The sequence below is a fragment of the Cyclobacteriaceae bacterium genome, assembly GCA_030584025.1.
In the GTDB taxonomy this organism is placed as follows: Bacteria; Bacteroidota; Bacteroidia; order Cytophagales; family Cyclobacteriaceae; genus UBA2336.
In genome coordinates this window covers 3545685-3661027 of sequence record CP129487.1, presented here as the reverse complement: position 1 = coordinate 3661027, position 115343 = coordinate 3545685, and the positions used below count along the sequence as shown (strand labels likewise).

The 115343-nt window shown below is 44.2% G+C and carries 114 protein-coding genes and 2 tRNA genes (2 of these 116 cut by a window edge); 56 read left to right on the top strand and 60 right to left on the bottom strand.

Going from position 1 to position 115343, the window contains the following annotated elements; all coding sequences use genetic code 11:
• Positions 1–56 carry the 3' end of a hypothetical protein gene (locus QY309_16550; GenBank protein ID WKZ59461.1) on the top strand. Its footprint begins 637 nt before the window's first position, so the window shows 56 of its 693 coding nt (coding positions 638–693); its start codon lies beyond the left edge, outside the window; its stop codon occupies positions 54–56.
• A gap of 79 nt (positions 57–135) precedes the next feature.
• Here the strand turns inward: QY309_16550 and QY309_16545 are convergent, their stop codons facing one another.
• Together QY309_16545 and QY309_16540 are read right to left on the bottom strand one after the other, a co-directional pair.
• Positions 136–2043, bottom strand: coding sequence for a DUF3857 domain-containing transglutaminase family protein (locus QY309_16545; protein ID WKZ59460.1), 1908 nt, complete (start codon positions 2041–2043; stop codon positions 136–138).
• Positions 2044–2045: 2 nt separating this feature from the next.
• On the bottom strand, positions 2046–3881 hold the full coding sequence (locus QY309_16540) for a DUF3857 domain-containing protein (protein ID WKZ59459.1): 1836 nt from the start codon (positions 3879–3881) through the stop codon (positions 2046–2048).
• 215 nt (positions 3882–4096) lie between these two features.
• Between QY309_16540 and radA the strand changes: the two genes are divergently transcribed.
• Together radA and QY309_16530 are read left to right on the top strand one after the other, a co-directional pair.
• Positions 4097–5473 (top strand): DNA repair protein RadA, encoded by a 1377-nt coding sequence (gene radA / locus QY309_16535; protein ID WKZ59458.1) that lies wholly within the window; start codon positions 4097–4099, stop codon positions 5471–5473.
• Between the two features lie 39 nt (positions 5474–5512).
• A complete protein-coding gene (locus tag QY309_16530) occupies positions 5513–6121 on the top strand; it encodes a DUF5698 domain-containing protein (GenBank protein WKZ59457.1) in 609 nt (202 codons plus the stop codon).
• On the opposite strand, the gene QY309_16525 is transcribed toward QY309_16530, so the two are convergent.
• Positions 6118–7011 (bottom strand): pyridoxal-phosphate dependent enzyme, encoded by an 894-nt coding sequence (locus QY309_16525; protein WKZ59456.1) that lies wholly within the window; start codon positions 7009–7011, stop codon positions 6118–6120. The genes QY309_16530 and QY309_16525 overlap by 4 nt on opposite strands.
• Before the next feature lie 54 nt (positions 7012–7065).
• Between QY309_16525 and QY309_16520 the strand changes: the two genes are divergently transcribed.
• Positions 7066–8115, top strand: a complete 1050-nt coding sequence (locus QY309_16520; protein WKZ59455.1) for a PA0069 family radical SAM protein — start codon at positions 7066–7068, stop codon at positions 8113–8115.
• A gap of 1 nt (position 8116) precedes the next feature.
• On the opposite strand, the gene lysA is transcribed toward QY309_16520, so the two are convergent.
• Positions 8117–9349: a diaminopimelate decarboxylase gene (gene lysA, locus QY309_16515; protein WKZ59454.1), complete on the bottom strand. Its 1233-nt coding sequence runs from the start codon at positions 9347–9349 to the stop codon at positions 8117–8119.
• Between the two features lie 73 nt (positions 9350–9422).
• Here lysA and QY309_16510 point away from each other — a divergent pair, with 73 nt between their 5' ends.
• The 3 genes from QY309_16510 to metK all read left to right on the top strand — a co-directional run bounded on the left by QY309_16510 (position 9423) and on the right by metK (position 12224).
• On the top strand, positions 9423–10187 hold the full coding sequence (locus QY309_16510) for an alpha/beta fold hydrolase (GenBank protein WKZ59453.1): 765 nt from the start codon (positions 9423–9425) through the stop codon (positions 10185–10187).
• Positions 10177–10887 (top strand): SAM-dependent methyltransferase, encoded by a 711-nt coding sequence (locus QY309_16505; GenBank protein WKZ59452.1) that lies wholly within the window; start codon positions 10177–10179, stop codon positions 10885–10887. The genes QY309_16510 and QY309_16505 overlap by 11 nt, the downstream gene beginning before the upstream one ends.
• An 80-nt stretch (positions 10888–10967) precedes the next feature.
• Positions 10968–12224 carry a methionine adenosyltransferase gene (gene metK / locus QY309_16500; GenBank protein WKZ59451.1) on the top strand — a complete coding sequence of 419 codons (1257 nt, stop codon included), beginning with the start codon at positions 10968–10970 and terminating at the stop codon, positions 12222–12224.
• A 77-nt stretch (positions 12225–12301) separates the two neighbouring features.
• On the opposite strand, the gene raiA is transcribed toward metK, so the two are convergent.
• The 4 genes from raiA to QY309_16480 form a co-directional block, all read right to left on the bottom strand.
• The gene (gene raiA / locus QY309_16495) at positions 12302–12604 is read right to left on the bottom strand and encodes a ribosome-associated translation inhibitor RaiA (GenBank protein WKZ59450.1); all 303 of its coding nucleotides are present in this window, start codon (positions 12602–12604) and stop codon (positions 12302–12304) included.
• Positions 12605–12687: 83 nt separating this feature from the next.
• Positions 12688–13569 carry a tyrosine-type recombinase/integrase gene (locus QY309_16490; GenBank protein WKZ59449.1) on the bottom strand — a complete coding sequence of 294 codons (882 nt, stop codon included), beginning with the start codon at positions 13567–13569 and terminating at the stop codon, positions 12688–12690.
• Positions 13570–13704: 135 nt separating this feature from the next.
• A complete protein-coding gene (rpsU, locus tag QY309_16485) occupies positions 13705–13899 on the bottom strand; it encodes a 30S ribosomal protein S21 (GenBank protein WKZ59448.1) in 195 nt (64 codons plus the stop codon).
• Positions 13900–13952: 53 nt separating this feature from the next.
• Positions 13953–15119 (bottom strand): acyl-CoA dehydrogenase, encoded by a 1167-nt coding sequence (locus QY309_16480; protein WKZ59447.1) that lies wholly within the window; start codon positions 15117–15119, stop codon positions 13953–13955.
• A 148-nt stretch (positions 15120–15267) separates the two neighbouring features.
• Here QY309_16480 and QY309_16475 point away from each other — a divergent pair, with 148 nt between their 5' ends.
• The 6 genes from QY309_16475 to infB all read left to right on the top strand — a co-directional run bounded on the left by QY309_16475 (position 15268) and on the right by infB (position 23043).
• Positions 15268–16581 carry a UDP-glucose/GDP-mannose dehydrogenase family protein gene (locus QY309_16475; protein WKZ59446.1) on the top strand — a complete coding sequence of 438 codons (1314 nt, stop codon included), beginning with the start codon at positions 15268–15270 and terminating at the stop codon, positions 16579–16581.
• A gap of 4 nt (positions 16582–16585) precedes the next feature.
• Positions 16586–17644, top strand: a complete 1059-nt coding sequence (gene rfbB, locus QY309_16470; GenBank protein WKZ59445.1) for a dTDP-glucose 4,6-dehydratase — start codon at positions 16586–16588, stop codon at positions 17642–17644.
• A 13-nt stretch (positions 17645–17657) separates the two neighbouring features.
• Complete coding sequence (gene rfbA, locus QY309_16465; GenBank protein WKZ59444.1) at positions 17658–18515, top strand: glucose-1-phosphate thymidylyltransferase RfbA; 858 nt, start codon at positions 17658–17660, stop codon at positions 18513–18515.
• Between the two features lie 125 nt (positions 18516–18640).
• Entirely contained in the window at positions 18641–19105 is a 465-nt protein-coding gene (gene rimP / locus QY309_16460) for a ribosome maturation factor RimP (protein ID WKZ59443.1), read from the top strand.
• A gap of 2 nt (positions 19106–19107) precedes the next feature.
• The gene (nusA, locus tag QY309_16455; protein ID WKZ59442.1) at positions 19108–20361 is read left to right on the top strand and encodes a transcription termination factor NusA; all 1254 of its coding nucleotides are present in this window, start codon (positions 19108–19110) and stop codon (positions 20359–20361) included.
• A 51-nt stretch (positions 20362–20412) separates the two neighbouring features.
• Positions 20413–23043, top strand: coding sequence for a translation initiation factor IF-2 (gene infB / locus QY309_16450; protein ID WKZ59441.1), 2631 nt, complete (start codon positions 20413–20415; stop codon positions 23041–23043).
• A gap of 74 nt (positions 23044–23117) precedes the next feature.
• On the opposite strand, the gene QY309_16445 is transcribed toward infB, so the two are convergent.
• The 3 genes from QY309_16445 to QY309_16435 are packed head-to-tail and all read right to left on the bottom strand — an operon-like array spanning position 23118 to position 24611.
• Complete coding sequence (locus tag QY309_16445) at positions 23118–23549, bottom strand: nuclear transport factor 2 family protein (GenBank protein WKZ59440.1); 432 nt, start codon at positions 23547–23549, stop codon at positions 23118–23120.
• Between the two features lie 34 nt (positions 23550–23583).
• Positions 23584–24021, bottom strand: coding sequence for a DUF2059 domain-containing protein (locus QY309_16440; protein WKZ59439.1), 438 nt, complete (start codon positions 24019–24021; stop codon positions 23584–23586).
• A 14-nt stretch (positions 24022–24035) separates the two neighbouring features.
• A complete protein-coding gene (locus QY309_16435) occupies positions 24036–24611 on the bottom strand; it encodes a LemA family protein (GenBank protein ID WKZ59438.1) in 576 nt (191 codons plus the stop codon).
• 63 nt (positions 24612–24674) lie between these two features.
• Here QY309_16435 and QY309_16430 point away from each other — a divergent pair, with 63 nt between their 5' ends.
• Positions 24675–25226, top strand: coding sequence for a hypothetical protein (locus tag QY309_16430; protein ID WKZ59437.1), 552 nt, complete (start codon positions 24675–24677; stop codon positions 25224–25226).
• A gap of 3 nt (positions 25227–25229) precedes the next feature.
• Here QY309_16430 and prfA read toward each other — a convergent pair whose 3' ends face one another.
• Positions 25230–26303, bottom strand: coding sequence for a peptide chain release factor 1 (gene prfA / locus QY309_16425; GenBank protein WKZ59436.1), 1074 nt, complete (start codon positions 26301–26303; stop codon positions 25230–25232).
• A gap of 72 nt (positions 26304–26375) precedes the next feature.
• On the opposite strand from prfA, the gene QY309_16420 reads away from it, so the two are divergent.
• A complete protein-coding gene (locus QY309_16420; protein WKZ59435.1) occupies positions 26376–26846 on the top strand; it encodes a hypothetical protein in 471 nt (156 codons plus the stop codon).
• Here the strand turns inward: QY309_16420 and QY309_16415 are convergent, their stop codons facing one another.
• Positions 26847–27374 carry a hypothetical protein gene (locus QY309_16415; GenBank protein ID WKZ59434.1) on the bottom strand — a complete coding sequence of 176 codons (528 nt, stop codon included), beginning with the start codon at positions 27372–27374 and terminating at the stop codon, positions 26847–26849.
• A gap of 104 nt (positions 27375–27478) precedes the next feature.
• Here QY309_16415 and QY309_16410 point away from each other — a divergent pair, with 104 nt between their 5' ends.
• On the top strand, positions 27479–28189 hold the full coding sequence (locus tag QY309_16410; protein ID WKZ59433.1) for a hypothetical protein: 711 nt from the start codon (positions 27479–27481) through the stop codon (positions 28187–28189).
• On the opposite strand, the gene QY309_16405 is transcribed toward QY309_16410, so the two are convergent.
• Positions 28173–28577 carry a hypothetical protein gene (locus QY309_16405; protein ID WKZ59432.1) on the bottom strand — a complete coding sequence of 135 codons (405 nt, stop codon included), beginning with the start codon at positions 28575–28577 and terminating at the stop codon, positions 28173–28175. The two genes, QY309_16410 and QY309_16405, sit on opposite strands and share 17 nt — an antisense overlap.
• Before the next feature lie 67 nt (positions 28578–28644).
• Between QY309_16405 and QY309_16400 the strand changes: the two genes are divergently transcribed.
• The gene (locus QY309_16400; GenBank protein ID WKZ59431.1) at positions 28645–29439 is read left to right on the top strand and encodes a hypothetical protein; all 795 of its coding nucleotides are present in this window, start codon (positions 28645–28647) and stop codon (positions 29437–29439) included.
• Positions 29440–29463: 24 nt separating this feature from the next.
• The gene (locus tag QY309_16395) at positions 29464–30075 is read left to right on the top strand and encodes a hypothetical protein (protein WKZ59430.1); all 612 of its coding nucleotides are present in this window, start codon (positions 29464–29466) and stop codon (positions 30073–30075) included.
• A gap of 51 nt (positions 30076–30126) precedes the next feature.
• On the opposite strand, the gene QY309_16390 is transcribed toward QY309_16395, so the two are convergent.
• The 3 genes from QY309_16390 to QY309_16380 form a co-directional block, all read right to left on the bottom strand.
• Positions 30127–30711, bottom strand: a complete 585-nt coding sequence (locus tag QY309_16390) for a nitroreductase (GenBank protein ID WKZ59429.1) — start codon at positions 30709–30711, stop codon at positions 30127–30129.
• Positions 30712–30806: 95 nt separating this feature from the next.
• A complete protein-coding gene (locus QY309_16385) occupies positions 30807–31910 on the bottom strand; it encodes a hypothetical protein (GenBank protein ID WKZ59428.1) in 1104 nt (367 codons plus the stop codon).
• 157 nt (positions 31911–32067) lie between these two features.
• Complete coding sequence (locus QY309_16380) at positions 32068–33186, bottom strand: amidohydrolase family protein (protein ID WKZ59427.1); 1119 nt, start codon at positions 33184–33186, stop codon at positions 32068–32070.
• Between the two features lie 181 nt (positions 33187–33367).
• Between QY309_16380 and QY309_16375 the strand changes: the two genes are divergently transcribed.
• Positions 33368–34486, top strand: coding sequence for a tetratricopeptide repeat protein (locus QY309_16375; protein WKZ59426.1), 1119 nt, complete (start codon positions 33368–33370; stop codon positions 34484–34486).
• Positions 34486–35448 (top strand): diacylglycerol kinase family lipid kinase, encoded by a 963-nt coding sequence (locus QY309_16370; protein WKZ59425.1) that lies wholly within the window; start codon positions 34486–34488, stop codon positions 35446–35448. Before QY309_16375 ends, QY309_16370 begins: the two co-directional genes overlap by 1 nt.
• Positions 35449–35507: 59 nt before the next feature.
• Here the strand turns inward: QY309_16370 and QY309_16365 are convergent, their stop codons facing one another.
• Complete coding sequence (locus QY309_16365) at positions 35508–35888, bottom strand: DUF5684 domain-containing protein (protein WKZ59424.1); 381 nt, start codon at positions 35886–35888, stop codon at positions 35508–35510.
• Positions 35889–35997: 109 nt separating this feature from the next.
• On the opposite strand from QY309_16365, the gene QY309_16360 reads away from it, so the two are divergent.
• Positions 35998–36534, top strand: a complete 537-nt coding sequence (locus tag QY309_16360; protein WKZ59423.1) for a DinB family protein — start codon at positions 35998–36000, stop codon at positions 36532–36534.
• Between the two features lie 54 nt (positions 36535–36588).
• Complete coding sequence (locus QY309_16355) at positions 36589–39123, top strand: M14 family metallopeptidase (protein WKZ59422.1); 2535 nt, start codon at positions 36589–36591, stop codon at positions 39121–39123.
• Between the two features lie 47 nt (positions 39124–39170).
• Here the strand turns inward: QY309_16355 and tpx are convergent, their stop codons facing one another.
• Positions 39171–39668: a thiol peroxidase gene (gene tpx / locus QY309_16350; protein WKZ59421.1), complete on the bottom strand. Its 498-nt coding sequence runs from the start codon at positions 39666–39668 to the stop codon at positions 39171–39173.
• Between the two features lie 119 nt (positions 39669–39787).
• Between tpx and QY309_16345 the strand changes: the two genes are divergently transcribed.
• Entirely contained in the window at positions 39788–40567 is a 780-nt protein-coding gene (locus QY309_16345) for a hypothetical protein (GenBank protein WKZ59420.1), read from the top strand.
• 49 nt (positions 40568–40616) lie between these two features.
• On the opposite strand, the gene QY309_16340 is transcribed toward QY309_16345, so the two are convergent.
• The 3 genes from QY309_16340 to QY309_16330 form a co-directional block, all read right to left on the bottom strand.
• Positions 40617–43436: a prolyl oligopeptidase family serine peptidase gene (locus QY309_16340; protein ID WKZ59419.1), complete on the bottom strand. Its 2820-nt coding sequence runs from the start codon at positions 43434–43436 to the stop codon at positions 40617–40619.
• Positions 43437–43558: 122 nt separating this feature from the next.
• Positions 43559–44098: a hypothetical protein gene (locus tag QY309_16335; protein ID WKZ59418.1), complete on the bottom strand. Its 540-nt coding sequence runs from the start codon at positions 44096–44098 to the stop codon at positions 43559–43561.
• Between the two features lie 90 nt (positions 44099–44188).
• Entirely contained in the window at positions 44189–46672 is a 2484-nt protein-coding gene (locus tag QY309_16330; GenBank protein WKZ59417.1) for a zinc-dependent metalloprotease, read from the bottom strand.
• Between the two features lie 15 nt (positions 46673–46687).
• On the opposite strand from QY309_16330, the gene QY309_16325 reads away from it, so the two are divergent.
• The gene (locus tag QY309_16325; protein ID WKZ59416.1) at positions 46688–47296 is read left to right on the top strand and encodes a hypothetical protein; all 609 of its coding nucleotides are present in this window, start codon (positions 46688–46690) and stop codon (positions 47294–47296) included.
• A gap of 32 nt (positions 47297–47328) precedes the next feature.
• Positions 47329–47892 (top strand): DUF2911 domain-containing protein, encoded by a 564-nt coding sequence (locus QY309_16320; GenBank protein WKZ59415.1) that lies wholly within the window; start codon positions 47329–47331, stop codon positions 47890–47892.
• Here the strand turns inward: QY309_16320 and QY309_16315 are convergent, their stop codons facing one another.
• From QY309_16315 to QY309_16285, 7 genes are all read right to left on the bottom strand, one after another.
• Positions 47893–48315: a thioesterase family protein gene (locus QY309_16315; protein ID WKZ59414.1), complete on the bottom strand. Its 423-nt coding sequence runs from the start codon at positions 48313–48315 to the stop codon at positions 47893–47895.
• Between the two features lie 42 nt (positions 48316–48357).
• Entirely contained in the window at positions 48358–48822 is a 465-nt protein-coding gene (locus QY309_16310; protein WKZ59413.1) for a hypothetical protein, read from the bottom strand.
• A 65-nt stretch (positions 48823–48887) separates the two neighbouring features.
• Positions 48888–51365 carry an ABC transporter permease gene (locus QY309_16305; protein WKZ59412.1) on the bottom strand — a complete coding sequence of 826 codons (2478 nt, stop codon included), beginning with the start codon at positions 51363–51365 and terminating at the stop codon, positions 48888–48890.
• A gap of 124 nt (positions 51366–51489) precedes the next feature.
• Positions 51490–52653 carry an AIR synthase-related protein gene (locus tag QY309_16300; GenBank protein WKZ59411.1) on the bottom strand — a complete coding sequence of 388 codons (1164 nt, stop codon included), beginning with the start codon at positions 52651–52653 and terminating at the stop codon, positions 51490–51492.
• Between the two features lie 48 nt (positions 52654–52701).
• Positions 52702–53550 carry a hypothetical protein gene (locus tag QY309_16295; GenBank protein WKZ59410.1) on the bottom strand — a complete coding sequence of 283 codons (849 nt, stop codon included), beginning with the start codon at positions 53548–53550 and terminating at the stop codon, positions 52702–52704.
• Positions 53534–54454, bottom strand: coding sequence for a hypothetical protein (locus QY309_16290; protein WKZ59409.1), 921 nt, complete (start codon positions 54452–54454; stop codon positions 53534–53536). Before QY309_16290 ends, QY309_16295 begins: the two co-directional genes overlap by 17 nt.
• A 34-nt stretch (positions 54455–54488) precedes the next feature.
• A complete protein-coding gene (locus QY309_16285) occupies positions 54489–55028 on the bottom strand; it encodes an RNA methyltransferase (GenBank protein WKZ59408.1) in 540 nt (179 codons plus the stop codon).
• 101 nt (positions 55029–55129) lie between these two features.
• On the opposite strand from QY309_16285, the gene QY309_16280 reads away from it, so the two are divergent.
• The gene (locus QY309_16280; GenBank protein ID WKZ59407.1) at positions 55130–55771 is read left to right on the top strand and encodes a class I SAM-dependent methyltransferase; all 642 of its coding nucleotides are present in this window, start codon (positions 55130–55132) and stop codon (positions 55769–55771) included.
• A gap of 5 nt (positions 55772–55776) precedes the next feature.
• Here the strand turns inward: QY309_16280 and QY309_16275 are convergent, their stop codons facing one another.
• Complete coding sequence (locus tag QY309_16275; protein ID WKZ59406.1) at positions 55777–56388, bottom strand: hypothetical protein; 612 nt, start codon at positions 56386–56388, stop codon at positions 55777–55779.
• Between the two features lie 5 nt (positions 56389–56393).
• Positions 56394–56873 carry a sigma-70 family RNA polymerase sigma factor gene (locus QY309_16270; GenBank protein ID WKZ59405.1) on the bottom strand — a complete coding sequence of 160 codons (480 nt, stop codon included), beginning with the start codon at positions 56871–56873 and terminating at the stop codon, positions 56394–56396.
• 202 nt (positions 56874–57075) lie between these two features.
• Between QY309_16270 and mutS the strand changes: the two genes are divergently transcribed.
• The 3 genes from mutS to QY309_16255 are packed head-to-tail and all read left to right on the top strand — an operon-like array spanning position 57076 to position 60889.
• The gene (mutS, locus tag QY309_16265; GenBank protein WKZ59404.1) at positions 57076–59676 is read left to right on the top strand and encodes a DNA mismatch repair protein MutS; all 2601 of its coding nucleotides are present in this window, start codon (positions 57076–57078) and stop codon (positions 59674–59676) included.
• 53 nt (positions 59677–59729) lie between these two features.
• The gene (locus tag QY309_16260; GenBank protein WKZ59403.1) at positions 59730–60155 is read left to right on the top strand and encodes a hypothetical protein; all 426 of its coding nucleotides are present in this window, start codon (positions 59730–59732) and stop codon (positions 60153–60155) included.
• Between the two features lie 11 nt (positions 60156–60166).
• On the top strand, positions 60167–60889 hold the full coding sequence (locus QY309_16255) for a class I SAM-dependent methyltransferase (protein WKZ59402.1): 723 nt from the start codon (positions 60167–60169) through the stop codon (positions 60887–60889).
• A 25-nt stretch (positions 60890–60914) separates the two neighbouring features.
• On the opposite strand, the gene QY309_16250 is transcribed toward QY309_16255, so the two are convergent.
• Genes QY309_16250 through QY309_16240 form a run of 3 tightly spaced genes read right to left on the bottom strand, consistent with a single transcriptional unit; the run spans position 60915 to position 63630 of the window.
• Positions 60915–61832: a PhnD/SsuA/transferrin family substrate-binding protein gene (locus QY309_16250; protein ID WKZ59401.1), complete on the bottom strand. Its 918-nt coding sequence runs from the start codon at positions 61830–61832 to the stop codon at positions 60915–60917.
• A gap of 39 nt (positions 61833–61871) precedes the next feature.
• Positions 61872–62594, bottom strand: a complete 723-nt coding sequence (locus QY309_16245; protein ID WKZ59400.1) for a LytTR family DNA-binding domain-containing protein — start codon at positions 62592–62594, stop codon at positions 61872–61874.
• Between the two features lie 16 nt (positions 62595–62610).
• Complete coding sequence (locus QY309_16240; protein ID WKZ59399.1) at positions 62611–63630, bottom strand: histidine kinase; 1020 nt, start codon at positions 63628–63630, stop codon at positions 62611–62613.
• 132 nt (positions 63631–63762) lie between these two features.
• Between QY309_16240 and QY309_16235 the strand changes: the two genes are divergently transcribed.
• Positions 63763–64383: an intradiol ring-cleavage dioxygenase gene (locus QY309_16235; protein WKZ59398.1), complete on the top strand. Its 621-nt coding sequence runs from the start codon at positions 63763–63765 to the stop codon at positions 64381–64383.
• 9 nt (positions 64384–64392) lie between these two features.
• Here the strand turns inward: QY309_16235 and QY309_16230 are convergent, their stop codons facing one another.
• From QY309_16230 to QY309_16215, 4 genes are all read right to left on the bottom strand, one after another.
• Positions 64393–65616 (bottom strand): DEAD/DEAH box helicase, encoded by a 1224-nt coding sequence (locus QY309_16230; GenBank protein ID WKZ59397.1) that lies wholly within the window; start codon positions 65614–65616, stop codon positions 64393–64395.
• A gap of 72 nt (positions 65617–65688) precedes the next feature.
• Entirely contained in the window at positions 65689–65886 is a 198-nt protein-coding gene (locus tag QY309_16225) for a cold shock domain-containing protein (protein ID WKZ59396.1), read from the bottom strand.
• 119 nt (positions 65887–66005) lie between these two features.
• The gene (locus QY309_16220; protein WKZ59395.1) at positions 66006–66776 is read right to left on the bottom strand and encodes an acyl-CoA desaturase; all 771 of its coding nucleotides are present in this window, start codon (positions 66774–66776) and stop codon (positions 66006–66008) included.
• A gap of 145 nt (positions 66777–66921) precedes the next feature.
• Positions 66922–67572, bottom strand: coding sequence for a sigma-70 family RNA polymerase sigma factor (locus QY309_16215; protein ID WKZ59394.1), 651 nt, complete (start codon positions 67570–67572; stop codon positions 66922–66924).
• A gap of 170 nt (positions 67573–67742) precedes the next feature.
• Here QY309_16215 and QY309_16210 point away from each other — a divergent pair, with 170 nt between their 5' ends.
• From QY309_16210 to QY309_16185, 6 genes are all read left to right on the top strand, one after another.
• Complete coding sequence (locus QY309_16210) at positions 67743–68678, top strand: acyl-CoA desaturase (GenBank protein WKZ59393.1); 936 nt, start codon at positions 67743–67745, stop codon at positions 68676–68678.
• 62 nt (positions 68679–68740) lie between these two features.
• A tRNA-Gly gene (locus tag QY309_16205) sits at positions 68741–68813 on the top strand.
• A gap of 53 nt (positions 68814–68866) precedes the next feature.
• A tRNA-Leu gene (locus QY309_16200) sits at positions 68867–68952 on the top strand.
• Positions 68953–68954: 2 nt separating this feature from the next.
• Positions 68955–69191 (top strand): GIY-YIG nuclease family protein, encoded by a 237-nt coding sequence (locus QY309_16195; GenBank protein ID WKZ59392.1) that lies wholly within the window; start codon positions 68955–68957, stop codon positions 69189–69191.
• 214 nt (positions 69192–69405) lie between these two features.
• Entirely contained in the window at positions 69406–69651 is a 246-nt protein-coding gene (locus tag QY309_16190; GenBank protein WKZ59391.1) for a hypothetical protein, read from the top strand.
• Complete coding sequence (locus QY309_16185) at positions 69642–69968, top strand: type II toxin-antitoxin system PemK/MazF family toxin (protein ID WKZ59390.1); 327 nt, start codon at positions 69642–69644, stop codon at positions 69966–69968. The genes QY309_16190 and QY309_16185 overlap by 10 nt, the downstream gene beginning before the upstream one ends.
• A gap of 5 nt (positions 69969–69973) precedes the next feature.
• On the opposite strand, the gene QY309_16180 is transcribed toward QY309_16185, so the two are convergent.
• The gene (locus tag QY309_16180; GenBank protein ID WKZ61713.1) at positions 69974–70324 is read right to left on the bottom strand and encodes a phage holin family protein; all 351 of its coding nucleotides are present in this window, start codon (positions 70322–70324) and stop codon (positions 69974–69976) included.
• Between the two features lie 64 nt (positions 70325–70388).
• On the opposite strand from QY309_16180, the gene QY309_16175 reads away from it, so the two are divergent.
• Positions 70389–71759: an exonuclease domain-containing protein gene (locus QY309_16175; protein ID WKZ59389.1), complete on the top strand. Its 1371-nt coding sequence runs from the start codon at positions 70389–70391 to the stop codon at positions 71757–71759.
• A gap of 72 nt (positions 71760–71831) precedes the next feature.
• Here QY309_16175 and QY309_16170 read toward each other — a convergent pair whose 3' ends face one another.
• Entirely contained in the window at positions 71832–72518 is a 687-nt protein-coding gene (locus QY309_16170; protein WKZ59388.1) for a metallophosphoesterase, read from the bottom strand.
• Positions 72519–72552: 34 nt separating this feature from the next.
• Between QY309_16170 and QY309_16165 the strand changes: the two genes are divergently transcribed.
• The 4 genes from QY309_16165 to QY309_16150 all read left to right on the top strand — a co-directional run bounded on the left by QY309_16165 (position 72553) and on the right by QY309_16150 (position 78540).
• Positions 72553–72810, top strand: a complete 258-nt coding sequence (locus tag QY309_16165; GenBank protein WKZ59387.1) for a SemiSWEET family transporter — start codon at positions 72553–72555, stop codon at positions 72808–72810.
• Positions 72811–72935: 125 nt separating this feature from the next.
• Positions 72936–73922, top strand: coding sequence for an AAA family ATPase (locus QY309_16160; GenBank protein WKZ59386.1), 987 nt, complete (start codon positions 72936–72938; stop codon positions 73920–73922).
• A 134-nt stretch (positions 73923–74056) separates the two neighbouring features.
• Positions 74057–75547, top strand: coding sequence for a hypothetical protein (locus QY309_16155; protein ID WKZ59385.1), 1491 nt, complete (start codon positions 74057–74059; stop codon positions 75545–75547).
• A gap of 101 nt (positions 75548–75648) precedes the next feature.
• A complete protein-coding gene (locus QY309_16150) occupies positions 75649–78540 on the top strand; it encodes a TonB-dependent receptor (protein ID WKZ59384.1) in 2892 nt (963 codons plus the stop codon).
• Between the two features lie 33 nt (positions 78541–78573).
• Here QY309_16150 and QY309_16145 read toward each other — a convergent pair whose 3' ends face one another.
• Positions 78574–79272: a hypothetical protein gene (locus tag QY309_16145; GenBank protein WKZ59383.1), complete on the bottom strand. Its 699-nt coding sequence runs from the start codon at positions 79270–79272 to the stop codon at positions 78574–78576.
• Between the two features lie 40 nt (positions 79273–79312).
• Here QY309_16145 and QY309_16140 point away from each other — a divergent pair, with 40 nt between their 5' ends.
• The 4 genes from QY309_16140 to QY309_16125 all read left to right on the top strand — a co-directional run bounded on the left by QY309_16140 (position 79313) and on the right by QY309_16125 (position 82854).
• Complete coding sequence (locus tag QY309_16140; protein WKZ59382.1) at positions 79313–80230, top strand: TIGR01777 family oxidoreductase; 918 nt, start codon at positions 79313–79315, stop codon at positions 80228–80230.
• A gap of 80 nt (positions 80231–80310) precedes the next feature.
• On the top strand, positions 80311–81072 hold the full coding sequence (locus tag QY309_16135) for a TIGR00730 family Rossman fold protein (GenBank protein ID WKZ59381.1): 762 nt from the start codon (positions 80311–80313) through the stop codon (positions 81070–81072).
• A 43-nt stretch (positions 81073–81115) separates the two neighbouring features.
• Positions 81116–82081, top strand: a complete 966-nt coding sequence (locus QY309_16130) for a transglycosylase SLT domain-containing protein (GenBank protein WKZ59380.1) — start codon at positions 81116–81118, stop codon at positions 82079–82081.
• Between the two features lie 11 nt (positions 82082–82092).
• Positions 82093–82854 (top strand): creatininase family protein, encoded by a 762-nt coding sequence (locus QY309_16125; protein WKZ59379.1) that lies wholly within the window; start codon positions 82093–82095, stop codon positions 82852–82854.
• 4 nt (positions 82855–82858) lie between these two features.
• On the opposite strand, the gene QY309_16120 is transcribed toward QY309_16125, so the two are convergent.
• Both QY309_16120 and QY309_16115 read right to left on the bottom strand, forming a co-directional pair.
• Complete coding sequence (locus QY309_16120) at positions 82859–83953, bottom strand: alanine racemase (GenBank protein ID WKZ59378.1); 1095 nt, start codon at positions 83951–83953, stop codon at positions 82859–82861.
• Positions 83954–84037: 84 nt separating this feature from the next.
• Entirely contained in the window at positions 84038–85891 is a 1854-nt protein-coding gene (locus QY309_16115; protein WKZ59377.1) for a gamma-glutamyltransferase, read from the bottom strand.
• 166 nt (positions 85892–86057) lie between these two features.
• On the opposite strand from QY309_16115, the gene QY309_16110 reads away from it, so the two are divergent.
• Together QY309_16110 and QY309_16105 are read left to right on the top strand one after the other, a co-directional pair.
• Positions 86058–86873 carry a purine-nucleoside phosphorylase gene (locus QY309_16110; GenBank protein WKZ59376.1) on the top strand — a complete coding sequence of 272 codons (816 nt, stop codon included), beginning with the start codon at positions 86058–86060 and terminating at the stop codon, positions 86871–86873.
• 12 nt (positions 86874–86885) lie between these two features.
• On the top strand, positions 86886–87701 hold the full coding sequence (locus QY309_16105) for a purine-nucleoside phosphorylase (GenBank protein ID WKZ59375.1): 816 nt from the start codon (positions 86886–86888) through the stop codon (positions 87699–87701).
• On the opposite strand, the gene QY309_16100 is transcribed toward QY309_16105, so the two are convergent.
• The 3 genes from QY309_16100 to QY309_16090 form a co-directional block, all read right to left on the bottom strand.
• Entirely contained in the window at positions 87696–88877 is a 1182-nt protein-coding gene (locus QY309_16100; protein ID WKZ59374.1) for a histidinol-phosphatase, read from the bottom strand. The genes QY309_16105 and QY309_16100 overlap by 6 nt on opposite strands.
• A gap of 18 nt (positions 88878–88895) precedes the next feature.
• Positions 88896–91718: an excinuclease ABC subunit UvrA gene (gene uvrA, locus QY309_16095; protein WKZ59373.1), complete on the bottom strand. Its 2823-nt coding sequence runs from the start codon at positions 91716–91718 to the stop codon at positions 88896–88898.
• Positions 91719–91810: 92 nt separating this feature from the next.
• The gene (locus tag QY309_16090; GenBank protein ID WKZ59372.1) at positions 91811–92194 is read right to left on the bottom strand and encodes a hypothetical protein; all 384 of its coding nucleotides are present in this window, start codon (positions 92192–92194) and stop codon (positions 91811–91813) included.
• Positions 92195–92368: 174 nt separating this feature from the next.
• Between QY309_16090 and QY309_16085 the strand changes: the two genes are divergently transcribed.
• The 4 genes from QY309_16085 (at position 92369) to QY309_16070 (ending at position 95084) form a co-directional block, all read left to right on the top strand.
• A complete protein-coding gene (locus QY309_16085) occupies positions 92369–93022 on the top strand; it encodes a sigma-70 family RNA polymerase sigma factor (GenBank protein ID WKZ59371.1) in 654 nt (217 codons plus the stop codon).
• The gene (locus QY309_16080; GenBank protein ID WKZ59370.1) at positions 92943–93176 is read left to right on the top strand and encodes a hypothetical protein; all 234 of its coding nucleotides are present in this window, start codon (positions 92943–92945) and stop codon (positions 93174–93176) included. Before QY309_16085 ends, QY309_16080 begins: the two co-directional genes overlap by 80 nt.
• A gap of 92 nt (positions 93177–93268) precedes the next feature.
• Positions 93269–94441: a glycosyltransferase family 4 protein gene (locus tag QY309_16075; protein ID WKZ59369.1), complete on the top strand. Its 1173-nt coding sequence runs from the start codon at positions 93269–93271 to the stop codon at positions 94439–94441.
• A gap of 130 nt (positions 94442–94571) precedes the next feature.
• The gene (locus tag QY309_16070) at positions 94572–95084 is read left to right on the top strand and encodes a hypothetical protein (GenBank protein WKZ59368.1); all 513 of its coding nucleotides are present in this window, start codon (positions 94572–94574) and stop codon (positions 95082–95084) included.
• Here QY309_16070 and QY309_16065 read toward each other — a convergent pair whose 3' ends face one another.
• From QY309_16065 to QY309_16020, 10 genes are all read right to left on the bottom strand, one after another.
• Entirely contained in the window at positions 95085–96074 is a 990-nt protein-coding gene (locus tag QY309_16065; protein ID WKZ59367.1) for a polyprenyl synthetase family protein, read from the bottom strand.
• 86 nt (positions 96075–96160) lie between these two features.
• On the bottom strand, positions 96161–99304 hold the full coding sequence (locus tag QY309_16060) for a hypothetical protein (GenBank protein ID WKZ59366.1): 3144 nt from the start codon (positions 99302–99304) through the stop codon (positions 96161–96163).
• A gap of 27 nt (positions 99305–99331) precedes the next feature.
• Positions 99332–99868, bottom strand: coding sequence for a DUF6252 family protein (locus QY309_16055; GenBank protein WKZ59365.1), 537 nt, complete (start codon positions 99866–99868; stop codon positions 99332–99334).
• Positions 99869–100261: 393 nt separating this feature from the next.
• Complete coding sequence (gene rnr / locus QY309_16050) at positions 100262–102421, bottom strand: ribonuclease R (GenBank protein WKZ59364.1); 2160 nt, start codon at positions 102419–102421, stop codon at positions 100262–100264.
• Positions 102422–102423: 2 nt separating this feature from the next.
• Complete coding sequence (locus QY309_16045; GenBank protein WKZ59363.1) at positions 102424–102720, bottom strand: type II toxin-antitoxin system RelE/ParE family toxin; 297 nt, start codon at positions 102718–102720, stop codon at positions 102424–102426.
• Positions 102720–102968, bottom strand: a complete 249-nt coding sequence (locus tag QY309_16040) for a hypothetical protein (protein WKZ59362.1) — start codon at positions 102966–102968, stop codon at positions 102720–102722. The genes QY309_16045 and QY309_16040 overlap by 1 nt, the downstream gene beginning before the upstream one ends.
• Before the next feature lie 69 nt (positions 102969–103037).
• Positions 103038–103751 carry a 3'-5' exonuclease gene (locus QY309_16035; GenBank protein ID WKZ59361.1) on the bottom strand — a complete coding sequence of 238 codons (714 nt, stop codon included), beginning with the start codon at positions 103749–103751 and terminating at the stop codon, positions 103038–103040.
• Positions 103748–104152, bottom strand: a complete 405-nt coding sequence (locus QY309_16030) for a hypothetical protein (protein ID WKZ59360.1) — start codon at positions 104150–104152, stop codon at positions 103748–103750. Before QY309_16030 ends, QY309_16035 begins: the two co-directional genes overlap by 4 nt.
• A complete protein-coding gene (gene lipB, locus QY309_16025; protein ID WKZ59359.1) occupies positions 104149–104865 on the bottom strand; it encodes a lipoyl(octanoyl) transferase LipB in 717 nt (238 codons plus the stop codon). Before lipB ends, QY309_16030 begins: the two co-directional genes overlap by 4 nt.
• Positions 104862–105869: a bifunctional phosphoglucose/phosphomannose isomerase gene (locus QY309_16020; protein WKZ59358.1), complete on the bottom strand. Its 1008-nt coding sequence runs from the start codon at positions 105867–105869 to the stop codon at positions 104862–104864. Before QY309_16020 ends, lipB begins: the two co-directional genes overlap by 4 nt.
• A 72-nt stretch (positions 105870–105941) precedes the next feature.
• Here QY309_16020 and QY309_16015 point away from each other — a divergent pair, with 72 nt between their 5' ends.
• The gene (locus QY309_16015; GenBank protein ID WKZ59357.1) at positions 105942–106292 is read left to right on the top strand and encodes a YraN family protein; all 351 of its coding nucleotides are present in this window, start codon (positions 105942–105944) and stop codon (positions 106290–106292) included.
• Positions 106293–106301: 9 nt separating this feature from the next.
• Here QY309_16015 and QY309_16010 read toward each other — a convergent pair whose 3' ends face one another.
• From QY309_16010 to QY309_16000, 3 genes are all read right to left on the bottom strand, one after another.
• Positions 106302–107117, bottom strand: coding sequence for a hypothetical protein (locus tag QY309_16010; protein WKZ59356.1), 816 nt, complete (start codon positions 107115–107117; stop codon positions 106302–106304).
• 109 nt (positions 107118–107226) lie between these two features.
• Positions 107227–109125 carry a molecular chaperone HtpG gene (htpG, locus tag QY309_16005; GenBank protein ID WKZ59355.1) on the bottom strand — a complete coding sequence of 633 codons (1899 nt, stop codon included), beginning with the start codon at positions 109123–109125 and terminating at the stop codon, positions 107227–107229.
• 197 nt (positions 109126–109322) lie between these two features.
• Positions 109323–109772 carry a DUF4293 domain-containing protein gene (locus tag QY309_16000; GenBank protein ID WKZ59354.1) on the bottom strand — a complete coding sequence of 150 codons (450 nt, stop codon included), beginning with the start codon at positions 109770–109772 and terminating at the stop codon, positions 109323–109325.
• A gap of 102 nt (positions 109773–109874) precedes the next feature.
• Here QY309_16000 and QY309_15995 point away from each other — a divergent pair, with 102 nt between their 5' ends.
• The 4 genes from QY309_15995 to QY309_15980 all read left to right on the top strand — a co-directional run bounded on the left by QY309_15995 (position 109875) and on the right by QY309_15980 (position 114569).
• On the top strand, positions 109875–111068 hold the full coding sequence (locus tag QY309_15995) for an acetyl-CoA C-acyltransferase (protein ID WKZ59353.1): 1194 nt from the start codon (positions 109875–109877) through the stop codon (positions 111066–111068).
• 120 nt (positions 111069–111188) lie between these two features.
• On the top strand, positions 111189–111935 hold the full coding sequence (truA, locus tag QY309_15990; protein ID WKZ59352.1) for a tRNA pseudouridine(38-40) synthase TruA: 747 nt from the start codon (positions 111189–111191) through the stop codon (positions 111933–111935).
• A gap of 40 nt (positions 111936–111975) precedes the next feature.
• A complete protein-coding gene (locus QY309_15985; GenBank protein WKZ59351.1) occupies positions 111976–113748 on the top strand; it encodes an ABC transporter ATP-binding protein in 1773 nt (590 codons plus the stop codon).
• An 86-nt stretch (positions 113749–113834) separates the two neighbouring features.
• Positions 113835–114569: a hypothetical protein gene (locus QY309_15980; GenBank protein WKZ59350.1), complete on the top strand. Its 735-nt coding sequence runs from the start codon at positions 113835–113837 to the stop codon at positions 114567–114569.
• Here QY309_15980 and QY309_15975 read toward each other — a convergent pair.
• Positions 114552–115343, bottom strand: the final stretch of a protein-coding gene (locus tag QY309_15975; GenBank protein WKZ59349.1) for an ABC transporter ATP-binding protein. The gene runs 1023 nt beyond the window's last position; 792 of the gene's 1815 nt are visible here — the last part of the coding sequence; its start codon lies off the right edge, out of view — the gene reads right to left on this strand; its stop codon occupies positions 114552–114554. The two genes, QY309_15980 and QY309_15975, sit on opposite strands and share 18 nt — an antisense overlap.

Here is a 115343-nt window from a genome sequence, read left to right as displayed (position 1 = left end):
TAACTGATCTTCATTATGCCAAGTCTTTGTTTGCCTTTATAAACACGAACTTATAAAGCAAAGATCACTTCACTCATAACACATGGGTTCAGTATAACTAACCCCGTATTCTAATTATAATCGAATCTTCAGGTTCTAGGTTTTAGTCAAGAACACAAGTTTTCCATGATCAGCCTTATTGATAGATTTAAAGAAATCAACCAATTCCGTGTACGATTTTGCTGGGAACTCACCCTCAAACACCTTTAGCTTACGGACATAGAGCACATCTCCCCTGTCAATTTGAACCGAGGTTTCGTATTCTCCGAAAGAGGAAGTAATACGGGTGGGCTCAGGAAGAAATTCAGGATAAATACCTTCGGGCATTTTGTATCGAACACTGTCGATGTCAGTATAGCCCATATGCCTGAATACATTGGTCTTCCTTTCTTCAACTTTATCAGGAATAAATACAGAGCGGTTCATAAGGTTAGGTGTAAGAAATAACCGCTTTCCACTTACGGTAACAAGGCGTTTAAGTGTAAGGTCAAGGTTAACCTTAGCTGACGGAATTTTATCTCCATATTTGCTGGTAGCTATATTGTTTATATCAAAACTTGGAATTTGTGTTGTTTTTTGTGTCCATTTCTTTTCTTCTTCCGGGTTTCCAAGAATAAAATTCAGGTTGTCGTTTTCATATTGGAGGCCACTGTAAACGGTTTGAACTTTGGCTTTTGCATTTCCATCAATTCCCACGATAACTTCAGCAGTTCTGATTTGCAAGTTTTCTTTTTCTGTGTAAACAGGGGTATGAACAAGCTTTGCACCATCATCCGTAATGGCCAATGCTTTTCGGTTGCCTGTGAAACTCCCCATGTATCCAAACGGATTTGTCTGGCTCGTACATTCCAACCATAAAGTGTCAGTTCCATTGGGAACAAACACAACCACATGATTAAATTGCGAACTCGGGAAATCAGTTTTGATTTGAGTAGCGCCCTCTCCGGCCTTGATTAAGGTGTAGTAAGCTTTTATATCGATAGCTTCAAGCATAGAAACCATATAGTTTGAGAGCGCTTTACAATCACCATATCCGGTCTTATCCACCATAGAGGCTTCAAAGGGTTGAAATCCTCCAATGCCCAGCTGAATGCTTACATATCTCGTTTTGTTTTGCAGATATTCGTAAACGGCCTTTACTTTTTCCTCTTTCGTTTTCAAGTTTGCAGTAATCTCCTTTATTTTTTCCTGGGTTTCGGGCAGGAGATCATTTCTTCCTTTGTTCAATGAAGAGATCCATTGACCAAGATTGTCCCAACTTTCCATGGTCCCTTTATAATTATCAAATTCAAAAACAGTTGGGGCTGCAATAATGTGCGGTAGTAATTCTTCCCGTGGAGGTCCGTGGGGTTCAAAAGTAATGGGCATAATGTTTTGTAAACCCCACTTTACAGTTTCAAAGCCAGATGGTTCCTGAGTAATAATGGGCTCTTGTTCAATGTTGAATGCCTTATATCGGGGCGGTTCTATGGTTGTGGGATAGACCAGGGTATACGAAAAATTCTGAACAGATACCTTTTCGCCAGGCAAAACGTATGAACCCGGAATGATGAATACATACTTAAACTCAACCTCATATTCAAATTCTACAGTGTAGGGATATGATCCATGGGATAGGTCAGCCGATTTAAACCGGTTATCACTGTAAAGACTGAAGCCATCAAAGGCACTTTGATCATAGATTTCACTGGACTTTAACTTTTTTATTACAGCTCCATTGGCATCGTAAGCCACTCCTTTAAAGGTTGTTACTTTGCTGAGTTTGTCATAGCCCACCATTTCGCGTGCATATCGTTTACCAGCCTCATTTAATATAGTGATCACCTGATGGACGCTAAGGGTGGCCTTGCTGGCTGAGTGGAGCTTATAGGTCATGTGATCTTCACGGATCACAACATTGACATTGCTTTTTAAGGCTTCTGGAATATCTGAAACAGCATATTTTTTCTGACCGAAGCCCACCAGACTGATCAGAAATGCTGCAAAGAGAAATATGTGACGCATAATTATTTCCTTTTTAATACGATCTGTTCTGCCTGCTTGGCCACTACTATATTATAAAACTCACGAATGTTTGGATATTCATCCTGAACAAAAAGTGCCTTATTAATCTGAAAGCTGCTGGTAATGTTTATTGTGTTGCCTAAGAGCGAAACATTGTACAGAAAACGAGCAGCGTTGCCTGGCAGGGCAACTACTTTACTTTGGGGTAATTCATCAACTTCGTAATTTTCAGGGAGAGTTATTTTACACATATAGGTTTTGTCTTGTGGACTGCCATAGTCAACCGGGTATTCCCGTTTTTCCGTTTTAAACGGATTTTCTACAAGCTGCGACTCAATGAATGGATTAATGTAAACGACATCACCTCCCGAAGTGGCGTGATCATTTAACGAAATGGAATGTTGTTCCTTAAAAGCCTTATCAAAGGTCTCGGTATTTTCAAAAGAACTGTTTTCCACAGACCAGGATTTCCTTTTAGAGAAATCTTTAACATACTCATCCTTCCCCTTACTTAGAATTTGTTTGCGTGTTGCTACAGCATCATAACCATCTTTCAAATAGGTAATGGTTCCATTAAGTTCTGCCATTTCGTTCAATGCGAGTTCGGCAGTAATTGTGCTTTTAGATTTTGCTTTTGGAGCGAGGCTAATCCAGCCTGTATTTTTATTGGACACTAGCAAGCCCTCACCATTTAAGCATCGTTCCGGAAGAAAATCAATGGGGATATACTTTTCCGTAGCATCCAGAAATATGAATTTGTCCTTTACCAACAATCGACAAACTACATAATTTAACTGGCGCGACATAGGATATGGCTTCCGGATAAAACCATGGTCACGCGTACTTAAAAGAACCAGGTCAACTTCAAACCCAGCTTTTTCAAGCATGGATGCCATGAGCAGGTTAATGTCTCCTGATGTTCCTTTCTTTCTTTCTAAAATCGTTTTTGGACTCTCGGCCGTGTAATCCTTATATCCGTCCCATTCAACATTGTTTTTTACATATGAGTGTATGGCCTCTATTTTTTCCAGTTCATCTGTTTTGCCTACCAAAATTTCTTCAACAGTTTTTTTCAAGTAGTTGGATCCTGTAATAACCTTTCCAAAGTATTCACTCTCTTTGAGGTTGGATACAAGTTTCTCCCACGTTCCCATAATTTCCTGAGAAGGTTGCCCTGGGAAATTAATATAAGCCAAGGCGAAATTAACTTTTGAAACATAGTCATCCTCACTTGTCATAAAGGGCTCCTCTTTGAATGCAGGAACATGTGAGATTATCCAGTGGTGGACTTTCTCAGAGTAACCCGATTGAGATTTGTTTTGGGTAGTATAGTTGGTTACGGGAGTATAACCTTGCATATATTTCTCCATAATAAAAAAATCAGGAATAATGGCAACGTATTCGCTGTGCTTTACCGGAATGGAATATTGAAATTTCCAATTGGGGAAATTGGCTAGAAAATCAGAGCTAACGGTATAAGAATATTCAAGAACTGAACCTTCTTTCACATTTGGAAGTGTGAATTTCTGAAGATTAATGCTTCGATTAAACTTCTCCTTAAAGATGGCATCTTTGCTCATTTTGGATTCGACCACTTTCCCATTTTCAAGATTGTATGTAACGGCTTTAAGGCCAATTACACGCTCTTCATTTGATCCGGACTTGTAAAGCGGAATGGATGCATCAGCCCAGGAGAGACCATCTTTATTTAGGATTTTGATTCGGACATGACGCTCAAAGGTTAATACAGCACCAGCAGCATTAAATCCGATGTACGCTTTTCCGAAATCAAATAATACGACAGCAGCAGCAGAAGAATCTTTATCATAGATTGACATGGTTAGATCTTCCGTAGGAATATCACCAAACTTAAATGGCGATTTTTGACACAGTGCAATGAAAGCACAGCAGCAGATTGTGACTATTGCAATAGTTTTTTTCATGGGGGACAATTGGTTTAGGGACTCTTAATTTCAACAAAAAAACTTAAAAATGGAATTCTTACAAACCCCATGTGACTTTTCCTGTATTTTTAGCAGAATAATTTTTCCCCGTGGCTAAATCAAAAACTCTTTTTTTCTGTCAGAACTGCGGGCATGAGTCGCCCAAGTGGATGGGGAAGTGCCCCTCGTGCAACCAATGGAATACGTTTGCAGAAGAGGTTGTAAAAAAGGAATCTGCCGCTCGGCAGGGCTGGCATCAGGATGATGAGAAGCGAAGAGCCAACAAGCCACGCACCATACAGGAAATTGAATCAGGTAAAGAAATCCGCGTTGCTACGCCCGATCAAGAGCTAAATCGTGTATTGGGAGGAGGCATTGTACCAGGCTCATTGATTCTTATTGGTGGTGAACCGGGTATAGGCAAGTCGACCTTAATGTTGCAATTGGCACTGTCCTTAAAGCATTTGAAAGTGTTGTATGTATCAGGTGAAGAAAGCGAGCAACAAATCAAAATGCGGGCCGATCGGTTGTCTGTATCAAAGAACGATGCATGCTACATCTTCACGGAGACAAACACACAAAATATCTTTCAAGGGATCAAACAACTTCAACCCGAGTTGGTGATTATCGACTCCATTCAAACCCTTTTTTCAGATATACTTGACTCAACTGCAGGGAGCATCGGACAGGTACGGCAATGTGCGGGTGAGCTCATGAAGTTTGCGAAAGAAACAGACACACCTGTTTTTCTGGTTGGCCACATCACCAAAGACGGCATGTTGGCCGGACCGAAAGTGTTGGAACATATGGTTGACACCGTGCTTCAGTTTGAAGGCGATCGTCACCTGGCTTACCGCATTTTACGTACAACCAAAAACCGCTTTGGCTCCACATCTGAAATTGGCATTTATGAAATGCTGGGCAATGGCTTGCGCGAAGTATCCAATCCCTCTGAAATTTTAATCTCCCAAAAAGATGGCCCGTTGAGTGGTGCGACTATTGGGGCAACAATAGAAGGCAATCGCCCTTTATTGATTGAAATCCAATCGCTGGTCAGCCCCGCTTCGTATGGAACGCCTCAACGTACACCGACCGGATTTGATCAAAAGCGATTAAACATGTTGCTGGCTGTGCTGGAAAAGCGATGCGGATTTAAAATGGGTGTACACGATGTGTTTGTGAACATGGCCGGAGGCATTCGTGTGGAAGACCCGGCCATTGATCTGGCTGTGTGTGTTTCCGTAATTTCTTCGTTGGAGGAATTGCCGGTTTCAGAAAAAATCTGTTTTGCTGCTGAAGTTGGCCTGGGAGGAGAACTTCGTGCAGTGAACCGGATTGATCAACGCATTTCAGAAGCGGAGAAGCTCGGGTTTACGGAAATCTACATTTCCCGGTTTGGCCAAAAGTCGGTTGACTTGAAGAAGACAAAAATCGCGGTGAAGTCGTTCGGAAAATTAACAGAGGTTTTTCAGGATCTGTTTGGTTAGTATACCCGCAGGCGACCATCTTTACACACAATTTATTTTATGGAAACATTCTTTACCGAAACCCTGGGGCTACCCGAGAACCTGTTTGCGTATGTCATTCTTCCGCTGCTCATTTTTCTGGCGCGGATCATGGATGTTTCCATCAACACCATCCGGATTATTTATGTGTTGGGTGGCCGTAGGGTAACGGCAACGCTGCTTGGTTTTTTTGAATCGTTTATCTGGCTGATGGCCATCCGTCAGATTTTTGAACACCTCGATAACTGGGTGTGTTACATTGCATATCCGGGAGGCTTTGCCATGGGTATTCTGGTTGGGATGATGATTGAAGAACGCATTGCCTATGGCAAGGTGATTGTGCGGATTATAACCCGTAAGGATATTAGCGAATTGATCACATTTTTAAACAGCCAGCAGTTTCGGTATACGCGTGTGGATTCGGAAGGCTTTGATGGCCCCGAGAGCCTGGTGTTTACGGTACTGCCTCGTGAGAACTTGGAAGAGTTGCTCACCAAAATGAAAAGCATATTGCCTACAGCTTTTTATACCGTAGAAAAAGTTAATCGTGCAGCTGAAAGTGGTGCGGTGGTGCAGGAAAGTACGCGGTGGAGTATAGCGAGTTGGTTAAAAGATAGAAGAAGGGTTTAGTTGTTGCCCTGAAGGCCACCTGTGTGTAAAAAAAGAACAGTGGATCCCTTTTTGAAATTTCCTGATGCAATTAAACTACGCAATCCATAAAACGCTTTAGCCGTGTAAACTTTGTCGAGCGGAAGATTTTGGTAAGTATATGTATCAATAATGAATTGATTTAATTCAACAGTGGTTTTACCGTAACCGCCAAAATGAAAGTCTTCGTTGATACTCCAATTTGCAAAATCTTCTCCAATCAGATTTTCAACATCATCCCTTAAAAACCCTCCACCCTTAAGTACCGAAAACCCAAGTATCGTTTTGTCTGGAGGTGTGCCGTTCACCAATCCCGCCAAAGTCCCCCCTGTACCCACTGCACAGCACAAATAATCGAACCCATCTCTCAGTGTTTGTGCGAATTCTTCAACACCCTTTACAGCCAATGCATTGGTGCCCCCTTCAGGGATTAAGTAAAAGTCACCAAACTCATTGTGGAGTTTGTCAATAAGCTCCGGTCTTGTTTTCTGCCTGTACGCTTCACGCGATATATACTTCAGTTTCATTCCACGACTTTTTGCAAAGCTTAATGTTGGATTACGCGGAAGTACTTCTTCACCACGAATGATACCAATGCTTTCAAAGCCCAACTCATGTGCTGCGGCAGCGGTTGAAAAAATATGGTTGGAGTAGGCGCCACCAAAGGTGAGCAATGTTTTGTGCCCCAGCTTTTTTGCTTCTTGCAGATTATACTTCAGTTTCCACCACTTGTTTCCCGAAACATAAGGATGATTCAAATCTTCTCGCTTGACTAAGACACGAACTCCCGCCTGATCAAACAGCGGATCATGAATTTCCTGTATCGTGGTTGGTCTATAGGTTAACAAGGTCTGACAACTTCTGTCGTGCAAGTTAAAAATGTTTTTAAAGTGAGTGCGGATAAGGTAGTTTGAGAACTTGTTGCTATGGATGAATATATAAAAGGTCGGGGTTCACAGATAAAAACACAAAACCGGTTTTTGAAGGCCAGCTATGTAACCGAGCATGTTGAAGGGCTTGATGAGCCGTTAATGGAAGCACCAACCACGCAGGTTCTTTATGAGCAGGCGAAGAAGATTGTAAACAAAATAACCAGTCCTGATCTGGGCATGATGTATTCACTCAATCCCTATCAGGGTTGTGAGCACGGATGCATTTATTGTTATGCGCGCAACACACACGAATATTACGGATTCAGTGCTGGCCTCGATTTTGAAAGTAAAATCATGGTAAAGAAAAGCGCCCCGAAGTTGCTGGAGAAATTCATACTTCATCCGGACTGGCAACCTGTTCCGATTGCTGTTTCCGGTAATACAGATTGTTACCAACCATTGGAGCGAAAATTTAAAATCACCCGAGGGCTGCTGAAGATTTTTGCGCAGTACAGACACCCAGTGGGTATGATTACCAAAAACAGTTTGATTTTGCGCGATCTGGATTTGCTCACAGATCTGGCACAAGACAACCTCGTTCATGTATACATCTCGCTCACTACGCTGGATGAGGATTTAAGAAGAATGATGGAGCCGCGCACAGCCAGTGCAACCAAACGACTGAAAACAATTGAGGCGTTGGCGAATGCAGGAATACCCGTTGGAGTAATGACTGCCCCGATTATTCTAGGATTGAATCATCATGAAATCCCCTCCTTACTAAAAGCAGCCGCTGACCATGGCGCTTTGGCTGCAGGTATGACAATCGTGCGACTTAACGGATCCATTGGGCAACTTTTTGAAGACTGGCTGCGAAAAAATTTCGCTGATCGTTTCGATAAAGTGTGGAATCAAATTTCTGCCATGCATGGTGGCCAGGTAAACGATTCACAATTCGGGAGAAGAATGACGGGTGAAGGAAACTTTGCCGAAACGATTCATCAATTGTTCAAGGCATCAAAAAGGAAATACCTCGCAGGAAGACACATGCCACCTTATGATCTTTCAAAATTCAGAAAAGGAGGAAACCTGAGTTTGTTTTGAATTATAATTCTATTTCAACCTGGCCTTTAAGCAAATCCTCAAAGACTTCACGCTCCCGAATAAGCTTGGCCTCATTATTAATCACCAAAACCTCAGTAGGTCGCAAACGCGAGTTGTAATTTGATGCCATGGAGAAACCGTAAGCTCCAGCATTTTTTATCGCCAGAATATCGCCTTCGTGTACTTCGTTTAATTTTCTGTCAGCACCGATGGTGTCGGTTTCGCAGATGTAGCCAACAACGGTATATGACTTTTCCTCACCTGCCGGATTGGAGATATTCAGAATATGATGATAGGCATCATACATCATCGGTCGCAAAAGGTGGTTCAAACCCGTGTTAACACCAACAAACGTGGTGGAAGGGGTTGATTTGATCAAGGTTGTTTTGGCTAACAAATGCCCCGATTCACTTACAATGAATTTGCCGGGCTCAAACCATAGCTCCAGTTTTCTGCCATATTGCTCACAGAACTGGCGGAAGGATTCGGTAAGCTTCAAGCCAAGGTCAAATACATTCGTAACCTTATCTCCTTCCTTATAGGACACTTTAAATCCACTACCAAAATCAATAAACTTTAGATCAGGAAAATCCTTTGCCACACTGAAAAAGATATCCGCCATTTTCAGAAACACATCGGTTTCAGTTATGTCCGAACCGGTGTGAATGTGCAAGCCCTGAATGTTAATGTTGTATTGATTCACGACTTCCATTACCTGCTGTAGCTGGTACACCGAGATACCAAACTTCGAATCGCTGTGCCCGGTTGATATTTTGATGTTTCCACCCGCCATAATGTGCGGGTTTAACCGGATGGAGCAGGGGTAAGAGCTTCTGTATTGTGATCCAAATTTTTTCAGAAACGGAATGTTATCAATGTTTACCACCAACCCAAGTTTTACGGCTTCTTCAATTTCACTGAAGTCGGCACAGTTTGGTGAAAACATAATTTCAGATGGTTCAAATCCGGCTTTTAATGCCAGGTGTGCCTCTTGAATAGACACCACATCAGCCCCTGAACCATTTTTTTTCAGTAACCGGAGAATGGATAGGTTAGATAAGGCTTTAACCGCATACTTGATCCTAACATCGGCATCTGCGAAAGCGGTTTTCAACGTTTTAAGTTGCTGCACAATTTTATCAGCATCATACACATACACCGGTGTGCCAAACTGCTCGGCAATATCAAGGGCTTTTACGTTTTGAATAAAGTACGAACCTTCTCTGAGTTCCATGTTTCGTGGTCATTAAAACTCAAATATACTCCCCTATTCCGGTTCATGGATTTGGATTGCTTATTTTTGAGGAATGAAATTATTCTACCGCGAATACGGACAAGGTAAACAGATGATTATCCTCCATGGGTTAATGGGTTCATCGGATAACTGGCTGCCACAGGCAAAGATGTTGGGCGAACACTATCATGTTTGGGTGGTCGATCAGCGCAATCATGGTCAATCACCGCACAGCAACGAATTCAACTATACCGTATTAAGCGAAGATATTCTCAACTTTATTCAGGAGCACAACATTGATAATCCGGTAATCATCGGCCATTCCATGGGTGGAAAGGCGGCCATGAATTTTGCGCTGGCACATCCGGATAAACTGGATAAACTGATCGTGGTTGACATTGCACCAAAGGCATATGATGTTCGGCACGATCATATTGTTGAAGGGTTGAAAGCCGTACCCATCGATTCAGTTCAATCGCGGCAGGAAGCAAACGATGCGTTAGCTCCGCATATTTCAAGTGAGGCCGTACGACAGTTCTTATTGAAGAACCTGATGCGCAAATCCGAAGGCGGTTTTGGCTGGCGAATCAACTTACCGGTAATTGATCAAAGCCTGGAAATGATCAGCGGTGGCTTGGTGACTGAAGGAGTGTTCGAAAAGAAGACGATGTTTATTCGTGGCAGTAAGTCGGATTATATTTTGGATGAAGATCGGGAGGCGATCAAGAAAATATTCCCTAACGCCACATTGGTAACCATGGAAACCGGGCATTGGGTACAGGCCGAGAAGCCCGAAGAATTTGTTCAGGTTGTTTTATCTTTTCTGAATGCCGGGTAAAGGAACACTTTATTTAATACCCACAACCATTGCGGATGATACGGCCGGTCAGGTAATTCCTGCACACGTTACCGACACCATTCAACACATCCGGCATTTTTTAGCCGAAGATGTGCGCACTGCCCGAAGATACCTGAGTAGTTTGAAGATATTTCCTTCGATTGAAGACCTTCAATTTTCAGTGCTCAATAAACATACGAGCGAGACCGAGTTTGCTGAGATGCTTTCGCCTCTCGGTAATGGTAACGATGTGGGCGTACTTTCCGAATCGGGTTGCCCGGGAGTGGCTGACCCTGGTGCATTGGCGGTTGCGTATGCGCATCAACAAGGAATTCGTGTGGTGCCATTGGTTGGGCCGTCTTCTCTTTTGCTTGCATTGATGGCTTCAGGATTAAACGGACAACAGTTCGCGTTTCACGGATATCTTCCTGTTGATGCGGCAGAATGTCGTAAAACCATAAGGGCATTGGAACAGGAATCTCGACAAAAAAACCAAACACAGGTTTTCATTGAAACCCCCTATCGTAACAATGCCTTGTTTTCAGCTTTGTTAAAAACACTGCAAGATGAAACGCGACTTTGTGTGGCCATTGATGTAACGGGTAAGAAAGAATCTATTCAAACCATGCCCGTTAAGCATTGGAAAAAGGCTTCTGAGTCCTGGCCTAAACTGCCTGCTGTGTTTCTGTTTCTGGCCTGAAAATACCGTTTTTGGTTTTACCGGCATTCGGCTAAATTTGCCGACTTAAATCATGCACTAAATCCCTAATCAAAGAAAATATGCCGTATCTATTCACCTCAGAGTCTGTTTCTGAGGGCCACCCCGACAAAGTAGCTGACCAGATTTCTGATGCCCTTATTGATTACTTTTTAGCATACGATGCCAACTCGAAAGTTGCCTGCGAAACGTTGGTAACTACAGGTCAGGTGGTACTTGCCGGTGAAGTGAAGTCGGAGGCTTACCTGGATGTTCAGGACATTGCCCGTGAAGTTATTCGCAAGATCGGCTACACCAAAAGCGAGTACATGTTCGAAGCCAATTCATGCGGTATTCTTTCGGCTATTCACGAACAATCACCCGATATTAATCAAGGCGTTGAGCGTAAAAAGAAAGAAGAGCAAGGTGCTGGTGATCAAGGTATGATGTTCGGCTACGCTACTAACGAAACGGACAATTACATGCCGCTTCCATTGGAGATTGCACATTCCCTGTTACGTGAACTGGCTGCTATCCGCAGAGAAGGAAAACAGATGACCTACTTGCGTCCAGATTCAAAATCGCAGGTAACGATTGAATACGATGACAACAACCAGCCGGTACGCATTGATGCCATTGTGGTTTCCACTCAGCACGATGATTTCGATAAGGATGGTCCGATGTTGAAGAAGATCAAGGAAGATGTAATCAACATTTTGGTACCACGCGTAATGAAGAAATTACCGAAGCGTGTCCATAAGCTCTTCAACAGTGAGATTAAATACTTCATTAACCCTACGGGTAAGTTCGTGATCGGTGGCCCGCATGGCGATACGGGACTAACCGGAAGAAAAATTATTGTAGATACCTACGGAGGCAAAGGTGCACATGGTGGAGGCGCATTCTCAGGAAAAGATCCTTCCAAAGTGGACCGGTCAGCAGCTTACGCTACCCGACACATTGCCAAGAACCTGGTAGCAGCCGGTGTATGCGATGAAGTATTGGTACAAGTCGCGTATGCTATTGGCGTTGCGAAACCAGTTGGATTGTACGTAAATACATACGGTACCAGCAAGGTGAATGTAAGCGATGGAGAAATTGCAAAACGCGTGGAAAAGATTTTTGATATGCGTCCATATTTTATTGAGCAACGCTTTAAGTTGCGCACGCCTATTTATGCTGAAACTGCAGCATACGGACATATGGGTAGGGAAACAAAAGTGGTAGAGAAAGTTTTCAACAAAGGAAGAAAAACGGAAAAGCGCGTAAAGGTAGAATTGTTTCCTTGGGAAAAGCTGGACTATGTGGAACAGGTAAAGAAGGTATTTAAGTTAGCCTGATTGCTATAACGCATCTAAAACAAAATCGCCCCTCAGAATAACCAAGGGGCGATTTTTTTTGAATCTAAATAAAAGAATTACGCTCTTCCGTTGTTCACTTTAGTTTTAAACTTCTTCAATTGATTTTTCAGTGCTTCCGTTGCCTGATCGGTAGCGGCCTCGAATGAGCGCGCCTTTTCTGTGGCAAAGAGTTGATTCCCCGGAAGGTTGAGCTTGATTTCTACGGTTTTGTTTTCAACACCTTCGTTGTTCAGCCTGAGGAAAACCTCACCATCCACCATTCGGTCAAAGAATGTTTCGAGCTTGTCAACTTTCTTTTGAATAAAATCAACAAGCTTGCGGTCGGCATCAAAGTGGATGGATTGCACTTTCAGTTTCATAAAAAATTAATTTAAAGGTTAAACATCAATTCTGGTTTCCACCAGCACAAAACACGTAGTAATCACTTCATAGGCATAAATTTTTAAGCTTTCGGATGGGCCTGATCATAGGCCTTTTTAATTTTTTCCATGGAGTTGTGTGTATACACCTGCGTAGCGGCCAAACTGCTGTGGCCAAGCAAGTCTTTTACGGCATTGATCTCCGCACCTTTGTTTAACAGGTGTGTCGCGTACGTGTGTCGCAAAACATGCGGACTTTTCTTTTCGGTATTGGTATTTTCCTTCAGGTAACGCTTCACAATTCTATACACCATCATCGGGTAACACGGATCACCAGGATCCGTAACAAAAACATACCCATGACTTTTCATATCCACTTCCTTGTTCCGAATCTTGAGATAGTTCTTATAGATAGAAACGATACTTTTGGGAAAAGGGATTAGTCTTTCTTTGTTTCTTTTTCCTAAAACTTTAATGGTATTATGGGTTGCATCTACCTGAACTTCTTTTAGCGTGATCAGTTCTGACAAACGAATGCCGGTAGAGTAAAACAATTCCAGAATAAGTCTATCGCGCCAGCCGTCAAGCGTATCTTCAAACTCAACCGCATTCAGCAGGTTTATCATTTCTGCCTCCTTCACAAAGGAGGGTAGGCGTTTTTGTATTTTCAGCACCCGTATTTTGGTCATCGGATTTTTTTTGATGACCTCCTGACGCATCAGAAACTTATAGAAGGTTTTCAGGCTGGCAATTTTTCGGTTTACGGAAGTTGCTTTAATTCCGCTATCAACTAGCTGAATAATCCAGGAACGTACAATGCCATAGTCGGCAGTTTCGGGTGAATGATCCGGGAACACTTCCTGAATAAATGCTTGAAACTGGTCCAGGTCGTTTTGGTAGGCCGTGAGCGTATGTTTGCTCACGCGTTTTTCGTATTGGAGGTATTTTAAAAACGTTTCAACCATGCAGTACTACACCAGTCCGTCAAGTAGTACCAATGTAAAAAAATAATCCCCAAGGAGAAAGCCTCCGTGGGGATTAAGAAGATATTCTATACCGCAAAGCTGCTAGGCTGTACGGCAGTATTAATTCGATGTTTATTAAGCAGTCTCCTGGCCTTTCATGCGCTCGCGGTAAGCGGCACGAATAATTTCGTTTCTACGTCTTACAGAAGGCTTTTCAAAAGATGTTCTGGAGCGTAATTCCTTCAAAACACCCGTTTTTTCAAACTTCTTTTTGAAGCGCTTCAGGGCCTTGTCAATTGATTCGTTCTCTTTAATGTTTACTACTAGCATGTTATTCTAAATTGGGCTGCAAATATAGCAAATAAGGTATCAAATATGCAAAATCACTTCAAAATAGCCCTTGAAATCACTAGTTTCTGGATTTCCGAGGTGCCTTCTCCGATGGTGCAAAGCTTGGCATCCCGGTAATACTTTTCGGCCGGGAAATCCTTGGTGTAGCCGTAGCCGCCAAAAATCTGTACGCCTTCATTGGCTATTTCAACGGCAATTTCGGAGGCATACAACTTGGCCATAGCCGATTCTTTGTTCACGTTCAGCCCTTTGTTTTTCATATCGGCCGCCCGGTAGGTTAACAGTTTTGCTGCTTCTACCTTGGTTGCCATATCGGCAAGCTTAAAGGCAATGCCTTGAAATGTAGAGATTGGCTTGTTGAACTGATGTCTTTCTTTGGAGTATTGCAGGGCGGCTTCAAAGGCACCTTGCGCAATACCTAAGCTGAGTGCGGCAATGGATATTCTTCCACCATCCAATACCTTCATAGCCTGTATAAATCCTTCTCCCTCCTGCCCCAGCATTTGCGATTTATGGATACGACAATCGGAGAAAATCAATTCAGCGGTTTCTGAGGCTCGCATACCTAGCTTGTTTTCTTTTTTTCCTGCCGAGAATCCCGGAGTTCCTTTTTCGATAACAAAAGCTGTCATGCCTCGTGAGTCACCAACCTCACCAGTACGCACTATTACCACAGCTACATTTCCAGATTTACCATGCGTAATGAAGTTCTTAGCACCATTGATCACGTAATAGTCACCATCCTTTACAGCAACGGTGCGCATGTTCCCTGCATCGGAGCCCGTATTAGGCTCGGTTAAGCCCCACGCGCCAATCCATTCTGCTGTGGCTAGTTTGGGTAAGTATTTTTGCTTTTGTTCCTCGGTTCCGAATTGAAGAATATGGTTCGTGCAGAGGGAATTGTGCGCAGCCATCGAGAGTCCGATTGATCCATCAATCTTCGATAACTCAGCAATTGCTGTAACATATTCAAGGTAACCAAAACCTGCACCGCCATATTGCTCGGGAACCAAAACACCCATCAAACCGAGCGATCCCATCTTTTTGAACATTTCGATCGGGAATTCCTGCGATTCATCCCAATCCATCATGAAGGGCTTGATCTCGCGGCTACCAAAATCGCGCACCATTTGGGCGATCATTTGTTGATTTTCACTTTCTGTAAAAGAAATGCTTAGGCTATCTGTCATTACTTCCATTAATTCTGTTTTTAAAATTTTAGGGACACGAAGGTACACATTTAACGGAAGAACCAAACGAATGTTAGTTTGTTGGTTTAAATCTTTGCGAACCCCCTCGAAAACCCATTAAAAGCTTTAGTTTTGGGGTCTTTTTTAACCCTAAACCATGAAAATTGCAGTAATTGGAACAGGATACGTAGGTTTGGTAAGCGGAACATGTTTTGCAGAAACCGGCAATACTGTAACCTGTGTCGACATTGACAGCGAAAAAGTCAAAACCCTCAGAAGCGGCAAAGTCACAATTTACGAACCCGGTCTTGAAACGCTTTTCGAGCGAAACGTAAAGGAGAATCGATTATTCTTCACCACTAGTTTACAGGAAGGTATTAAAGATGCGCAGGTAATTATGCTGGCGCTGCCTACACCGCCAGGTGCTGATGGTTCAGCAGATTTGCAATATGTGTTGAAAGTGGCCGGTGATCTAGGACCGATGCTGGAGAACTATACAGTTATAGTTAACAAGAGTACAGTGCCGGTAGGTACAGCAGAACTGGTTCGTAAAAAAGTTGCTGAAGGAGCTAAGGTTGAATTCGATGTGGTTTCCAATCCGGAATTTTTGCGCGAAGGTTTGGCGGTTGAAGATTTTATGAAACCGGAGCGTGTGGTTATTGGAACACGTTCACCACGTGCCCGAAAAATTATGGAAACACTTTACGCACCATATGTAATGCAGGGCAACCCGGTTATTGTGATGGATGAGCCTTCGGCAGAACTTACCAAGTATGCAGCGAATGCGTTTTTGGCTACCAAGATTACCTTCATGAATGAGATCGCCAATTTGTGTGAGCGACTTGGTGCGGATGTCGATTTAGTACGTAAAGGTGTGGGCACTGATAGCCGCATTGGTAAACGATTCTTATTTGCCGGAATTGGCTATGGCGGAAGTTGCTTCCCGAAAGATGTTCAGGCCCTGTCACAGTCGGCTCAACAAGTGAAGTACGATTTCAAAATTTTAGATGCGGTGATGGCAGTGAATGAGAATCAAAAAACAAAAATGATTCACCGCATGAAGGAACATTTCAAAGATGGTTTGAAAGGTAAACGCATTGCCGTGTGGGGTCTTTCGTTCAAGCCTCAAACCGATGACATTCGTGAAGCACCTGCGTTGTTGAATATTGAACTGTTGTTAAAAGAAGGAGCTGAGGTTCATGTGCATGATCCCGAAGCCATGGAAAATGTGAAGAAGGTTTTGGGTGATAAAATCCATTACCACACCAATCCCTATGATGCCTTGAATAAGGCTGATGCCTTATTGATCGCTACCGAATGGCCGGAGTATCGCACACCCGACTTTGACCGTGTAAAGTCATTGATGAATAATAAGGCTATTTTTGATGGCCGGAATATATACGACACCTCAAATATTCGTGAACTTGGGTTCACTTACTATAGCGTAGGCCGTGAAATCGTAAAAAACTAGTACGGTGAACGACAAAAAAAACATCCTCATCACAGGTGGTGCCGGTTTCATTGGCTCGCATGTGGTCCAACTTTTTGTAAACAAGTACCCGCAATACCGAATTCTGAACCTGGATAGCCTGACTTATGCCGGTAACCTGGAAAACCTGCGGGAAATTGAAAATCATCCGAATTATAAATTCATCAAGGGTGATATCCTCGACATCGAACTGCTGAATTCGATTTTCAAGGAATATCCTATACAAGGTGTGATCCATCTTGCGGCCGAATCGCATGTGGATCGTTCCATCCACAATCCGGATGAGTTTGCCATGACCAACATTATTGGCACCATTCGTTTGTTGAAGGCAGCACACTCGGCATGGCATGGTCAGATGAATGGAAAGATGTTTTACCACATCTCAACCGATGAAGTGTATGGTTCAATAGCCGATGGTTATTTCACAGAGGAAACTCCGATTGATCCGCGCTCACCTTACTCCGCATCAAAAGCAAGCAGTGACCATTTTGTTCAGGCATTCGGTAATAGTTACGGACTTCCCACCATTATCAGCAGATGCTCCAACAATTATGGCCCCTATCAGTTTCCTGAGAAACTGATTCCACTTATGATCAACAATATGGTGAACAGCAAACCTTTGCCGGTGTACGGAAAAGGCGAAAACATCCGCGATTGGTTGTTTGTGGAAGATCATGCAAAAGCTATTGATGCCATTTTTCACAAAGGAAAATCGGGTGAAGTGTACAACATTGGTGGCAACAACGAGTGGAAAAACATTGACTTGGTGAAATTGCTTTGTTCCATTGTTGATAGGAAGCTGGAACGTGCGGAAGGAACTTCAGCAAAGCTGATCACATACGTTACCGATCGCCCTGGTCATGATATGCGTTACGCGATTGATGCTTCCAAGATAATCAGTGAAATAGGCTGGCGCCCCGAAACGGATTTCCCGGAAGGATTGGAAAAGACCGTAACCTGGTATCTGTCCAACCAGCAATGGTTGCAGCACGTAACCTCAGGCGAATACCTGAAATATTACGATAAAATGTACGCTAATCGCTGATAATCAATAAATTATGAAAGGAATAATCCTGGCAGGCGGTTCCGGCACGCGACTCCATCCGCTTACCCTTGCGGTAAGCAAGCAATTGATGCCGTTGTACGACAAGCCGATGATTTACTACCCACTTTCGGTATTGATGATGGCGGGCATTAAGGAAATTCTCATCATCTCCACCCCGCATGATTTACCCATGTTCAAAAAATTATTGGGTGATGGTAAACAACTAGGTTGTACATTTTCGTACGCTGAGCAACCCAAACCGGAAGGGCTCGCGCAAGCATTTATTATTGGTGCCGATTTTATTGGTAACGACAGCGTTGCATTGATACTGGGTGATAATATTTTTTACGGAAGTGGTTTCGGTAAGCTCGTTCAGTCGTGTGTTAACCCGGAGGGCGGAATTGTTTTTGCCTATCACGTGCATGATCCTGAACGATATGGGGTTGTTGAATTTGATGCAGAGATGAACGCCATTTCAATCGAAGAAAAACCAAAACAGCCGAAATCGAATTATGCAGTTCCCGGACTTTACTTCTACGACAATGAAGTGGTGAACATCGCCAAAACGATTAAACCGAGTCCACGCGGTGAACTGGAGATTACCGATGTGAACAATACCTATCTGAGAAAAGGCAAATTGAAAGTAGCGGTTATGAATCGTGGTACAGCCTGGTTAGATACGGGTACATTTGATTCTCTCATGCAAGCTTCAACCTTTGTGCAGGTAATAGAACAGCGCCAGGGCTTGAAGGTCGGGTGTATTGAAGAAATTGCCTACCGCATGAAATTTATTAATCGGGAGCAATTGCTGGAGTTGGCCAAACCCCTTGAAAAAAGCGGGTATGGTGAATACCTGAAGAACCTTTCTTAATGCAAATATAATTTCATGGATTTTGCGGGTATTTGCCTTTCCCGTTTAAATCGTATACATTTGCACCGAAATATGATCAACTAGACGAGGGGACGACAAAGTCCCCTCTTTGTTTTAGCGGTTTTATGGAAGTAACGGAACGCATACAAAAGCTGGCAGAGAAGCACCTGAAAAGTGATAGCCAGTTTATTGTTGAAGTGGTTGCTTCCTTGAAGAAAAAGCCGAATAAGTTGATTGTAATTGTTGACGGTGATCAAGGGGTAACCATTGATGATTGTGCTGACTTAAGTCGTGCTCTTTCGGCCGCGCTTGACGAAGCCAACCTGATGCCGGATCCGTATCACCTTGAAGTGTCAACTCCCGGGCTCGACCACCCGCTGAAACTGATTCGCCAATATCATAAGAACAAAGGGCGGCAGGTGAAAGTAAAGACAGCTTCGGGCATTCACCAAGGAAAACTGATGGGGGTGACTGATCAAGCCGTAACGGTTGAAGAAGCGAGCGGCACCGGTAAAAAGAAAGAAGTGAAGGAAGTTGTGATTCCTTTTTCGGAAATAGATAAAACGTTTGTAATGGTATCATTTAAATAATTATGACAACGCACGACACAGCAGCAGGCCTGATAGAATCGTTTGCAGAGTTTGCGAAACAGAAAAACATTGATCGTCCTACGATGATCCGCATCCTGGAAGATGTTTTCAGAAACATGATCCGGAAGAAATATGAAACGGATGACAACTTCGACATTATTATCAATGCCGATAAGGGCGACCTTGAAATCTGGCGTTTCCGCGAAATCGTTGATGACGATTCAGAAGACATCTGGGATCACGACAAGATCAGCCTGACTGATGCACGCAAAATCGAACCCGATTTTGAAGTAGGTGAAGAAGTGGCGGAGCAAATTTACCTGGAAGATTTTGGCCGCAGAGCAGTAACCACTGCACGCCAAACGTTGATTCAGAAAGTAAAAGACCTGGAAAAGGATATTTTATTCCAGAAGTACAAAGAACTGGTGGGCGAAATTATTGCCGGTGAAGTGTACCAGATCTTGAGCAAGGAAGTGCTGTTGATTGATGCAGAAGGAAATGAGATCTCCATTCCGCGTAGCGAGCAAATTCAGAAGGATCGTTATCGCAAAGGAGAAAGCGTACGGGCCATTGTTCACAAAGTGGAGATGGTGAACGGAAACCCAAAAATTATTTTATCGCGTACATCACCGGTTTTCCTTGAGCGTTTGTTCGAGCAGGAAGTACCTGAAGTGTATGATGGCTTGATCACTATTAAAAAAGTAGTTCGTGAGCCGGGTGAGCGTGCCAAGGTTGCCGTTGAATCATACGATGACCGCATCGATCCGGTGGGCGCTTGCGTGGGTATGAAAGGTTCGCGTATTCATGCCATTGTTCGTGAATTGCAGAACGAGAACATTGACGTAATCAACTTTACAGAAAACCTTGAGCTTTATGTGCAGCGTGCATTGAGCCCTGCAAAAATCTCAAGCATTAAAATTGATAAAGACAACGGCCGCATTTCAGTTTACCTGAAACCCGATCAGGTTTCACTGGCAATCGGTAAAGGCGGATTGAACATTAAGTTGGCGAGCCGTTTGGTAGGGTATGAAATTGACGTATTCCGCGAACTGGATGGCCAGGTTGAGGAAGATGTTGACCTGGATGAATTCAGCGATGAAATTGAAAGCTGGGTAATTGATGAACTTAAGCGCATCGGTTTGGATACCGCTAAGAGCGTGTTGAGCTTGTCAAAAGAGGAATTGGTTAGAAGAACCGACTTGGAAGAAGAAACCATTGAAGATGTTCATGCTATCTTGCGTAAGGAATTTGAATAAGAGTAGCCTGCACATCAAAAAGAAAAACAGTTTAGAGACTAATAGTAACGTATGGCAGAAGAAAAATTGATCAGGTTGAGTCAGGCAGCGAGGAAACTCAATGTGGGGCATCATACCATATTGGATTTCCTGGCGAAGAAGGGGCATGAGGTTGAGAACAACCCCAACGCAAAACTTACACCCGATCAGTTTGCGCTGTTATCAAAGGAGTTTGCTGCTTCAGCTACCGAAAAAATGGAGGCCAGCGGGCTAACCATCGGGGCAAAGCATACCGATAACCTTGTTATTGAGAGCGAAAAGGAAGTTGTCGCCAAGAAAAGCAAGGATGAGGAGGAGAGCATCATGATTAAAAACCTTGGTGCTACTGAAATCAAAACCAAAGAAGAGACCAAGCCTGAAAAAGTTGAACGTGATAAACCGAAACTGGAAGGCATTAAGGTTGTTGGTAAGATTGAGCTGGAGAAAAAGGCAAAGAAAGAAGAGGAGAAAGTAGAGAAAGCTGAGGAAGAGAAGCCTGAACCGAAGAAGGAAGAAAAGGTTGTTGAAAAGCCGGAGCAGGAGGTAATCAAGGCACGTGCAGATAAGTTGAAAGGCTTGAAGGTTGTCGATCGGATTGAACTTCCGGTAGAGAAAGAAAAGAAGAAGGATCAACCCGTTGCTTCATCGGATATTGGTGATGATAAAAAAGGCAAGCGTCCGCGCAAGCGCATCATCACCCAAGATAACAAAGGCCAACGCGGCAAGCCTATGCAGCCGCGTGTGCAAAAGGAAGAACCTTCCGAGAAGGAAATCCAGGATCAGATTCGCGCTACGCTGGCCAAGTTAAGCGGTGGCCATAAGAAGGGTAGCGGTGCAAAATACAGACGCGAAAAACGTCAGGCAGTTTCAGAAGCGCAGGAGCAACAAATGCTTCAGGAACAGGAAGCATCAAAAACGTTAAAGGTTACTGAGTTTATTTCAGCCAACGACTTGGCTTCGTTAATGAACGTTTCGGTTAACGATGTAATCTCTACGTGTCTGAGCCTGGGTATGTTCGTTTCCATTAACCAGCGCCTGGATGCAGAAGCCATCACGGTAATTGCTGATGAATTTGGTTACGATGTTCAATTCACAACCACCGAAGAAGAAACAGAGGTTGAAGAAGTTCAGGATACGGAAGAAGACCTGTTGCCCCGTGCACCTATTGTAACCATCATGGGTCACGTTGACCACGGTAAAACTTCGTTGCTGGATTACATCCGCAAAACAAAAGTTACGGCATCAGAAGCCGGGGGAATTACCCAGCACATTGGTGCCTACGATGTAACCACCAAAGGCGGTAACAAAATTGCGTTCCTTGATACACCCGGTCACGAAGCCTTTACGGCCATGCGTGCACGTGGTGCCAAGCTTACGGATATTGCTATTATTGTGGTGGCAGCCGATGATGATGTGATGCCACAAACCAAAGAAGCGATTAATCACGCGCAGGTTGCCGGTGTACCGATTGTAATTGCGATTAACAAAATTGATAAGCCCACGGCCAACCCCGAAAAGGTTAAAGAATCGTTGGCCAAGATTAATATTTTGGTTGAGGATTGGGGTGGAAAGTATCAGTGCCAGGCAATCTCTGCCAAGTCGGGGCAAGGCATTGATGAACTGTTGGAAAAAGTACTGCTCGAAGCTGAGATGCTTAATTTGAAAGCGAATCCGGATCGATCAGCAACCGGATCAATCATTGAAGCTTCGTTGGATAAAGGTCGTGGATATGTGGCTACCGTAATGGTGCAAACCGGTACGTTGCACATTGGCGATGTGATGCTGGCAGGTGCTCACTACGGTCGCGTGAAGGCGATGTTTGATGCAACCGGTGGAAAAATTAAGGAAGCCGGTCCATCAACTCCGGTACAGGTTCTCGGCTTGGATGGTGCGCCACAAGCGGGTGAGAAATTCTCGGTGATGGAGAGCGACCGTGAAGCACGCGAACTGGCTTCGAAGCGCGGACAGATTTTGCGCGAGCAGAGCATCCGTACGAAGAAGCACATTACACTTGATGAAATCGGTAGACGTTTGGCGATCGGTAACTTCAAGCAACTGAACGTGATTGTAAAAGGTGACGTGGATGGTTCGGTTGAAGCCTTGTCGGATTCGTTATTGAAACTTTCTACCAAGGAAATTCAGGTGGCCATCATCCACCGCGGTGTAGGTCAGATTTCCGAATCGGATGTATTGCTGGCGTCAGCTTCCGATGCGGTTATCGTAGGCTTCCAGGTTCGTCCTTCTTCTTCTGCCCGCAGGGTAGCGGAGAACGAAGAAATTGAAATTCGTTTATACTCCATCATCTACGATGCGATAAACGATGTGAAGGCCGCCATGGAAGGTATGTTGGCGCCCGAGCAACAAGAAGTTATTGTGGGTAATGCCGAAGTGCGCGATGTATTCAAGATCACCAAGGTGGGCACCGTGGCCGGCTGTATGGTTACGGATGGATACATCAAACGCAACAACCCGATACGCCTGATCCGCGATGGTATTGTGGTGTATGCCGGTAAACTGAACTCACTGAAACGCTTTAAAGATGATGTGGGTGAAGTGAAGTCTGGTTACGACTGCGGTATGGGCATTGAAAGCTTTAACGACATCCAGGTAGGTGATGTAATTGAAAGCTACGAAATGCGCGAAGTGAAACGTACGTTGTCGTAAAGCAACGAAATCAAATAAAATGAAAAAACCCGGTGATGAGCCCGGTTTTTTTATGCTTGCTGTTCCTGGAATGCTCACGGATGCCTGTAAAATGTCTTGCTTACAATCTTCCAGCCTTCGTTGAATTTATACAGCGATAAAAAATCAGTAAATATCAATTTACCTCCGCGGTGTGATTCCAGTTTAACGGTGGCCGCATTCCCCACCACTTCAACCGCCAGAAACTTTCCCTCGGTACGGTTGGCCGGAGGCGCAGGATTTTCCTGTCTTCTTTTTTCAATGGCGGCTATCCAATCACCAATGGGCAACGGTTTGATATCATTGTCCATTAGGCGAAGCATATTGAAGCTTGAATGAAATCCATTTTTGATATCCTGAATTGGGCCGTTGTTTTGAATGCCTTCAATGTATGCGGAGGTTACTACTTGTTTTACCTGATCAGCATCGGTTTGTGCAAAACAAAGTGTGGTTGCGACAAACGTCAGAAGAAAGAGAATGGCTTTCATGCTTATTTAGTTAGAATTGGTTTGCGTGATTATTTTAATACCCTTTCTCCTGCATTTTTTTCATCACCTTCCCTGCAATTACCTGCCCCCATTGTTGCCCGGCCTGCATAGACTCCTGTGTAATAACGGGTGTTTTCTGCGCAAGTTTCTTTCCTACCGAGCTTTCATAAAATTTTACGATTTCTTTAAGGTCTGCCTCTGATAAATGAGCCTTATATACCGGAACCATTACCGTTACCAAATCATCGATGGAGGTCTTCAACATTTCATTTTCCATTTCTTTCCAAAATTCTTCCGGCACTTGTGAATTCATGTTTTTGAAATTCGACATCATGGAAGTTATGGCAGTTTTAAACGCCTCTGCTGATCCGCTTGCTTCAAAATATTTTTTTAAAGCCGTGGTGTAGCTGTCTTGTGAATAGGAAATGAAAACCACAAGCAGCAATAATGCTGTGCTCAATAATTTTTTCATAGGATTAGCTGTAATTAAAATTGTACTTCCGGGGCACGTTCAGCACCTTCGGTCGCTTCGAAATATCCTTTACGTTCAAAGCCAAAAATACTGGCCACAACAACACCTGGGAATTTGCGTATGGTAGCATTATATTCATTAACAAGGTCATTAAATCTTTTCCGTTCAACAGCAATTCGGTTTTCGGTTCCTTCCAACTGCGCTTGAAGGTCAAGAAAATTCTGATTAGCCTTTAACTCGGGGTAGCGTTCAACAGTTACCAACAATCGTGAAAGAGCGGAGCTAAGACCATCCTGGGCTTGTTGAAATTGAGCTAGTTTATCTGGAGTTAGATTTGTGGGGTCTATTTTCACACTTGTAGCTGATGCGCGTGCTTCGATTACCCGGGTAAGCGTTTCTTGTTCGAAATTCGCATAGCCTTTTACCGTATTCACAAGATTAGGGATAAGATCCATTCTGCGTTGATATTGACTTTCAACATTGGCCCATTGGCCATTTGCAGCTTCATCCTTACTTACGAGACCATTGTACGAACCGAAAATCCAAATCGCCAGAATAGCGAGAACGCCAATTGTTATCCATTTTCCCATAATCTTTTTTCTTTAAAATTACCGTTAAACTTTAAGAAGACAAATTAGTTTCTACTGGTAGCTATGCAACTTTTTACAATAGTAGGATGTGTGTTGCTCCTTGGTCTTGCTGGGTGCAAAATCGACCGCGAAACGGCTATCGACCGGTCGCGCTTTACGTTTAACATAACGCCCGATTCTCACCTGTTTTTCAAGAATGTACGTCAGTTGTACTATGATGTTGAAGACCTGCCGGAAGCAAAATGGCGTGTTTACCGGTTTTCCGACCGACACATTAAATCACCGGCCATTCACCCGACCATTGTTATCGATTGGGCAAAGGAGGAAAGTTATCTGTTGCTGGAAAGTGACGAACAACTGGCCAACGAATCTATATTTCAGGTTTATGAATATGATCCTCAAACCGGAAGAAAATATGCCTATCAACTGGCTGAACGCGGAAAGGAAAACATGCTTGAATTTGCCACCAAACTCTATGAAGGCATTATGGCAGGACATGCGTTTACGGTGCTCGTGAACGGGAAAGAAGAATCGATTCTTCTGGATGAAGAAGATCGTGAAAACTTCAGAATAGTAATGGCTGATTACTACCGGCTGATTCGTGTCATCCGGTAATCGTTATTGCGCTGCTCCTTCGGCCATCTTTTCTGCGCTATCCGCAATACGTAACTGTTCGATGAAATCATCAATTTCTCCGTTCATGATAGCGGGTAAATTGTGTTGCGTATAGCCAATACGATGATCCGTTACCCGGCTTTGCGGATAGTTATACGTCCTGATTTTTTCAGAACGATCGCCACTGCGCACCAGCGTTTTGCGAGCAGCACCTATCTCGCTTTGCTGCTTCTGTACTTCCATTTCGTACAGCTTCGCTTTCAACATTTGAAAGGCGCGTTCGCGGTTTCCGTGTTGTGAGCGTTCTACCTGGCAGGTGATCACAATGCCGGTGGGCTTGTGCGTCATCTGCACTTTGGTTTCTACTTTGTTTACATTTTGTCCGCCCGCACCACTTGAACGTGCCGTTTGTACTTCAATATCAGCCGGGTTGATTTCAATACTTACATCTTCCACTTCAGGCAGCACCACAACCGATGCGGCAGAAGTATGTACACGCCCTTGTTGTTCAGTTGCAGGTACCCGCTGCACGCGGTGCACACCCGACTCAAACTTCATTTTGCCGTAAGCGCCATCGCCACTTACACTGCAAATAATTTCTTTATATCCGCCTGCAGTGCCTTCGGTAAAATCAACGGTTGTCATTTTCAGCCCAACCCGGTCGCAGTAACGTTGGTACATGCGCCACAAGTCACCGGCAAACAGCGAAGCTTCATCACCACCGGTGCCGGCCCGTATTTCTACGATGCAGCTTTTATCGTCATTGGGATCTTTCGGAATGAGCAATTCCTTCAGTTCATTTTCCAGCGACTCAATCTTTGGCTCAAGTTCATCGATTTCCATCTTGGCCAGTTCGCGCATCTCGGCATCTTTCTCTTTTTGCAGCACTTCCTTGGCATGCTTATACTGACTTTGGGCAAGCTGAAAGCTATTGTATTTGCTCACAATCTTTTCCAGATCGCCATACTCCTTGCTGAGTTGTGAATACTTTTTGGGGTTACTAACCGTGTCGGGCTGAACCAGTAACTGGCCAATTTCCTCAAAACGGTGCTTTATTTCCTCTAATTTCTCAATCATACCTGTAAAACGGGCGTAAAGTTAGCAAAAGGGATCATTCGTAAGATTTACTGATCCGCATTACCTTTGGGTATGCGATTACTGTATGTTATTCTCATTTTTATTTTGATCGGTTGTGGCGGCTCGCTGAGTGAAGAACAGCGCAAGCAGATGAAAGAGGCCCGCGAACTGAAGAGCATTAAAAAAGTATCGGAAGCCGAAATTACAGAACTGGCCTTCGCGCAGGGAAGAGACCTGATGAAATTGATTGTACAGTCTCCAAAGGCTGTCGATTCGCTGGAAGCTGCGCACCAGGTACGCATCTCATGGCTGACGCCCGGATCATCCGGAGGAACAGAAGTTGAAAGGCAGCTTATTGATGCCTACCTCAACAGCATTCTTTCAGGTACACCGGTAAGCGATAATGTTCAACGTTTGGGAGAAGATTCGCTGCTCTATTCCAAACCGGTAACCCGCGAACTGCCCGATGGTACTGTCGCAGTGGATGGCACCTGGAACATTAGCCTATCACGCAAGCAACTTGTGCTCAGCATCGAAAAATAATCAATCGATTTTTTTGAAGGTTTGATCGTTGAAATAGTCTTTGCGAATTAATTCCAATAATTTTTTTGGCGCGGGATCAATGAGGTAATGGGTTTTGCCATCAACTTCAGTTTCTGCTACTGGAATATCCCGCGAAAGCACATCTTTAAAAATTCCGCCCTTGTATTCGGAAGTTGCTTCCGGCATGGCCATGTAATGGATGTCGCCATTTTTTTCCTGCTTCACTATGCGCAGGTACCAAGCCACATCATCGCGTATGTTTATGAAGTAATACCCTTTGTAGTATTTCAACACCAGGCTGTCACTCAGCGAAGCCACATCGTCTTTTCCAATGCGGTATCCTTTATTGAAAACAATCAGCGTGTCGGTTGCGCCATTTACATCACTCACCAGGTAGCGCCCATGAAGTTTACCCGGAATTTCGGTTAGTGGCTTTACTCCTTTTGGTTGTGGTTCTTTGTAACAGATTTCGGTGCATGAAATCATGAAAAGTAACCCCAGGCTATAATATGGCACGCACCATTTCATTAAGGGAAGTTACAAATAACTTTTATTGATTGGCCAGGTTTTGGGTAGTATCCAACCTCTGGAAGGGAATGTGTGTCTAATCGGCTCAGAAACGCTAAGTTTGTATGGTGAAGGGGCTAAGAATTATTGCTTTTTGTGTGGGCGTGGCTGCTTTGGCCACAGGGTGTACGTTATCCAACGATAACATCACCGTGTTTTCATATTCGTATGAATTTTCACAATCCGATGAAGGGTGGGAGGGAGATTTTGCTGACTATCCGGAAAATGATTCCATTTTTTATGAGCTAAAATTCAAATATGACACGGTGCCGGGTACCAGCGGCAACCGAAAAGGGCTGATGTTAAGTGGAAACAATCACAGCGATGATTTATTCATGTTTGTTCGAAAAAAGCTTAGCGGACTAAAACCGAATACCACCTACCGGGTACTTTTTAATGTGCGTTTAGCATCTAAAGAAAAAACTGGTGCTGTAGGCGCAGGAGGAGCTCCTGGTGAAGGTGTTTTTGTTAAGGCAGGAGTTAGTCGCGTGCAGCCAAAAAAAATGCTGACGGATGGGACCTATCGGATGAATGTCAATATCGGAAGTCAGGCGGAAGCGGGTTCAGATGCATTGGTACTGGGACACATTGGTGTAAATGCAACAACATCTTCGTTTACGGAGATTTACCGAAACAACAATTCTGCATCCTCATTTTTGGTTACCACCGGGCAGAATGGTGAAGTGTGGGTATTCATTGGAACGGATTCAGGTTACGAAGGCATTACCACCGTGTACTATACCAGCATCGATATTTTCTTTAACGAGGCCGAATAATTTTTTTCTTTCGTGCTTTCGGAATTTTTCCGATCTGCGAATCTCCTTTTCGTATCAGTTCGCAAATCCGATAAAGACTTTCTTCAAAATCGGCAGCATCGGCCGGAAGATTTTGCCATAGTGTTTCCTTGTTACCCAACAATTGAACGGAACGCAGAGAAGGAAATTCGCTTCTAATGGTCGTTAAGTGATCCGGATGTAACGCAATCCACACGCCATTGTCACTTTCGTGTTGATCTTTTTTTCTGGTTATCAATACAATTTTTTCTCTTACATAAAAGGCATGACAACCAAACATGGGTTTTATTACAGGTTCAATGGGAAAGAGCCACTCCAAGATAAAATTGAAGGCAATTGGATTTCTTTTATGTTCCGATGTTTTTGTCATGGATAATTTCGAACCTCCGAGCTCTTTTTACGTATCTTTGGTATCCTAAAATCAAACAAAAAATTCGATGAACAAAAAAATCTGGATGACTGCACTTGTTGTAGCCGTCATTTCAAGTGCCGGTTTTGCTCAGGGTGTTGTAGGCAGACTGAAGCAAAAGGCCAACCAGGCAGCTGATCGGGCAATCGACAAAAAGATCAATGAAAAAATTGGTGGAAATCAACCCGCCAATACACCTTCGGGCCCAGGCCAACCGGGTAATTTGCCGGGGGGTGGTAACAACCCTTCAAATACTACGGGAGGAGGACTAGTCGTAACACCTCCGGATGTTCGGGAAAATATAGCGGATGCAGAAAGCGCTTATAAGTCTGCACGTTACAGCGATGCGCGTTACGCCTTGAAGCAGGCCATGCTGGGTGTTGAAATGGAAATTGGGAATAAAGTACTGCAGTCACTTCCGGCAAACGTTTCAGGCTTGTCGAAACAAGCAGATGCCGACCAGGTAACCAGCACCGGGTATGGCTGGGTAGGGTTAACCATTCACCGCGAGTATGCATCAGGCGATAAGCAACTCAACGTTACCATTGCCAACAATTCAGCCTGGATGTCGGCTGTGAATATGTATCTGAGCAACGGAAACTATGCGACAACCGGTGAACAAAACTGGAAGCAGACCAAAGTAAAAGGATATCGGGGTGTGATTGAATATAGTGATGGTTCCGGCTATAAATTAAGCGTGCCCATTGGGCAATCTTCGTTGATTGTATGGGAAGGCATCAATTTCGCCAGCGAGCAAGACATGATGAACGCAGCCACGTCATTTGATATTGACGGCATTAAAAACAAACTGGGAGAAAAGTAAGAACTTGTAAAAGGAGTAAACCGTATGAAAAATATTTTTTTATGCATGATAACCATCGGCCTGTGTGTAACCATGATGGCCGAGGCGCAGGAATTCGATAAGAGTTTGGCCAGTGCAAAGTTGGCATACAATTCAGGAAACCTGGAGGATGCACGTTTCAATCTGGAGAATGCATTGCGCGAAATTGATGCAGCGATTGGTCGTGAAATTTTGAAGGTGCTGCCAACCTCATTGGGAGGACTGAACAGCGACTCAAAAAACGATCAGGTTACCGGTATGTCGGGCGGACTGACCGGGGGCTTATACGTACAACGCAACTATGGCAACCAGGATAAAAGTGCAACTATTGATATTATCAGCGACTCGCCTTTGATGGCAGGTGTGAATGCGATTCTGGCTATGCCCATGATTATGAATTCAGGTGACAGCAATCAGAAGGTGGTGAAAGTGCAGGGCTATAAATCATTGCTTACCCGAGAGGTTGATGAAAACAATCAAACCAGTGGCTATCAACTGCAAACTCCATTTGGAAGTTCATTGCTTACGTTAGATTACAACGGAGCAATTTCGGAAGCTGATTTATTAAAGATTGCCAACACACTTCCATTGGAAAAGATTATTACACTGGCGCAATAATTCACTTAGATTTTAAAACAAAGGGCTGACTCCGATATGGGTCAGCCTTTTTTATTCTCTAACCCAGGTAATTTTTTCAGCCACGGGCTTTCTTCTGCTGGTGCGGGTAGCAGGTTTTGGAATGCCCAGGTGGAAAAAACCGATGATGCGATCATCGTCTGAAAGTCCGAACGCTTTTCTTGATTCAGGAAAGTAGGTGACTCCACCGGTGCTCAAGTAACAACCAACTTCATAAGCCGTTGCCGTGAGATACATGTTTTGCACAGCACAAAAAACAGCACCCGCTTCTTCAATTTCAGGTACAGATTTTTTTTCGTCACGCTTCATGTACACCAGTACGATGTGCGATGATTCCAATGGTTTTGTTAACAGATTGTTGTATCGGTCTTCTTTGAAGGTTCCGTCACGTTCCGTTACTTGCTTATACACTTCCGCCTGTGTGGAAGCGAGCTTTTTTCTGCCTTCACCACTATAAACAATAAACCGCCAGGGCTCAGTGAATTTATGCGTGGGCGCCCAGTTGGCATTCTCTAAAATTTCATGGATGATGCTTTCGTCAATCATGTCGCCCGTGTAGTCTTTCGGGAATATGGATCTTCTGGATCGGAGAAATGTATTTACATCTAGCGGTGTCATAATCAGCAAACTTTATTTTTTATGAAAGTACGCGATTGTACAAAAGCAAAAAAGCCGCCCGGGTATAGGCGGCTTTAGTTATAAACAGATTTTGCTTACAAATTAGTAGGTCTTACTATGGCGTTGGCAATAAACCACACACCATCTCCTTCCACATCGTTATTCACGAAATTGATTGAGTGTGTGTGTACATACGTTCCGCCAGGAAATGTATAGGTATGCCCGTAGGTTGCCGGATCAGCAGAAGCAGGAGAAAGGTCGCCAGCATAAATGTTCAAGGATTCCATAACCCATCCATCATCAAGGATTACGTTTAATGATCCGATGCCTGTAGGCACTCCGTTAATATCCCATGTGGTGGTTTCAACTTCAAGTCTGCCAATCTTCTTTCCGACAGATGTATCATTGCCAGAGGCAGAGGCCCAGATATCATACGAGCGGCCAATTGGACCGGTAACGTTAATGGCCCAGCCCCAGCGAACGTTGGCAATGCCTAAGCCGGGTAAACATTCAGGATTAACATCGCTGCATCCGTCATCAACAAAAACCCAGTTGCCTTTCGCAAAAGCTACTTCACGCCCATCAGCCGGTATGGGGTTATCATCATTCTCCTCATCCTCGCAGCAGCCTAATGTATAGGTCATGTAATAGGCCCAACGCTTGCAACCCGGTATCTGGGTTGTGCCACCAAAGGCAGATTCGCGTCCCACTTCAGCATGCGCAACAACAACCAAATCCTGATCGCAATGAATTTCTTTTTCCTCGAGTTTGCTTAACGGAATAGTGAAGGTATACTGCTTTTTACCACTGGCATTTGCTTTTAACGGAAAGTGTCCGATAACCGGTATACCTGCCGGGTTAACAGGAAGATCCGCGAGACTTTTTCCATACCACAAGTGTAGTTTGCTAAAGCTCTTGGTTGTGAAGTAGGTGATGTACAGATTTTCATCATCGTTGGCGATGGTAATGCTGCCCACATCATCATGACGACCGGCAAATAAGTCGTAAGTAGTTTTGGAACAGGCTTCAATTTCGGAAGGAATTACCTCAGGTCCATTGTTTCCATTGCGTTTACGTTCGGCCTCAGCCTGCATTAACTGCTGGGCAAGCGCCTCTTCATTAACCGGAAACTCAGCATCACGTATCTGACAGGAGAAAATGGAGCCTGCCAACACCAACATCCAAATAAGCTTTTTCATATCAAGCCTTTCAATTTTTACCAAAAGTTTATGAGAGGGCTTTTGGTGGCTATCCCGATAGCCAAATCAAGAGGTAAATCCCCGAACGGCCGTTGGGGTAACAAGATCAAATGTAAGAAATTTGAGTTTTTTTAAGAAATTCAAGAAAACGGCTAAATCACTTCGGAAACTGCGTTTTATCCACTTTTGGAAGCAGTTTTAAGGCGTTTTTGTAGTAAACTTTCTTCAAAACCTCATCGGGTAACCCCAGCCCGTACATCCGCCAAAAGGCGTGGTAACGCTTGTGGTAAGGAAAGTACTCATCGGCAGTTTCCAGTACCCGGAAATAGGTTTCGTATTCTTCGGGTACCCACGAGTCTTTCCCGAACAGAATCCGATCCTGATACTTGATCATGAAGTCGCGTGCCGTGCGCGGCTGTCGCCCTAATTCGGCAATCACCGCGCCTATTTCAACATACATGTTTGGCATGGCTTCCAATAGTTCACTTAATTTTTTCAGATCGTTCGGATACCAACCCATGTGCGCGTTAATGAATTTTGTTTTCGGATGTTTCTTAAACACGTTGTGTTGTTCCCGGATCAACTGTTCCCAGGGAGCAGGATCTGTTTCTGAACGTTGCCGTCTTGGATGTGTTTTTAACTCCAACCACCTTTCATTATTGGCGTCCATCGGATCCCAAAACGATTTTGGATCGGCTGTGTGAATCAATACGGGTATGTTTAATTCACCACATTTTGCCCAGATGGGATCAATGCGCGGATCATCCACGGCAATGCGGTTGCCTTTGCTGTCGCGGTTATTCATTCCCAGGCTTTTATAAATTTTTAAACCCATGGCACCACGCCTCACATCATCTTCCAATTGCTTTACGGTTCGTGCCTGCCAATCGGGTTGATCAATGCTGCTGAAATCAACGTTGGTAAAGAGTACAAATCGCTTGGGGTAAAACCGGTTAATCGTGTCCATGGATCGCTCGAGGTGATCACCACTTCCACGAAATCCGCGACCACTTAAATTAATCATGACGCCCATATTCAACTTATCCATTTCAGCAACCAACTTAGCCAACGTGCCTGGCGAAGTCATGTACGCCTGATGATTATGAATATCAATAAATGGAAATTTTGCGCGCGTAACTCTATTCTCCGGAACCACCAATGTTGAGGGCGGATCGTACGCTTCAAAATCCATTTGGGGTTCCTCCGGTTTGTCTTGGGCATATAGGCTGCTGGACAAAGCGATAAAAGCAACTATTAGGGCAGGAAGTATTTTCATCTCAGGAAAAATTTGAGTGAAAGATACACATGATTATTGCAGTTGTGGTTAAAATTCAGGTTGTCGGAGATACATGGATGTAAGCGGACAAATTATGATAAAAAACAGGGGCGCAGGCAACTGCTGCTTTTTTAACGCTTAAAGTCAAATTTTCATAACTTGGCCTCATTAATCCCATACTATGAGCAGGAATATTTCACCCTTTATATGGATTGGTTTTCTTTTGCTGGCTGTAACGGTGTGTGCACAGGATCAACAACTCGAGAGCGCTAAAAAGAAAATCAAGGCTGGTGATTATAGCGGTGCAAAAACCGAACTGAGTAAATTACTGGATTCGAATGCTAAAAATAAAATGGCTTATCGCTTACGCGGAGAGGCGCGCATGGGGTTGGAGGATTTTTATGGGGCCATTGCCGATTTAACGTTTGCCATTGAACTCGATTCAACTTTTGCCGAAGCGTATTGGTACCGGGGCGAAGCGAAGGCTGTATTGGCCGATGATGAAAGTGCTATTCTGGATTTTAACAAAGCCATTCAGTTTAATCCGAAATACGCAGATGCCTTTACCAGTCGGGGGTTTGCCAAATATAATCTGGAAGATTTGGCCGGTGCATATTTCGATTTTTCAAAAGCACTGGAACTCGGGCCACCGGATGCCGATAAATTTTTTAATCGGGGTGTGGTGAAAGCTGAACTGGGTGAATACATCAGCGCCATAGATGATTACTCCAAAGCCATTGAGTTGGACAAAACCGATGTGAGTTTATTTAACTACCGCGGTGTGGCCTATTACAACATTGGTGATTTCGATAAGGCCATTGCCGATTATGATGCTGCGTTAAAGCTGGAGCAAAAAGATCCGTTGATTTATGAAAATCGAGCCTTGGCAAAAAGTGCCAAAGAAGATTTTAAGGGTGCGCTGGAAGATTACAACAAAGCCATCGAACTCAATGCGGAAGACCCCGAAACATATAACCTTCGGGGGGTGGTTAAGTTTAGCATGGAGGATCAGGATGGTGCCATACAGGATTATACAAAGGCGATTGAACTTGACCCGACCAATCCGGTGTATTACGACAACCGGGCTTTGAGCAGGGCGGAGAAACAAGATTATCAGGGAGCCATTGAAGATTATACCACTTCCATTGAACTCTATCCAACCGATCCGGAAACTTTCTATCAGCGCGGGTTGGTGAAGCTGCAAATGGGCAACAAGTACGATGCTTGCCTCGATTTCAAAACTGCCGATGAGCTTGGTTCAGATGAAGCCAAGGCAGCACTGAAGAAGAATTGTAAGTGATGGAGAGAGATTTTGCACACACCCCACTTATTCCCCCCTTGAGGGGGGAAGCGGGGGGTGTAAAATCTGTGGTCATCATCCTCAACGGCATCTCTCTCAAAAAAAATCATTTCTATTCTAAGATTCTACCGGCCTTACAACACGTGGTACATGTTGATGTGCAGGAAACACGATCAAAAAATGATGCCGTGTTGCTGGCTTCAAAGGCTGTAACGCAATCATATGATGCTATAGTCGCGGCAGGTGGCGATGGCACTTTAAACCAGGTGCTCAACGGTATGTTGCAAGAACATGAGCAGTCTAATCATCTTCCAGTGTTGGGGTTAATTCCGTTGGGCTCCGGTAACGATTTTGCCCGAACCATGGGTGTGCGGAGCGAGATCCGTTCATTAAAAAAACTGTTTATTGATTTTTCTTACCGGCCTGTTGACCTGGGGAAGATTACGTTTATTGAATCAGCCGAAAAGCCACGCTACTTCATCAACATTGCCGATGTGGGCATGGGGCCATATGTGGTTCAGCACTTGTTAACCAGCGACAGGATTTTTGGTTCGTTGGTGGCGTATTATGCTGCCATCATCAAAACGTTCTTTACATACCGACCATTTGCGTTGCACATGAGTACACCGCTGTGGAAATGGTCGGGGGTGATACGTTCAGTTGCCATTGCCAACGGAAAATTTTTTGGCAACGGCATTGGCATTGCCCCAGACGCAAAACCCGATGATGGTTTATTCTCCTGTTTTATAGCCGGCAAAATTTCGGTGATCGATTTTATTTTACAGAATGGTAGGCTGCGCAAGGGCAAACGAGCCATTCATAAAGAAATTCAGTATCGCGAAACCGATTCGGTTACGTTACGTGCCGATGAAGCACAGCCTATTGAAGCGGATGGTGAGTTGGTAGGTACGTTGCCTGTTACCATTGACGTACTGCGTAAGCGCGTGAAGTTTTTGTGTTAATAAAAAAAGCTGCCTTATTCAGACAGCTTTTTCAACTTCAATTGAAATAGTAAGTTGATTTAATCCTTTGGTGGACCAACATACTTGGCATCACCAAAAGCGAGCATAGGATAACCCACAATGGGCAGAATAATCAGCAGGATAGTCATCACAATATCCTTTCCAAATGATTTTGCCAGTAGGTGAGCTACATAGATCATCACAAAAAAGTTGACAAAAGGAATCAACATCAAAATGATCCACCAAACTGGTTTCCCAACAATCTCCAGTAGCACAATAATATTGTAGATTGGTATGATGGCTGCCCATCCGGGTTTACCAGCCTTGGTAAAGATTTTCCACATGCTGATGATGATCAGCAGTATAATGGCAAAATACACAAAGCCGATTGCACCAAGAATTCCACCGGCTGCACCATTGTCATAAGAATATTCTTCCATAATTATTTTGGGTTTTGGTTTTTTAGGTTCCTAAAGATAATAACCAGATTGTAAAGTAAAATACATGAGGTGTGAAGTTTTTAGAGTAATTTACCCTGAATCAAATGTTATGAACAAGTTGTTCACCCCGGTCTTCCATGAATTAGAAAAGCAACGCGAAGACCTTTTACAATCTGTAAAGCATCTTTCGGAAGAAGCGTTTAACCAGCAGCCTAAACCGGGCAAATGGTCGGTTGCACAAATTCTTACCCACATTCTTACTTCAGAAAAACTTTCATTAGGGTACATGAAAAAGAAAGTGCAGGCCATTGATCAGCTTAAAGACTCCGGTGTGATGGAATCCCTGCGCCTTTGGTTGCTCATTGTATCGCAACGCATTCCAGTAAAATATAAAGCCCCCCGGGTTGTGGTGGAGAACACACCAGAAACGCTAACACTTACTCAACTGACAGAAGAATGGGCCAACCTGCGCAAGGAACTTGCTGCTTTTCTTTCAACGATTAACGACAAGCATGCCAGGCGGGTAATTTATAAACATCCTATGGCAGGCCGGTTTGATGTACGACAAACACTGATCTTTTTCCGGGAGCACATTCACCATCACCGGCCACAGATCGAACGCATCCTTCGTCATCCGGCCAAATAAATTCTTCCTTTGTTCTGGTTTATGTTTTCTATCTTTTCGTCCTAATCAATTTGTATGAAAAAGTTTCCCATACTCGCACTTCTCCTTGGCATGGCTCTTTCAGGCTTTGCGCAACAGCAACTCCTCAAGCCTAATGAATTTTTAGGTTATGAATTAGGTGAACGGTTCACGCGCCATCACCGTGTGGTTGAATATTTTCAGCACGTGGCCAGTGTAGTGCCGAATGTTGAGCTATATAAGTACGGAGAAACCTATGAATACCGGCCCTTGGTTTATGCGGTGGTTACCTCCCCCGAGAATCTAAAAAACCTGGAGCAAATCCGGTTGGATAATTTGCGCAGAACGGGATTGGAATCTGGCACGCCCTCAACCAAAATTCCCATTGTGTGGCTGAGCTATAACGTACACGGCAATGAAGCGAGCTCCATTGAAGCCAGCATGCAAACATTGTATGAACTGGCCAATCCGGCTAACGGCACTTCTGCAAATTGGTTAAAGAATACGGTTGTAATAATCGATCCGTGCATCAACCCTGATGGCCGCGATCGTTATGCCAATTTTTACAACTCGTTTGGCAATCGTCCCGCAAACGCTAGTCCGGATGCGCGTGAGCACCGCGAATACTGGCCGGGCGGAAGAAGCAATCATTACTGGTTTGATCTGAACCGCGATTGGGCCTGGCTTACGCAGATTGAATCGCAACAACGCATTAAAGTGTACAACCAATGGATGCCGCACGTTCATGTGGATTTTCATGAACAAGGCTATAACAACCCGTATTATTTTGCGCCTGCGGCAGAACCGTATCATGAAGTAATCACTCCATGGCAGCGCGAATTCCAAGTGATGATCGGGAAGAATCACGCCAAGTATTTTGATAAACAAGGCTGGTTGTATTTTACCAAAGAAGTGTTCGATTTGTATTACCCCAGCTATGGCGATACGTACCCAACCTATAATGGAGCTATTGGTATGACCTACGAGCAGGCTGGTGGAGGTTTTGCCGGCTTGTCGATTACCACACGCGAAGGCGATCCACTAACATTAAAAGACCGTTGGATGCATCATCACACGACAGGTATGTCGACTGTAGAGATTACGGCCGTCAACGCCCAACGGGTACTCGATGAGTTTGAAAAATATTTCCGGGAGAATAACAATAGCCCTGCATCGCCTTATAAAACATATGTAATTAAAGGCGATAACCAACCCGACAAAATTCAACGCCTAACAAAGTTGATGGATGCACACGGTGTTAAGTACGGGCATCTTTCCGCTGGCAAAAGTACCCGTGGATTTGATTACAGCACACAGACCACACAGGCTGTAAATCTGAGTTCGGATGATATCATCATCAGTGTTTATCAACCAAAGTCGCGGTTTATTACCACGTTGTTTGAGCCGCAATCCAAATTACCGGATTCTGTTACATACGATATTACTGCCTGGAACCTCATGTACGCGTACGGCCTGAAAGGTTTTGCACTCAATGAACGCATCAATGTAGGTAAAACCTATCAACCAAAAGAAGTAGTACAAACACCGGTGAGCGGCAAGCCTTATGCGTATGTGTTTCGTTACCAAAGTCTCAGCGATGTGAAGTTTCTTGGTGCATTGCTTAATAATGATGTAACCGTGCGCGCAGCCATGAAACCGTTTAAAGTGAATGGCGAATCATTTGATGCAGGCTCACTGATTGTTACCCAACGAAATAATGAAAGCATTCCGGATTTTGATCAATTCATTCAATCACTTGCCCGCGAGCACAACCGCAAATGGTTTGCAGCAACCACCGGCTTTGTAGATAGCGGAAAGGATTTCGGATCGGGATATGTGAATTACATCAAGGCTCCTAAAATTGCCGCATTGGTTGGCGACCAAACCTCTTCGTTGTCGGCTGGTGCTACGTGGCACTTCTTTGAGCAGGAGTTACAATACCCGATCACGCAAATCGGAACGGATTATTTCCGATCGGTTGACTTGGGCAATTATGATGTGTTGTTAGTACCGGAAGGCCGTTACCGCATGTTTGATGAGGAGACGATGAAGTCTGTTCAGGAATGGGTTTCCAATGGCGGACGACTTATTCTTGTATCCGGTGCATTAAATGCATTTGCCGATAAAAATGGATTTGCGTTGAAGAAATTTTCTACGGAAGAGGCAAAGAAAGAGGCCGAGAAGAAAGATAAAGAAGACCAGGCCAAAGACGTGTTACTTCCTTACGATGCGGCTGAACGCAACGCCATCTCACAAACTATTTCAGGTGCGATTTACAAAGTAACATTAGATAAAAGTCATCCGCTTGCCTTTGGGTTAGGCGATGCATACTATACACTCAAGACCAATGAACTGTATTATTCATACTTGCAGCAAGGCTGGAACGTGGGTGTCATCAAAGGAAAAGCAAAACCGGTTCAGGGTTTTGCGGGCTACAAAATCAACAAGAAGTTAGACAACAGTTTTGTGTTTGGTGTAGAAGAAAAAGGTCGCGGAACGATTGTCTACTTCGTTGATGATCCGCTGTTCCGCAATTTCTGGGAGAGCGGCAAGATGTTGTTTTCGAATGCAGTGTTTATGGTGGGGCAATAACTACACACCCCCTTGTTCCCCCTCGAGGGGGGAACAAGGGGGTGTTGTTATAGTGCCGCCAATGCAGCATCATAATTTGGTTCCTGGCCAATACTCGGAACCAGTTCGGTGTATTTTACTTTTCCGGTGTGGTCAATGACAATTACAGCACGGGCATGTAGTCCGGCAAACCCACCGTCAACCAACTCCACTCCGTAAGCAGTTGAAAAACCACGATTACGAAAATCGGTTGCGGTCAACACATTATTGATACCTTCTGCGCCACAAAAGCGCTTCATGGCGAAAGGAAGATCTTTAGATACACACAGCACAGCGGTATTATTCAGTGAGGCTGCGCGTTTATTGAATTCACGAACAGAAGTTGCACATACGCCTGTGTCAATGGAAGGAAAAATATTGAGGATAAGATTCTTTCCGGAAAACTGACTTAAGGTTACGTCTTTCATGTCTGATCCGGTTAATACAAAATCAGGAGCCGCAGCGCCAACGGTTGGAAGGTTGCCTGCTGTGTTTACGGTGTGTTCGCCAAGTTTGGTTTGAGCCATAGATTATTAAGTTTTTGTTGAACTAAGAACTGCGATAATAACAATAAATTTTTTTCAAGGTTTGATAATAGCCTTGAATTTGGCGGAATATTTGCTTCGAATGCATAAACCCCCACGTTATGCGCTTAGTACTTGTTTGTTTAATAATTCCTGTGATCATTGCAGGATGTACCAAACACCAATTTATTTCCTTGCAGACCAGTGCTCTCCCAGAGGATAGATATGGTGCATTCTTTCGTGAAAGTGATTCGCTTAAGATAACATATAAATTTTGGGGACACGGGGGCTCTGTTCAGGTTGAAATACTAAATAAACTGGAAAAGCCAGTATTTATTGATTGGAGCAATTCAGCTATTATTTCAAATGGCAGATCACTATCCATGTGGAAAAATCAGTCACGACTTAATGCAGATGCTGATGGATTTCAAATACGATGGTCAGAAGTCTTCTCTTCGGCTAGTTCACAAATTTCTGGAGTGATATCCGGAGATTCAAGAGTAAGTATGGCTCCTCCGCAATCAGTGGTAGTGGCTCCACAATTTAGTTTGAGGCATTCTTTCTTTTCGCTTCCTGATCCGTCACCTGCAAATAAAGTAAAGCAAACAAGCGAAGGTCAGCCAATCCGAGGATTCAAGTATAATTTTGATCGCACAACTACGCCACTTTCATTTCGTATTTATCTGGCTGTAAAATTTTCTGAATCAGGTGACCCTGTTTATTATGATACCGAATTTTGGGTGCAGGAGATTCTTCAAACACAATTGAAACCGGAGGAGTACTATAAAAAAAGACAGAAGCAGTTTTACATCACGGAAATGACCGATGGAGGAAAGGCAGGATTTATTCTTGCTGGCTCAGCAATACTTGTTGGTTACGCAGCTCTTAAAGTTCAGGAGTAATTTTAAAGTACCCGACATGAATAACATATCGGGTACAGGTTTTTGTTCATTAATCGATTCCTTGTCGAATACCCTTTTCAATAGCAGGCACTCCTTTCTTCATCCAGTCGGGCATGGGCGCATCTTTCAGGTAATGATCAAAGAATTGCATCATGCGTTTGGCAAAGTCTGTACGGTGATGGCGTTGGGTTAATCCGTGGCCCTGGCCGTTGTAGTTTAACATCCAGACGGGTTTATCCAATCTTCTCAATGCCATGTAGTATTCAATGCCCTGATACCACGGCACGGCACCATCTGCATCGTTGTGCATCATCAGCAAAGGTGTTTGCACTTTATCAGCAAAGAAGATAGGAGAGTTTTCAATGTAGTGCATGGGTTTTTCCCATAGGGTTCCGCCAATGCGACTTTGTGTTCGCTCATACTGAAACATACGGCTCAGTCCACTTTCCCAACGAATGCCTCCGTATGCACTGATCATGTTTACCACAGGTGCACCAGCTTCGGCAGCACGGAATAAATTCGTGCGTGTAATCATGTAGGCAATCTGGTATCCGCCCCAGCTATGGCCTTGTATGCCGATACGTTTTTCGTCAACAAAACCTTTTGCGATCAGCGAAGTAACGCCTGGCATAATGCAGTTCATGGCACTCTCACCCGGGAAACCGATTTTGTAAACGATATCCGGAACGAAGACGAGGTACCCGTTGCTCGTGTACATGGAATAGTTGATGGAAGAGCGTATCGGAGCAGGCGCAATGTGCTGGTGAATGTTCTGCGAATTTTTTTCATAGAAATACACCATCATCGGGTATTTCTTTTTCGGATCAAAGCCCTCCGGTTTGTAGAGCAAGCCTTCCAACGGAATGTTATCAACGGAAGTCCAGGTAACCGATTCAACGCTTCCCCACAAGTATTTGCTCATTTGCGGATTGGCTGTGGATAGTTTTTTCGGATTGCTGAAGTTGAAGTCGCTTGTCCAAACGTCTGGAAATTCTGTAAAGCTTTGGCGGGTAAATAACATGGCGTTGGCCTGTAGCGCCTTCATGGCGTTGCCATAGCGATAGTCGCCCATAATGAGTTTGGTTAATTTTCCATCTTTCAGGTTCAGTTTATAAAAACCAGATTGTTTTGTGGTTTCATTGAAGGCACCAAGCAGCATTTCCTTTTCAGGATCGATGAAGCGTTCTTCCGGATCAAGTTGGATGTAGCGGAAGGTTGTTTTTTGATCTCTACCAATTTTTGTGAGGTTAACTGGCGCTTTTCGGTTTTCAGGATCAAACGCCCAGATGTCGTATCGATCATATGCTAACAGCAGTGCATCGTTGGCTGTGAAGCCGGCAACGCCATAACTGTAGGGGTAGTAGGGATGATCATCTTCTTCATCCGCAAATTTTACCTTTAAGCCTTCATTCAGCTTAACAATTTTTTTGTTAGCAACAGAATAACTGAAAAAGGCCGTATCCGGATTGCTGAACCACACCACGTAATTGGCTTTGGGTGAAAGTCGTGCGTTGCCTTTTATTTTTTGCTGAATGGACTGAACAGAACCATCGCGTAGATTTACCAGTTGAAGGTCTTTATACACATCCGTATCCCACGTGCGCATAACCAGATAAGGCGTTTCGTTTTCAGCAAGGGCTAGTGAAGCATTTCCTTCGTCACCCAATTCCAGTGATGGCATGTTTTCATTGGCCAACTGAACGATACGATTATCATTCAGATGAATGACAGAAACGTATGATCTTCTTTTGTCGGCATTTAACCTGCTGTTTTGTTGCGGATAGATGTAATCATCTTTCCAGGTCCACACTTCCACATTTACAATTTCTTCTGCGAGCAGGGTAGTATCCTGCACCACCGGCTTGGGTGATGTGCCGAAATACAATTTTGATCCATCTTTTGAGAAAGAAGGTGTGTAGTTTTCATTCACGATCCAATCGGCAGGAATGCCCGTTGATTTTTCAGTCGCCAATACACGAGCAACCGACTCACCTTTTTTCCAATGGTAGAGTTGGTAGTAACGAATAAGTGCTTTGGTAGTATCGGCATCTACCAAAAAAGCAGCTTGCGTTCCGTCTTCGTTAACGGATAGGCCTTTTACTTTGTATTTGCTCTTTCCCTCAAACAGCGTGTTGAGTTGGTTTGATTGTAAATCGTACCAGTATACGCCCGGCTTCAACGTGCTATCGTTACCTGTACTATAGAACAATAATCCCTGCCCGAATTTGGCTAAGGTATATTCTTTGACATACCCGAATTGCGATTCCTGATTGTTGGCCAGGTTGCGCAGTACAAGGGTGTAGCCATTATCATCCGTATTCTTTTTAACCTTTTTTGGTTTGGCCGCTTTCTTTGCGGTATCGGGTTTTGGTGGCTTTGGCGCTTCCAGTTGGTAGGCCAACCAGCCACCTGCTTTCTCTGGAATCTTGTATGACTTTACCTCCGCAATTTTTTCTGTCTTCCGGTTGGTGAACGAGTAGATGCCTAGTGAATCGTTAGGCAACTCATCTTTTTTCTTTTTCTGCCTGCGTAAATCCTTGACCAATTCTTTTTGAGGTGTGATTTTGAAGATCGCATATCGGCTATCCCACGTAAGTGAAATGTTTGCTGCGCGATGAATGGAATCCTGTGCCAGCGTCTTCAAGTTATGAAACACTACTTTGCCATCGCCATCCTGTGGGTTGATGGTGTATGCGGCATATGTACCATCGTTGGTTAATGCCCGGTAGGTGATTTCTTTCCAACCGTTATACACATCGTGTGTCAACGGCTTTTTTTGTATGGGGGCTTGTTTGGATTTTGATTTTTGAGCCTCGGCCGGAAGCGTGAATACCAGACAAAGAATCAGGGCAGCGTAGAGGTGTTTCATAGGTTTTGGATTATGTGTTAAACATAGCCAAACCCATGTTTTTGCCCAATGGTTTTTTTATGATCGGAGACTCGTAAATGAAGAAATGCTCCCGAAGGAGCATTTTCAGTTTTATAGTTTTTTCAGAATCTCGCCCGAACACTTACGTACCCACCAGAGCGTCTGCGATCCAGGTACCAGGGCAGGTCATCATCGAAGTAATCGATGTCAACATACGAGATGCGATGAAAATCTGCGCGGTGCATATGAGCAGGTATGCGGTGCGTATATACCCAGTTTCTTCCCGACAAGGTTATGTACACACCACGGTAGCAGTCGTAGTAAACGTTGTAATCGCGGTAGTACACATAACGCACAGGCCGGTAATGATAACCATGAGCGGGTGCCCAATGCGGAGGCCTGTGGTACGAATACCTTCTGCCATGGCGATCATGCGTTGGGCCGCGCCAGTCTCTTCGGGAGTCACGATCAAATCTATCCCAGTCATTACGGTGATTATCATGACGGCCACGCTGGTTATCCCAATCGCGATCGCGTTTGTGATCATGTTTGTGCTTGTCATCGCCCCGGCCATTGCCTCTTCCCTGTGCAAGCACATCGGCACCAATCATCAGCACACCAGCAACCATCAGGGCACTCAGGAGTTTCATGTTCGTTTTCATAACACAACAATTTAAAGTTATGTCATGAAATGCAACGGTCGTGCCAAACCCTGAAAACCGTCCAGAATCGTCAGAAATTGGCTTTTTTAGTTAATGATGACTATCCCAAGTGCAAAACACATCATCCGTTCCGATGGGTTGGCCCGGAGGAGGCGTCAGCAGATTTTCAGCTTCATACTTCTCCGGATTTTCGCGGAAGGCCTGAATCAAACTTAGTGCATATGCATAATGTGCCTTCCAGCTTTCCTGGGTTGTAGTTTTTGTTTTTTCCGTCAGCCAGGTTTTAAGTTGATCGATTTTTAAGGAAGCAATGGCGCGTGCTTGTGCAGATGCATTCTGATTTCGGTTTAGCTTGATCAGGTTATTTAATACGCTGTGATTAACCGTCATTTGCAATAGCCCTTCATAACCCGATTTGTTTGCACTCTTGAATGAACTGTTAACGATTTTATCAATCACACTTTCCAACGAAGGTTGCTGATTGTTGAGTGCGTTATGTTGCACCAACCGGGTAGCCCGTGCCGGATGAAAGATCAACCCGAAAACCATGTCGGAAGCACTTTCCGCATATGCTAATGGATCGAACGTAAGATCGGTGCGGGTGCGCATCACCTCGCGCGTACGTTGATACCCGATGGGGTGAGGCGGAATATTCTTGATTAGGTCTGCCGGCAATGACAGTGCTTGCGGAGAAACCGTGCTGAGTAGTGCGTCCATTGCTTTTTGTTGATGTGTTGCAGCAATCAGTTCGGTTACGGGTTGTCCATCTCCACGTAACGCATAGCGGTAATTTAATCCGCCAATAATTTTTGAAGTGGCTTCCGCCTGATAGCGATGAAAGAAGTAAATCGGCACGAGCGCTTCTTCCAGTAAGGCCATAGGTGTTCCTTCACGAATATTTTTCTCACCGAAATTTTTAAGTGCCAATGTGCGCACTTGCATTACGCGGTTTAATTCATCAGCAGCGTCTTGGCCATTATCCCACAGGTGTGCAAACGGATGTGCCCCTCCGGTGGGTCGTGCATCCTGGTCAGATAGAAAAGTCAAGCCTTGCTTCGAACCATCCTGCAGAATTTTTTCAAGTGCAACATCTTCGTTTGTTCCTTCCGGGAAATGGGCGTAGCCGTACGTAACTGCCACTTTATCCCACGCCCCGATTTTATCATCATACGATTGGCTCAAATCAATCTTGCCATCTTTAATGGTGGCTATAGGATGTGGATAGTCCATTACTGACGCAAGGTTTTCCGTACTGGAAGCATAGCTGTGGGCAAGCCCAATCGTATGCCCCACTTCATGTGCAGAAAGTTGACGTAAGCGGGCTAGCGCCATTTCCAGCATGTGTGGAGGAATGGTTTTGCCCTCTTCATAGGGAGCAAGCAATCCTTCAGCAATCAAAAAATCCTGTCGCACCCGAAGCGAACCCAACGACACATGACCTTTTATGATTTCACCCGTGCGCGGATCACTTACCGATGCCCCGTACGACCAGCCGCGGGTAGAACGATGCACCCATTGAATCAGATTGTATCGCACATCCATTGGGTCGGCATCTTCGGGCATCATTTCAACACGAAATGCATTGATGAAACCGGCTGCTTCAAATGCCTGGTTCCACCAGCGTGCACCATCCAATAAAGCGGAACGGATGGGTTCCGGTGTGCCGCGATCCAGGTAATAGATAATCGGTTCAACCGGTTCGCTCATGGCAGCGTTTGGATTTTTCTTTTCGAGACGATGACGATTAATAAATCTTTTTTCGATGGGCTCATGAATAGGCGTGGCATAATCGTAGAAGGAGGTACCGAAGTATCCGGCACGCGGATCGAATTTGCGCGGCTTGTATTTATCGTCCGGAAGTTGAACAAACGAATGATGTTGACGCACGGTTACCACATTAGGTGTTGGTGTTACACTTCGGATGTAGCCACCCGTAGCCTGGCCGGTGAAGGTTAAGGTTACTTCAACTTCAGTATTCTGCGGAAAGTTTTTTGTGCGGGGCAAATAAAACGCTGAGCGTGATTTATCTAGCGAATAATTTCCTTGCTGTTGTCCACGAAGCCTTCCGATCACATCATGCGCATCCTGAAAATAAAAATCGGTTGCATCAACCAATACCTTATCTTTTTCTTCTGCAGTAACCGTAAAGCCCCACAGTACAGATTGGGCAAAAGCTTGCTCTACAGCGTTGCGTTCATCCACATTGCTGGTAATTGCGCGAAATTGATAATTGGGTTGAGTCATTAAAATTTTTGGACCCCTGCGCTCGAATTTTACAATACGGTCATTTCCCAATTGGCCACGGTCAAGCCCGATGTCATTGGAACCGATACCGGCAGGCAGGGAGTTGACATACAAGAATTCTGTGTCGAACTTATCGATCACCAAAAGAATCTTATCCTGTTTTTCATCATAATAAAAATCGAAGTAGCCGGGATAGTGTTTCATGCCCGCCACCTTGGCGGCAATGCCTGTTGCTTGTGGAGTGGGCGCAGGTTGTGCTTCGGTTTTCTTTTTTTGGGCAAAGGTCACAGAGAGAACAAAAACCAAAGGGAGAAGAAGTAATTTTTTCATGTTGGAGATTTAAGATTGAGAAAGCTACTAAGAATTACAGGCACACCAAAACCTTTGTTACAGGAGCGGACACAGCAGTTTTTTTATACCTTGGTAGCGATGTTCGGCTTCTTTAAATCATCGGGTAATAAAGTTAAGGTGGTGGATAAGGTGTGGATGACCAGTGCAGCAAGGTTACAGGCATGTCGCGCTATGCATGCCGCTAATCCGCAGTGCCTCTTTTTGGTATGGTTTGAAGACAGCGTAAACGCATTAAAGCAGGTTGTTCCGGAAGATGCGGTTATGCTGACGCGCGATGTTGAACTTCAACAAACACAAAACCGAATGGTGGTTTTTGCTGAGCATTATCCTCTTCGAAAAACGGAAGATGCGCTTTACAAAAGACTTAATCTTACGGAAGTGAATGTGCTTTCTGCGCTTGATGAGTCGCTATTCAGCTTTTTTGGTGGGGAGCGGATACAGGAAATGATGAGGCGTATGGGAATGGATGAGCACGAAATTGTGGGGCATAGCATGATCACCTCGTCCATTAAACGGGCCCAGCAGAAATTGGAACAACGGGTTGTCTCGGAGCAACCTGCAACTTCGCAACAGAAATGGTTTGAATTGAACTTTCCAGCCTGAAACCTTGTACTTTTACAAAAAACCTAGATCCTATGTTAAAAAAGATTCTCCTCGGTATTGGCGTGCTGGTGCTTATTGTGGCCGGCTACGTTGGTTACATGATGCTCACCACGAAAAATCACAGTCCTGCCGCTGTTGCGGAATTTAAAGACGGTGACTTTCTCATTCAGGTTAATTACTGCCAGCCATTTAAGAAAGACAGGTTAATTTTTGGTGAAGCATCGGAAGGCGCACTTGTTCCTTTTGGAAAAAAGTGGCGCACCGGAGCGAATGAAGCGACTGAAATCAGTTTTAGTAATGATGTGATGATGGATGGCCGCTTGTTGAAAGCCGGACGTTATTCGCTTTATACCATTCCGTACGACTCAACGTGGACGGTTGTGTTCAACAGCAAGCTCGGGTATTGGGGCGCTAAACTTGGGGGAGATCCATTCGAGGAGAGTATGGATGTGATGCGCGTACCCACATCGGTTCGCACTGACTTACCCGAGATTGAGCAGTTTACAATTTCATTAACACCAGCCGACAGCGTGGTAAACATGCATTTTTACTGGGAAAACACCCGCGCTACATTATCAATACAGCGGGCACAGTAACTATCCATTTTCAAATCGTTCAATTGCTTTCCGTTGCTCGTCAGGAATGGCAATGGTTTTTTCGTGTGTGTAATCGTAACACACGAGCACGGCATTGCCCTGTGCAACTACCTCTTCCTGGTTTTGCTTTTCACGAACGATAAGCCAATCGAGGGTAAGACTTTTATTGCCGATGCGTGAGCAGCGTGTGTACACAAAAACGTTGTCGTGCAGAAACACTGGAGCTTTGTAGTCAATTTCAATTCGCGCGAGAATGATGCCCACCTGCTGGCTCCATTTTTTATCGGTACCCACCACATCTTCAAAATACCTGACACGTGCCAGCTCAATGTAGGTTAAGTAGTTGGCGTTGTTCACGTGGCCCATCTTGTCGATGTCTTTGAAGCGAAGCTGAATAGGTACTTTGTGTTTGAAGTTTTGCATGGGGTAAAGATAGTAAACCGACCTATTGAAATAATCCTAAGATCAGGTGTTGTCTGTGACCTCAACCTGGACTGCTTCACTTAGTGGCTTGAGTGTGGCCATCAGTTTTTCCTTGCTCTTGGTTTTTTGGAGATGAATTTTTTCCCCGTTGCTGAATTTCAGGAAAGCATTGTAAAAGTCATATTCAAATGTAGCCGAATGTGAGGTGCGCGCTGTGTATAGCTGTTGACTCTCTTTTGAGCGATTGATGAAAATTTTTTCGATGTGATGGTATGGCTCAAATCTTCCGGTTTTGAAAAAGAAGAAAGACGTGTACTCGCGGTAGGTCTTATTGGCCGGATTAATTTCAGTGCCTTCAGCGGTTACTAATGCAAAAAATCCGGCTACACCTATGATAATCGTAACCCATGGATTTGTTTGCCAGGCACTTAATCCAAGAATCACGGCACAAGCAGCTACAAGCCGAAAAGTCCAGGGAAGTAATAACCCGTATTTGATATCGATCATAAATTCGCAAAGAATGAATTTATGAAACTACTAAATTTTATTGTGATTAAAGACCAAAGGACGCATCATTCATCTTTCAGCACCTCAACCGGATTTGTAAGCGCGGCTTTAACGGAGTGGTAGCTCGTGATGAGCATAGCGACAATCAGTGCCCCTAAGCCGGTTAGCACGAAAACCCATATAGAGGGTGTAACCCGGTAGGCAAAATCCTGAAGCCATTTTTGCATGAGCCAATAGGAAAATGGTGCGCTGATAAAGAATGCCAGCGTGATCAATCGAGTATACCCTTTTGAAATAAGTTTTAGGATATCCCACACCGATGCACCGGATACTTTTCGTATGCCAATCTCCTTGGTGCGCTGCTCCAGGGTATACACAATCATACCGAGTAAACCCAGGCAAGCAATAAGTATGGCAAAACCCGAAAGAATGGACAGCGCTGTACTAAAGCGTTGTTCCGTTTTAAAACTGTCGGCAAACGCCTGATCAACAAAGGCATATTGAAGCGGGTTATCTTTACCATGTTTTTGCCAGAGGTTATCAACAGCCTCCATGGTTGTGGCCCACTGTTCACTTGATTGTCCTGCAATTTTCATGGCCACAAACTTTTTGTTTCCGGTACCCGGTAAGTCGGGGTTTTTAATATGAAAGATGGCCATCGGCTCAATCGGAGCCTGAAGTGTCCAGTAGTTAAAGTCCTTCACAATTCCGATTACTTCAAACTGAATGTCCCATCCGGGTGCACCTATTTTTTTACCGACAACAGATTCATCGGCATTCCAGCCAATTCGCTTAAGTGCAGTTTCATTGAGGAGAACGCGATGAATATCTCCCGGATTGTCGATGGAAAAATTACGACCGGCTATTAACTCAACACCCAGGGTTTGAATAAACTGTTCATCAGCAGAAGTGTAATTCAATGAAAAGGTCATGTCGGTCATTCCCTCCGCAGTAAATTTGTCGCCTCCCCAAACGGAAGGAGGTAAGGAAGTGCACCAGGTAGCATTCAGCACCCCGGGAAGATTGCGTGCCTCGTGCGCCAATACTTCACCATCGGGCACACGTTCAATCGATTTTAATACAAGTAAATTCTCCTTATCGAATCCAAGATCTTTCTCTGTTACATAGCGAAGCTGTTGCGAAACAATGGCTGTGCACAGAATTAGAATTATTGATAAGCTGAATTGAAAAGTTACCAAACCGTTTCGGAATGATCGGCCTTCACGGCCCGATTTCAATTTTCCTTTGATGGCTTCAACCGGATGAAAGGAGCTAAGAAAAATGGCCGGATATAAACTGGAAACGATACTGATGAAAAGTACTAAAAGCACCAAACCAATACTTATCTCAGGCTGAAGTAGAATGTTTAGCGACAATTCTTTTCCGGTTAGCAGATTGAACATGGGTAGGGCTCCCTGCACCAATGCCAAGGCAAATGCCAGTGCGAGAAAACTGAATATACAGGCTTCAATGAAATAATTGTAGCCAAGTGTCTTCCGGCCAACACCCAGAATTTTACGAATACTGGCTTCCTTAACCCTTCGGGTAAATTGAGCAGTTGATAGGTTCATGAAATTGACACACGCCAGCAAAATGATAAAAACAGCTGCACCGGCCAGCGAGTAAATTATCTTAATGTTGCCGCTTTCATTGTTAATCCGGTTGTAGACTGTTTCATCGGGCAAGTGAATGGCGGTAAGCGGTTGAAGAAACAGTTCCCACGTTTTACCGGATTTCAAATAATCATCAAACGTCATGTTCATGATGCGCTGTAACGTTTGTTCAGCGTGCTGGCGTGGAATACCGGTAAGCCTTTCACGCACCTGCGCAAGATTGGCTTGTTCTGACAACCGAACATAGGTTTCGAGTTGGGTCCAGATCCAGCTCCAACTCATGTTACGTACCTGCGGAAAACTTTCCATTGAAAGAAGTACATCAAATTGGATGTATGAATTTTTCGGCAGGTCATCCAGTACGGCCGTTACCTCATACGTTTGCTGGCTTTCTCCTGCTCCTACGCGAACCAGTTTCCCGACTGCATTTTCAAACCCAAAGTATTTTAATGCGGTACTTTTTGTCATCACAAGTGTGTTGGCTTTTTCGAGCGGAGCTTTATGTTCGCCATAAAGAACCGCGAAGCTGAACATGCGAAAGAAGTTGGAGTCGGTAGCCAGAATATTTTCCTGTTCGATTGCAGTAACAGTATTATCGGGTAATGTATAAGAAATCAGAAAATCGCCAGGTGTATAAATTGAGGTGATCAATTCAACTTCGGGTAATTCTTCTTTAATGGCATGAGCAACGCCCGGTCCGGTGGAGGCAAACTGGTGTTGATCATTCTCACCCCAAATGAATGTCTGATTTACGCGGTATATTCTTTCAGCCTGATCATGAAAGCGATCGTAGCTCAGCTCGTGATGCACATAGAGATACATCAACAACGCACAGGCAATGCTGGAGGTTAATCCTAACAAGTTGATGGCAGAAAATAATTTTTGACGCTTAAGGTTGCGAAGGAAGAGTAAAAGGGAATAGCGGAACATGGGTTATGGTTTGAGCATCTTTAACCAAAGGCATACCAACCCCAATTCAGCCTTGATTTGTACGTTTTCTGAGTTGTTGCTGTTCGTAAACGTGAACAGACGTGCGGATATGAACGCCTGTTGGTTAATAGACAAATATTCCCTGTGCTGTTTTCAGTGTAACCTTTTTGGTGTCGGCAGCTTCAATCCGTCCAATAACTTTTGCATCCACACCAAAGCTTTTTGAAATGTCAATTACCTGTTGGGCAAATTTCTCATCCAGATATACCTCCATGCGGTGCCCCATGTTAAAGACTTTGTACATTTCTTTAAGGTCAGTGCCGCTTACACCATGGATGAGTTTAAACAAGGGTGGAACTTCGAACAGATTATCTTTTATCACATGAAGGTTATCGATGAAGTGCAGCACTTTGGTTTGCGCACCACCGCTACAATGCACCAGGCCATGAATCTGATGACGAAGATTTTTGAAAACCTCGATCATAATAGGAGCATACGTGCGTGTAGGCGACAACACCAGTTTGCCAACAGTTAAAGGAGTGCCAGGTAGTTCGTCTGTAACTTTGTGTTTGCCGGTGTACACCAAATCAGCGGGAACATCTTTATCGTACGACTCTGGATATTTTGTGGCATATGCGTTGGCAAACACATCGTGGCGTGCTGAAGTGAGTCCATTGCTGCCCATACCGCTGTTGTATTCGTTTTCGTATGTAGCTTGTCCGTAGGAAGCCAATCCGACAATTACATCTCCGGCTTTAATACGACTGTTATCAATTACATCGCTGCGTTTCATCCGGGCGGTTACGGTGCTGTCAACAATAATGGTTCTTACCAAGTCGCCTACATCAGCGGTTTCTCCCCCGGTACTCCGGATATTCAGGCCATGATTGCGAAGCATCTCCAGTACTTCTTCGGTACCGTTGATGATGGTGGAGATTACCTCACCGGGGATCAGATTTTTATTACGACCGATGGTGGAGGAAAGTAAAATGTTATCGGTGGCACCTACGCATAACAAATCATCCACATTCATAATGATGGCATCCTGCGCAATGCCTTTCCATACCGAGAGGTCGCTTGTTTCTTTCCAATACACATAAGCCAATGATGACTTTGTACCAGCCCCATCGGCATGCATCACGGTGCAATACTCCGGATCGCCACCGAGGTGATCTTCTACAATCTTGCAAAAAGCTTTTGGGAACAAACCCTTATCGAGTTTGCTGATGGCCTGGTGTACATCTTCCTTGCTGGCGGATACCCCGCGTTGGTTGTAGCGATCGCTCATGAAGAACCGGAAATTTGCCGCTAAGGTAACAGTTGAAAAGGAAAGCGACTAACGCGTAATTTCATTTATCCGCCTGATGAGGACATCTACCTGCCTGGCTTTCTCATGGACGGTGGCCAATTGCGGATCAGCCTGTTCCTGTTGCATTAAAACGGCAAGACCAATGATGCGACAAAGGGGACCGCGAACGAGGTGCGCATTAATGAAGGCGTATTCTTCCAATTGTACATTGCGCTCTTCAATTTTCTTTATCCGCTGCTCAATAATTTGTTCCAGGTTTTCATTGATGGAACGAATTTCTTCCTGACTGTACTGCAACTTATCCGTTTGTTTCAGCAGGGTTTCGGTTAGCTTTTGCAACTGCTCATGCCGGTGTTCGATTCGTTTTCGGTAGGCGAGAAACTTATTTTTCAGGTACATCAGAAAGGCCATCAGAATAAGCGCCACTACAAAGTAGTCAATGGATAACTGAAAAATGGAAAGCTTTTCAGGATTGGTAACCGGAATGCCGGTTAATGACGGAAGCTCTGTAAGGACCAGAAATACAACCAGGTAAATGCCCAACATGATAATCTGGAGCCAGCCTCTCAAGGTTAAGATGATCCAACTGGCGTAGACAAACAGAATCAGGGGAACCGTTCCGGCCAGTCCGCCAAAATTTTTCCAAAAGTGAATCAGAATGGGAATAACGGCCAAGTGAAGAAAAAAGGCGAGGTATTTAATGTTGCTGACTTTGAAAGTCAGTAAAAAAATGATTCCAAAAAGTACGGTGATGGATGCATTCAATATTGTTGTGGTGGCCCCTGAGAACAGCCCGTTTATTACCTGGTAAAGCTGATAGACGATAGCCAGAATCAGCGTGAACCGAAAAATAGTTTTTTCAAGCGTTCCTTTCATGGTTCCTGATTACTGTTCGGTCTAACAAGGTGTTTTGCTTTAACGAGGTACGGATAGACTCTACTACTCCGTTTAGTTCTTCGCTTGATAGTTTTAGTTTATCAGTATATGCTGATGAGGATTTTACGTTATGCATGGAAGCAAGTAATTCATCAACAGCCTGTATTAATTCAGTAGTGTTTAGTTCAATAAACGTTTCTACCGATTTATTCTTTTTTCGAAGCATTTCTGTTCTTCTGCTCACCTCATCTTCCAGATTGGCTTGTGCCCGCTTTAACTCCTGATTCGACTGCTCCAACTTCCTACCCAGTTTTCGTGACTCCCGAACCTGCTCTGCCATTTGCAGGTTCAGCTGTGAAAGCTTATTGCCTTGTGTTACGGTAAGGTCTTTCAGGTAGATGGTAAAAACGGAGATCAGCATTAGCGTAAACCAGAAGTCGAGGGTTTGAAACGAAACGCCAAAGTCAATATGCGATAACCATGCCGGTGATGTGTTGCTGATACACAACAGAGCCAGTAATAGTAACAAGTTGAAGGTTATGGTGATGGATAGTGGGCGCTGTGAATACACCATCACAATGAAGTAGATAGAGGCGAAGTAGTTGAAGCGTCCGTAACCCGCAATGCCCCCAAACTGAAGAAAGTTAAAGGCCAGCAATACGGTTATGACAAGTCCAAACCGAATGTGAATTCTTTCAAATTCTTTTTTCCAACTGGTGTAAACAAACGTGATGATTACGACCAACAATAGGAGGTCGGTTAGCATGTCGGCACGCGGAACCTGCCTGCTGAAATCCATGATCAACGCCAACAGAACGCGCACAATACCAAAACTGCAAATCAGCAGAATGATTTGCGACTGGTAAGGAAAGGTATTGTATTGGCGGATGAGGCGATTAAACACGGTAAAGCTTTACCGCAAAATAGCAATTATAGGATTATTCAGGTGGCTTACTGGAGGGACGGCAGATTTCCCACAAAACAACTCCAATGCACACGGAAACATTTAACGAATGTTTGGTTCCCGATTGAGGAATCTCCAGCGCAACATCCGCATGCTGAATAACCGCATCAGTTACTCCATTGATTTCATTGCCAAATACGAGGCAGATTTTTTCGTCTTTCAAACGTTTGAATTCGTGTAACGGTATGCTGGCATCGGTTTGTTCAATCACCACAATTCTATACCCGTTGGTTTTTAACTGCTGAATCACTTCTTCTGGATGTTCCACATATTCCCAATCAACCGATTCCGTTGCTCCCAACGCTGTTTTATGAATTTCGCGATGTGGTGGTGTTCCGGTAATTCCGGTCAGGTAAATTTTCTCAACCCGAAACGCATCGGCCGTACGAAAAGCAGACCCTACGTTGTGGAGGCTGCGTACATTGTCAAGCACCAGGCAAACCGGTAATTTTTCAACTTCTTTAAATTGATCAACCGAAATACGGCCCAGCTCTTCGAGTTTGAGTTTTTTCATGGTCAAAATTAGACATAAGTAACAAGAAGTAAGACACAAGTATTTTGTAGTTTGGCCATATGGGTAGCCACAACTGTATTCAACAAGTTAACAGCCGGGCATTGCTATTTTTTATTTTGTTGGCACATTGCGCTCATGCCCAAAATCCCTACACCGATGTGTACAAGGAAAGTGCGTGGGTTGAACGTGACAAATGGCAAAAGCCACAGGAAATTATTCGGTTGATGAACATCAAAGTCGGAAGTGTTGTGGCCGATGTGGGATGCCATGAAGGATACATGACGGTGAAGTTGGCAAATGCTGTGGGCCGTTCAGGAAACGTGTATGCCGTTGACGTAGAGCAGCACAAACTGGATCGACTGAAGAATCATTTAGAAGCCCGGAGGATTACGAATGTGTCATTGATTAAGGGCGATTATGACAATCCTAAACTTCCCGCTGGCAGTCTGGATGCCGTCATCATTCTCGATACCTATCATGAAATGGATGATCATGATGCGATATTGCAACACATCAAAGCTTCTTTAAAACCGGGTGGTCGTTTGGTTATCTGTGAACCGATTGCTGACGAACGAAGAAATCTTTCACGCGCGGAGCAGGAGCGTAAACACGAACTTGCCATAAAATTTGCACTTGAAGATTTGGCAAAAGCAGGTTTCCAGATAGTAAGCAAGCAGGAAAATTTTGTTGATCGAACAGCCGTAAAAGGTGATCGTATGTGGATTATTGTGGCCTCGCGTTAAGACTATTACGGGCTATCCATTTCATGAATTAATTTCTTGAGTTGATCCAGGTATTTATCGTACGACACTTTGTACATCCACCTGGCCAGGTAATAGCATGCAGGTGTGAGTATTACTATGGCTATTACTAAAGCTATCAACACTGAAGTTTCCTGAATGTCTTGTTCAAAATTATCGTGTTGGGAAAGCCCCATCGTGTAACCGGCTATGACACTAAACGGATAAATGAACAGGGCGGCTTTTTCCTGAAAGCGAATGGATTGAAACACAATTCTGTGAATTTGCTCCAACGATGTTTTGAGTGATGTATCAAAAGCCTGCTTCAGTTGAAGCTTTAATTCTTTTAAGGTGATGTAATTATACCAGCTAAAGAAAACGTACGCACCCCCCACCGCACCAATAAATAATTTTACCAACCAGTGATCGAACAGAAAAATCAGTACAATGAACAGTGTCAGGAAGACAACAGAGAAACCAAGGGTAGTTTCAAGGCTCTTCTTCAGCTTTAGTGCAGGATGTTTTGATCGACAATTTTCCGGGTGCTCATGGGGCTTCCAATCGGCTGGTTTCTCCAGTCGATCGTGTTCGAGTTTTTTCCATGTTTCGTGTAAATCCATGGTTACTATTGCTTGAGTTTTTTCGTCAATGATTCTTTAATGCGATGCAATTTTACCGCTACATTGTTTTTAGTTAAGCCGGAGATTTCAGCGATCTCTTCATTTTCGTAACCATCCAAATGAAGTGTTATGATCATTCGATCAATTTCGGATAGCTCCCGGATAGCCTGATAAAGAAATTCACTTTCTTCCGTTTGGGAATGAGGCTCGTGTACCCCGCCCACCTGCTCCAGGTTGTCGGCTGGCTTTACCAGCACAGCCCTTCGTTTAAATGTGAGCACGGTATTCAATCCAACCCGGTATAACCAGGTTGAAAATTTTGAAAGTCCGTTAAAACGTCCAAACGATCGCCAGGCTTGCAAGTGAATTTCCTGAAAGAGATATTGTTCATCTTCTGGATGGTTAACGTACAGCCGGATTACTTTGTAAATGATGCCCCGGTTTTGTTCCATCAACTGTGTAAACTCCTTATCCCGATGGGTCATGCTTCGGTGTTTTTAGGCTAACAACCGATAGAGTAAAATGCCTAAGCCAAACCAGAAAAAATATTCCAACATCTTCCTCAGGAACCAAAACCATTTTTCTTTGATGCCAACCATTGCATTGTTTTTACAATTAATGGCATGACCGCCTTGATTATTACAGCGCCAACAAAATTGGAGAAGGTAATCTTTTATATTTGCCAGAATGGCCAAAACAGCATCTGAAACGCCCCTTATGAAACAGTACAACGCCATCAAGGCGAAGTATCCGGGGGCGTTGTTGCTTTTTCGGGTGGGCGATTTTTATGAAACCTTCGGGCAGGATGCCATCTCGGCCTCCAAAGTGTTGGACATTGTGCTTACCAAGCGCGGCAATGGTTCCGCTTCTGAAATTGAACTGGCCGGCTTTCCACACCATGCACTGGATACCTATTTGCCCAAGCTTGTTCGGGCAGGTCATCGCGTGGCCATTTGCGATCAACTGGAAGATCCACGCTTTGTAAAGGGCATTGTGAAGCGGGGCGTTACCGAACTGGTAACACCGGGGGTTTCGTTCAACGATAACGTGTTGGAGAAAAAGCAGAACAACTTCCTGGCTTCTGTTTTTTCAGGCAAGCAAAATTTTGGTGTTTCGTTTCTCGATATCAGCACAGGCGAATTTTATGTAGCACAAGGCAGTCAGAATTATATCTTTAAGCTCATTCAAAGCTTTGCGCCTGCCGAAATTATTTTCAGTAAAAATCAGCGCGAGAATTTTGAGAAGCAATTTGGGGAAGATCATGCCACCTTTGCGCTCGATGATTGGGTTTATGCGTTTGATTTTGCGCAGGAAAAACTGCTCAACCAATTTAAGACGGCCACGCTAAAGGGTTTTGGCGTTGATGGTTTCCCGGAAGCCATTGTAGCGGCTGGCGCCATTCTGCATTACCTGGAAGCCACCGAGCATAAAGACACACAGCACATTGCTTCCATCTCGCGCATCGATGAAGATAAATATGTGTGGTTGGATAAGTTCACCATCCGCAACCTGGAGTTGATTGCCTCACCCTTTGAAAGTGGCGTGCCGTTGATCAACGTGCTGGACCACACGGTAACGCCCATGGGCTCGCGCCAGCTGCGCAAGTGGATGGTGCTTCCGCTGAAGGAAAAAGCGTTGATTGATGAGCGACTAAAAGTTGTTGATATTTTCTTTCAGCAAACCAAGCTTTCTGAGAAGTTATTGGAAGAGTTACGGCACATTGCTGATCTTGAACGTCTTATTTCGAAAGTAGCCGTTGGCCGGATCAACCCGCGCGAAATGCTGCAGTTGAAGAAGTCGCTGCAACGTACTGTGCCGATTAAAAATTTATTGGAACAGCATGCTTTATCTGAACTCAAGAAACTTGGAGATCAGCTAAACCGGTGCGAGTTTCTGTTGGAGAAAATTGAGAAGGAGTTACGCGAGGACGCTCCCATGCTTACGCATCAGGGCGGCATCATTAAAGACGGTATTCATGTCGAGCTTGATGAGTTGCGTCAGATTGCCTTCTCGGGTAAAGACTATTTGTTGCAGATTCAAAAACGCGAAGTTGAACGAACGGGAATTAATTCATTAAAGATTTCGTACAACAAGGTTTTCGGTTATTACCTGGAAGTCAGCAATGCCAATAAAGATAAAGTGCCTGCAGACTGGATACGCAAGCAAACGTTGGTGAATGCCGAGCGCTACATCACGGAAGAGCTAAAAGTTTACGAAGAAAAAATCCTTCATGCAGAAGATAAGCTGGTAGTGATTGAACAAAAACTTTTTCAGGAACTGGTACAGCATGCCGGAGATTTTGTCGCGCAGATTCAACAGAACGCACGCACGCTGGCCGTGCTCGATTGCCTCCTGTCGTTTGCACAAGTGGCAAAGCTCAATAAATATGCACGACCGGAAATTAATGAGTTCACCACAATTGACATTAAAGCCGGTCGCCATCCGGTAATTGAAAAGCAATTGCCGATTGGGGAGAGTTATGTGCCCAACGATGTATACCTCGACAATGAAACACAACAAATACTGATTATTACCGGTCCGAATATGGCGGGTAAATCGGCTTTGCTGCGACAAACGGCTTTGATTGTATTGATGGCGCAGATTGGAAGTTTTGTTCCGGCTGATAGCGCCACCATTGGGTTGGTGGATAAAGTATTTACACGTGTGGGTGCCTCGGATAATTTATCGAAAGGTGAATCCACGTTTATGGTGGAAATGATTGAAACGGCCAGCATTCTCAACAACCTGAGTGATCGCAGCCTGATTTTGATGGATGAGATTGGCAGGGGAACATCTACGTACGATGGTGTTTCCATAGCCTGGGCAATTGTGGAGTATCTGCATCAGCACAAAGATTTTCGCCCCAAGACGCTATTTGCCACGCACTACCATGAACTGAATCAACTTGCTGAGGATTTTGTTCGCGTAAAAAACTTCAACGTGAGTGTGAAGGAGGTGGGTGATAAAATCATCTTCATGCGCAAGTTGAAGGAAGGTGGCAGTGAACACAGTTTTGGTATTCATGTGGCGCAACTGGCGGGCATTCCCAACAAGGTCGTAATCCGTGCGAATGAAGTGATGCATTTCCTAGAAAAGGAGAAGCACAAGAACGAATCGAAAACTAAATTGCAGGATTTACCGAAGGCCACACACCAGATGAGTTTGTTTGAGATGGATCCGAAGTACAAGCATGTGCAGGAGATGCTGGAGACTATCGACATCAACACCATCAGCCCGGTAGAGGCGTTGTTGAAGTTAAATGAGATTATCACAACATTAAAAAAATAATAATTCACATAGGTCTGTGTTTTTATCAGGCCCGCAACACCAACAGTTATACCATGAAAACACGTTATCTATCGTTGATCCTTCTACTTTGTTTTGCTTGTAATCAACCTACAGCAACTGACACTACAACAACAGAATCCGAACCGGAAACAGAAGTGGAGTCATCTTCACAGGATGATGGTTCTGACGTTGAAACAGAGGAGGAAGTTATTGAACCTTCTTCATCAGATGGACCGATCGTTTACATAACGCATGACGGAGATAAATACCACACGGCCGATTGTCGTTATTCAAAAACGGCTCATGCCGTAAAGCTTAGTCAGGCGAAAGCCGATGGAAAAACTGCCTGCGGCATTTGCAAACCCAATTCAACAACAGGAGAAAAGCAGGTGCGTTGTTCGGGTAAAACGGCTGAGGGTAAGCGTTGCTCCCGCACCACTACGGATGCAAGCGGCAAGTGTTTTCAGCATCGGGAGTAACAGTCTTGCAAATGTTTGAAGAGGGCATTTACAATCCTGATTATGTAAAGAGATTGTTCAATAGAATGAGCAACTCTTATGAGCGAATGAACTACATAACATCTTTTGGATTTTCCATTCGCTGGAGAACTCAATTCCTAAAGCCACTGGAAGAATCCAATGATGAAATCAAAGTAATTGATTTGTTGACGGGTATGGGCGAGACTTGGGGGGCAGTAAAACATAGATTTCCAAATTCCAATTTAACAGCTCTTGACTTTTCATATGAAATGTTGAAATACGCAGGTCACAGGAATCAATCGAAATTCAACAAGGAGATTACATTGATACAACAAGATATTCTGGGCAATCAACTTCCTAGTAACCACTTTGATATTGTTATCTGTGCATTTGGGCTCAAGACATTCAATGTTGAGCAAATAACTGTTTTGGCAAATGAAACTAAAAGAATTTTGAAGGAAGGTGGAAGATTTTCGTTTATCGAGATTTCAAAACCCAGTAATAAGATATTGAAGTTGTTATATGGATTTTACCTCGGTCACATAATACCAATTTTTGGAAAACTTTTGCTTGGTAATCCTGAAGAGTATAGAATGCTTTGGAGATATACTGACAAATTCGAGAATGCAAAAATAGCTCAGAGAAACTTTGATGCAGTCGGACTTAAGACGGAATTTATATCATATTTTTTTGGGTGCGCAACTGGTTTCCATGGGAAAAAGATAGAAGGTTGATCTTCTTTTTTTATAAGTCATCATTTCATTCTTTCGCAAAATTCCGAATGATCGACATAGATACAGCCGGGTTATTGCTAAGTTTCAATAGGCTTTCATAATAATCATCGGTTACGGAAATGTACCGGTCTGCCGGAACGGCTTCTGTCCATCCTGCTTTTATCGATTCCAGCGCTTCCGGATTTTGAATGTGTAGATCAAGCAATGCTTTTTGGAGTTCATCGCGTAGACTTAGGGGTAACTTTTTTCGATATACGACTGGCCCAAGCGGAATGGGAGGCGACTCCCACAGTTTTTTCACCTTCACGGTATCAGCACCCAGGTTATAATACTCGCCACGGCCAAAGGCGCATAAGGCAACTTCGCCTTTTAATGCACGTTGTGCCGCGAGCGAATGATTATTGGTGTATTGTACTTCCAAGAAAAAACGTTCAGGATAACCCGGTTGCAAGGAGGCCAGTTTCAATCGCGGTACCAGGTTGCCCGAAGTAGAGCCCGGACTGACTAACACCAAAACAAAATCCGAAGCATTCGCCACAATTTGTTCCAGCGTGTTTTCCGGAGTATTTGCTCCCGTTGCAAGCACACTTTTGTAGGCATTTTCTTTTTCCTTCGGGATGTTGAGCACTACACCGGCTTCATAGGCCTGTGATTTTTCTTTCAGCATCAAATAGCCGAACGTATTCATAAAGGCTACATCCACTTCTTCGTTTTCCATGGCTTTTAATAAAGCCTGAACAGTTGGGTAACTTTTTACTTCAACATTCAGATTATTGATTTCACCAAACTGAAGGGCAAACGGTTCTATGTTTTTAATACGCGGGTTGTCGGCATATTGATAGGTGGCGACCACCAATTTTTGAATGGATTGAAGTGTGTTTTGTGCGCTAAGGGCAAACACAGCAGTAAAGGCAATCAGGAAGAGTGTGAGCTTGTGATACATAAATCAAAGAAACGAAAAATGAACCGTGGAGTTGCACATTTAGCCGCGCTTAAAAAGGTTATCGCCCATAATTTTCAGCATCACCTCATCTTTCAGGTTGCGACTAATGGGAATACGTGCACTACCAATCAGGATTTCGTTGCCTTCAACAGCTTTTATTTTGTTTAGCGAGACCAAAAAGGATTTATGCACTTTCAAAAAGCGATCAGCGGGGAGCTGACTTTCCAGACCGCTGAATGTAATGTACGTAATCATTTTTCGCTCTGCAGTATGAATGATGCAATAGTTCTGCATGGCCTCCACGTACAGCACATCGGTGTAATTCACTTTCTCAAATTTGTGATCGCATTTGATGAAGAAATATTCCGGAGAGGCGGTAGCAGACGATTCAGCTTTTTGCTTCAACACATAAAAATCGTGTGCTTTTTGTACGGCTTTCAGAAACCGTTCAAATGGAATCGGTTTTACCAGATAATCAATAATGTCAAGGGAATATCCTTCCAGGGCATATTCTGAGTAGGCCGTAGTGAAAATGACCATGGGTGGATTTTTCAACGTTTTCAAAAATTCAATCCCTGAAAGTTTGGGCATGTGAATATCCAGCAACAGTAAATCGATCTTTCCATCGTGAAGTAACGCAGAAGCCTTTACGGCATTTTCGCATTTGCCTGCCAGATGCAGAAACTCCACTTCAGTTACGTATTCCTCCAACCCTTTGCGGGCTACGGGTTCGTCATCAATAATGAGGCAATTGAGTTTCATATTGTTCCGGTTAACGTTACATCAGGGTAAGGGTTAGCTGTACTCGAAACGTTTCGGGTTGTTCGGTAATCATTAAGTCATGCCGATTGGGATACAACAGCTCCAATCTGCGCTGCACATTTTTTAACCCGATGCCACCATTACCCGATATAGGTTTCGGGTCTTTTGTATTGAATACGATCAACTGAAATTGGTTTTCTGATTTTTTTAACTCGATAGTGATGGTGTTTTTTCTGTCGCTAGTATTCGATACATGTTTGAAAGCATTTTCAATAAACGGCAGCAACAGCAGGGGCGATACAGTAAAATTTTTCAATTCTTCCGAATGTGTAAACTGAATGTCGTAGTGTTCATCCTTACGAAGTTTTTGAAGTTCCACATAATTTTTCAGGTATTGAATTTCTTTTTCTATGGCAATCTCCTTTCCGTTGCATTCGTAGAGTTGGTAGCGCAGCATATCCGAAAACTTCGAAAGGGTTTCACGTGCCGTGGTATTTTGTTTATCGATTTGGAAGAAAACCGTATTCAATGAGTTGAACAAAAAATGCGGATTGATCTGGGCCTTCAGGTATTCCAGTTCGGTATTTAATTTTTCAAGTTCAATTTTTCGGATGAGTTCTTTTTGAAGGTACCATTGTTTACTCAGGTGTAGCGTAGTGGCAAAGGCCAGGTAAAAAATAATAATGGAGAAGTTGTAAAAACTGTTGTGAAAGAAACTTTGTCGCTCAGGGTTGTTCAGGATGTTTCCATACAGGTAAACATCGTGTAGATTTTTGAGGGCCACATAAAACATCAGGCTTATCGCAATAAGCAGAATGGATAGGCCATATTTTTTTTGCTGGTTTAGTTTTGGAATGATGACCAACAGATTGGTGTAAACGACAATCGCAAGCAAGCCATCGCGTACAAGTAATTCCAGTACAAATTGTCCAAAACTAGCCTGATTAATAAGACCGGCATGGGTGTAGGCATGGAAGCCCACTGTCAACATCCAGAACAAAGTGTGATCAAGCTTATACCTGAAAAGTCGTTCCATTACTGAAAATTACAGCTTTAAACGAAGCGTAGTACACACCCGATTTGCATTTCATCAAGAATATCGGGCCGTTCATCAGGAAGGTAAATCTTGTTGGAGTGACCTTCGTAAATTCAGTAAACTGTTATTCGTATGAAATATTTTCTTCCTTGCCTGTTGGTTTTAAGTATGGCTGTCACCGGCTGCGCGCAATCCCAATCTGCCGAAAGGCAAGTTGGTGGTGGCTGCGAAGATTGTGAATTGATGTTTGCCGGTATGCCCGCAACGCTTTCCTGGAAAACAAAACTTGCACCCGATGACGAGCCCGGTGAGCGGATGATCATCAGCGGTACGATCTACAAGAAAGATGGGAAAACTCCAGCTCCTGATGTGATTCTATATGTTTATCAAACTGACAACACCGGCCGCTATACACCAGCACCAAAGCAAGTGCATGCTAAAAGACACGGGCATTTACGCGGTTGGGTAAAAACCGATGCGCAAGGTCGCTACGAGTTCAGCACCATTCGGCCGGCTTCGTATCCAAACAGTCGAAATCCACAACACATTCATCCCATCATAAAAGAACCTGGTCTTTCACTTTATTGGATTGATGAATTTCTTTTTGAGGATGATCCGGTATTAACAGTGCAGGATAAAACCAGACAGGCGAAACGCGGTGGCTCAGGAATAATTACGCTCAGCAAAAATGCTGCGGGTGTTTGGATTGGCAAACGCGATATTATCCTGGGTATTAATGTTCCGAATTACTGATAAATTTTATCAGGAAGATTTTTTCGGATGCCGGTTTCTGCGAAACTTATTTCCACGCGGTTTAAAGTTTCCTTTTCTTTTTGTTTGTGGCGCATAGGCAGGTCCTTCGCCTAAAAATTCAGGCAACGCAAGTTTCTGAATTTCCGATCCGATCAGGTTTTCAATACCCGAGAATCTTTTCTGATCGAGTTCATTTACAAACGTTATGGCTGTACCCGTTGTGGCCGCACGTGCCGTTCTTCCAATGCGGTGCACATAATCCTCAGGGTCAGGCGGAACATCCCAATTAATTACCATACTAATACCCTCCACATCAATACCGCGCGAGAGCACATCGGTGCCAATCAGAAAATTTATTTGCTTGTTTTTAAAGGCACGAAGAATTTGTTCGCGTTCAGGTTGCTCCAAATCGGAGTGAAAAGCTTTAGCTGCAATTCCTGCTTTTCGCAAGGTGCTGTCCAGTTTCTTTACGGTTTCCTTGCGTGAGGCAAAAAGAATAATGCTGTTCCACGTATACGTTTTTAGAATATGCTCCAGCAGTTTTTCTTTCTGGCTATCATACACCACGTATGCCTCTTGCTTAATACCTGCCGCAGGTTTTGCAATGGCGATGTTGATTTCTTCCGGCTGATTCAAAATTTTGTTTGCGAGTGCCCTGATCTTGGGCGGCATGGTAGCCGAGAACAGTAATGTTTGTCGCTCTTTTGGCAGGTAGTTTACAATTTTTATGATGTCATCGTAAAAGCCCATGTCGAGCATGCGGTCGGCTTCATCTAAAATCAAATGCTTGAGATGGTCAAACACCGTAGTGCCTGCCGCCAGTAAGGCTATTAACCGACCGGGTGTTGCCACAATAATATCGGCACCTTGTTCGAGTGCTTTTTTCTGCACGTCCCACGTGGCACCATCGCCACCGCCATAAATCGGGATAGAGCTGATGCCGGTGAAGTATGCAAAGCCTTCAATTTGTTGATCGATTTGTTGGGCCAGTTCGCGCGTGGGCGCAATGATTAGTGTATTCAAATGCCGGTGATCGGTTTGAATCATTTTATTGATTACCGGCAAAATGTAGGCGGCAGTTTTACCGGTACCGGTTTGGGCGCAGGCAATCACATCTTTGTTTTGAAGAATGGTGGGAATGGCCTGTTGCTGAATGGGGGTGGGCTTTTCGTAGCCCATGGAATCAAGCCCTTCGTTGAGCTTTTGATCGAAATTAAAATCCTGAAATGTCATGAATTGATGCAAAGATAAAAAAAACAAAGCCAGACGTTGTGGGTCTGGCTTCGCGCTTGTGCGTGTGGAATATTAATTATTGACCAACCGTACGTTAACGGCATTCAATCCTTTTCTTCCTTGTGTAACCTCGAACGTGATTTCGTCATTCTCGCGAACCTGGTCTACCAGACCTGATACGTGCACGAAAAATTCTTCGTTGGTTGCTGTTTCTCTTACAAAGCCGAATCCTTTGGCTTCGTTGAAGAACTTTACTGTTCCTTCTTTCATTGTGTTGTTTGTTGTTAAAGGCCACCGGGTTTAAGCCCGCTGACCGGTGTTAAAATTGTTTAAGGCTCAAAGGTAGGTATAATAAACCGTATCTTAAGCTTTCCGCAATTTTATAGTGATCAGGCTGCTTTTTTGATTTCCGCTACCTGCAGCTTACGGGTTTTAGCTATTTGAATAATGCCTACTTTATCCAGCAACTTAATAACCAGGTAAGTAGGGTCAATTTCATGCCAGCGGATGCCCCCAAAGTTGGCGCGTGAGCCGTTTTTGTGGTGATTATTGTGATAGCTTTCGCCCATCATCAGGAAATCAACCGGTAAAAAGTTTTTAGAGGTATCCCCAACTTCAAAGTTGCGGTAGCCGTACTTGTGTGCAAACCAGTTAATGATGGCGCCATGGATGGGGCTCATCAAAAATTGAAGCGGCAATAACAGCCACAACCACCATTCGGTGGCAAATTGAAAATAAACAAAGGTGTAAACCGCACCCCAGAAAATGCGTGACGGCCACGATCTGGCAAACTTATCAAAGGCTTCCCACTGCGGCACACCTTCTGTAAAACGCTTATCAACCACCATTTTACCATTGGCAATAGCCGAGTAAATGGTTTTGGTTTTCCACATCATGTTCCAGATGGTTTCATCGTATTTGGGTGAATGCGGATCGTTTTCCGTATCGGCAAAGGCGTGGTGCATGCGGTGCATAACACCATAACCATAGGGGCTCAAATAATTAGATCCTTGAAAAATCCAGGTAAGCACATAGAATACTTTCTCCATAAACGGACTCATCGTAAACGCCTTGTGCGAGGCGTAACGGTGTAAAAAGAAGGTTTGAAAGAATAGCGACAGGTACCAGTGCGCTATAAAAAAGGCAAAAATGATGATCATGAAATAGTTTAGGTTTTAATGTTATACAATTGAACCGGCTTTGATTTCATGGAAATCAGGCTGATTTAACTGTAAGACAAACCTGTTTCTGTTTTGTGACAGGATTGAAGAGAAAAATTTTTAATTACATCGGTAAGAGTGAGAGTCAGTCACGCTCGGTAGAATCATGATATGCTGAGCCTGTCGAAGCATCGGGTTGAAACCAGATGTCGCGCTTAAGCGAGTCAATAAGCTCGTCCGTATCGCCCTGGCAGGCTTTTTTGAAGCTTTCCATCAGCGAAGTGGCAGAAGGAAGATCAAAATGAATTTTGGCCTTTTCTTCTTCCAGTTTCTTTTTTGCCCGGCTTAATAACTGACGCAGGTGATCTTTCTTTTTGTCGAGGGTGGTATGTAACGTATCGTAGTCCACGTCAAAAACCTCTTTCAGCAAGAAAACGGCACGCTCCAACGGTTCAAGTTTTGTGTGCAATACCCTCATTGCTCCGGTTAGGTACGTATCCAGGTCGATGTGTGCGAAATTCGATTCCTTGATTTTGGTGATGAATTCCGGTACATGAATCGACTCCAAGTATTCTTCTTTTTTGCGTTTCAGCGCATTGAGGTGGTTCAGGCAATTGTTGGTAACGGCTTTAATGAGGTAAGCCTTCAGGTTTTGAATTTTCTCCTGTTCGGCATTCAGCCATTTTAAAAAAGTTTCCTGCACAATATCCTCTGCATCCTGCTTGCAACGCACCAGGTTGTAGGCGATGTTGTAGAGCATTGGCTGATAAAGTGCTATGGTTTGTGAATGACTCATAAAAGCTCAAAGATACGGTAATTAATTGGCGTTTTCAGTGGCTCGTCCTGCCATACAGCCGTTAGTCCGAATTTTGAAGTAACAGGCTCAGTATCAACATAAAGCTGTACCTTTGCAACGATGAAATAAAGCTAAACGCTTTCAACAGATTACCGGTTCATTAAGTTCTCATGTCAGCAACAATAACACCCGAGGTTCGCAGAAAACCGATCATCAAGCAGGAAATTGCCTTTGCACTCATGCACCTGATTCCCATTGCCGCCATCTGGACGGGAGCCACGTTTTTCGATTGGATGGTGTGCATTTTTCTGTATGTATTTCGCATGTTTTGGATTACCGGAGGGTATCACCGATACTTTGCACACAAATCCTATAAAACTTCGCGCTGGTTTCAGTTTGTAATTGCGTTTATGGCGCAGACATCAGCTCAAAAAGGAGCGTTGTGGTGGGCGGCCCATCACCGTCATCATCACCGCCACAGCGATACACCGGCCGATCCACATTCTATGAAGATTTATGGATTCTGGTATTCGCACATTGGCTGGATTGTTGGGCCCGATTTTAAAGAAACCGATTATAAAGTGATTGGCGATTACGCGAAGTATCCCGAACTGGTTTGGTTGAATAAGCATTACCTCGTTCCACCTGTGTTCCTTGCGGTTGTGGTTACGGCCCTTGGCGGGATTGTGAACGGAGGAAGCATAACGATGATGTTCACCTCAGCCGGATTTTCAACCTTACTGATCGGATTCTTTTTGAGTACGGTAATCCTGTATCATGGAACGTTCTCCATCAACTCCATCATGCACAAGTTTGGGCGGCAGCGTTACAATACTCATGACGAATCGCGCAACAGCGTATGGCTGGCCCTGATTACATTGGGGGAAGGTTGGCATAACAACCACCACTACTACGAAACCGCTTCACGGCAAGGGTTTTTCTGGTGGGAGATCGACATTACCTGGTACATTTTAAAGGTACTTTCCTGGACGGGTTTGATCTGGGATTTAAAGGGCGTACCGAAGCACATCAAATACTCAAAGGACAAAGAACATGCCCGCCAGCTAAAGCTGGAAATGGAGGGCGAATTGCAAAAAACCGGCTAATATTTTTGCCGTGTTGGAATTTTAAATCCAGCTATTAAATTTGCAGTCCCTTTTGGGAACAAGCGGGAGTAGCTCAGTTGGTAGAGCACGACCTTGCCAAGGTCGGGGTCGCGAGTTCGAGTCTCGTTTCCCGCTCAGAACCCCTCTCCGAACGAGAGGGGATTCTTTTTTAAGGACGTTCATTGTCTGCCCGGGTGGTGGAATTGGTAGACACGCAGGACTTAAAATCCTGTGGCTAGTAATAGTCGTGCGGGTTCAACTCCCGCCCCGGGTACTATGTTTTTTGTATACGCCCTAAAGAGTGTATCGAAGAATTACATTTATGTTGGCCTGACTTCTGATCTACAGTCAAGGATAGAGCGACATAATAGAGGTTATGAGCGAACGACAAAGCCCTACGCTCCATTTAGATTAATCCATTCAGAAAGTTTTCCTGACCGAATCTCAGCAAGGAGACGAGAAAAATTTTTGAAATCTGGTCAGGGTAAAGATTACCTTAGAAAATTATTGTAAACTGTGCGGGCCTGCCTGCCGCAGGCAGGTTCAACTCCCGCCCCGGGTACTTTCAAGATTTCAAGCTTGTAAATTGCGGACTTATTCAACTTCCGTTTCTGGTACTCTCGTGATTTTGTAGACCTATTCCCAAATTATAAGTTTTCATATTATCCTGTTTTGTTGGAACAAATTGTTATAACTTTATGTTATAACAATTAAATAACGAGGGACTATGGGTTCAACAATTGCAAAAGTGAGAAGGATAGGTAACTCCAAAGGAATTTTGTTCCCTAAATCCATTTTAGATGAAAGCGGGATTAAGGATACAGTTCAGATCACGGTCAAAAACAAAGTGATCATGATTACATCAACTGATGTAAAAAAGAAGAGAAAATGGTCTGACTTCAAATCTGCTAAAAAGGAAAAAGCCGACCATGTATCTAATAGGTTTGATGCCACAGACTGGACATGGGAGTAAAGGCATTTCATGTTTACCTGGTAAACCTTGATCCTACAGTAGGTCTTGAAATCAAGAAGAGCAGACCTTGTGTGGTGCTTTCTTCAGAAAAAATGAATAGTGTTTTGGGCACGGTTATCATTGCTCCAATGACTACAACATTACGCGGTTATCCATCCAGAGTAGAGATACGTTTTCAGAATAAATTTTGTGAAGTGTGTCTGGACCAAATGCGTGCAGTTGATGAAAGCCGTTTAAGCAGAGAAAGCCTGGGAAGATTGAAACAAGATGATATTGAAATGATCAAGGATGTGATTTCTGAGGTTTTTGAGTTATAGAAAAATCACCGGTTGTTCTTCTGCTTCGTCAAGTCATTGAACAAACTATTAAACAACGACAGGATCAAACTGAACAACAGTGCCCACCAAAAGCCATCTACGGTAAAGCCACCCACAAGCCAATCGACCAGTAAAATCATCAGCGCATTAATCACCAACAGAAACAAGCCGAACGTAACAAAGGTGATGGGAATGGTAAGCACCACCAGTATCGGTTTAATGATGGCATTAACCACGGCCAGCACCAATGCTACCAATAAGGCATAGCCATAATGTTCAACATGCACACCGGGTAGCAGGTAGGCGGTAAGCAGTACTGCCAAGCCATTTAACAGAAAACGAACAACTCCATTCATAGCCGAAAAATATTCTTTCAATATCCGCTTTTCCGGCCTTTTATCAAACACTAACTTGCTGGTCATGTACGCCATTGTGGATATTGAGACGACCGGAGGCTACGCGGATAATCATCGCATTACAGAAATAGCCATTTACCATCACAACGGCATTGAGGTTACCGATCATTTTTACACGCTGGTAAACCCGGGAAGAAAAATTCCCTACTACATAACCGGACTTACCGGGATTACTACCGAGATGGTAGCCGAAGCTCCACCCTTTGAAGAAGTTGCCGATTCCATAATGAGTTTACTGGAGGGCCGTGTGTTTGTGGCACACAATGCCCATTTCGATTATTCATTTTTAAAGAAGGAGTTTGAACTGGCAGGGATAGCGTGGCAATCGAAAAAGTTGTGTACCGTTCGACTAAGCCGAAAAATTATACCGGGCTTACGTTCGTACAGTTTAGGAAGTCTGGCAGAAAGTTTGGGCGTGGGTATTCAAAACCGACACAGAGCCGGAGGAGATGCTGAGGCAACAGCAAAAATTTTTTCCAAGTTACTTAACCGCGATAAGGAAGGTTATATTCTTCGTGCGTTGAAACGCAATTCAGGTGAAACAATTTTGCCACCCAACTTACCCAAAGATGAATTCGATAAACTGCCAGCCAAACCCGGTGTGTATTATTTTTTAAATGAACGCGGGCATGTGATTTATGTGGGCAAGGCCAACAACATCAAAAAAAGAATTGCCGGGCATTTTACCGGTGATGCGCGCGAATGGAATCGCTCGAAGATCAGAAATGAAATTCACCACATCACCTACGAACTTACCGGTAATGAATTGATTGCGCTTATCCTGGAGTCGCAGGAGATACGCAGGCTTTGGCCCAAGTACAACATGGCGCAAAAATGGAGGGTAGAAGAGTGGGGTATTTACGATTATGAAGACCGTGCGGGCTACCATCGATTTAATGTGAACATAGTAAAGCGAGGCTCCCGGCCACTAATCAAATTCAGCTCGAAAGGTGATGCGTGGAATTTTTTGTGGGAGAAGGTGCGCGAGTTTGATCTGTGTCCGAAGTTAAGCGGACTGCAGGTTTCAAAAGGACTGTGCTTCCAATATCAAATAGGTGACTGCAAAGGCGCTTGTATGGGCGTGGAGAAAGTGAAGAAATACAACAAGCGCGTGTATAAGGCCATTGATTCTTTTTCTGGTTTAGGCGAATCGGTGGCCATCATCGGCAAAGGAAGAAAAGCGCGCGAACAATCTGTAGTGCTGGTTGAGCAGGGAAAGTATCTGGGTTTTGGTTTTATCGATAGTGAAGTTTCTATTCACGATATGGAAGAGGCCAAAAACTTTGTTCGCAAAGGTGTTGAAACCGCCACGGTGCAAAACCTGATTAATTCATACTTACAAAATCCAAGAGGGTTTGAGGTGGTGTGGCTTTGATGAGAAAGTGTGAAGTAGGCAAAGTATTTGAGATAATGATTTTGCCTACTGCCTATTGCCACTGCCTACTTTTTATTTTCTCTTCCTCCCCTCAACTCCCGGATACAACAACGGAACCGGATCGCTGGTGAATACTTCTTTCGTGTGTATGTCCATCATGGAAAGCACACCCGACCAACCTGCACCGGTATCCATCAACCAGATTTCACCTGATTGTATTGGCGTTTGAAACGGCACAGGTGTGTGACCCAAATAAATTTCATCGTATTCCGTGTGCTTGCTGTGCATGCCTTTGTAATAGAAGTCGAGCGCAATGCGTGATAAGTTTCTATCCCATAAGAAAACCTGCAGCGACTGTTGATGGATTGGTCGTAAGGGATTGATACCAGCGTGAACAAATAGTTTGTTGTCGAGAATGTGATACGGCAAAGCTCCTTCCAGAAATGCCTGGTATTTTTCAAAGCCCGTTCCCTTAAATGAATTTACGGTTGACTCCCCACCCTGCTCCCACCACACGTCATCGGCATGGCCGTAGCGCATCCACTCCAACGTCCAGAAATCGTGGTTGCCAAAAATGTAGGTGAGGTTTTTAATGCGCATCAACTCATCAATCGCTTGTTTGGTTTCCGGCCAGCCATCGCACACATCGCCAAGCGAAATGAGGTGATCTTTTTCATAATCAAACCCTGATCGCTGCAGGCATTGCTGAAGCGCCCGGTGGGCACCGTGAATATCACCGATAACGAAAGTCCTTGCCATTATTTTATACCTTCACGTTCGAAAATAACATAACATGTCTACCATTGAAATTGTCGGGCACATGGGTGCCTTTTTAAGTTCCATCACCTTTATGCCCCAGGTTTACAAAGCGTGGCAATCCAAAAGCGTAGGTGACCTGAGCCTGGCCATGATGCTGATTGTTTTTTCCAGCACCATTGTATGGCTGATTTATGGCTTTGGGCTAAACCTGTGGCCGGTCATTATCTGCAACGGCATTATTTGTGTGCTTAGCCTTGCCCTCATTTATTTCAAATTCACATTTAAAAAGTAGCATTTCGCCATTAACCGCTACGTTTTGCTGTTTATCACTTTTTGGCACGAAATCCTTAAAATTGCGCTACTTTAGCGGCTTATTCCCGTTAAGAAGGTACACATTCAGGTTGAATTGAATTAGTTATGGAAGTTGTAGTTGCCGAAAAACACGTTCAGCATAAAGAAAAAATCAGTCAGGTTATTGCCGAAGTAGGTAAGGTGGTAGTTGGGCAGGAGTATATGGTAAACCGCCTGCTTATCGGCCTGTTTACCAACGGCCATATTTTGTTGGAAGGTGTGCCGGGTCTGGCCAAGACGTTAACCGTAAGTACGCTTGCCCGTGTGCTGCACCTTGATTTTTCGCGCATTCAATTTACTCCAGATTTGTTGCCGGCCGACCTGGTGGGAACGATGATTTATAATCAGCGAGAGGCCAAGTTTGAAGTAAAGAAAGGCCCCATTTTCGCCAACATTATTTTGGCGGATGAGATCAACCGCTCCCCAGCAAAAGTTCAATCGGCTTTGCTGGAAGCGATGCAGGAAAAACAGGTAACGATCGGTGAAACCACGTTTCAATTGGATCGTCCTTTCCTGGTATTGGCTACACAAAACCCGGTTGAAAACGAAGGAACCTATCCGTTACCGGAAGCACAGATCGACCGCTTTATGATGAAGGTGTTTGTCGACTATCCTACCAAAGACCAGGAACTGGAAGTGATGCGCAGAATTTCAAACATGAAGTTTGATTTTACGGTGAATGCATTGCTTACCAAGGAAGACATTTACGACATACGCGAGCAGGTAAACAAAGTAAAAATTTCCGAATCGTTGGAGCGTTATATTATTGAGTTGGTATTTGCCACACGCAAACCACTGGAATACAAACTCAACGACATTGCCCCGTACATTCAGTTTGGGGCATCACCGCGTGCGAGCATTAACCTGAACCTGGCCGCCAAAGCTGCCGCTTACATGGAAGGCCGCGATTATGTACTGCCCGAAGACATCAAAGAAGTGGCGTTGGATGTGATGAATCACCGCATTTTGCTCAACTACGAAGCCGAAGCGGATAACGTCAAGACCAACGAAATCATCAAGGCAATTCTGAACAAAGTCCCCATCAGCAAATAAAATTTTTGCCATTAACATTGGGTTAACCGCAGGCATGCGGCAAGTAACAATTTCATAAAATCTGGTTTGACGCCACTTAACATTGGATGCCCACCTTTGGGCTCGAATTAAGTGTGATTAAACTAAACAATTTTATGAAGAAATTACTTTCGATGCTGATGCTGGCAGGCCTTGTTACCATGTTCTGGGCTTGTAGTGAAGATGAGACCACACCAGATGGTCCTTCAATTAGTGAGCCCGCTATTGTAAACGTTCTTGTAGCTGATGTTACAGAACTAAGTTTTGCTGTAACAATTCCCGGTGGTTATAAATCTGTAGAAGTTTCGGCAACAGGTGGTACGGCAGCTATTGAAAGCGAACCTTCAGCCGGAGCAACTTCTGGAAACGTGGTTGTCAATTTCACTGCTGATGCGAATATTGGAGCAGCATCTGTTACCTTAACGATTACCGACAGCAATGATAAAATTGCAACTGAAGTGTTAAACCTGACAAAAGGAAACACCGTAACGGTAACATCAAATATTTCAGCAAATACAACCTGGAAGTCTGGACGAATTTATATTCTCGCCACCCGTGTTACAGTATTAAATGGAGTTACACTTACTATTGAACCAGGCGTAGTTATAAAAGGACAGGGCGGAACGGGTTCAAACGCAACCGCATTACTAGTAGCACGTGGAGGTAAACTGATGGCAGAAGGCACAGCTGCCAGCCCGATTATTTTTACTTCTGTGTTAGATGAAATTGAGCCAGGTGAAATTGAAAGTCCGAACCTGGAACCAACTGTAAATGGTCTTTGGGGCGGTGTGATTGTATTGGGTAGAGCCCGCATATCTGCATCGAATGAAAGTGGTCAGTTGTCTGAAGTTCAAATCGAAGGAATTCCTACTTCAGATCCGAATGGATTATATGGCGGTACTGATGATGCGGATAATTCAGGTGTTCTTAAGTACATCTCTATTCGTCATGGTGGTACTAATATTGGCTCAGGCAATGAAATTAATGGATTAACATTAGGTGGTGTTGGTTCAGGAACTGTAATTGAAAACATTGAGGTGGTGGCAAACCAAGACGATGGTATTGAGTGGTTTGGCGGTACAGTATCTGTTAAAAATGTGGTGATCTGGAATTCATTTGATGATGGATTGGATACCGATCAGGCATGGAATGGTACCTGTGACAATTTTATTGTAGTAGCTCCGAACACTGGTAGCGCATTTGAATTGGATGGTCCGGAGGGCACGTACATCAATGCTACTAATAGAAACCACAAATTCATCAATGGTACTGTGTATGCTGGCGCAAACATTGCAGATCTGATCGACTTCGATGCCAATTCAAATGTTGAAATGGAAAACATCTACTTCTTTGGTTTTGGCAACGCAACCAATGTGAAGGAATATGCAGCTATGGTTGGTTTTGCTGGGAGCACTTCATCAGTAGCTAATTTTGAACATACACTTACAGGTGCAACAAATCCAGACCCAGCTGTAGTGTTTGCAGGAATTCCTGCCGGTGAATTAACTGCAGTAGCCGTTAATGACAATACAGTAGGGGCAGATGCTTCTGTCTTCGGTTGGACGTGGGCACGTGTTTCAGGTGCCTTAGCCGGAATAGGGTTGTAACAATTCGGTAACAATTTCATAACGAAGCCTACCTCAAGCAGAGGTAGGCTTTTTCTATTTTTGCGGAACGAAACAGAACCCTCTACAAATCAATCACTTACATGAGAATTAATCAGCGTTTTTCCTTGATTTTCGCACTTTTAGTGGGAATTTCAACAGTCGCGGTAGCGCAAAAAGGAACAATCAGAGGGACAGTTTTTGGCGATGCAACAGGCGAGGCGCTTATTGGCGTGTCGGTGCAAATTAAAGATACATCTATTGGTTCGGTAACAGATTTTGATGGAAAATTCAGCATTTCGACTTCTCCCGGAACGTACAACTTGCAGATTTCCTATATATCATACCAAACTGTTTTGATTGATGGTGTAGTGGTTAAAGAAGGTCAGGTTACACTTTTTGATAACATTCGCTTAAAAGAAGAAGTGCAAACACTGGATGCAGTTGTGGTAACTGCTGAAGCTATCCGTAGTTCTGAATCCGCTTTGCTCACCGTTAAGAAAAAAGCCCCCAACTTAATGGATGGTATTTCTGCCGCAAAGTTTCGTCAGATTGGTGATTCGGATGCATCAGAAGCCGTGAAGCGCGTAACCGGTGTCTCTGTAGAAGGCGGCAAATATGTTTTTGTTCGTGGTCTTGGTGATCGGTATACAAAAACTACGTTAAACTCTGTTGATATTCCCGGGCTTGATCCTGATCGTAACAGCATTCAGATCGACATATTTCCTACCAACCTCATCGATAATATGATGGTGTTAAAGTCATCTGTAGCTGAAATGCCTGCCGACTTTACAGGAGGTGTGGTAAACATTGAGACAAAAGATTTTCCCGATGAGAAGATATTCAATGTTTCTGCCAGCATCGGATATAACCCATCCATGCACTTCAAAAAAGATTTCTTCATGTATCAAGGTGGCAAAACAGACTGGCTAGGTTTTGATGATGGAACACGTGGTTTACCGCCAATGGCCAGAACATCGCCAAATTCTTTCCCAGCGCCTGGAACCGCCCCGGCAGATCAGATCAACACATTTTTAAAAGGATTCAATCGGAATCTGGCCACACAAACCCAAAACAGTTTTATGGATTTCAGTTTAGGGTTGTCAACTGCCAATCAGAAGAACTTTAAGAATGGGAACAGTCTGGGATATATATTTTCCACCACGTATAAAAGTTCAACCACACTATACAATGATGTAGTGTATGGAGAATATCAACGCCCTGCTTTTTCAAATGAATATGAACTTATATATGCTACTGTGCAAACCGGTGAGCAGGCAGAAAGAAACGTACTCTTAGGATCGCTTGCTGGCCTTGCCTTTAAAACACCTCGATCAAAATACAAATTGGCAGCGCTTCATTTGCAAAATGGTGAGTCGCGTGCTGCACGCCTTTTCATTGATGACAACGGCAGCGCAGTTGGAAAATCAGGGTTCACCGGATTCTCAGATAACCTTGAATACAGCCAGCGCGGTGTAACCAACATTTTATTAAATGGAGAGCATTATAATGAGGATCGTTCGTTTAGTGTTGATTGGCGCGTTTCTCCAACAGTTTCTAAAATTGTTGAGCCAGATATCCGTAAGACTGCATTCACCATCACATCATCCGATACTGTATTTAGCCCGGGCGCTGCCGGTTACCCAACCCGCATCTGGAGAAACCTGGATGAAATAAACCTGGTGGCAAAGGTTGATGTTAAAAAGGAATACAAGCTTTTTGGTAAGCCTGCCACACTAAAAGTTGGTGCCAGCCAGGTATTAAAGGAACGTGATTATGAAATTCTTCAGTTCAACGTTCAGTTCTTTGGTAGTCAACCTGAGTTTGAAGGTAATCCGGATAACGTTTGGCAAGATGAGCACTTATACCCGAATGGCCCTGTTTACTTATCAACTGGAAATGCCGATCCTAACTCGAATGAATTTAACTCTACGGTAAATAATACGGCCTTTTACGTATCCCACCAATTTCAAATTGTTGAGAAGCTCAAGGCAGTGCTTGGTGTACGTGCTGAAAAATTTGTACAGCGTCATACCGGACGTGATGCGATTTATGCCAGCGGAAATACACAAGATGGCATTAGCCTGAATGATGAAAAAGTGTTAGATGCCCTTGATTTCTTTCCATCGACAAACTTCATCTACGCCATTAATGACAACCAAAATCTGAGGTTCTCTTATTCGAAGACAATTGCCCGTCCGTCATTTAAAGAACTGTCGTATGCTCAAATTCTTGACCCTGTATCGAACCGTACGTTTAACGGTGGGTTGTTCCGATATGCAGACTGGGACGGAAATTTGAGAGAAACCAGAATTGATAACATTGACCTTCGTTGGGAGTTGTTCCTGAAAAAGGGAGAATTGTTTTCAGTAAGTACATTCTATAAAAAGTTTGATGCTCCTATTGAATTGGTGCGAATACCCGAAGCACAAACAACGAATGAGTTTCAGCCACGGAATGTAGGAGATGGAACAGTGTTGGGTGCTGAGATTGAGTTTAGAAAATCCCTCGATTTTGTTACCGGTCGATTGAATAATTTTTACCTAAGCGGCAATGTTACGTTGGTGAAGTCATCCATTGATATGACAGCTACAGAATTCAATTCACGGAAAAATTATCAAAAGAATGGCCAAACCGTTGAAGATACACGTGAAATGTCCGGTCAGGCTCCCTACATGATCAATCTCGGATTGTCGTATGAAAATGCTGAAGCAGGCATTGATGGTGGTTTGTTTTACAATGTAAATGGCCGCACATTAACGGTTGTGGGTGGCGGACTTTTTCCGGATGTATACTATGACCCTTTTCATAGCCTTAACCTTAACATGAATAAGACTTTTGGTAAGAACAAAAAGTCGGTATTCAGTTTTAGCGTAAACAATATTTTGGGAGATGTGAAGGAGAATTTCTTCACGGGCTTCCGAGCAGAGAATCAATATTATACCCACTTTGATCCAGGTACTTCATTTAGCTTCGGTTTCAAATACGGAATCTAACGGATAAAGAGTTTAAGCGAAAAGGTGGATTGATCAATTCACCTTTTTTTGTTTCTCCTTGTGCAATTCAATTACCTTCTTGATCTGCTCGGCTGCCACAGCTACCGAATCCTGGCTCTTTTTTTTTTGCTCAATTTTGGTGAGCAGGCTCAGGTTTTCCAGCTTGTTTACTTCCAATGACTTTTCCAGCTGTACTTTTTCCTTTTCGTTATTCTCCAGCCTGATGGTCAGGTTTCGGTTTTCGGTTGTTAACCGTTGTTGCTGTCGCTCTACCGCTTGTAAAGCTTTCAGCGACTCATCTACATCCACCTGAATTTTATCGCGGTAAAAACGAACACCAAATTCGTACATAACCCGTTCCAGTTCTTTGTTCACTTTCTCTGCCTCATCGGCACTGCCCCATTCCGATGGCTTCAAACCAATCCACGCCAGGGTAGTTTTATCCCGCTCTTTTGTGGTGGCATAAATGGGGCTTTTGTATGATGTGCCACCAAGCACAGTCTCTGTTAACGTCATCGGACTAGCACCAAACTTCATCTTCGAAAACGACTTCAGGTATTTGCTGAATGCGTTGGAGACTTCATCCTGAGTGCCTTCCAATTCCACGGCAAAACCTTCAACCTGATCGCCCTTAATCCGTGAACTTTCCTTGCTTACCTTTACCGTTTGGGTAAAAGCAGTATAGGAAAGTAGCGTAAACAGAATGAGAACAAACTTTTTTGGTGCTTTCATGTTGAATAAGAATTAATGATGTAAAACTAACGCAACAAAATTGATTCCAAAAAGAGTATTGATTACAGGTGCCTCGGGCCTTATTGGATCGAAGCTTACCGAAATGCTTGTAGCCGAAGGCTATCAGGTTATCCATTTAGGCCGATCGAAAAAGGAAGGGACAATTCCTTCTTTTACGTGGGATGTAAACCGAGGTGTAATGGACGCAGAGGCGCTAACCGGTGTGGATGCCATTATTCACCTGGCAGGTGCCGGTATTGCCGATAAACCCTGGACGGAAAAGCGCAAGCAAGAAATTCGCGATAGCCGAACCCGATCCACACGTTTACTTTTTGATCAACTGAAAAAGGGAAATCATACCGTCAAGACATTCGTTTCAGCCTCAGCCATTGGATACTACGGCTTTGAAGGAGGAGAAACGGTGTTTGCAGAAGACAGCAAACCGGGTTCTGATTTTCTGGCCTCGGTGGTGAAAGATTGGGAAGCGGAGATCGACCCTATTCAGGAGTTGAATATTCGCACAGTAAAAATCAGAATCGGTATTGTGCTGAGCGAGCAGGGCGGGGCGCTGAAGGAAATGGCAAATCCGGTACGATGGGGTGTAGGCGCACCGCTTGGTTCAGGTAAGCAGTATATGAGTTGGATACACATTGACGACCTGTGCCGCATGTTCGTGTATGCCTTGAAGTATGATCATTTGCAAGGTGCTTATAATGGCGTAGGGCCATCATGGGTTAGCAATAAGGAGCTAACCAAGGCCATTGCCAGAGCCCTGAAGAAACCGATATGGCTACCACCCGTTCCAAACTTTGTGTTGAAGTTGATGTTGGGCGAAATGGCCGACCTGGTGCTGAAAGGAAGCAAAGTTTCGGGAGAGAAAATTGCACAGGCCGGATTTACCTATCACTATCCGGATTTGGATGTAGCGCTGACCAACCTGTTGCGTACGCCAGAATAAACTGAATCAAATCTTTTTCAAATCATACTCGTATATTTCGGGTGTGCGGCAGATTAACCATGCCGTTGAAATTTTTTTATATGAAAAGCAAAAAGAGTAGTAAGCGCAAAGCTGATCCCGAATTGATTCAACAAGCTATTGAAGAAGAACACCGCATTCGCAAAGCGTTTAAAGATAAAGACTGGGCCGAGATAAAGGGTGCCAACAGTTGGATGATCTTTAAGGTGATGAGCGAGTTTGTGGAGGGCATGGAGAAACTGGCGAAGATTGGCCCATGTGTTACCATTTTTGGTTCGGCACGCACAAAGCCTGGTAATGCCTACTACAAAACCGCTGAAGAAATTGCATATCAACTTGTACAGCATGGGTATGGCGTAATTACGGGTGGAGGTCCGGGTATTATGGAGGCCGGTAACAAAGGCGCGCATCGTGCCGGAGGAAAATCCGTTGGGTTGAATATTTTTCTTCCGTTTGAACAGAAAGGAAATGTTTATATCGATCCTGATAAACTCATTACGTTCGATTACTTTTTTGTTCGTAAAGTGATGTTTGTAAAATATTCACAGGGTTTTATTGTTATGCCGGGTGGATTCGGAACGTTAGATGAATTGACAGAAGCGTTAACGCTGATCCAGACCAAAAAAATCGGGCGGTTCCCGATTGTGATGGTGGGAAAAAAATTCTGGCAGGGCTGGATGAAATGGGTAAAGGATGTGTTGATTGAAGAAGGCATGATCAGTCCGGAAGATCTTGACTTGTTTAGTTTAGTGGATACGCCTGAGGAGGCTGTGAAGGCAATCGATGATTTCTATTCGAAGTATTTGCTGGCTCCGAACTTTTAAACACAGTGTGCTCTGTGGTTAACAGATAGAAAATTACTAGCTCATGCTTACACGAAACCTGCCTTTACTCATTTCAATAGTAGCGCTCATCATTGTGCTTGGCTTTGTGCGCTATTACCGCAACCAGTTGAATGAGCTTGTGCAGCAGAGCCAGCAAGATGCAAGTATTCAGGATGGAACACTTTCACCCAGTGAATTTAATGGATCTATTCCGCAATACTATGCCATTTCTTACGACCTTCCACCTAACTTAAATTTTGCAGGCGAACATGTTCCCATCGAAATTCCCGATGTGCTTGAACGTTTGGATCGTGAGTTGCAGATCAACATCTACTTGCACAGCAGCACCATATTTCTGATCAAGCGCGCCAACCGCTGGCTCCCGCAGATGGAAGAAATCCTGCGCAAACACAATATCCCGGACGATTTCAAATACTTGCCTTTGATTGAATCCGGATTGCTGAATGATATTTCTCCCAAAGAGGCCGTTGGCTTCTGGCAGATATTGAAAACTTCCGGAAGAGAGTTGGGCCTTGAAATTGACAAGGAAGTTGATGAACGTTACGATCCGCTGAAAGCAACTGAAGCCGCCTGCGAATATTTGAACAATGCTTACAAAAAATTTGGAAACTGGACGTTGGTGGCTGCCTCCTATAACCGCGGCATAGCGGGTGTTGCTCGTGCACTTGAAAAGCAACAGGTAGATAGTTTCTATGATTTGCATTTGGTTGAAGAAACTTCGCGTTACGTGTTCCGGATAATAGCCATTAAGGAAATAGTTGAAAACCCGGTGAAGTATGGATTCAACATCAATCCAAAACATTTGTATCAACCAGAAAAGCTTCGGTATGTGGAAGTGAAAGAGACCATCCCAAACCTTATCGATTTTTCCAAACAACAAGGAGTTAACTATAAATTACTGAAACGCTACAATCCGTGGTTGCGGGATGACCGGCTTACGGTAAAGCGGGGTAAGGTTTACCAGGTTGCGCTTCCGGTATCTAACTAAATGTTTACAAAATGCGTCCTTACATCCTGGCAGAAACAAATTGGAAACACATTAAGGATGCCTCAGTTAAGGTAGCCATTCTTCCGTGGGGAGCGTGTGAGGCTCATAACTATCATTTACCTTACGCTACGGATATTATTGAGTCGGAGCACATAGCTGCTGAGTCGGCACGACTGGCATGGGAGCAAGGCGCAAAAATAATTGTGTTGCCCACAGTACCATTCGGAGTAAACACGGGTCAGTTTGATGTTAAACTGGACATGAACATGAATCCGTCAACCCAACTGCTGGTGCTCAACGATTTGGTTGAAGTACTAAACCGACAAGGCATTCATAAGCTTATCATCCTGAACAGTCATGGAGGAAATGATTTTAAACCCATGATCCGTGAATTGGGCTTGAGATTTCCAGCTATGTTTATTACTACCTGCAATTGGTTTCAGGCGCTTGATCAAGCGCAATTTTTTGAAAATAAGGATGATCATGCCGGTGAAATGGAAACCAGTCTGATGTTGTATTTACGCCCCGATCTGGTGCTGCCCTTATCGGAAGCGGGTGATGGTACTGCCAAAAAATTCAGGTTCACGGCCATTCGTGAAGGTTGGGCCTGGGCTGAACGCAAATGGACGCAGGTTACAGCATCAACAGGTGTGGGCGATCCACGCAAAGCAACAAGAGAAAAAGGAGAGCGGTATTTTAAGGCGGTAACGGAAAAAGTTGCGCAGTTTTTTATGGAAGTCGCGAAAACAAAACCGGAAGATTTCTACACGTAAACAATTACTGCATCATAGTAACCGTTTCGCCTTCCAGGGTTTTGTAAGCCTTCATCACATCAGCCGTAAGGCAGGAGTGTATGGGCAGCACGCCCAGCCAATCGCCAATCTGAATATTTTTAGCTTGATTTTTTTCCGCATGAATGATTCCGTGTTCTTGCGAAAGGGATTTGATATACATACCGGTTTCTTCGGTGCTCCATCCGGTTTCCGTCAGGCGAACAACTTTACCAAATGAGTTTCCATGTGGACTGGAAAGAAAATCTTTTGAAAAATGTACGGCTCCACCGTGCACAACAATTTCATTTCGCTCCGGATAGGTTGCCACAACCGGGCAAGCCATCGCCACCGCGATTTGTTCCAGCGCGCACGAACCAATAGCAACTTGTGTAAAATCATAAAACACAAAATTACCAGGCCGCATCTCATCAATATCATGAAAGGAATCGGCAACACTGCAGGTTGGCGTGTCGCCAATGGAAAAAATTAAATCGGGATAGCGCTTTGAATACTTTTGTTTGAGCGTTCTTGCTGTTGAGCTACTGTTTTGATGAATGTTGAGAATAGCTTTTTTGTCGTTGCGGACTTTATAGCTGTGTCCATCGTGTGTCAGAAATCCTGTAAACGTTAGGTTTGGATAGGAATCAATTCGGTTTAGAATGGCATCAAGCAAATCAGCATTTCCCGGATCAACACCGGTGCGGTGATAGCCTGTATCTATTTCAATGAATAAATTGATTGGATGGTGAATTTCCTTTCCAAGCAGGTCAACTGTTTCCGGAGAAACAACCAATAGGTTAAGTGTGATCTTTTCAGCTAACTGGTTAAGCCGATCTTTCTCATGAATGTTTACCGGAAAGGCAACGGTAATGTCTTTCCACCCATCCTGCGCGAAGTATTCAGCCATCTTCACAGACGACACCGTGATTTTATCCACACCAAACGCACGAAACCACCTGCCAACTTCATGCGACTGGTGAGTTTTGAAATGCGGCCGAAAGATGACGTTGTTCTTTCGGGTCTTTTCTGCCATGATGGAGATGTTAGACAAGCATTTTTGTTTATCAAGAAGAAGTGTAGGCTCAATCAGCGGAAACATGCAGTACGATTGTTTATTCTGTTTAGTCTACAAGTTAGCATTTACATATGATTGCCTACTGCCTTACTGCACATTGCTTATTTCTCACCACCCAATCCCATAATCCTCTCCATGATTGCTTGACCCGCCCCAGAAGCTTCCATTCTTCCAATCAAAGAAAATCGCGTTTACTGGTCCGCTGGTGCGTTCGCGATACGAGATCCGATAGCCCATCTGTCCAAGTTCTTTTCGCGACCACGGTGGCATTTGATTGTTCAGTATCAAGGAGCCGGGTTGTTTTTCATGGTTGCCAAAGCTGGAATACATTTGGTTGGTTAAAAAGCTTGGCGCTTCACACGCCTCCTGAACGGTCATGTTAAACTCCACCATGTTCAAAAAGAATTGAATCAACAATTGATCCTGCTCATCACCGGCTTGTTTGGCAAAAGAGATATACGGCTTGCCATCTTTCAGTGCCATGCTGGGCGTTAGGGTAACGCGTGGACGTTTGCCGGGCTCCACTACGTTAAACGGATTTTCTTTTTCATCTAACACAAAGCTTTGCATGCGCTGGCTCATCCCAATGCCCGTGTTTCCTGCAATGCAAGCGGGCACCCAACCGCCACTAGGCGTAACAGAAACCACCCAGCCTTCCTTGTCGGCCGTTTCAATGGATGTGGTGCCAGCAGCAAAATCTTCAAAATATTTTTCATTCAAGGGTGTATACAAATTGCTTTGTTGGTTGCCCCAGTTTTTCAGCAGATCATTATAAGGATTTACTTTTCCTTCAAACGGATACGGATCACCCGGTCCGATTTTCGGATCGTTACGTTCAGGATTAATCAGCTTTGCGCGTTCTTTTGCATACTCTTTTGAGAGCAAGCCTTTCATCGGTTCTTCGGGGGCAAAAGCAGGATCGCCATAATAGAAATCCCGATCGGCAAAAGCCAGGTTCATGGATTGATACAGCGTATGAATGTACCGTGATGTATTGTATCCCATCGATTTCAGGTCGAAGTTTTCCAGGATGTTCAACGTTTGCAGCATCACCGGCCCTTGTGTCCATTGCTGAAGCTTATACACCTCAATACCTTTATAAGAAGTCATCAAAGGCTCTTCGATCTTTACTTTCCAGTTGGCGAGGTCTTGCTCGGTAATCAATCCACCCTGTTCCTGACAACCTCTGGCAAATTCTTTCGCGATGTCGCCTTTGTAAAACCGATCGTAAGCCGCATAGATCGCATCTTTGCGCGACTTGCCCTTCTTTAATGCCTGCTGCTCGGCTTCTACCATTTTCTTCAGGGTTTCCAGCAAATCCTTCTGCACAAAAATTTCTCCGCCATAAGGTGCTTCACGCTCTTCACCCAAATGCGTGAGAAATACTTTTTTGGAATACGGCCATTCTTTGATTCTCTTTTTTTCACGTTCAATCGAGTTGGCAGTTTGTGCTTCAATCGGGTAACCTTCGGCCATTTGCATAGCGGGAGCAAGTACATCTTTTAAACTCATGGTACCGTATTCGGCCAACATGGTGAGCAAGCCGCCCGGTGTGCCGGGTGTAACCGCTGCTAATGGGCCATACTGTGGCGGGTATTTCATGTCTTTGTCCTTAAAGAACTGCGCAGTTGCTCCGGTAGGGGCTACACCCAGTGCGTTAATGGCAATTACTTTTTTTGTTTTCGGATTGTAGATGAGTTCCTGTGTTTCACCACCCCAACTCAATACGTCCCACATGGTGCAGTTTGCAGCAAGAATGGCGCAGGCGGCATCAACGGCATTACCCCCTTTGCTGAAAATCATGGCTCCGGCTGTAGCCGATAAGGGCTTGCCCGTTACGGCCATCCAATGCCGGCCATGCAGCGGTGGTTTTTGCGTGGTAACCGGAAAGGTGTTGAACGATTGTGCCAAGGCCGCGAAGCTGAATAGCCAGGCAGATAGAATGAGGATATAATTCTTCATAGGAATTAGGTTTACGCTTTCGTTAGTAACAATAAAATCGAAGCATGGTTAAAGGTAGCGCTATTTGCTTTGTAAAACAGTAACTTTTGATGAGCAGTAAATTGATTTGTTCGTCCGGATGCAGTTGAATTTGAATTGTTACATTTGACTTTTAGCAAAATAGGATATGCTTAACCAGATTAAGGAAGCAACAGAATTTATTCAGAAGCGGATCACTACAAAACCAGAGGTTGGAATAATTCTGGGTACCGGCTTAGGCGATCGGATGGTGGAAGAGATTGAAGAGCAAGTAGTGATCAACTACAATGCTATTCCCCATTTCCCCATCACAACGGTGGCCACGCACAAGGGCCAGTTGATTTTTGGAAAAGTGCATGGAAAATCTGTGATGGCCATGCGCGGTCGCCTGCATTACTACGAAGGCTATAGCATGCACCAAATTGCCTTGCCGATTCGCGTGATGCATATGTTGGGTGTTCAGTACCTGTTGGTGTCAAATGCGGCTGGCAATGTAAACCTGAATTGGCGTAAAGGTGAACTGATGTTGCTGGAAGATCACATCAACCTCCAGCCGAACAATCCATTGCGTGGAGAAAACTTTGAATTTTTTGGTGAACGCTTCCCGGATATGAGCGAACCCTATGCAAAAGCGCTCAACAAGAAATTGTTACGGATAGCAAAGAAGGAAAAGATAAAACTCCACACCGGTGTTTATGCAGCGGTGCAGGGACCAAGTTTGGAAACCCGTGCCGAGTATCGTTACCTGAGAACCATTGGGGCGGACGTGGTGGGTATGAGTACGGTACCTGAAATTCTGGTAGCGCGGCACATGGATATAACGTGCTGTGCCATTTCTGTTTTAACTAACGACTGTGATCCGGATAACTTGCATCGGGTGGAATTGCAACAAATTGTTAATACCGCTGCCACATCAGAAAAAAATCTGGTGAAACTTTTTACAGGATTGATTGAGCAATTGTAACCTGAAAGAAAAATGATCAAGGAAATAAAAGAAGCGACTGATTTTTTGCGTAAACGTGGTGTTGAAGCGCCTGAGGTGGGTGTCATTCTGGGCACCGGACTTGGAAACTTGTTTGTAAAAGAAATCAAGAAACCCCTTATTATAAATTACAATTCTATTCCACACTTCCCGATTTCGACTGTGGAGTATCACAAAGGCCAGTTGATTTACGGAGAGGTAAAGGGAAAGAAAGTGCTGGCCATGCAAGGCAGGTTTCATTACTATGAAGGTTATAGCCTGCAACAGGTAACGCTTCCCGTACGCGTGATGAAGCTACTGGGTGTGCAGCACTTGTTGATTTCCAACGCAGCTGGAAATTTGAATCCCGATTGGAAGAAAGGACAGTTGATGTTGATTGATGATCATATCAATTTACTTCCGGATAATCCACTGCGTGGTGAGAACTATGAAATTTTTGGTCCGCGCTTTCCGGATATGAGCGAACCCTACTCGCTATCGCTGAACAAAAAACTGAAACAAATCGCCAAAGCAAAAAAAATCAAATTGAACGAAGGGGTGTACACGGCTGTAATGGGACCTAACCTGGAAACACGAGCCGAGTACAGATTTCTAAGACGCATAGGAAGCGATGCCGTTGGGATGAGCACCGTTCCTGAGGTAATTGTAGCCAACCACATGGGACTGCCGTGTTGTGCGGTTTCGGTATTAACCGATGATTGTGATCCGGATAATTTAAAGCCTGTTAACCTGAAGGAAATTGTAAAAGTGGCAGGCAAAGCTGAGCCCAAGCTTACCGAGCTTTATGTGGAGTTGATTAAAGCGCTATAACTGCGGCACAACGGGTTGAACCCAGGCCGTTTCGAAATCTCCTTCCTGATATGGGTTTTCCTTTGGTTTGGATGATACAATCCGTGCACGCACATAGAGCATATCTTGACTTACTTTGAATGAAGCCCGACTTTTCTTAACCTCTTTAATCAGATGTGCAGCACCTTCGTCTTTCTGAGCTCCGAAAAATTGTATGGTATACTGGATGGTTTGTTCTGTTTTGATCTCGATTCGTAGTCGATTTTTTTTGAACGACACATCATTCAATAACACACCTGTGCTGGAATAGAATTCACCGCGCTCCATTGCGTCAATCAGCGCTTTGGGCGTTAGTGCCTTTGCCCTAACCATAATAAATCCCCTTCCCGGATTACTTTGCTTGGTATTGAAGTTCAGGTAATGGTGCGCATCATCAGTTGCCAGCCCGTAAATTAATGCTTTGCCATGTTTAAGGTAATCGATCAGTAGCTCGTCCCACATTTGTTCCGTACCCATTCGCAGCGAATCTCCATAATTGTGCACCAACGGATGGCCGTTGTACACCTCGAAGAAGCGTTCACCGTTAATTTGCTTCATATCTTCCACGGTTATGGCCCAGCCGAAGTTGGGATGGTTAATGTGTGGAAACATTGGTTGGCCAGTTCGCTCCCGCTGTTCATAAACCTGATTCAGGTTGTTTTGCATCACATCCACCACACTGGTTCCACCCTGCGGCACAATGAGTTCCTGAACATTTATGACATTGATGTGAATTGGCTTTTTTTCGAATTGATCCGTAATTTCTTCTGCCGGGATTATCAGAAATTGGCCGGGTTCTTCATACAAGGGGCGATATGCTTCCAGGGTTTTTAGCTTTACTTCAGTTCGTCCGGCTGTATCCGTTCTGTACTCTACCCAATCCTTACCAAATTTTTCAAGATATTCTTCAAACCTTCGTTGGTGAGATGGCATTGACGGTAAGCGCTTCCATTTTTCACCCTGTGCCAACACATTATGATCTGATAAACAAACAAAATTATAGCCTCTGGATTTATACCAGTCCATAATCATTTCCGGAAAGTCATCGCCATCGCTCCAATACGAGTGAGTGTGCGTGTTTCCTTTGAACCACTTGAGATCCTGAGCGAATGCAAAACCTTGAAAGATGCAAAAGATGATTGTGAATAGTAATCGCATTCTTTTTGCTTTTTTGAATTAAAGCTTTGTCTTCAAAAACTCAGCCGTATAACTACCCTTTGCTTTCTTCACCATGTCTTCAGGCGTTCCGGAAAATAGAAGCTTCCCTCCTTTTTTCTCTCCGCCTTCCGGGCCCAGGTCAATTATCCAATCGGCACATTTGATTACTTCCAGGTTGTGTTCAATTACCACAACGCTGTTGCCTTGATCGACCAGGGCATTGATGGCTTTTAGCAGTTTGGAAATATCGTGAAAGTGCAGGCCGGTGGTGGGTTCATCGAAAATGAAGAGGATGTGTCCATCGGATGAATTTTTGCCGAGGAAGGAGGCCAGCTTTACCCGTTGTGCTTCGCCACCGCTAAGGGTGTTGGAGGATTGGCCGAGTTTCACATAACCCATACCTACATCAAAAAGCGGCTGAATTTTCTCAAAGATGGATTTTTTATCCTTAAAAAATTCAAGCCCTTCTTCTACGGTCATGTCGAGAACATCAGCAATATTTTTTTCGTTGTATTCAACTTCCAATACTTCTTGTTTAAAACGTTTGCCATGACAGCTTTCGCATTTCAAAAAGATGTCAGCCATAAACTGCATCTCCACTTTTATCTCACCTTCTCCTTCACAGGTTTCGCAACGGCCACCTTCAACGTTAAATGAAAAGTGTGAGGGCTTATAGCCGCGTTGTTTGGATAAGGGCTGATCGGCATACAATTGACGAATGGCATCGTATGCTTTCACATACGAAATCGGGTTTGACCGCGAAGATTTTCCAATCGGATTTTGATCTACAAATTCCACCTGAGTGATTTGTGAAACATCGCCTTCAAGTCTATCAAACTTGCCGGGCGATTCTGCCACGGAGCCATGCATGCGCCCGATAGAAGGGTACAAGATCTTTTTAACCAACGTTGATTTCCCTGATCCGCTGATGCCGGTAACCACGGTTAACACACCCAGCGGAAATTGCACGGTTAAATTTTTCAGGTTGTTCTCACGCGCACCCAGAATGGTAATGGCATCTTTCCACTTTCTGCGTTTCTGCGGAACTTCAATTTTATCTTTCCCGGTAAGGTAATTGGTCGTATGCGAAATGAATTTACCGTTCAGCTCTTTTAATGTACCTTGATACACAAGCTGTCCACCATGAGCGCCTGCATCCGGACCAATGTCAATAATCTGATCGGCTGCACGCATGATTTCTTCTTCGTGCTCAACTACAATAACGGTATTGCCTAGATCACGCAAGGATTTCAATACCTCAACCATACGGGCAGTATCTTTCGGGTGAAGCCCAATGCTTGGCTCATCCATAATATACATGGAACCCACCAATGCACTGCCCAATGAGGTAGCCAGTTTAATGCGTTGGTATTCACCACCCGAAAGGGTGGACGTAAGTCGGTTCAAGGTCAGGTAACCTAATCCAACTTTCACCAGGTACTCCAGTCGTGTTCGAATCTCGGTTAGTATTCTGTTCGATACCTGCTTATCGAATTCGGGTAATTTTAATTTGTTAAAAAACTCCAGCACATCTTCGATGGGCATGAGAGCCAAATCAATGATGGAGGTGTTGGCAATTTTCACATAGTGTGCATCTTTACGCAAGCGGGTGCCTTTGCAATCGGGGCAGTTGGTTCTTCCACGGTATCGCGAAAGCAACACACGGTATTGTATTTTATGCGTTTTTGATTCCAGGTGTTTGAAGAAGGCATGAATGCCATCAAAATATTCGTTGCCATTCCAGAGTGTATCTTTTTCCTGTTGCGATAATTCATGGTATGGGCGGTGAATCGGGAAATCGAACTTGATGCCATGTTTCAACAAGGGTTTCTGCCATTCGCCCATCACTTCGCTGCGCCACGGAGCAACCGCACCTTCATATACGGATAAGGATTTATCAGGAATGACCAGGTCTTCATCAATGCCCAATACTTTTCCGAAGCCTTCGCAGGTGCGGCAAGCGCCATACGGGTTGTTGAAGCTGAAGAAGTTCACCGATGGCTCGGTGAATTTCATGCCATCCAACTCAAACCGATCGGAAAAGTGTAAGGGCTTTCGACCTTCAGCGTAGATGATGCATTCATCGTGTCCTTCGTAAAAGGCCGTTTGAACCGAATCAGATAACCGGAAAACGGTGTCTTCATCAGTTGGATTCACGGCCGCTCGGTCAATCAGGATTTCAATTCGTAAATCTTTTGCAGCTGTTTTTTTCTTCTCAGCAAGCAGCTCTTCAATAAACTTTGGTTCGCCATCAATCAGTACGCGTGCAAAACCTTTGCTTAGCAGCAAATTCAGTTCATCCTGAACCTTTCTCCCTTTCTTCAGCGTAAGCGGACAAGCCACCATAATGCGAGTGCCTTCGGGTAACTTGTTGATTTCATTTACCACATCCGTAACCGAATCGCGTTTTACTTCCTTGCCGCTAATCGGGGAATAGGTTTTCCCGATTCGGGCAAACAGGAGTTTCAGGTAGTCGTAAACTTCAGTGGTAGTACCAACTGTGGAGCGCGGGTTGCGGGTATTTACTTTTTGTTCGATGGCAATGGCCGGAGATACACCCCGGATGTAGTCCACCTCCGGTTTTTCCATGCGTCCCAAAAACTGGCGTGCATACGAACTGAGACTCTCTACATACATACGCTGGCCCTCAGCGAAAAGCGTATCGAATGCGAGGGAAGATTTACCGGAGCCCGAAAGCCCGGTAATGACCACCAGCTTATTTCGGGGGATGGCCACACTCAGGTTTTTCAGGTTGTTAACCCGTGCCCGCTTGATGATGATGTATTCTTTCGGATCGAGGTTGTCGAGTTCGGATTCGCTTACTGGCCTGGTCACGTTCACTGTGGAAAATTAGCAATTAAAGAGAAGTGGTCGATAAAAAATAAAAACACCATCCGCGAAGATGGTGTTTCCGTTTACCTGAGTTTATTTTACTAGCTATCAAAGTCGGGATCGTAGCTGGCCTCGCGGCTGCGCTTTCCTCCCCCGCTGTCTTCATCATAATCATCATCGCCCCCCGATTCAAAGTCATCATTGGTGCCGTAATCATCGTCCCCGTCCCCGGCACTGTCAAATTCCTGCGGGGCACCTGAATCCACATCGTATTCGCCATCGCTGTTTTTGGTGGCGGGTACTTTCACAAGGTAAATGGCGTCCTCGGTTTCCAGCGGAAATACAAAAATGGGCTCTTTTTTCGCGTTGGTGATCCGGGTAATACTGCCCTCATACCCGTTAGGGTACTGGCGCTTGAGCAAATCATGCAGGTCATCGCCCAGATTTTCAAGACTTTTAATTACGCGTTTTTTATTGGTGGACATTGGGTTTTAGGCTAAAAAATCGAAAGCAAATACCTTAAGAATTTTAGTTACAGGCAAGAATTTTGCGGAAATTATTTGTGCTTTTTGATAATCTTAATATCTTTTCAACCTTATTGTTCCACTAAACCCCTACAATATCGAGCGCTACTTCTACGTTACCAAAATGTGAGTTAGATGATTGAGAACAGAAGTAGTGACAGCGAATTGGTGTCACGCTATCAAAATGGTAACGAAGGAGCTTTTGAAGTGCTTCTGCACCGCCATAAGTCGAGGTTGTATACCGCTATATACCTGATCGTTAGGGATCGCTACGTGGCCGAGGATTTGTTGCAGGAAACGTTCATCAAGGCGATTAACACCATCCGATCAGGGCGGTACAATGAAGAGGGCAAATTCTTACCATGGATCAGTCGCATTGCGCATAACCTGGCCATAGATCATTTCCGGAAAAACAAACGACATCCGGAAATCGTGTTGGAAGATGGGAGCCGATTGTTCAACTCAATGGATTTCTCCGAAGAGTCAATGGAGTCGAAGCAGATCATGCAAGACAACAAATCCAGACTTCGCGGATTGATCAAAGAGTTGCCAACTGAGCAGAAACAGGTGTTGATTATGAGGCATTACCTGAAAATGAGTTTTCAGGAAATTGCCGATCGCACCGGGGTAAGCATTAACACAGCTTTGGGCAGGATGCGTTACGCACTCATTAACCTGAGAAAAAAAATGTATACAAACCAGCTTGCCTATGATAAAGACGTTTACCCAACACGACCTGATCAGGTATTTATACCACGAGACTACGGAGAAGGAGGAGCGGGAGATTGACAAAGCCCTGCTGACCGACACCGAACTTCGGGCGATGTACACGAGTATGCTGGCCATTAAAAAAGAAATGGACGCTTCGCACGTGGAACCATCTGCCAAAACGGTTCTGAACATCCTGAGTTATTCCAAAAGCACCTCTCCGGTAAAGCAATGACTTTCATTAGTAGTTGACAGGGCTTGCTGTTGGCTTTGCGCGATTTGCCAGCCAGGCCTTGTCAACTGTTAATGGAATGATTTATTTGCTTCGTGAAAGTTCTGCTGATCCACCAGTTTTACAATACACCTGCTTCAGGGGGTGCTATTCGTTCCTACTACCTGGCCAACGCATTGGTGGAAAAAGGTATGGAGGTGGTGGTCATCACCACACACAATGCCTCCAACATCAAAACCATTACTTCTGAAGGAATTGAAATTCACTACCTGCCGGTGGATTACAACAACCGGTACGGGTTCTTTAAACGGATTTATTCATTCTGGTTGTTCGTATGGCACATTGTGAAATATGCCGGCAACTTTCGCGATGCGGATATGGTGTATGCCATTTCAACGCCTCTTACCACTGGTCTTGCTGCCATGTGGATCAAACTCCGGTATAACATTCCCTATTATTTTGAAGTGGGCGACCTGTGGCCGGAAGCCCCGGTACAGATGGGCTTCATTAAAAATCCGGTACTGAAAGCGATACTTTACAAACTGGAAGGACTCATTTATAAAAAATCCATTGCAGTAGTTGCCTTGTCGCAACCCATACAGGAGGCGATTGAAAAAACGGCATCCGGAAAAAAAGTACATCAGATTCCGAATATGGCGGACACGGAATTTTACAAACCTGAAACCAAGCGACCCGAACTTGAACAACGTTTTGGTGTTCAAGGCAAATTTGTCGTTGCCTACATCGGTACATTGGGTTTGGCAAATGGATTGGAGTACATAGTCCACAGCGCACAATACGCGCAGGAAGAAAACCTGAGTCTTCATTTTTTGATTTGTGGAGATGGAAAAATGCATGACGAACTACAGGGCATGATCATGGATAAAAAACTCACCAACATTTTGTTAACCGGGTTTCTTAAGCGTGAAGCAGTGCGTGAGGTGTTGAATGTTGCCGATGCTGCAGTGGTGAGCTACAGAAATTTACCGGTGTTGGAGACTGGCTCACCGAATAAATATTTTGATGGCCTGGCGGCCGGAAAATTAATGATTGTTAATGTTGGTGGATGGATGAAGCATGAACTTTTGCAACACGTTTGTGGCATAGCTGTTGACCCAAGAAATCCGGCAGATTTAGTTAATCAGCTAAAGCCATTTCTTACGGATTCAGCGCGTTTAAAAAACTTTCAGCAAAATGCCCGCCAGTTAGCCGAAACAACTTATTCTCGGAAAAAAATAGGCGAGCATTTTACAACGATATTTACTTAGCGCGCTTTGCGGAAACTTGGCGTGCTTTGCGAGAAAAATTCAACATAAAACTGCAAAGACCAGAATCCTTAATTTTGAGCGAGGTTGATTTTCGCAAAATTGTAAAACGTAGAATTCGCTACCTTTAACTATGCAAAAGCTTTATCCGACCCTCCTCACCCTCTTGGCTCTGGCTTGTTCACCATCAAACAAAGAGCAAGCAGATCAAGGCCAATCTTCAGATGAACAAGAATCAACCGCATCCATTAGCCTGGATGATTTACAGGGCGAGTGGCAACAACTCACTGAACGGGAAGATGGTTCTTACATCATCTTTCGCCCGTGCGATGCCGATAATATGATGTTACAGGTAAACAGCGATACGCTGATGATCGGCTGGGGACAGGATGCTTCGTTTGCACTGATCAAATCTTTTTACATGGATGAGGCTGGTCGTGTGGTGCTTGATGTTCACGATCAGGATGAGAACGCGACCAAAACCTATTTCATGCAATGGGAAGACGACAACGATCCGTTAGCGGGATGGTTTTTGTTTGGCTTGGACGAGCAACCGGTATTGATGGCGCATGAGTCCATTGTAGATCGGTACGTGGTTGTTCAACAACCCTGCCGCGAATGTTGGGATGATTGTGAAGAGGAGTAATCAGGATTGTCGGGCGATCAACTCTTCCGTAAAAGCTTTTAATACTTTTTTTGCAGTTTTGTTTCCGCCAACTTTTTCCAGTTGTTTAAACCCTTTCTTAAAGTATAGTTTGATTTTGCCTTCGGTTAATTCAGGAATCTGAAGTTCATTAAAAATCTGCTTAACTGCTTTGACCTTGGCCTGCTTGTTAAATTTCTTTGCCTGCAACCACTGCTGAAGCTCAGCACGTTGTTGCTTGTTGGCGCGTTCAAGCGCAGTAATCAGTAAAAAAGTTTTTTTGTTCGCAATAATGTCACCACCTACCTGCTTGCCAAATTTTTTTGGATCGGCATATGCATCCAGTAAATCATCCATCAACTGAAAACCAATGCCGATGTTGATCCCAAATTCACGCAACGCCTTGCAATCGGTTTTGGAGGCGCCTGCCAACATGCCGCCCAACTCGAGGCTGAAACCCAATAGCACGGCAGTCTTCTGACGAATCATGTAGATGTATTGTTCTACGGTTACCTGATTCAGGGTTTCAAATTCCATGTCCCATTGCTGCCCTTCGCACACTTCAGCTGCACAGGTGTTAAACGCTTTCAGTACCGGCTTCAACGTTTCCGGTTTCAGCGACAAGAACATGTTGTACACCTTTACCAGCATCACATCTCCGGAAAGAATGGCCGTGTTCACATTCCATTTTTCGTGCACGGTAACATTTCCCCTGCGCAGCGGAGCATTATCCATGATGTCGTCATGCATCAACGTGAAGTTGTGAAAGGCTTCTAAGGCCACTGCATAGGGCACAGCCTGCTTCACAGATTTTTTAAAGAGCGAATAACCCAGTAACACCAGCAGCGGGCGCATGCGTTTGCCCCCAATGTTCATCAGGTAGCGGATCGGTTCGTATAGGGAAGCGGGTTCGTTTCCAAAATTGTGGTGTTGAATTTCTTGTTCAATCCAACTTCTATAAGTCCCAGGAGTTATATGATTTTTTTTTGACACCGACTTTGAGATTCGGGCAAATATATAGATTGCCGGTACTACCGGCAATCTATATGGAGGCAATTATGTTTAAGGATAGAATTTTTTTAGTTGATGATTATGTGATGTGATTCTTCCTTGTCTTTATCTATACTTATCTTTAGTAGATACCTTCCTTTGTTAAGACCGATTACATCAATTTCGGTTTTATCAAATAGAATTCCTTCAAACACGACTGAGTTGGTGGCGAGATCGTAAAGTTTGTAAGAATGATTGTTTTGAATTTTTTCATTGATGGTTAAACTTAATTGGCTAATCTCGGTACTTATTAGACTACTTTTTTCAATAGTAAGTATTTCTGATGCTGGATTCGGAAAATAGCTGTAATAAAATCCCCCCTGATAACACGGATTGAAGTGTATTTCTGAATATGTTGCAGAAATACCGCAGGCGTTCATCGCTTTAACACCAACGCTGTAATTCATTATTGAACAATTATTTCTTGGTATTGGCATAGTAACATAATCACTATTTTGACCTGGGCCGGTATATAAAATGCCATCGCGATACCATTGATATCCGGATGCATCCGGAACAGGGTCAACCATAGCCTTAATACGTCCCAGCCAGGGGTCGACAACTACGCTGATGAATCCTGTAGGTTTGCGAGTGCCAACCCAAACATTTTTTGTTATTGGCAAAACACCACAACCTCCTGGTATCGTAAAAGTAATACTGCCTTGTCCGGTGGTTGAGGTTGTTGCAGCACGCAGTGCGGCAGTTGTTCCGTCTCCGGAAGAAGATGCTCCTCCGGTTGTTGCAAATAAGCCAGCCGGAGTGGCAGCCCATGTTATCGAAGCACCTGTTGGAGGATTATTCAGGGTAAAACCAGAGTTAGTGGTGCAAAGAACGTCTGTACCTGCAATGGTAGCCCCGATAGATGGATCTGCACATACGTACGCACAACTAAAAAAAGCGGGTTGGCCAATAATTTCCTGAAAAAGCCAACGCCCATTTCGAAGCGTTATCCGCGTATGAATTTGATTTGAGAATCCCGCCTCTGTTGGGTTTGAGAAGAAGTTTGCGGCCACAACATTTTTAGGTGCTGCTGGCGGTGCCGAGGGGGAGTAACTTCGGGTAATATCATTCAGCGTAATGGATTGTTGCCCACCTCCAACATCCAGTGCGCTGAAAGTAGGAATAAAGGAAAACCGCGTAATGGAAAACATATCTGCAAATGCAGCGGGAATCTCAAACGCGGCAATGTCATAAATTCCCCCACTGTTGTTATCAAGCGGCAGGTATGAAGCGAGTGAATGAAACTCTTTGTCAAAAAGTGTGGTGTTAGTATTGATCACGAACAAGATTTTTCTTTTAACCCACAATTTTCCTTTATAAACCCGCTGGGCCGACTGGTCAGGCAACGCATTGACAATGAACTGTGCTTTAACGTCCGTGCGGGTGGTAAGGATATTTCCGCCTATGGCAAGTTGCGGGTAGGTTGTAAGCAGGGCAAGCGGAGAGAGCAGGTTGCCTACCAGGTTTATCCAGTATTTTAATTTGAAGCTTTCCGAAAAATTTATAAACTCAGCATGGGGTGCAAACCCCTGATCTGTACCGCACTCCGACCCGCTGGCTAAAACGATGTTACGAATACCCCCTTGCTGCGGATACCCGAGAGTGTTGTGGTATTCATTCATAAAGGTTTCATGAATTGAGTTATTATGAAAGATAAAATGGCCGGAGCCAACAACTGAATACCGGAGCATTTGTCTTGCCGCAGGGCGGTTAAGCAACCTGTGAGCGCGGCCAAGCTCAGGCATAAGGCGGCCCAATGTTAAGCTTGCCGGGCTGTACGTTATGCCCGGCAGGCCGAACCCTATGCCTATACCGCTAAGATGGCTCACCGCTGCCTGAAAGCCTACAGGAATGTTAGCTCCCTGATGAGGACTGTCGAATGAGCAATACAATCGGGTGTCATGGGTTTTGTTGTCCAACTCCATATCGCGTAGTGCATAACGTGCAACAAGACCGCCCATACTGAATCCGATCACCACATTTTGCTGCATCACCCCATTATAAGGTTCCTTTACCGAGTTTACCCACTCAATAATATTTTCAACTAAGTACGCATTACGCTGTATATAGTCGGTGCCGTCATCAAAGTCAATAAAAATAAGGTCGAAGTCCTCGCCCTCTAAAGCATCGCTGAGGGTAGCATAGTGCGTACCATTATGAGTGTAGTTGATAAGCTGATCAATACCATTTCTTCTTGAAATAAAATCTTCAAATGAATAATTCTGCTCAGGATCACCCGGTGTTAAAATATTCCATCCGTCAAAGCCTTCCACTACAATCAGCGGTCTGCGTATTTCGCGCTGGGGGTTGGTGTATTCAACCGTAACCCGCGCCCCGGCCACCTGGCCCTGGTAAGCTTTGGGTGCCGGAAAACCCGTCAGCGGAAAATCAAACGTATCTACGTTCAGCCCCCCATACCGCGCCTGTATGTCGGGTATTTCATCAACGAAAAATTTGGTGCGACTTTCGCGGAACGAGGCATCGGTGTAGGTGAGTTTGAACTTCAACACCTTTTCGTCTTCGGTGGTATAGTATACATTAACCGGTACATTGGCCTGCAGGGTTTGATACCCTTGCCCATCATTAAAATCTACTTGGAGGGAGGCTACGGTTTTGCCCGTGTTGGAAACAAACAACTCTGGCTTGAACATAAACTGGTGCGAGCCGCCTTTCAGCCAATTGCGCGTGGGGGCGAGTGCAAAGGCATCTTTGATTTCATAAGGCGTTGTCGGTCTGCCCGGTGTGTCGTAAATTTTGTTGTTACTTACATACACCAGGCTGGGCACGGCATTATCCTTGAACCGTTCATAGTTAAGGTGCAGCCCGGTGATTAAAATAATGCCGCTGTGCTGTATTCCCAGTGTGTCGACCAGGTCAAATACAGTCACAGGTTCGGGTATAGTAGCATTGATATTGAACCGGCAAGTGTAGAGCGAGAGGTAGAGCGATTGCAACTCGGTAAGCTCAATGTAGTTGGTGTCGCTTGGTATGCCGTTGAACTTGTCGATGTTGGTAAAATAAATGCCGTAGTCGGTAAGCAACCCGGTGGTTACGGGCGTGCGGTTTACATGCTGGAAAATGGATTCAATTTCATTTTTCCAGGCATCCGATACCTGCGCCCAGGTTTGCATGCAGCAAAGCATGAGCAGGATTGAGAGGATTCTTTTCATCATGTTCGGGGGTTATGGTTAAACTTTATTTTAAGGAGCATAATTAAGATCGAAACGTCCGTGAGTAACCTTTATAATTTTATCGCAGTCATCCGAGTATGCTTCAAACTCAAATGTGCCGGAGATAATAAAATTGGTTTGGTCGAAATGGGTAATGACTAATTTCCCCTCGTATGAAATTGATGTAACATAATCACAGTTATTTCTTATGTCTTCAACAAGACCAAACATCTGTGGATACTCTGATAATAAATACTCCCCAGTTTCTAAGTTGTTTTCAAATAAGCCTATTATAATTCCTTGATTAAAATCCTTATTTATCAAAGTAGCTGTAATTGATAATACTCCTTCTTGATAAAAAGAAAGTGCATCAATCGAAGTTTTTGTCACCCAGGCTTTGCCATCTACGAGGCAGCCAAAGGTGTTTTTGCCTTCCTGCGTTGCGGGGGGGAGTTTTTCCAATTCTGTTTTGGGTTTTTGGCCTTTTTCAAACAGGTCGCAGCTTTCGAGTGATGCCATAGTGCCCAACAGCAGCAGAAGAGTGGTTATCGGAAGCATTTTTTTCATGATGGTTAAGGTTAATTCCTTTTTTCTATAAACGTTTTGTTGGATAGGAGTAACTCCTATTAATTATGAATTATTTGCTCCGGGGCCATATTATAGGATAAACTCCTACTGTATGTGTTGTTCTTTGTACAAAATAAGGTTTTGTCGCGCTTAATAAAAATTGGTTCTATAAACTGCTAATAAAGTCCCGTGAAATGTGTGAGGCGATTAGTTCCTACTATCATTCCCATATTGCCTGCCTTTAAACAAGCTTAATGAATTTATGAAAAACACCTAATTAAAGTAAGATAGTGTTGACTTAATTTTAATGAAGGATGCGCGAGGCTGTAAATGGCGACATTCACATGGGGAATTCGCAGAGAACTTTTTCGATTTTTTGGAGTGCAAGGGGATTTAAAGATTTTTTGATTTCTCTTTAGCAAAAACCAAATCAATCAGCCTGCGATCAACATCGGTTTTCTTTACGCGTACCCGAACCTGATCGCCCAACGTGAAAATCTTTTTGTTTCGTCTGCCTACAATGCAGTAGTTCTTTTCATCGAATTCGTAGTAGTCGTCATCCATGTCGGCCATGCGGATCATGCCTTCGCACTTGGTTTCAATAATTTCCACGTAAATGCCCCACTCGGTAACACCGGAAATCAAGCCATCGTATGCTTTATCACCAGCCATCAACGACATGAACTCAACCTGCTTGTATTTGATGGAAGCCCTTTCGGCATCGGCTGCGCGTTTTTCACGATCAGAAGAGTGGACACATTTTACCTCATATTCAGTTTTGCTTACCGGGCTGCCGCCATCCAGGTAATGCTGCAACAAGCGGTGCACCATCATATCCGGATACCTGCGGATGGGTGAGGTGAAGTGTGAGTAATGATCGAATGCTAAACCAAAGTGACCCTTCGCATCGGTTGAGTATTTTGCTTTGGCCATAGAGCGCACGGCCAGTTGTTGTAAAACATTCTGTTCCGGTTTGCCTTCAATCTCATTCATCAATTTGTTTAATGATCTCGAGATGGACCGCTCCTCTACATTTAACCGATGCCCGAATTGTTTGGCAAAATTGGCAAAGTCTTTAACCCGATCCGGATCAGGATAATCATGAATACGATAAACAAATGTATTTTTCTCCGGGCCTTTCTTTTGATTGTAGACGTGTGTCGCTACACGCTTGTTGGCCAGCAGCATAAACTCCTCAATCAGCTTGTGTGCATCCTTTCGCACTTTCGGAACAACGGCTAACGGCCTGCCTTTTTCATCAAGCTTGAATTTTACTTCTGTGGTTTCAAAGTTTACCGCTCCTTTAGCAAAGCGATCTTTCTTCAGTTTAAGGGCAAGTTCGTTCAGTGTTTTTAGTTCTTCTGCAAACAACCCCTTGCCACTTTCAATTACCTCCTGCGCTTCTTCGTAGGTAAACCGATGATCGGAATGGATAATGGTTCTTCCAAACCATTCTGTAACAATGTTGGCATGTTTATCCAATTCAAAAACGGCAGCAAATGTCAGTTTATCTTCTTTCGGACGCAGCGAACAAAGCTCATTGGAAAGTCTTTCCGGTAACATGGGAATGGTGCGATCTACCAGGTACACGGATGTGGCCCGGTCAAAAGCTTCTTTCTCCAGGTTTGAGTTGGGTTGAATGTAATGCGTTACATCGGCAATGTGAACACCCACCCGGTAATTACCGTTGGGTAATATTTCCAATGATAGCGCGTCATCAAAGTCCTTGGCATCTTCCGGGTCGATGGTGAATGTAGTCATCAGCCGGAAGTCCCAGCGTTTTTTGATTTCGTTTGGTGTAATGCCTTCGTCAATTTTTTTAGCCTCTTTTTCGATGGCAGGCGGAAATTTAAACGGCAAGCCAAACTCGGCCATGATGGAATGAATCTCGGCTTCGTTTTCACCGGCTTTTCCGAGAATGTTAATCACCTTGGCTTCCGGGTTGCCCTCGCCATCTCCCCAATTCAATACTTCAACAATTACCTTGTCGTTGGATTTTGCTCCATTAATATTTCCCTGGGCAATAAAAAAATCTTTGTGGATTTTCCGATAGTCAGCAACTACAAATGCAAAGTTTTTGGAGAGCTCCAGCCTGCCCACAAATTGTGTGCGTCCTCTTCGAAGAATTTCGACCACCCGTCCTTCCGGATGTTCGCCATGCCGGGTAGGAAGTATAGCGATGTTTACGGTGTCGCCATCAACGGCTGAACCCAAATCGCGTGCTTTAATGTACACATCGGGCCGGTCCTCGCCCACCGACACATAGGCGAAGCGTGAACTGACATGATCAACAATGCCGGTAAGGGTTTTTCCTTTTTGAGCGGTAGCATAAGTGCCGTTGCTCAGTTCTTTTATTTTTCCGGATTCCTCCAGCTCATACACCGAAAACGTCATCGCCTTGATGTCGTCTCGCTTTTTTAACCCCAGCTTTTTAGCGATTTGCTTGATGCTGTAGGCGCGACCGGGTGTTTCATTCAGTGCAGAAAGTATTCCGGATTCAAATTGTTGTTTGAAGGAAGGCGTATGTTTAGTTTGTTTTTTCTTTTTAGACATGTTTAGTAATTCAATTTTTCAGGATCCATTCGATTGTCCCAGAATCGTAAAAGTTCAACCTGATTGTTTTTTACCTTATAAAACAAGCTGACCTGACTTACGATGACACATCTGTGAATCTCAGGTTTTTTGGCAGATGAAACGAAAAGAAGGGGATTATCAGAAATGAGTTGCAAGATTTGCTCCGTGCGATCAATAAAATTGATTGCTTCTTTTTCAGTCCAATGTGCATTCAGATAATCCAAAATGGCAAAATAATCGCGCCTTGCGTCAGGTGACCAGCGTATTTCATACGCCATTAAGTTTTAAATTTTTGTTTCACTTCGCTCATTACCTCTTCATGCGAGAGACCTTTGCCTTCAGCCATATCTTTCTCAGCTTTTTCGATGCCTGATTTGAGTGAAGCGGGTAAATCATCCCAAAAATCTTTACCCAAACTTTTTGCCAACAGATCATCAACGATGGCATCCAGATTTTCAAGCAACCGGGTGTCGTTAATCCGGTTGATCTTTGCCGTGATTTCTTTCTTTACTTCAGCTGCGCTCATTTCTTGTCAAAAAGTAGATAAATATACTAAAAACACCAATCCAACCCGTTAGTTCAATTTAAGAATCATTCAAGCATGAATGATATTATGCTCCGCAATCAGCGGAACTCCCTTCATCCGAAGGTAAAGTTGTGTTAATACCACTACATCGCTTACGCAGTAATCTTTAATTCTCTCAAGATCTTTTTCTTTGTAATAAACGGAGTTCACCTGGCTTCCATCAATGCCGTTTTTGCTGGAAGGGATATTGAAAATGGCGGCCAATAAATCGAGCGAAGTATAATGCTTGTAATCGCCAAACTTCCAGAGCTCCATGGTATCGAGGTGGTTTACTTCCCACGATTTTTTTCCGGCCAGGTTAAGCGGAGCGGGCAACGCGATACCGTTTACCAGCATTCTGCGACTCATGTAGGGGTAATCGAATTCTTTACCGTTGTGCGCACAGAAGCGGATACTCGCATCTAGCTTGTCGAGCATGAATTTGAATTCAGTAAGCACAACTTTTTCATCGTGCCCGTAATAGGCTTTTGTCTTTAAGCCAAGCTCGCCCGATTCGGTATCATACAACTTGCCCACGGCAATGCAGACCACTTTTCCGAATTCGGCATAAATGCCTGCGCGCTGATGAAACAACTGCTCATCGGTTACACCTTCTTCGCGTTTTAAAAAGGAGGCTTTTCGCGACCATTGAGTTTTTAGCCGCTCATCCAATGAAGCGAAGTTGTCGGTACTGGCTACCGTTTCAATATCCAAAAAAAGAATGTCGCGTAGTTCGGGTATCATGAGTGCAGTATTCCTTCCATTTCCAATTCCTTAATATACGTAATATTATCCTCGTGAATGGAATCGGGTACGAAAACAAAGCGCTTATCAAAAATTTTTGTGCCGATATAGTAGCTCACCCAATATTCATTGTTTAGATGAAACACGGCCGGGTCAATGGGTTCAATCAATGCGGCACTTTCTGCGGCCACGGTTTCCAGAAAATGACGTAAGATGGAAGTCTGCTGTTCTTCGCCATCTTTCACACCGTATCCTTTGCTGGCGACTAATGTATTCTCAATCGGAAACGTATTTTTATTGATCAGGTAGACTCTCCACTCATCGCTTTCACCCGGTTGTTTCTTTCGGGCAATGGCAACGGTTACATTTTTTACTTCAGGTATTTCAATATCGCGAATCATACTAACTCCATTTCAAACAGGTGTGCAAGTTTTGTTTTCAAAATTTCTTCAACCGCTTTCATATCTTGCTTTTTGCCCAGTTCAAACTCCATAGAGGTAACAGCTTTATCATCAATACCACACGGAACGATGTAATCGAAATAGTTCAAGTCGGCATTTACATTAAAGGCAAAGCCGTGCATAGCCACCCAGCGACTGGTTTTTACTCCGAGGGCGCAGATTTTACGTGCACGACTTTCATTGTCCGGATCAAGCCACACACCTGTAAGTCCTGGAATGCGACCAGAAGAAATCCCGAATTCAGTGAGCGTTTGAATTACGGCTTCTTCCAGCAGGCGCATGTATTGGTGAATGTCGGTGAAGAAATTTTCAAGGTCAATAACCGGGTACCCAACAATTTGCCCCGGGCCGTGGTACGTAATATCGCCACCGCGATTGGTGTGTACGTAAGAAGCCTGAATGGTGTGGAGGTTTTCTTTTTTGATTTTCAGGTTGGCTTCATCGCCACTTTTACCTAAGGTAAAAACATGCGGGTGTTCACAGAAAATCAGGAAGTTCTCGGTGGGCTGTTGCTGCTCAACCGGCAAGTCGCGGTTTGCCTTTTTAACCTCCAGTATTTTTGCAAAAAGCGAAGCCTGGTAATCCCAGGCTTGTTTATAATCGATAAGTCCGAGGTGAATGAATTGCGTTTTGCGGTTGATGAGCGCGTTCACTTGATTTTATCCAGTTCCCCCTTCAAGTAATTGATCGATTCAATCGGATCGGGCTCCACACCATTCTCGCGCGCCAGGTAGTAGGAAACCCAATCGGTGAGATGAATGAGGTAGTAGTATTGCTCAAGCAGGGAAGCACCTTCACCCACCACATCAATAATCGGGTTCGATCGTTTTTCAAAAATATCGCGACAGATTTCCATGCGTTTCTCTACGCGCTCATGATCGTGGTCGGAGTACATATAAATCACCTGAAGCATCGGCATCAGGTTTTCCGGAAACTGCCAACCCACCAGTTCGTTGTGGTTCATTTCCGGAAATGTATTGATGTGCGCCAGGTGCTTGGCGTTTTCATTTAATTGTTGCTGAAAGCGAAGCGCCATCGCATACAACCGGTTGTCGCAGTAAATCATCGGCAATTTGCCTTTGAGTTTTCGTGCGATCAGCTCCGCTTCGTTTTGAATGCCTTTCTCTCCACGATCCAGAAACTGAATGGCATTCTCTGTTTCTTTGATATAGGTTGATCCAATAAGTCCGGTATGATACAACACCGACAGCAGGGCAATCATGTTGTAGGCAAGCATGGCACGCGGACTGTCAGATCCTGCAGGTAGCTGGATATAGAACAAATTATACTCACGTGCGATGTCGATCAGTTTACCACCCGAAGCCACAACAATTACGTGCGCACGCTTCAATAATGCTTTGTTCAAAGCAGCAATGGTTTCCTCGGTGTTGCCGCTGTAACTGCAGGCAATAAACAACGTATGCGGACTAACAAACTGGGGGATGTTGTAACTCTTGCACACCGTTATCGGAATGGGAATCCGGCCAAAGGTAAGCGACTCCACCAGGTTGGCGCCAATGCCCGATCCGCCCATTCCGGCAATCACCACATTGCGGATGTCGCTGCCCGGGCGCACCAGATCAATAGACTCACTTATTTTCAGTGCCTCGGCTAACTGGCGGGTAAAGCTCTCAATGTATTTCTTTGTTGCTGACATAGCGCTAAATTCACATCAAAGGTATTACTTAATGCATGAAATTAGAATGCTAGTAACAGAATTGTAACATTTATGTCGGATAAAGCCGCCATTGGAAAAAAAGGAGAGGACCTGGCAGCCGCGTATCTGGAGCAAAGAGGGTATCAGGTTGTGGCGCGGAACTTTCGCCACAAGCACGCAGAGATTGACCTGATTGTGAAAAAGGAAAACTGGTTACTGTTTGTGGAAGTGAAAGCCCGTAGTTCGAGTGCGTTTGGTGAGCCGGAAACGTTTGTAGATTTTAAAAAGGGAAGAAAAATTTTTGAAGCGGCTGAAGCATACATTTTTGCCAACGATTGGCACGGGCACATCCGGTTTGATATTATTTCTGTGAAGTTGGGGAACCCGCCTGAGATCAGGCATTTTGAGGATGCAATAAATTAGGAGGTTTGATCACCCGCCTTTATTGTTTCGATAGATCTCCCTTCCCTTATCGCTCCACTCAACTTTAATGAATGGTGTTACATTTTTATCGAAGGGTTCTTTGGGATACGCGATCAGTTTTTTTCTTCGTCCGCTGGGATAATACTCGTACCAATCGCCCACGCGTTGATCCCACCGGTATTCACCCGTAACCGCTACCTGACCGTTTTCAAAAAACATGTAGTAGTTGCCTTCCTTCTCCCCGAATTCAATTGGAATAATTTCTTTGGGTTTCTTGCGCTCCACGGGATCATAATAACTGATCATGGATTCGCGGGGCCAACCTCGAAAATATTTTTCTTTGTCCGTAAGCGTACTGTCGCGGTTGTACTTCATCCACCTACCGTGCTTGGTGCCCTTGTAAAAGATGCCGGTTTCCAGGATCACATTATTTTGCGTTTTCTTATATGGCCCATGAACCAACACGCCTTTCTTCGGATCGAACCGACTGGTGCGTACAATTTCCCCACGAGCAAAGTCGTAGTAATAAATGTCGCGCACCAGTGTTTCGGGCAATTCAGGTTTTTTCAGGTAATAGAAGTTTTCGTAAACCGTGCGTTCACCCACCCCTTTGCGGGAAAAGCCCTTTTTGGTTTTGATGCCGTAAAAAACTTTCTTCTTTACCTTTTTCTTTTTCGGAGTGTTGATCGGCTCTTCTTCCTTTTCAAAGTCGAGGTTTACCGGTGTGTCAATGGTAAACATGCGATCCTGCTCTTCTTCCTGGGCAAGCAGGGAAGTGCCGGTAAGGGCGAACAATCCGGTTAAAAGAAAAAGCTTTATGCGCATACGCCTTAAAAACGATGCTAAAATTGAAAAAGTATAGGCAAAATCGCAATTACCCCCTCCGACCTGCGGACACATTCCCCCTGTCAGGGGAGGAATCCGTGTGTAAGCATTAGGCTACAAACTCCACACTTCGCTTAATAAAATTAGTCAGGTCGGCACCGGTTAGCATATTCTGCGAAAGCAACGCAAGATCATAAGCCTGCTTGGCCAGTTTTGTTTTCTGCTCTTCAGTTTCAGCTTTCAGAATTTTCTGCACAATGCTGTGGTTGCCATTCACGGTTACTGCATAGCTGTCGGGCATGCTGCCCATAAAGGCGTAACCGCCACCACCCATTTTGGCCATGTCTTTCATCCTGCGCATAAATTCGCTCATGGTAATCACCACCGGTAAATCATCGGTGGCCATAGCCTCAACGGCAACGGTCATGTTGGTGTTGTTGATGGCTTTTTCAAAGATGTTTTTTACCTGTTCCTTCTCATCGTTACTCAACACACTTTCGGTTTTCTCATCTTTATCGATAAGCTTATCGGCTGTGTCGCTGTCAACACGTTTGATTTGCGTCTTCTCCAGTTTTTGCTCCAGCGTGTTAATAAAGTGGTTGTCGAGAATACCATCAAGCAACAAAACATCGTATGCTTTATTTTTAGCCGATTCAATAAAACTGTGTTGCTTGCCGGTGTCAGAGGCATACAGGTAAACCACATTCTTGTCTTTGTCGGTTTGGTTGGGCTTTACTTTCTCTTTGTATTCATCAAACGTGAAGTATTGATTGTCCACATTTTTGAATAGGGAGAAATCTTTTGCGCGATCGTAGAATTTTTCATCGCTGATGATGCCATACTTCACAAAGATGTTGATGTCATCCCATTTCTTTTCAAAATCCTTGCGATCCTTCTTGAATAAATCCTGAAGCTTGTCGGCTACTTTTTTGGTTATGTGCTGACTGATCTTTTTCACGTTGGCATCGCTTTGCAGATAGCTGCGCGATACGTTCAGCGGAATATCCGGTGAATCAAGTACACCGTGCAGCAACATGAGAAAATCAGGCACTACGTCTTTCACCTCATCGGTAATGAACACCTGGCGTGAATAGAGTTGAATTTTATTTTTCTGTATTTCGAAATCGTTTTTCACCTTGGGGAAGTACAGCACGCCCGTGAGGTTGAACGGATAATCTACATTCAGGTGAATCCAGAACAATGGGTCTTCACTGAATGGATAAAGCTCCTTGTAAAATTTCAGGTAATCTTCATCCTTTAAATCGTTTGGCGATTTTGTCCAGATGGGTTGGGTGTTGTTGATGATGCGATCAACGGTAACCGACTTATACTTTTTCTTTCCGTCTTTATCTTCGCCATCTTCGATGCTTTCTTCTTTCGTCCCAAACTTGATTTCAACCGGCAGGAACTTGCAGTATTTTTCGAGGATGCCTTTTAAACGGAATTCATCCAAAAATTCTTCTGAATCGGCATTGATGTGAAGGATCACATCCGTGCCACGGGTTTCTTTTTTGGCCGCACCGATTTCAAATTCAGTTGAACCATCGCATGTCCATTTAGCGGCTTCGTTTTCTTCTTTGTACGATTTGGAAATAACCTCAACCTTATCGGCCACCATAAAGGCAGAGTAAAAGCCCAACCCGAATTTTCCGATGATGTCTTTTGCATCGGTTTTATCCTTGAACTTTTCAACAAACTCAGTTGCTCCCGAAAAGGCAATCTGGTTAATGTATTTTTTTATTTCATCGGCTGTCATGCCAATGCCTTTGTCGCTAACGGTAATGGTTTTCTTTTTCTTATCGAAACTCACCTCAATTTTCAAATCGCCCAGTTCGCCATTAAACTCACCCAGGGAGCTGAGTTTTTTCAGTTTTTGCGTGGCATCCACTGCATTACTCACCAACTCGCGAAGGAAAATCTCATGATCGGAGTAGAGAAATTTCTTGATGATGGGGAAGATGTTCTCGGTATGGATGGAAATGGTACCTTTTTCCTTTACGGCTGCCATAGTGTATAAATTTTCAGTTTTAGGGTTAAAAAATGGGCAGGAACAACAAAAATCCCTGCGCAGGGCAGGGATTCAAAAGTTATTCCAAAGGGTTTTGGGTGACAGGTTGGCAGAAGTTAGTTCTATTCGGCATTGGCATCCAAAAGAGAGATGCAATGACTCGGAACTCGTTTAAGGATGCTTTCGAAAAATATAGTTTACCGCAACCGATCCGAATCTTTTACAATACGTTCATCCCTGCGAATAAACCGTATCGCCAACCAGTTTGAAATTACTGCCGCTCCGGCAAGGATGAGCCATACTTTTCCTGTAGCACCCTGATGCTGTTCTATCAGTTTGTGGGTGAACATAACGGCACTTACCATGAATCCTGCAAGAATTAATGAGTTTAAGGCACCCAACTTTATTTGAAGTTGCCGGTTGTCGAATCGCCTGATGGTCAGTATGGCTATTGTAATAGCGGCCACAGCCAGTATGGCCGTTACGGAATAGGGTAAGTATGAATAGGTTGTGTTTTCGAGCAGGTAGAAAGGTGTAAGCACCAATGTTGTTTCACCAGTCTGGACTTGCCAAATGGGTTGTACAAGGGCTACAAGTAGTGAAACAATGGTTATTACCAGAAATACAGTTTGAATTCTTTGCCACATAAATGGGTTGCTTTAACTTGGTCGGCAAAAATAGCAAAACCACCATCCTCTGCCTAAAGCATTTCTGAACAACGGCAAGGATTTATGTAACCTGATTTGATTTTGAGAAGCGCCTACATTGTTGATATACTCCGGACCCCCATTGGAAAATATGGTGGAACGCTGGCTTCCGTGCGTCCGGATGACCTGGCCGCCCATGCTATAAAAAAACTGATCGAACGAAATCCTTCTGTTGATGTGAACGCCATCGAAGATGTTGTGTTTGGCGCAGCCAATCAAAGCGGTGAGGACAACCGAAATGTGGCCCGCATGGCGTTGCTGTTGGCAGGGCTTCCCAAAGAAATTGGTGGGGTTACGGTTAATCGCTTATGTGCCTCCGGACTTCAGGCGATTATGGATGCCTCGCGTGCTGTGATGTTGGGTGAAGCGGATGTGTACATTGCCGGTGGTGTGGAAAGCATGAGTCGCGCGCCCTTTGTGATGGCTAAGGCCACGGAACCTTTTTCGCGCAAAGCAGAAGTTTTTGATACCACTATGGGTTGGCGATTTATCAACTCAAAACTTTCCAAACTGTATCATCCGTATTCGATGGGTGAAACAGCCGAGAACGTGGCTGAAAAATGGAAGATCAGTCGCGAAGAACAGGATCGATTTGGATTGGCTTCACAGGAAAAATACCAACGCGCACACGAGGCAGGAAAATTTAAAGATGAACTTGTTTCAGTTCCCGTTGCACAAGGAAAAGAAGTAATTGACTTTACAAAAGATGAGCATCCGCGTGCAACATCGTTAGACAAACTTGCTTCCCTGAAACCTGCTTTTAAAGAAGGAGGTACCGTTACGGCCGGAAATTCTTCGGGTATTAACGATGGGGCTGCTGCCAGTTTGATTGTAAGTGAAGAAGCGTTGAAGAAGTACAACCTCAAGCCCCTCGCCAAGGTTGCCTCGTTTGCCATTGCCGGTGTTGATCCGGCCTACATGGGTGTAGGTCCAGTGCCAGCTGTTCAAAAAGCGTTGAAGCGCGCAGGATTAAAAATCAGCGACATCGGTTTGGTTGAATTGAATGAGGCATTTGCGTCACAATCGCTGGCTTGTGTTCGTGATCTTGATCTCAATCCTGAAATTGTCAATGTAAACGGAGGCGCCATAGCCATTGGTCATCCGCTTGGTTGCAGTGGCGTACGCATTAGTGCAACACTTATCCATGAAATGAAAAGACGAAAAGTAAAATACGGTGTGGCTACCATGTGCATTGGGGTGGGGCAGGGAGCGGCTATCGTCTACGAAAAGTGTTAGCAGATGATTTTAGTTGGACTTGTTCAAATACTATATAGGGTTAAGTAGGCAATCAGCAGTATACAATAGGCAAAGTACGCCTATTGCCTACTGTTTACTGCCTACTGCTTACTACTCCTCATGAGATACTTCTTCGAGATAACCTATAACGGCTCAAATTACGCAGGCTGGCAAAGTCAGGCGAATGCCGTGGGTGTGCAGACTGTGGTGGAAGATGCGTTGAGTAAATTGTTTCGAACACCGGTCAAGATTGTTGGCAGCGGAAGAACGGATACCGGGGTGCATTGTGCGCAGCAGTTTTTTCATGCTGATATTGAAAAGTCATTTAAGGAAGATGACCTGATTCATCGGCTTAATTCCTTTTTGCCGAGGGACATTGCCATCCGCTCCATTCGGGAAGTAAAGCCCAACGCCAGTGCGCGTTACGATGCCATTGCCCGTTCGTACGAGTATCACATTACCACGGTAAAAGATCCGTTGCTGATCGGCCTGGCGCTCCATTATTTTAAACCGGTAAATATTCAAACCATGAACCGGGCCGCTGCGTTATTACGCGGTGAGCACGACTTTGAATGCTTCAGCAAGGTAAAGACCGATGTAAATCACTTTCTTTGCAACATTAAAAAAGCAGCGTGGAAGAAAGAGGGCAATCGATTGGTATTTACCATCACAGCCAACCGCTTTCTGCGCGGCATGGTGCGGGCCATTGTAGGTACCTTGCTGGATGTGGGTACCGGAAAAATTTCAGTTCAGGATTTTAAACAGATTATCTCCAGCAAAGACCGGAAAAAAGCAGGCGCTAACGTTGATCCTCACGGACTCTACCTAGTGCAGGTCAAGTATCCAAAATCAGTTTTTATTGATTAATTGAATTTGAAGAAATCCTTTGCGGGATTGATGTTTGGTGATGGAAAAAGAGCAAGTCAGTAGCGGAAATATAATCGACTTTAAGGTACTCAGGCGCATTATGCGCTTTGTGAAACCGTATAAATCGCGGTTTTATTTTTTGATTTTCTTAACGCTGGCCATTGGTATACTTACACCGCTCCGGCCGTTGCTCATTCAATGGACACTCGATAATCAAGTGGCCAATGGCGATTACCAGGGCATGTTAATGATGATGCTGGGCCTTATCGGCTTGTTGTTCCTGCAGTCGGTGGCGCAGTACGTACATACGTACATGTCGGGTTGGATGGGCCAGCAAGTGATTCGCGACATCCGAACCAAGCTGTATGAGCATTTGGTTAATCTTCGCCTGCGTTTCTTTGATAAAACCCCAATTGGCCGGTTAGTCACCAGAACAATTTCTGATGTGGAAACATTGGCCGATGTGTTCAGCGAAGGACTGGCCGCCATGGTGAGCGACCTGCTTCAGTTGATCTTCATTCTCGGGTTTATGTTTTACCAGGATTGGCGGTTGGCGCTGTTGAGTTTGGCCACCTTGCCCCTGCTGCTCATCTCCACATACATCTTCAAAGAAAAAATTAAAGTTGCCTTTAACGATGTGCGCAATGCCGTGGCCAACCTGAACACGTTTGTGCAGGAACACATTACGGGCATGAACGTGGTGCAGATATTCGCCAGTGAAAAAAGGGAGTACGAAAAGTTTAAAGCCATTAACGAAGAGCACAAGCAAGCCAACCTGCGCTCGGTATTGTATTATTCCATTTATTTTCCAGTAGCAGAAATTATTGCCGCAGCCGGTATCGGTTTGCTGGTTTGGTATGGGGCCAAAGGGGCCATCAATGTTGAAGAGACAGGCATTACCCTCGGTAAGCTCATTGCCTTCATCATGTACATTCAAATGTTCTTCCGTCCAATCCGCATGATTGCCGACCGGTACAACACCTTGCAAATGGGTATTGTTAGTTCATCGCGCATTATAAACCTGTTGGATAATGATGAGCACATCCAGAACAACGGAACCAAACAACCTGATCATATTCATGGTGAAGTGAAATTTGATCACGTTTGGTTTGCCTACAATGGAGAGGAGTATGTGTTGAAGGATGTGAATTTTGAAGTCAAAGCCGGTCAGACTATTGCGTTGGTTGGCGCAACGGGAGCAGGTAAGTCATCTATCATTAATCTGCTAAACCGTTTCTACGAAATCAATAAAGGAACCATTTCTGTTGATGGCTCCGATATTCGCGAATATGATCTTGGCTACCTGAGAAGAAATATAGGTGTGGTGTTACAAGACGTATTCCTCTTCTCCGACACCATTTTGAATAACATCACATTAGGCAATCCGGAAGTAACCGAAGAAATGGTGTGGCATGCAGCTGATCTGGTAGGAGCCCGTAAATTCATAGAGCGTTTACCCGGCCAGTTATCCTACAATGTGATGGAGCGGGGCGCAACCCTTTCTGTTGGTCAACGGCAATTGATCTCTTTCATTCGGGCGATGGTGTATGACCCCCGCATACTGGTGTTGGATGAGGCCACTTCTTCCGTGGATAGTGAAACAGAAGAAATGATTCAGCAAGCCATTGAAAAGATGATGAAGGGGCGCACCTCCATTGTTATTGCACACCGTTTATCCACCATTCAAAAAGCCGAAAAAATTCTGGTGCTCGATCTGGGTGAAATCCGTGAAGTTGGGAAGCATGATGAACTGCTGGCGCAGGATGGCTACTATGCCCAGCTCTACAAAATGCAGTACAAAGAGTTTGTATGACGCTTGTCTGCCCAGTAAGGTAATCCACCATCTCAAAATGCCTTAAGAATCAGCGATTAAGGTCAAATCGGTTATATTTGCTCTTAATGCGCTTTTCAACCTACCTGTTAACCTTGTTTTTGTGCGTCTTTGCGCTTACGGCTGCATGGGCGCAACGGCCAAAAGTGCATCATGGTGGTAAACTGATGCATTCACGCAGCAATCATAATTACAATACGATCAAGGTATCGCGCTCAAAGGCAAAAACAATTTGCCCGGTTTTTGAGGATACTGGTTATCCCTTTCACGGCATTGGCATCAAGCTGGGCGACCCTTTTGCCTTAACGTATAAGTATTACGCAAACAAGCATTTTTCATTTGGTGTAGACCTGGGCCGTTCAGCCAGTGGACTGTACAGCAGCTATTACAAAGAAGCTTTCAATGAATTTACCCGACCGGATACTTTACAGGAAAACCAGAGCACGGTTTACCTGGCGCATAAAGCCAAGTCGGATTGGGTAGGAGAAATTAAAGTTCTCTACCACATAAAAGCCGATAAGATAAGCGCAGGCTTGCAGGTTTATACCGGCATCGGCTGGGAGTGGCGGAGTTTGAACATTCAATACGATTACCTGTTGAATGATGGTATTTTTGACAATCAGATTGAGTTCATCACGCGCAAGCGGTTTACCTACGGTGCGCAAGGAACTTTAGGCATAGAATACTCTTATTTCAAAATGCCGGTTTCAGCTTTTATGGAGTTGGAAGTATTTGTTGATTTGCTTCGCGACCCGGGCTTTTATAAAGTTCAGGGAGGCGTTGGCTTACGCTATGTCTTCTGATTGCTCTTCGCTAACCTGAATCTCATCGGCTTTTGTTTGCTTGTCGTAGAGGTCTTTATAAAAGCCGCCCTTTTCCAATAACGATTCATGTGTTCCCTCCTCCACAATTTGTCCGTCATTCAACACAATGATTTTGTTGGCCAATTTGGCTGATGAAACGCGATGTGAAATGATAATTGTGGTTCGGTTTTGCATGATGCGCTTCAGGCTGTTGAGAATGTTGTTCTCCGTTTTGGTATCTACGGCCGAGAGGGCATCATCCAACATGAGGATGCGGGGTTCGTGAACAATAGCCCGCGCTATGGAAACCCGTTGCTTTTGTCCGCCAGAAAGCGTGATGCCCCGCTCACCTACGCGCGTACTGAAACCTTGTGGAAAGGCCATGATGTTGTGGTATACATCTGCATCGCGTGCCGCCTGAATGATTTTTTCTTCGTGCGGTTCCTGCATGCCAAAGGCAATGTTATTCGAAATGGTATCACTGAATAGAAAAACATCTTGTGGCACGTACCCCGTTTGTTTGCGCAATGCTTGAAGATTGTAATGCGAAATCGGGATGTCGTCAATGCGGATTTCGCCTTCTCTAACATCGTATAACCTTGAAATCAATGCAGAGATTGTACTCTTTCCTGAACCGGTTGTTCCAATAATCGCTAGTGATTCTCCCGGATTAACGGTGAAGGAAATATCTTTTAATGCTTTAATTCCCGTATCCGGATAGGTAAAGGAAACCTTGCTGAATTCCACTTTTCCCTGAATTTCTTTTTCCAGGTT

Coding starts and splice junctions, on each gene's coding strand:
- QY309_16545 (WKZ59460.1), bottom strand. CDS start 2,043: ATGCGTCACATATTTCTCTTTGCAGCATTTCTGATCAGTCTGGTGGGC.
- QY309_16540 (WKZ59459.1), bottom strand. CDS start 3,881: ATGTCAATCTATGATAAAGATTCTTCTGCTGCTGCTGTCGTATTATTT.
- QY309_16530 (WKZ59457.1), top strand. CDS start 5,513: ATGGAAACATTCTTTACCGAAACCCTGGGGCTACCCGAGAACCTGTTT.
- QY309_16520 (WKZ59455.1), top strand. CDS start 7,066: ATGGATGAATATATAAAAGGTCGGGGTTCACAGATAAAAACACAAAAC.
- lysA (WKZ59454.1), bottom strand. CDS start 9,349: ATGGAACTCAGAGAAGGTTCGTACTTTATTCAAAACGTAAAAGCCCTT.
- QY309_16510 (WKZ59453.1), top strand. CDS start 9,423: ATGAAATTATTCTACCGCGAATACGGACAAGGTAAACAGATGATTATC.
- QY309_16505 (WKZ59452.1), top strand. CDS start 10,177: ATGCCGGGTAAAGGAACACTTTATTTAATACCCACAACCATTGCGGAT.
- metK (WKZ59451.1), top strand. CDS start 10,968: ATGCCGTATCTATTCACCTCAGAGTCTGTTTCTGAGGGCCACCCCGAC.
- raiA (WKZ59450.1), bottom strand. CDS start 12,604: ATGAAACTGAAAGTGCAATCCATCCACTTTGATGCCGACCGCAAGCTT.
- QY309_16490 (WKZ59449.1), bottom strand. CDS start 13,569: ATGGTTGAAACGTTTTTAAAATACCTCCAATACGAAAAACGCGTGAGC.
- rpsU (WKZ59448.1), bottom strand. CDS start 13,899: ATGCTAGTAGTAAACATTAAAGAGAACGAATCAATTGACAAGGCCCTG.
- QY309_16480 (WKZ59447.1), bottom strand. CDS start 15,119: ATGGAAGTAATGACAGATAGCCTAAGCATTTCTTTTACAGAAAGTGAA.
- QY309_16475 (WKZ59446.1), top strand. CDS start 15,268: ATGAAAATTGCAGTAATTGGAACAGGATACGTAGGTTTGGTAAGCGGA.
- rfbA (WKZ59444.1), top strand. CDS start 17,658: ATGAAAGGAATAATCCTGGCAGGCGGTTCCGGCACGCGACTCCATCCG.
- rimP (WKZ59443.1), top strand. CDS start 18,641: ATGGAAGTAACGGAACGCATACAAAAGCTGGCAGAGAAGCACCTGAAA.
- nusA (WKZ59442.1), top strand. CDS start 19,108: ATGACAACGCACGACACAGCAGCAGGCCTGATAGAATCGTTTGCAGAG.
- infB (WKZ59441.1), top strand. CDS start 20,413: ATGGCAGAAGAAAAATTGATCAGGTTGAGTCAGGCAGCGAGGAAACTC.
- QY309_16445 (WKZ59440.1), bottom strand. CDS start 23,549: ATGAAAGCCATTCTCTTTCTTCTGACGTTTGTCGCAACCACACTTTGT.
- QY309_16440 (WKZ59439.1), bottom strand. CDS start 24,021: ATGAAAAAATTATTGAGCACAGCATTATTGCTGCTTGTGGTTTTCATT.
- QY309_16435 (WKZ59438.1), bottom strand. CDS start 24,611: ATGGGAAAATGGATAACAATTGGCGTTCTCGCTATTCTGGCGATTTGG.
- QY309_16430 (WKZ59437.1), top strand. CDS start 24,675: ATGCAACTTTTTACAATAGTAGGATGTGTGTTGCTCCTTGGTCTTGCT.
- prfA (WKZ59436.1), bottom strand. CDS start 26,303: ATGATTGAGAAATTAGAGGAAATAAAGCACCGTTTTGAGGAAATTGGC.
- QY309_16420 (WKZ59435.1), top strand. CDS start 26,376: ATGCGATTACTGTATGTTATTCTCATTTTTATTTTGATCGGTTGTGGC.
- QY309_16415 (WKZ59434.1), bottom strand. CDS start 27,374: ATGAAATGGTGCGTGCCATATTATAGCCTGGGGTTACTTTTCATGATT.
- QY309_16410 (WKZ59433.1), top strand. CDS start 27,479: ATGGTGAAGGGGCTAAGAATTATTGCTTTTTGTGTGGGCGTGGCTGCT.
- QY309_16405 (WKZ59432.1), bottom strand. CDS start 28,577: ATGACAAAAACATCGGAACATAAAAGAAATCCAATTGCCTTCAATTTT.
- QY309_16400 (WKZ59431.1), top strand. CDS start 28,645: ATGAACAAAAAAATCTGGATGACTGCACTTGTTGTAGCCGTCATTTCA.
- QY309_16395 (WKZ59430.1), top strand. CDS start 29,464: ATGAAAAATATTTTTTTATGCATGATAACCATCGGCCTGTGTGTAACC.
- QY309_16390 (WKZ59429.1), bottom strand. CDS start 30,711: ATGACACCGCTAGATGTAAATACATTTCTCCGATCCAGAAGATCCATA.
- QY309_16385 (WKZ59428.1), bottom strand. CDS start 31,910: ATGAAAAAGCTTATTTGGATGTTGGTGTTGGCAGGCTCCATTTTCTCC.
- QY309_16380 (WKZ59427.1), bottom strand. CDS start 33,186: ATGAAAATACTTCCTGCCCTAATAGTTGCTTTTATCGCTTTGTCCAGC.
- QY309_16375 (WKZ59426.1), top strand. CDS start 33,368: ATGAGCAGGAATATTTCACCCTTTATATGGATTGGTTTTCTTTTGCTG.
- QY309_16370 (WKZ59425.1), top strand. CDS start 34,486: ATGGAGAGAGATTTTGCACACACCCCACTTATTCCCCCCTTGAGGGGG.
- QY309_16365 (WKZ59424.1), bottom strand. CDS start 35,888: ATGGAAGAATATTCTTATGACAATGGTGCAGCCGGTGGAATTCTTGGT.
- QY309_16360 (WKZ59423.1), top strand. CDS start 35,998: ATGAACAAGTTGTTCACCCCGGTCTTCCATGAATTAGAAAAGCAACGC.
- QY309_16355 (WKZ59422.1), top strand. CDS start 36,589: ATGAAAAAGTTTCCCATACTCGCACTTCTCCTTGGCATGGCTCTTTCA.
- tpx (WKZ59421.1), bottom strand. CDS start 39,668: ATGGCTCAAACCAAACTTGGCGAACACACCGTAAACACAGCAGGCAAC.
- QY309_16345 (WKZ59420.1), top strand. CDS start 39,788: ATGCGCTTAGTACTTGTTTGTTTAATAATTCCTGTGATCATTGCAGGA.
- QY309_16340 (WKZ59419.1), bottom strand. CDS start 43,436: ATGAAACACCTCTACGCTGCCCTGATTCTTTGTCTGGTATTCACGCTT.
- QY309_16335 (WKZ59418.1), bottom strand. CDS start 44,098: ATGAAAACGAACATGAAACTCCTGAGTGCCCTGATGGTTGCTGGTGTG.
- QY309_16330 (WKZ59417.1), bottom strand. CDS start 46,672: ATGAAAAAATTACTTCTTCTCCCTTTGGTTTTTGTTCTCTCTGTGACC.
- QY309_16320 (WKZ59415.1), top strand. CDS start 47,329: ATGTTAAAAAAGATTCTCCTCGGTATTGGCGTGCTGGTGCTTATTGTG.
- QY309_16315 (WKZ59414.1), bottom strand. CDS start 48,315: ATGCAAAACTTCAAACACAAAGTACCTATTCAGCTTCGCTTCAAAGAC.
- QY309_16310 (WKZ59413.1), bottom strand. CDS start 48,822: ATGATCGATATCAAATACGGGTTATTACTTCCCTGGACTTTTCGGCTT.
- QY309_16305 (WKZ59412.1), bottom strand. CDS start 51,365: ATGTTCCGCTATTCCCTTTTACTCTTCCTTCGCAACCTTAAGCGTCAA.
- QY309_16300 (WKZ59411.1), bottom strand. CDS start 52,653: ATGAGCGATCGCTACAACCAACGCGGGGTATCCGCCAGCAAGGAAGAT.
- QY309_16295 (WKZ59410.1), bottom strand. CDS start 53,550: ATGAAAGGAACGCTTGAAAAAACTATTTTTCGGTTCACGCTGATTCTG.
- QY309_16285 (WKZ59408.1), bottom strand. CDS start 55,028: ATGAAAAAACTCAAACTCGAAGAGCTGGGCCGTATTTCGGTTGATCAA.
- QY309_16275 (WKZ59406.1), bottom strand. CDS start 56,388: ATGGATTTACACGAAACATGGAAAAAACTCGAACACGATCGACTGGAG.
- QY309_16270 (WKZ59405.1), bottom strand. CDS start 56,873: ATGACCCATCGGGATAAGGAGTTTACACAGTTGATGGAACAAAACCGG.
- mutS (WKZ59404.1), top strand. CDS start 57,076: ATGGCCAAAACAGCATCTGAAACGCCCCTTATGAAACAGTACAACGCC.
- QY309_16260 (WKZ59403.1), top strand. CDS start 59,730: ATGAAAACACGTTATCTATCGTTGATCCTTCTACTTTGTTTTGCTTGT.
- QY309_16255 (WKZ59402.1), top strand. CDS start 60,167: ATGTTTGAAGAGGGCATTTACAATCCTGATTATGTAAAGAGATTGTTC.
- QY309_16250 (WKZ59401.1), bottom strand. CDS start 61,832: ATGTATCACAAGCTCACACTCTTCCTGATTGCCTTTACTGCTGTGTTT.
- QY309_16245 (WKZ59400.1), bottom strand. CDS start 62,594: ATGAAACTCAATTGCCTCATTATTGATGACGAACCCGTAGCCCGCAAA.
- QY309_16240 (WKZ59399.1), bottom strand. CDS start 63,630: ATGGAACGACTTTTCAGGTATAAGCTTGATCACACTTTGTTCTGGATG.
- QY309_16235 (WKZ59398.1), top strand. CDS start 63,763: ATGAAATATTTTCTTCCTTGCCTGTTGGTTTTAAGTATGGCTGTCACC.
- QY309_16230 (WKZ59397.1), bottom strand. CDS start 65,616: ATGACATTTCAGGATTTTAATTTCGATCAAAAGCTCAACGAAGGGCTT.
- QY309_16225 (WKZ59396.1), bottom strand. CDS start 65,886: ATGAAAGAAGGAACAGTAAAGTTCTTCAACGAAGCCAAAGGATTCGGC.
- QY309_16220 (WKZ59395.1), bottom strand. CDS start 66,776: ATGATCATCATTTTTGCCTTTTTTATAGCGCACTGGTACCTGTCGCTA.
- QY309_16215 (WKZ59394.1), bottom strand. CDS start 67,572: ATGAGTCATTCACAAACCATAGCACTTTATCAGCCAATGCTCTACAAC.
- QY309_16210 (WKZ59393.1), top strand. CDS start 67,743: ATGTCAGCAACAATAACACCCGAGGTTCGCAGAAAACCGATCATCAAG.
- QY309_16195 (WKZ59392.1), top strand. CDS start 68,955: ATGTTTTTTGTATACGCCCTAAAGAGTGTATCGAAGAATTACATTTAT.
- QY309_16190 (WKZ59391.1), top strand. CDS start 69,406: ATGGGTTCAACAATTGCAAAAGTGAGAAGGATAGGTAACTCCAAAGGA.
- QY309_16185 (WKZ59390.1), top strand. CDS start 69,642: ATGGGAGTAAAGGCATTTCATGTTTACCTGGTAAACCTTGATCCTACA.
- QY309_16180 (WKZ61713.1), bottom strand. CDS start 70,324: ATGAATGGAGTTGTTCGTTTTCTGTTAAATGGCTTGGCAGTACTGCTT.
- QY309_16175 (WKZ59389.1), top strand. CDS start 70,389: ATGTACGCCATTGTGGATATTGAGACGACCGGAGGCTACGCGGATAAT.
- QY309_16170 (WKZ59388.1), bottom strand. CDS start 72,518: ATGGCAAGGACTTTCGTTATCGGTGATATTCACGGTGCCCACCGGGCG.
- QY309_16165 (WKZ59387.1), top strand. CDS start 72,553: ATGTCTACCATTGAAATTGTCGGGCACATGGGTGCCTTTTTAAGTTCC.
- QY309_16160 (WKZ59386.1), top strand. CDS start 72,936: ATGGAAGTTGTAGTTGCCGAAAAACACGTTCAGCATAAAGAAAAAATC.
- QY309_16155 (WKZ59385.1), top strand. CDS start 74,057: ATGAAGAAATTACTTTCGATGCTGATGCTGGCAGGCCTTGTTACCATG.
- QY309_16150 (WKZ59384.1), top strand. CDS start 75,649: ATGAGAATTAATCAGCGTTTTTCCTTGATTTTCGCACTTTTAGTGGGA.
- QY309_16145 (WKZ59383.1), bottom strand. CDS start 79,272: ATGAAAGCACCAAAAAAGTTTGTTCTCATTCTGTTTACGCTACTTTCC.
- QY309_16135 (WKZ59381.1), top strand. CDS start 80,311: ATGAAAAGCAAAAAGAGTAGTAAGCGCAAAGCTGATCCCGAATTGATT.
- QY309_16130 (WKZ59380.1), top strand. CDS start 81,116: ATGCTTACACGAAACCTGCCTTTACTCATTTCAATAGTAGCGCTCATC.
- QY309_16125 (WKZ59379.1), top strand. CDS start 82,093: ATGCGTCCTTACATCCTGGCAGAAACAAATTGGAAACACATTAAGGAT.
- QY309_16120 (WKZ59378.1), bottom strand. CDS start 83,953: ATGTTTCCGCTGATTGAGCCTACACTTCTTCTTGATAAACAAAAATGC.
- QY309_16115 (WKZ59377.1), bottom strand. CDS start 85,891: ATGAAGAATTATATCCTCATTCTATCTGCCTGGCTATTCAGCTTCGCG.
- QY309_16110 (WKZ59376.1), top strand. CDS start 86,058: ATGCTTAACCAGATTAAGGAAGCAACAGAATTTATTCAGAAGCGGATC.
- QY309_16105 (WKZ59375.1), top strand. CDS start 86,886: ATGATCAAGGAAATAAAAGAAGCGACTGATTTTTTGCGTAAACGTGGT.
- QY309_16100 (WKZ59374.1), bottom strand. CDS start 88,877: ATGCGATTACTATTCACAATCATCTTTTGCATCTTTCAAGGTTTTGCA.
- QY309_16090 (WKZ59372.1), bottom strand. CDS start 92,194: ATGTCCACCAATAAAAAACGCGTAATTAAAAGTCTTGAAAATCTGGGC.
- QY309_16085 (WKZ59371.1), top strand. CDS start 92,369: ATGATTGAGAACAGAAGTAGTGACAGCGAATTGGTGTCACGCTATCAA.
- QY309_16080 (WKZ59370.1), top strand. CDS start 92,943: ATGATAAAGACGTTTACCCAACACGACCTGATCAGGTATTTATACCAC.
- QY309_16070 (WKZ59368.1), top strand. CDS start 94,572: ATGCAAAAGCTTTATCCGACCCTCCTCACCCTCTTGGCTCTGGCTTGT.
- QY309_16060 (WKZ59366.1), bottom strand. CDS start 99,304: ATGATGAAAAGAATCCTCTCAATCCTGCTCATGCTTTGCTGCATGCAA.
- QY309_16055 (WKZ59365.1), bottom strand. CDS start 99,868: ATGAAAAAAATGCTTCCGATAACCACTCTTCTGCTGCTGTTGGGCACT.
- rnr (WKZ59364.1), bottom strand. CDS start 102,421: ATGTCTAAAAAGAAAAAACAAACTAAACATACGCCTTCCTTCAAACAA.
- QY309_16045 (WKZ59363.1), bottom strand. CDS start 102,720: ATGGCGTATGAAATACGCTGGTCACCTGACGCAAGGCGCGATTATTTT.
- QY309_16040 (WKZ59362.1), bottom strand. CDS start 102,968: ATGAGCGCAGCTGAAGTAAAGAAAGAAATCACGGCAAAGATCAACCGG.
- QY309_16035 (WKZ59361.1), bottom strand. CDS start 103,751: ATGATACCCGAACTACGCGACATTCTTTTTTTGGATATTGAAACGGTA.
- QY309_16030 (WKZ59360.1), bottom strand. CDS start 104,152: ATGATTCGCGATATTGAAATACCTGAAGTAAAAAATGTAACCGTTGCC.
- QY309_16020 (WKZ59358.1), bottom strand. CDS start 105,869: ATGTCAGCAACAAAGAAATACATTGAGAGCTTTACCCGCCAGTTAGCC.
- QY309_16015 (WKZ59357.1), top strand. CDS start 105,942: ATGTCGGATAAAGCCGCCATTGGAAAAAAAGGAGAGGACCTGGCAGCC.
- QY309_16010 (WKZ59356.1), bottom strand. CDS start 107,117: ATGCGCATAAAGCTTTTTCTTTTAACCGGATTGTTCGCCCTTACCGGC.
- htpG (WKZ59355.1), bottom strand. CDS start 109,125: ATGGCAGCCGTAAAGGAAAAAGGTACCATTTCCATCCATACCGAGAAC.
- QY309_16000 (WKZ59354.1), bottom strand. CDS start 109,772: ATGTGGCAAAGAATTCAAACTGTATTTCTGGTAATAACCATTGTTTCA.
- truA (WKZ59352.1), top strand. CDS start 111,189: ATGAGATACTTCTTCGAGATAACCTATAACGGCTCAAATTACGCAGGC.
- QY309_15985 (WKZ59351.1), top strand. CDS start 111,976: ATGGAAAAAGAGCAAGTCAGTAGCGGAAATATAATCGACTTTAAGGTA.
- QY309_15980 (WKZ59350.1), top strand. CDS start 113,835: ATGCGCTTTTCAACCTACCTGTTAACCTTGTTTTTGTGCGTCTTTGCG.